Source organism: Neobacillus cucumis (assembly GCF_023715505.1).
In genome coordinates this window covers 1-115,343 of record NZ_JAMBOH010000003.1, presented here as the reverse complement: position 1 = coordinate 115,343, position 115,343 = coordinate 1, and the positions used below count along the sequence as shown (strand labels likewise).

Sequence of the window (115,343 nt, the reverse complement as noted above, 5' to 3'; positions counted from 1 at the left end):
GAACATGAATTGAAAAAATGGGTAAAAGAACGGGCGCGAAGCAATGGGCTGGAGTTTGAGGAAAAAGCGATTGACCAATTGCTTTCCTTAGCCGGAACAAATATGTTTATGCTTTCTAGCGAGGTGGATAAATTGTCCCTTTATGCGGCTGAGCAAAAACGTATTGATAGCGAATTAGTTGAAAAATTGGTTGCCAGAACGCTAGAGCAAAATATCTTTACCCTTATTGAAAGGGTGGTCCAAAGAAGATTAGAGGAGGCTTTGCGGATTTATTATGACTTGATAAAACAAAATGAAGAACCTATAAAGATCTTAGCACTGTTGTCAGGTCAATTTCGGTTAATCTATCAGGTAAAGGAACTCTCAAGAAGAGGGTATGGACAACAGCAAATTGCCGGCTATTTAAAAATACATCCATTTCGAGTTAAACTTGCCCTTGGTCAGGCAGGCAGTTTTACGGATGAAGAATTAGCAAACCTGATGGAGATGCTTGCAGAGGCAGATTACCAGATGAAAACCGGCGGAATGAATAAATCTTTATTGATTGAGATGCTTTTGTTCCGTTTAAAAAGGTAATAAAAAATGACTGTGTTAAAGGTTATTGTTGATTTAAGCATGTTGATTGGAGCGGAAGGTGCGAAGACTCCTGCGGGAGTACGGGGCCGAGGAGGCTCCCCGGACCGCCCGCGGAAAGCGAAGCACCTGGAGCGGAAATCAACAATCAAGTTGAACACAGCATAAAAAATAAAAAAACGATTCCAGATAGGAATCGTTTTTTTGTACGCTTTTTAAGATTAAAGAGCGTTAGACTTTTTCATTAGACGTGATTTTTTACGAGCAGCAGCATTTTTGTGGATAAGACCCTTAGCAGCAGCCTTGTCTAATTTACTAGCAGCAGAAACTAATGCTTCTTTAGCAGCAGCCGCATCGTTAAGAGTAACAGCAGCTTCTACTTTTTTAACAGCCGTACGCATTGCAGATTTAGCAGTTGTATTTTGAGCATTACGAGCTTCAGTTGTTTTCACACGCTTAATAGCAGATTTAATGTTAGGCATTACATTCACCTCCTACAAAGTATCGAGACTTATATGAACTCGACTTTACATTCATCCATAATAATTCAGAACAAGAAGTATTTTATCAAACAGAAGGCGAGATTGCAATACACAATTCATGGAGAAGAGAATTTAAAATGCATGTTTTACAGGCTTAAGGGCAAAAATAGGAAATAGTTTCTATTTAGGATTCTCTATTAGGGGTGGATTTCATGAATGAGTCTATTGATTTAAGCAAGTATTCGATACGAACAGATTTAGCGATTGAAGCTAGAGAAATGGTGCTTGCTGGAAAAACAGTCGGAGAAGAAGAGAACCTTTCGAAAATCGAAGGTGTCATTATTAAAGAAAAAGATGTGGACGATATAAAACTCTCTCTTGTTGAGGTTACAAAACAAGGGGAAGAACAGCTAGGCAAAAAAGCAGGACGATACTTAACGTTAGAGGTACAGGGGATCAGGCAGCAGGATTCCGAGATACAACAGAAGGTGCAAGAAATCTTTGCCCGGGAGTTTGCCCATTTTTTAGCAGGGTCGGGAATTAAAAAAACGGATTCTTGCCTTGTGGTAGGGTTGGGGAATTGGAATGTCACTCCCGATGCACTAGGTCCAATGGTGTGTGAGAATCTCTTAGTAACTCGGCATTTATTTCAGCTTCAGCCTGAGAATGTTGAAGATGGTTACCGATCTGTTAGTGCCTTATCACCAGGTGTAATGGGCCTGACAGGGATTGAAACGAGCGACATCATTTTTGGAGTGGTTGAAAAAACAAAACCGGACTTCGTCATCGCTATCGATGCATTAGCATCACGTTCCATAGAAAGAGTCAATTCAACGATCCAAATCTCTGATACAGGTATCCACCCTGGTTCAGGGGTGGGAAACAAAAGAAAGGAACTAAGTAAGGAGACCTTAGGGATTCCGGTGATCGCCGTTGGGGTACCAACCGTCGTAGACGCAGTTTCGATCACAAGCGATACGATTGATTTTATCCTAAAACACTTTGGGAAAGAGCTGAGGGAAGGAAATCGCCCTTCTAGATCCCTTGCACCGGCAGGGATGACTTTCGGCGAAAAAAGAAAATTAACAGATGAGGATATGCCTGCGGAACAGCACCGCAAAACATTTTTAGGAATGATTGGCACGCTTCCGGATGACGAAAAAAGAAAACTAATCTACGAAGTTCTCTCACCCATTGGTCATAATTTAATGGTGACACCAAAAGAAGTCGATGTGTTTATTGAGGATATGGCGAATCTTATTGCCAATGGATTAAATGCCTCGTTACATTCTGCGATCGATCAAGAGAATGCCGGTTTTAATACAAGATAAAATCACTGAAAGGGGTCTGGCTAATTAATAGACCCCTTTTCTTCCACTATTAAAATAAATCATAGTTCTATCATTTCTAGTAGGGTCATAGTATTTACTAGAATCGTTTAAGCGAGGTGGAACTATGAAAAACCCTAGAACATCAGGTGCATTTTTAAGTGTCCAAGGCACAAGCATTATGAAAATTTTTGCGGCACTTTGTTTTTTTATTATATTGATATTCTCTATCAGCGGACTCTTAACGTCATTAAAGCCACAATATCGAATTATGTCAACATCCGTCAATCAAGCTGCTACAAATGTGAATGGAGAACTTCTTTACCAATTAATGGGCTGGGAAAACCACCATTTTTTAAAGGTAGAGAATAACTGGGTAACCACACCAAAGCTAACTAATTTGATCTTTAAACTATCTAGCAATATTAATTTAAATGACCCGCGCAGTCTTCTGGGCAGAGAACTTCCCGGATTCTACCAGTTTGATGGGAAAATCCTTGTCGCCGGGGAAGGGACTAATTATACTAATATGCCGGTTGAGTCGGCACCGCCAATTGAAATTATGAAAGAGGAACGTGAAGCAGCCTTACAAAATCTTGAAGGATTGGACAAGCCTTCAGATGAAAATTCTTCGCAAGCACCTGGACAAACGACCGGAGGCAGAAAGGTGGTCTACGTTTACTTCTCTCATAATCGGGAATCTTATTTACCATACCTTAAAGGTGTAACCGACCCGGATTTAGCGTATCACTCGCAAATAAACGTGACCAAGATTGGTGACCAATTAAAAACAAGCTTAGCTGACAGAGGAATTGGCAGCTTTATAGATAAAACTGACATTCAAGCGGAATTAAACAAAAAAGGCTGGAAGTTCTGGCAGTCCTATGATGAATCTCGGACCGTTGTTCAAACTGCTATGGCCGGTAATCGTGATTTACATTATTTTATTGATATTCATCGTGATTCGCAGCGAAGAGATAAAACCACGGTCACCATTAATGGGAAATCTTATGCAAAGGTAGCCTTTATTATTGGCGGGAAAAATCCAAATTACGAAAAAAATGCAAAACTGGCAACAGAACTCCATAAGCGGCTTCAGGAAAAATATAAGGGGTTAAGCAGAGGAGTCATTATAAAAAATGCCGCCGGATCAAATAGTATATATAACCAAAACCTTTCGGAAAATGCAATCTTGATGGAATTTGGCGGAGTTGACAATACATTTAATGAATTAGACCGCTCCGCTGATGCACTAGCTGATGTGTTTAGTGATTATTACTGGCAGGCAGAAAAAGTAAATCAGGATACAGAGCAACCGTCCAATAAACAATAGTGGTTAGGAGCATTTTTATGAAAATGTTTATGTTTAAAAGCTTATGTCTAACTGCTCTATTGCTAATTGCTGTGTTAACATGCATGCAATTGGCGAATAATGGGATTCAAAAAATGAAGGGATATGAGGATCCCAACCTAGAAACAGCAGTCAGTTTTCATGGAAAGGATAGTCAAATACGTGCATCGGTCCTTGGAAATGAGATTTCCAGTCATGATATTGCAGCCAAAAAGAAAAAACTAGAGGAAATAAGTGCTTTTAATTTCTTTTCCTCTATGGGCAGAAAAATGTCAGATGGGATCACAGGTGCTTCAGAAAAACTAATCCATCTTATCGATAACTAAGAAAAGTGGATGGCGCCTGGAGCCTGGAGCTGGACAATTGTCAAAGTTAAAATTTTTACTTTCGTATCATATAAGAAAAACGGCATACTTATCATGCCGTTTTTCCTTTTGTACCAATTCTTACTTAGTCAGAAGCGGGAAACGCATTCTGTATTGAATCTTGTTTGCCCTACTGATATAATCAAAAATAGTGTACATGTGCGAGTATAGTAGGAGTGGAAGACCATGAACAGAGAAGAAAGACTTAAACGACAATCAAAGATTAGAAATTTTTCCATTATTGCCCATATTGATCATGGGAAATCAACATTAGCTGACCGGATTTTGGAAAAAACGAATGCCTTATCCTCCCGTGAAATGAAAGATCAGTTGTTGGATTCAATGGATTTAGAAAGAGAACGCGGGATTACGATAAAGTTAAATGCAGTACAATTAAAATACAGAGCAAAAGATGGAGAAGAATATACATTCCATTTAATAGATACACCGGGACATGTCGATTTTACGTATGAAGTTTCAAGAAGTCTTGCAGCATGTGAAGGGGCTGTTTTAGTCGTGGATGCTGCTCAGGGAATTGAAGCACAAACACTAGCAAACGTATACTTAGCCCTAGATAACGACCTTGAAATATTACCAGTTATTAATAAGATTGACCTGCCAAGTGCCGATCCGGAAAGAGTCCGCGGTGAAATCGAAGAAGTAATCGGTCTGGATGCTTCTGAAGCAGTTCTCGCATCAGCGAAAGCTGGCATTGGGATTGAAGAAATTCTCGAACAGGTTGTTGAGAAGGTCCCTGCTCCAACAGGAGATCCGGAAGCCCCATTAAAAGCCTTGATTTTTGACTCTTTATATGATGCCTATCGCGGCGTTGTTGCCTATATCCGTGTCGTCGAAGGTTCCGTTAAGGTTGGTGACAAAATTAAGATGATGGCTACTGGAGCAGAGTTTGAGGTAAACGAAGTTGGTGTATTCACACCTAAGTCCGTTATGCTCGATGAGCTTTCTGTTGGGGATGTTGGCTTCCTGTCGGCTTCAATTAAGAATGTTGGGGACACACGTGTCGGTGATACCATTACAAACGCTAAAAACGGTGCGACTGAACCGCTTCCTGGTTATCGAAAATTAAATCCGATGGTATATTGTGGACTTTACCCAATTGATACAGCGAGATTTAATGATCTCCGTGAGGCTTTGGAAAAACTGCAATTAAATGATTCGTCGCTTCAATTCGAGCCAGAGACGTCTCAAGCATTAGGATTTGGTTTCCGTTGCGGCTTCCTTGGACTTCTTCATATGGAAATTATTCAAGAACGGATTGAACGAGAATTTAAAATCGACTTAATTACAACGGCACCTAGTGTTATTTACCATGTCCATTTAACAGATGGTTCTCAACTAAATGTCGACAACCCATCCGATATGCCGGACCCGCAAAAAATTGACCGTGTTGAAGAGCCATATGTTAAGGCAACGATGATGGCTCCAAATGAATATGTTGGTGCTATTATGGAGCTTTGCCAATTGAAGCGCGGAATTTTTATTGATATGCAATACCAAGGTGAAAACCGTGTTAGCATCGTGTATGAAATTCCTCTAGCTGAAATTGTGTATGATTTCTTTGACCAGTTGAAATCTAGTACCCGGGGCTATGCGTCCTTTGATTATGAATTGATTGGTTATAAACCTTCAAGTCTGGTGAAAATGGATATATTACTAAACGCCGAGAAAGTGGATGCATTAAGCTTTATTGTCCATAAAGATTTTGCTTATGAACGCGGCAAGGTCATTGTTGAGAAACTGAAAGAATTGATTCCAAGACAACAGTTTGAAGTACCTATTCAAGCAGCAATTGGTCAAAAAATTGTGGCTCGTTCTACTATTAAAGCGATGCGTAAAAACGTATTAGCTAAATGCTACGGCGGGGATATCTCCCGTAAACGTAAATTGTTAGAAAAGCAAAAAGAGGGTAAGAAACGAATGAAACAAGTAGGCTCCGTTGAAGTACCACAAGAAGCGTTTATGGCCGTATTGAAAATGGACGATAACAATACGAAAAAATAAAAACTAAAGAGAGGTTAGGGAGCGCCTAAACAGGTTTTCCTAGCCTCTTTTTCGTTAAAAAGAATAGAGGAAGAAACATGATTAAAGCAGCATACCTCCATATCCCGTTTTGTGAGCACATTTGCCACTATTGTGACTTTAATAAAGTGTTTTTAAAAGGCCAGCCAGTGGATGATTATTTAAAGGCCCTCGACCAAGAGATGAAAATGACCCTTTGTGAATTTCCAACCGATTCACTGGATACCATTTTTGTTGGCGGAGGAACCCCCACTTCTTTAAATGAACAACAGCTCTACACTTTTTGTAAAAGTATTCGTACAAACCTGCCAAGAAACGACAAAATTGAATTTACTTTTGAAGCCAATCCCGGTGATTTATCAAAAGAAAAATTACAAATATTAAAAGATGCTGGTGTGAACCGACTCAGTCTTGGTGTACAAACGTTTAATGAGGAGCTGCTAAAAAAAATCGGCCGTGTCCACAAAGCAAAGGATGTTTACCAGACGATTGAAAACGCAAAAAAGGTCGGATTTGAGAATATCAGCATTGATTTGATTTTTAGTTTACCCACCCAAACTGTCCAGGACTTCAAAGACTCATTAACAGAGGCCTTTTCGCTGGATATTCCACACTTTTCAGCCTATTCGCTAATTATTGAGCCTAAAACTGTTTTTTATAATTTATTAAAAAAGGGTAAGCTGCCGACTCCTGGGGAAGATGTGGAAGCGAGTATGTATGAAATGTTAATGGAAGAAATGGAAATGAACGGTTTTCATCAGTATGAAATCAGTAATTTTTCAAGACCAGGATTCGAAAGTAAACATAATTTAACCTATTGGAATAATGATTATTACTATGGATTCGGGGCAGGCGCACACAGTTATGTGAATGGCTGGAGACGTTCCAATTCAGGGCCTGTAAAAAAATATATTGAGCAAATCAATAGTAATGTTCTCCCGATTTTTGAAGACCATCTCGTTACAAAAGAAGAGCAGATGGAAGAGGAAATGTTTCTCGGGCTCCGAAAAACAGAAGGGATATCCATTGCTCACTTTTATGAAAAATTTGCCCTCGACCCTCTAAATTTATTTGCAAAGGAACTGGCTGATCTAAGTGCTAAACAATGGATAGAAGTGAAAAACGATAATATATATTTAACTAAAAAGGGCCGCTTATTGGGTAACGAAGTATTCCAGGCCTTTTTAGGTGTCATCTAAGACTAAGTCTTTGCGGCTAATGTGCCATTTTGCGTTCTTTTTGATTGACACCATCCCACTTTTTTTGATAATTTATTAATATAATTAGCACTCGTTAATGAGGAGTGCTAACAGAGGTGATGAATGTTGCTAACAGATCGTCAATTGTTGATTCTTCAGGTTATTGTTGATGACTTTATTCGATCTGCCCAACCAGTCGGCTCAAGAAGCTTGTCGAAAAAAGAGGAAATTTCCTTTAGTTCCGCTACCATTCGAAATGAAATGGCCGACCTAGAAGAATTGGGGTTTATCGAAAAGACACATACCTCATCAGGGCGTGTGCCTTCAGAAAAAGGATATCGGTACTATGTGGATCATTTAGTTTCGCCTCAAGCATTAAATCAAAATGATATCTCGATCATTCAATCGATTTTTGCAGAGAGAATATTTGAGTTTGAAGCAATCATCCAAAAATCTGCGAAAATCTTATCGGAGTTAACCAATTATACATCCATCGTCCTAGGACCTGCTGTTAGTATTAATAAATTAAAGAAAATACAAATCATTCCTTTAAATAAGGAAACAGCGGTGGCAATTTTTGTAACGGATTCGGGTCATGTTGAAAACAGGACATTTTCGCTGCCTGATATGGTGGATGCAAGTGATATTGAAAAAACGGTAAACATTCTAAACGACCGTTTATCCGGAGTCCCGCTAGAAGAGTTAAATGATAAGATTTATAAAGAAGTGGCCGTGCTGTTACGCCAGCATATCCATAACTACGATTTAATGCTCCATTTAATCGCTGAATCATTTAAAATGCCGGTGACAGAGAAGTTATTCTTCGGTGGAAAAACAAATATGTTAAGCCAGCCGGAATTTCATGATATTACCAAGATTCGCAGTTTATTGACCATGATTGATCAGGAAGATTGGATTTACAATTTAATTCGAAATGAATCAGCTGGGATCCATGTTAAAATCGGCAGGGAAAATAATATTAGTGCCATGGATAATTGCAGTTTAATTACTGCTTCTTATTCTGTAGGTATTGAAAAATTAGGAACCATTGCCATTTTAGGCCCTACAAGAATGGAATATTCACGTGTAATTAGCCTGCTTCAATTTTTAAGCAGGGATTTGACCTCTGTTTTAACAAAATTGTATCAAAGTAATTAGTGCTGGTAATATTGAGTAAGGGTGAAATGCCTTTTGAAAATGTCTCCAGCGCCCTAGCGGCGAGACGCATTTTCTATGTTTCACCCCTTTTCCTTGTAATATATATCAGTTACGATAAGTAGTTAGTGTGAATCCTTTAAGGGAGGTGAGTAAGTTGACGACTGAAAAAAATAATACAATCAATGAAGAAGCAGAAATCGAAAGTAATGAACAAGTTGAACTTACTGAGGAAAATACTGGTAAAGCTGTTCCTAGTGAAGAGACATCAACAGAAGAAGCAGAAGTTAATCCTGTTGAAAAATATCTGCAAGAAATTCAGCAGCTTAAGGATAAGCTCGAGGAAGCAGACAATCGAATTTTGCGACTTCAAGCTGATTTTGATAATTTCCGCCGCCGTACAAGATTAGACCAAGAGGCTGGCGAAAAATATAGAGCTCAAAAATTGATTACGGACCTATTGCCGGCTTTGGACAACTTTGAAAGAGCCATGAAAGTAGAAGCCGATAATGAACAAGTTAAGTCTTTACTGCAAGGAATGGATATGGTATACCGAGGTATGGTGGATGCACTTAAAAAAGAAGGTGTTGAGCCAATTGAAGCTGTTGGTAAAGAATTTGATCCACACCTGCACCAAGCCGTTATGCAGGGAGAAGATGAGAATTATGGTTCGAACATTGTTACTGATGAATTTCAAAAGGGTTATCTGTTAAAGGATCGTGTTATCCGACCTTCAATGGTTAAAGTAAATCAATAATTCTACATATTTATAGGAGGAAAAGGCAATGAGTAAAATAATTGGTATTGACCTTGGAACAACAAACTCATGTGTTTCCGTTTTAGAAGGCGGAGAACCAAAAGTAATTCCAAATCCCGAAGGAAACCGTACAACTCCTTCTGTAATTGCATTTAAAAACGGAGAACGCCAAGTTGGGGAAGTGGCAAAACGCCAAGCAATAACAAACCCAAATACAATTATTTCAATTAAACGCCACATGGGTACAAATTACAAAGTAAATATTGAAGGAAAGGACTACACTCCACAAGAGTTATCCGCTATTATTCTTCAATATCTAAAATCATATGCTGAAGATTACCTAGGAGAACCGGTAACAAAAGCAGTTATTACTGTACCAGCTTACTTTAACGATGCAGAGCGTCAAGCAACAAAGGATGCGGGGAGAATCGCAGGCCTAGAAGTGGAACGTATTATTAATGAGCCAACAGCAGCTGCACTTGCTTATGGTTTAGATAAAACGGATCAAGATCAAACCATTCTTGTATATGACCTTGGTGGCGGTACGTTTGACGTTTCAATCCTTGAATTAGGTGACGGCGTATTCGAAGTTAAAGCAACTGCTGGGGATAACCGTCTAGGCGGCGACGACTTTGACCAGGTTATTATTGATTATTTGGTAGAACAATTTAAAAAGGAAAATGGAATTGATCTTTCTCAAGATAAAATGGCTTTACAACGTTTGAAAGATGCTGCGGAAAAGGCGAAGAAAGATTTATCTGGTGTAACCACTACACAAATTTCATTGCCGTTTATTACAGCTGGTGCAGCTGGTCCACTTCATCTTGAAGTATCAATGTCAAGAGCAAAATTTGATGAACTCTCTGCTAACCTTGTTGAACGGACAATGGGTCCAGTTCGTCAAGCTTTAAGTGATGCTGGATTATCACCATCACAAATTGATAAGGTAATCCTTGTTGGTGGTTCAACTAGAATCCCTGCTGTTCAAGAAGCTATTAAAAAAGCAACTGGTCAAGAGCCTCACCGTGGTGTAAATCCAGACGAAGTAGTGGCAATGGGAGCTGCTATTCAAGGTGGAGTTATTACAGGGGACGTTAAGGATGTTGTCTTACTAGACGTAACCCCATTATCCCTTGGTATCGAAACAATGGGAGGTGTGTTTACGAAGCTAATTGACCGTAACACAACGATCCCAACATCGAAATCACAAGTATTCTCCACTGCTGCAGATAACCAAACAGCTGTTGATATTCATGTTTTACAAGGGGAACGTCCAATGGCGGCAAATAACAAAACCCTAGGACGCTTCCAATTATCAGATATTCCACCAGCACCACGTGGAATCCCGCAAATCGAGGTTACATTCGATATCGATAAAAACGGTATTGTTAATGTACGGGCAAAAGACCTTGGCACAAATAAAGAACAACAAATTACCATTAAATCTTCCACAGGTCTTTCTGATGATGAAATTCAAAAAATGGTTAGAGAAGCCGAAGAAAATGCTGAGGCAGATAAACAGCGCAAGGAAGAAGTGGAACTTCGCAATGAGGCTGACCAGCTAGTCTTTACAACAGAAAAAACGTTAAAAGATCTTGAGGGTAAAGTGGATGCTACAGAGGTAAATAAAGCAAATGATGCAAAAGACGCCTTAAAACAAGCTATTGAGAGCAATGATTTAAACGAGATTCGAGCTAAAAAGGATGCTTTACAGGAAATCGTCCAGGCATTAACTGTTAAGCTTTACGAACAGGCTGCACAAGCACAACAAGGTGCTCAAGATGCAGGCACTAATGGTGCAAAAGACGACAATGTCGTAGATGCTGAATTTGAAGAAGTAAAAGACGAAAAATAAAAAAGCGGAAGCGCCTTGAGCAGGGAAAAAAGCAGTTCATTTTTTCCTAGGGACACAAGGCTACAGTCGGGGAGACAAGAAGGCTGGATTTTAGCCTTCTTATCTGATTCGCTTAGACCTAAGAGCCCCTAGACGTTGCAGCTAGACAGTTAGTAAAGGATATAGAAACCGTTCGTTATTCTTACAAAAAGTCAAAGTCAAAGTAACAGGCTTTGGCTTTTTTATTGCAATACCCTTCCAAAGGGTGTTAGAATAATCTTTATGTGACAGATTCGGGAGTGGTAATCATGAGTAAACGAGATTACTATGAAGTGCTTGGTGTTAGCAAAAGTGCTTCTAAGGATGAAATAAAAAAGGCCTATCGAAAGCTATCTAAACAGTATCATCCGGACATTAATAAAGAGCCAGATGCAGCTGATAAATTTAAAGAGATTGCTGAAGCTTATGAAGTGCTAAGCGATGATCAAAAAAAGGCCCATTACGACCAATTCGGACATACCGATCCAAACCAGGGCTTCGGTGGCGGTGACTTTGGCGGCGGCTTTGGAGGGTTTGAGGATATCTTTAATACCTTCTTTGGCGGTGGCGGCGGGTCTAGAAGACGTGATCCGAATGCGCCAAGACAAGGTGCTGATTTGCAATATACAATGACGGTTTCATTTGAAGAAGCTGCGTTTGGAAAAGAAACAGATATAGAAATACCAAGAGAAGAAACATGTGAAACCTGTCATGGCTCGGGTGCTAAACCTGGAACTAACCCAGAGACATGTCAGCATTGCCATGGTACTGGACAGTTAAATGTCGAACAAAACACACCATTTGGCAGAATTGTTAATCGCCGAACTTGCCATTATTGTCATGGTACTGGAAAAGAGATTAAGCATAAATGTTCAACCTGCGGCGGAAAAGGGAAAGTCCAAAAACGTAAAAAAATCCATATCAAAATCCCTGCAGGTATTGATGATGGACAACAGTTACGTATGGCAGGACAAGGTGAAGGCGGAACCAACGGCGGTCCGTCCGGTGATCTTTATGTAGTATTCCATGTACGTTCACACGAGTTTTTCGAACGGGATGGCGATGATATTTATTGTGAGATGCCAATTACCTTTGTTCAAGCTGCCTTAGGTGATGAAATTGAGGTTCCAGCTCTAAAAGGAAAGGTTAAGCTTAAAATCCCTGCCGGTACACAAACAGGTAAAAAATTCCGCCTCAAAGGAAAAGGGATTCCAAACGTTCGTGGATACGGCGTCGGAGATCAGTATATAATAGTCCGTATTATTACCCCAACCAAGCTGTCTGATAAACAAAAACAGCTTCTTAAGGAATTTGAAGACGTTAGCGGTTCTTCGCCAATCGGTGAACACGAAGAAGGTTTTTTCTCAAAAGTAAAAAGAGCTTTTAAAAGCGAGTAAGGATGGAGTTGGTAGAGATGAAGTGGTCAGAGATTAGTATCCACACGACAAACGAGGCGATCGAACCTATTTCGAATATCTTACATGAGGCTGGGGCGAGCGGTGTAGTCATAGAAGACCCCTTTGAATTGACGAAAGAAAGGGAAGATCAATTCGGAGAAATCTACCAACTTAATCCAGACGATTATCCCGAAGAAGGCGTCATTATAAAAGCCTATTTACCTGTTAACAGTTTCCTTGGTGAAACGGTAGACGCCATCAAAGAATCGATTAACGATCTTATCCTTCATGACATTGATTTAGGGTTAAATAAAGTAACCATAAGTGAAGTAAATGAAGAAGAATGGGCCACAGCTTGGAAAAAGTATTATAATCCAGTGAAAATTTCTGAAAAATTCACGATTGTGCCTACATGGGAGATATACGAGCCTGTTAGCAGTGATGAACTAATTATTGAATTGGACCCTGGTATGGCCTTTGGTACTGGAACACATCCAACAACGGTAATGTGTATCCAGGCTTTAGAAAAAACTGTCCGTCCGGGTGACCGTGTTATTGATGTAGGTACAGGCTCAGGTGTTCTTAGCATCGCTGCAGCATTGCTTGGAGCAGAAGACGTTAGGGCATATGATTTAGATGAAGTGGCTGTTACATCAGCAAAGCTGAATATCAAACTGAATAAGGTACATGAAAAGGTTGCTGTTGCGCAGAACAACCTCTTAGATGGTGTTGAGGAAAACTCTGCAGATGTGATTGTCGCAAACATTTTAGCGGAAGTTATTCTTAGGTTCACTGATGATGTTGCTCGTGTTGTAAAACCAGGCGGTTCTTTTATTGCCTCTGGTATTATCCAGCCTAAAAAAGATCTCGTGAAGGATGCCCTAATTAATTCGGGTTTTGAAATCGTAGAAACCATATTAATGGAAGATTGGGTTGCGATTTGCGCAAAAAGGAAATAATGACTGAAAAAGGGGTGTAGACAACCCCTTTTTATTTTCCTTCCATCTATAAAATAGTAAAATAAAGTGTAAATGTTAAGAGAGGGTGCAATGTATGCAACGCTACTTTGTTCAACAAAAAGCCAATAATGATCACTTTATCATTGATGAAGAGGACCGACATCATATCGTAAAGGTCATGCGGATGGAAATCAATGATCGAATTATTTGCGTTGATCCAGAGGGAAAGCAGGCTGTTTGCAGTCTTTCAGAAATTACCAATTCAAGTGTCGTTGCAGACGTTGTACAATGGATAGATGAGAGTCCCGAGCTCCCAATTTCGATCACAATAGCAAGCGGGTTACCAAAAGGGGACAAGCTAGAGTGGATCATCCAAAAAGGGACGGAATTAGGTGCCCAGCAGTTTTTGCCCTTTTCTGCTGCCCGTTCGGTTGTGAAATGGGATGAAAAAAAAGCGGCAAAAAAAATAGATAGATGGCAAAAGATTGCTAAAGAGGCGGCGGAACAATCCCATCGAACTATTTTACCTAGTATTATTAATCCTATGTCCTTTAAAGACTTGTTGAAAAAGAGCAATGACTTCGATTATAAATTAGCAGCATACGAGGAAGAAAGCCGGCAGGGCGAGACCTCGGTCCTTTCTTCAACATTAAAGAAGATGAAAAATGGCGAAAGTCTCCTTATCGTTTTTGGGCCGGAAGGCGGCTTAGCGGAGGAAGAGGTTCAGCATTTAAAGGATTGTGGGTTTGGGCTTTGCGGTTTAGGACCGCGAATATTAAGAACGGAAACCGCACCATTATATTCACTTGCGGCTATTTCCTATCATTTTGAACTATTGAGGTGAGATTAAATGGCAACAGTAGCGTTTCATACACTAGGTTGTAAAGTGAATCATTATGAAACAGAAGCCATTTGGCAGTTGTTTAAACAAGAAGGTTATGAGCGGGTTGACTTTGAATCAATTTCCGATGTTTATATTATTAATACATGTACTGTTACAAATACGGGCGATAAAAAAAGCCGTCAAGTCATCAGGCGTGCAGTACGGAAGAATCCAGATGCTGTTATTTGTGTAACCGGCTGCTATGCTCAAACTTCTCCAGCCGAAATCATGGCGATCCCTGGTGTTGATATTGTAGTAGGAACCCAGGATCGTGTAAAAATGCTGGATTATATTGAACAATTTAAAGCAGAACGTCAGCCTATTAATGCTGTAGGGAATATCATGAAAAACCGAGTTTATGAAGAGCTTGATGTTCCAGCCTTTACGGACAGAACGCGTGCCTCACTGAAAATTCAAGAGGGCTGCAATAATTTCTGTACGTTTTGTATTATTCCTTGGGCACGCGGCCTGATGAGATCCCGTGATCCAAAAGAAGTCATTCATCAAGCCCAGCAGCTGGTTAATGCCGGTTATAAGGAAATCGTCTTAACTGGTATTCATACTGGCGGTTACGGTGAAGACATGAAAGATTATAATCTTGCTTCCCTGCTCCGCGATTTAGAAGCGGGTGTAAAAGGCCTAGAAAGATTGCGGATTTCATCGATTGAGGCAAGTCAGATAACGGACGAAGTCATTGAAGTAATCAAACATTCCAACATCATTGTCCGTCACCTGCATATTCCGCTCCAATCCGGCTCTAATACTGTACTAAAACGTATGCGCCGTAAATATACAATGGAATTTTTTGCAGAACGATTAGAGCGTCTAAAGGAAGTACTCCCCGGGCTTGCAGTTACTTCTGATGTCATTGTCGGTTTTCCAGGCGAAACAGAAGAAGAGTTTATGGAAACTTATAATTTTATTAAAGATCATAAATTCTCTGAACTTCACGTTTTTCCATATTCTAAACGGACCGGCACTCCAGCTGCAAGGATGGAGGATCAAGTAGATGAGGAAGTCAAAAATGAACGAGTTCACCGTTTAATTTCACTTTCGGATCAACTTGCAAAGGAATATGCGTCTCTTTTTGAAGGTGATGTACTGGAGGTAATTCCGGAAGAGGAATATAAGGAAGAATCGAATACCGGTCTTTATATGGGATATTCCGATAATTACTTAAAAGTAGTCTTTCCAGCAACAGAAGCTATGATTGGGAAAATTGTTAAAGTCAAAATTACTAAAGCAGGTTACCCTTATAATGAAGGGCAATTTGTCAAAGTTGTAGAAGATTCTTCATCAATGAGAGTAGAAGTTTTTAATAAGGAAGAAGCAGCCATTTAAGGAAAAAGGACCTGATTAGGTCCTTTTTTATTTTGGATAAACTACATAAGAGAATAATTACTAAGGAGTGAACATATGGCTGTGACAAATATTGCCGCAATGATTGACCATACTTTACTGAAGCCTGATGCAACAAAGAAGCAAATTGAAATCCTTTGTCAGGAAGCACGGGATCATAAATTTTTTTCTGTCTGTGTAAATCCTGCCTGGGTAAGTACCGCCAAGGAATTGTTAAACGGGAGTGGTGTAAAAATTTGTACTGTAATCGGTTTTCCTCTAGGTGCAACTACGACTGAAACAAAAGCATTTGAAACGAAGAATGTTATCGACTTAGGCGCAGATGAAGTAGATATGGTCATTCCAATTGGTGCATTGAAGGACGGAAATGATCAATTAGTTGAACAGGACATCCATGCGGTAGTAGAAGCGGCTAAAGATAGAGCATTAACAAAGGTAATCATTGAAACAAACCTGTTAACAGATGAAGAAAAGAAACGTGCTTGCGAACTTGCGGTCAAGGCGGGAGCTGATTTTGTAAAAACATCGACTGGCTTCTCAGGCGGAGGTGCCACTGCTGAGGATATAGCCCTTATGAGACAAACTGTTGGACCAAATATTGGTGTCAAAGCCTCTGGGGGAGTCCGAAGTACGCAGGATGCCCTAAGGTTGATTGAGGCTGGTGCTACAAGAATTGGAGCCAGCGCAAGTGTTGCTATAATAAAAGGTGAGCAAGTAAATTCAAATTATTAACCTGCCATTTAAAAAAGACGGTATAGCGATACCGTCTTTTTTAAATGCTCTGTTAAATTTTCTTAAGATATAGGCTTTTTGGAAGTTCTGTCGTGTAAAAACAGAATCATTTCGCCAAATTTTGTGGCAAAAGGTAAAACAATTAAAGAGGTAGCAACATTAAAAATAACACTTATATGTGCCAACTGAATATCTGTTTGACTTGCAAGAAGCTCTGCATTCTTCGTTAAAAAAGGGATGAGCGGGATAAAAAGTAGCACCCCAAATACATTGAGCCACACATGTGCAAAGGCTGCAAGTCTAGATTCTTTACCGCCTCCAATCGATGCAATCACAGCTGTAATACACGTCCCAATATTTGCTCCAAGAACAATCGCAATCCCTGCATCAAGCTGGAGCAGACCGGCTGTTAAAAATCCCATTGCAATCCCTGTCATCGCAGTACTTGACTGGATGATCGAAGTGATAACTGCCCCTGTGAGCAGGCTTAAGGCAATATTATCATTGATGGCTAATATAAATCTGTTGATAAACGGCATGACTGTCAGAGGCTGTGCCAAAAGTTCGAAACCTTTCATCGCCGTGAACACGGAAGCAATCCCAAATAGCAGCATTCCAATGCTTCTTGCCTTTTTATTCTTAAATAAAATAAGCAGCGCACCGCTTATGGCTAATGGAACAAGAATTCTATCAATGTCAAATGTAATTAATTCTGTTTTGAAGGTCGTCCCAATATTGGTGCCGAGAATAATGCCAATAGATTGAGGAAATGTCATAATCCTAGCTGAAATTAATCCGATTGTAATAACCATTACCGCCGAGCTGCTTTGCAATAGTGCGGTAATAAATGTACCGGTTAACATTCCTTTTAAGGGTGTACTGGTTAATTTAATTAACCATGTTTTTAATTTATTGGCTGACAAATTGAATAACCCAAACCGAATAATTGTCATTCCAAAAATAAATAATAAAATACAAAGTATAAATAATAGTATGTATAGCATATTATTGGCCCCCTCCCTTCATTGTATGGCCGCACCTGAAGGGACATGCCATTTTTTTTAGACAAGTATCTTGATGACTTTTAAATATCGTGTGAATTTAAGTTGACCTTGTTTCAAGGTTATATTATAATTGCATGGTACATGGATTGAATGTAAGTGTGTTGTGTTTCGGAGGGAGGGAAAGAGAATGTCTAAAACCGTCGTTCGTAAAAACGAATCGCTTGAAGATGCTCTTCGTCGCTTCAAACGTACAGTATCAAAAACTGGTACTTTGCAAGAGGCAAGAAAGCGCGAATTTTATGAAAAACCAAGTGTAAAACGTAAGAAAAAGTCTGAAGCTGCAAGAAAACGTAAGTTTTAAGAGAGGGTGTAATATATGAGTCTTCTCGAGCGTTTGAACAATGATATGAAACAAGCGATGAAAAACAAGGAAAAAGACAAACTCTCAGTTATTCGGATGGTGAAAGCATCACTTCAAAATGAAGCCATCAAGCTCGGTACACAAGAGCTTTCCGAAGATGCAGAGTTAACGGTCCTTTCTCGCGAAGTAAAACAACGCAAAGACTCCCTCCATGAATTTGATAAGGCTGGTCGTCAAGACCTAGTTGATAAATTGCGTACAGAACTTGAGATTCTTGAGCTGTATTTACCGAAACAGCTCTCTGAAGAGGAACTGTCAGAGATTGTCAAAGAAACGGTCGCTGAAGTCGGCGCAACATCAAAAGCGGAAATGGGAAAAGTGATGGCTGCTATTATGCCTAAAGTTAAAGGTAAAGCAGATGGTTCGCTCGTTAATAAATTTGTACAACAACACCTTTCATAAGTATTCTGACATAAAGACTGCAGGTATAAAACCCGCAGTCTTTTTACATATTTAGATAAATTTGAAACTTTTTAATGACTAAGGACGTATAACATATAGTCAGAAAGAACTGAATAGAAGGGGGGCCTTATATGATTGAATTTCTAACAAACCCTGTTGTTGTAACTGTCCTATTATCTATTGCCGGAGTTGGAATCGTTTTAGAACTTTTTTCAGCCAAATTTGGTATTGCAGGTTTAATTGGGATATTTGCGCTAATCTTATTCTTTTATGGTCACTTTCAAGCAGGTTTAGCAGGATTTGGAACATTACTTCTATTTGTTGCCGGAATCCTGCTTATTTTTTTGGAGTTTTTTTTACCTGGGGCGATAGCGGGTACACTAGGAGTCGCAGCCTTAATATTAAGTCTGTTTTTAGCAGGCCAAGATGCCTTGCAAATTGGAGTGTCTATTTTAATAGCCATGGCTGTCTCAATTTTTATATTCTTTTTGATGATTAAGACCTTTGGAAAAAAACTTGTTTTATTTAATAGGATGGTATTAACCGATGCGGCTAGAAAAGAGGATGGATATGTTTCAAATATTAATCGAACTGATCTTCTAGGAGCGGAAGGTCATACTCTTACCATCTTACGGCCGGCAGGAACTATTGTTATCAACAATGAACGCGTCGATGCAGTTTCGGAAGGCGGTTTTATAGAGAAAAATGCCAAAGTGAGAGTCATTAAGGTTGAAGGGGCCCGAATCGTCGTCAGAGAGGTATATTATATGGCAGGAGGAGATTGATTATGGATATTGTATCAGGGGGAACCATTTTTATTATTGCAGTTGTTATCATTGCCCTTATTTTTTTAGGAATATTACTATCATTTGTACCAGTCATGCTGTGGATTTCCGCACTGGCTGCAGGAGTCAGGATTAGTATTTTTACATTAGTTGGTATGAGACTTAGACGTGTAACCCCAAGCAGGGTCGTAAATCCACTTATAAAAGCCCATAAAGCCGGTTTGAATGTCACAACTAATCAGCTTGAAAGTCACTATCTTGCGGGTGGTAATGTCGACCGGGTGGTCAATGCGTTAATCGCAGCGCACCGCGCCAATATTGAATTATCCTTTGAACGATGCGCGGCCATTGACTTGGCAGGACGTGATGTATTAGAAGCCGTGCAAATGAGTGTAAATCCAAAGGTAATTGAAACGCCATTTATTGCTGGTGTGGCTATGAATGGGATAGAAGTGAAGGCGAAAGCAAGAATTACTGTCCGTGCCAATATAGAGCGTCTCGTCGGTGGTGCGGGTGAAGAAACAGTTGTTGCCCGAGTGGGGGAAGGCGTTGTATCTACCATTGGTTCATCTGATAGTCACAGCAAAGTTCTTGAAAATCCGGATTTAATTTCGCAAACTGTTTTGTCTAAAGGACTTGACGCCGGTACAGCTTTTGAGATCCTTTCGATAGATATTGCTGATGTTGACATCGGTAAAAATATCGGGGCTGAATTGCAGACAGAACAAGCGGAAGCGGATAAGAAAATTGCCCAGGCAAAGGCAGAAGAACGCCGGGCAATGGCTGTTGCTCAAGAACAGGAAATGAAAGCAAAAGTACAGGAAATGAGAGCTAAAGTGGTGGAAGCAGAAGCGGAAGTACCACTGGCAATGGCAGAAGCGCTTAAATCGGGGAATATTGGTGTAATGGACTATATGAATTTTAAGAATATTTCTGCTGATACGGATATGAGGGGCTCGATTGGAAAGATGACAGGTGACAAAAAGAATGATCAATAATTCCAGTGTTGCCAAAAAAGGACGGTGACAGGTTTGGAAACCATTTTAATCATGATTGTCGTTGGAGTCATCTCAATGATTTTTAGGAAAACAAAAAACAACCAAGGACAATCAATAAGAAAACCCTTTGGCAATCGCCTGGGGGATATTCAAACCATGATAAAAGATATTACTGATATTCCGAAAGACACAATGGCAAAACAAACAGAAAACAAGCAAGGATTGCTGCAAAGTAACCAGGGTAAGCTTGAAAAAGAATACCTGCAGGTAAGACAAGAGTCTGAAGCAGGCAGGATGGGGATGGCAGTGGCGAGAACCCAAACTGCAAATGAAGGACCAATAAAAAATCAAGAAGAAATAAAATTCACTATAGCAGAAAATCCAGATCCGCGTACAGTTATAACTGGAATTATATGGTCGGAAATCCTTGCTGAACCCCGATCAAAAAATCCTTATACTGTAAAAAAACGCTCGAGTTGATTTGAAACGAGTAGAAAAGAAGTCTAACCCCCTTTCGTGTCATAAATATGAAATTTTTTATGGGTGGTTAATGGGAACAAGCTTTAAATCAAATTTAAAAACGCATGACAAGGTTTGGGGAATTTTTATTCCTCAACCTTTTTTATTTAATTCTGAGTTTGGGAAAAGAGACGTGCAGTAACCTTAGCAGCTGAAGCTTTATAAAATTCACTTTTTATAAGAAAGGAATTTCTTAAAAGGAGTCAGTTCCGTTATATTTTGAAAAGCATATAAAACCAAAGCCCTGAAAAAACTTAATACCAAATATTGGAATTTAGTTAATCTTTCTAAAGAAAATATTCTAAATCCTTCTACAAATCTTAAACCGCCAAAGATAAATATAATATGGAGGAGAGTATTAGAAATTATGAATAAAGGGAGTTTGCCAAAAGTTAGTTTTAACACCCATAGACTAGTGACCAGGTAAGGTCCGAAATTCATAAAATTCATACTATCAAAAGGTCCGATACCACTATAAAATTTCCACCATTTTTTCTTTTCACCGTAAAAATCTAAAGCTTTAGTGAAAGTACACATAAATATGGCAGTGGGAAGAAACCTTTTAAAGGCTTTCCTTCCTAATAACGGTACCGCAAGCCAAGGAACAACCAGCAAAGCTATCAAAAACAATTTTTGTTTTTTCATTACTATACCACCTATTTATGCAGGATTTACGTTTATTGTTAAACAAGAATTGCCTGGTTATACAGGTTAATCGCCTAATTGTCTGAAAAGCCTGCCGTTAACCACCCTTGATCGTTAGTTGTCGGTATTAACTTCTTTAAAGTGCTAGTAGCAAAAATTGCATCATATAATCCTGCTTGAACATCATGCAATAAATAAATTATTTAATGCTTCCTTTCTTCAATATTCTTAACACCTGTAATGACTTCTTCATATACTTTAAAATTGTAACCTTTATTTTTATAGAAACGTTCTGCAATTGTTCTATGTGAGTATAAGGTATCTCTTCCTTCTCCCTTTTTCCTTGAACTCCTACGTTCTTAATTAGTGTGTCTGTTGCTGTAGTCATAGTTGTTTGTCCTCCAGAATATATATTCACAAGGGCTAGGTATATCATGGAATCCTCACATATATCTATAAATAATCGCATAAATATGAGATGAAAGGGGGTTCTTTTTTATGGCAAAAAAATGGGGCCAACGGGTTCGAAATTGGATGGCTAATAAAATGGATCTTCCTCAGGATGTCATAATGGATCTACCTCGAATTACAATGATTGGACAAATCCATATATACGTGGAAAATCACCGCGGCCTGTTGTCTTTTACTGATAAAGAACTCCGTTTGTTACTGAAACAGGGGCAATTGTTAATTAAAGGTAAGGGTTTTGTGATAAAGACCATCTTACCAGAAGAGATTTTATTGGAAGGAAAGATTGATCAAGTCATTTATATAAATGATATTGCGGGAGGAACAAAATGAAGAACCAGTGGATTGAATTCCTTTATGGCAGAGTTATAGTAAAAGTATCTGGCAAAGGGCTCGAACGTTTTTTAAATGTATTAACGAGAAATGGTTTACATATTTGGAATGTCAAACGGCATGGGACCGAAACGATTACATTCAAAATACGGGTCCAAGATGCCCTTAAGATTAGAAAGTTTGCACGAAAAAGTGATTGCAAAATTTCCTTTTTACAGCGAGAGGGTGCTCCATTTTTACTTAAAAGATTATGGAAAAACAGCGGCTTTATGTTAGGAGCCGCCGCCTTTATATTTATCATTTTCCTCCTTTCAAATATGATTTGGGGTATTGAGATAAAGGGGGCAAAACCTGCAACTGAGTATCAAATTCGCAAAGAATTGGACAAGATGGGTGTTAAAATTGGAAAGGTTCAATTCTTTGTAGCCAATGTGGAAGGGATTCAAAGAAAATTGACCAATAATATTGGCGCATTAACATGGGTTGGTGTGGAATTAAAAGGGACAACCTACCATCTGCAAGTGGTGGAAAAAAATGAGCCTAAAAAACCTGAGCAATTTTCACCGCAAAACCTGATTGCAAAAAAGAAGGCCATTATTGTAAAAATGTTTGTTGAAAGCGGGCAGAAAGTTGTTGATATTCATGACCATGTTGAAAAAGGACAATTACTCGTTTCAGGTGCATTCGGACAAGAAGACAACCCTGAACTCACAGCTGCAAAAGGTGAAGTATGGGGGGAAACTTGGTATAAAAGTCATGTCGAGCTCCCATTGGTCACCAAATTTAAAGTGTATAATGGCAAGCAACAGCAAAAACATTTCTTATTATTAGGGAATTTAGAAGTACCTATCTGGGGATTTGGAAAGCCAGAATTTAAGCATTATGAGACTGAAAAGAATGTGCATAACATTCGCTTTTTAAAATGGGAGCTGCCTATTTCTTATGTTAATAAAACAATCCGGGAGCGTGAAGTGTATGAACGGAGCTATTCCACTAGTGAGGCTGAAAAAATGGCATTAGAACTAGCAAAAAAACAAATAAAAAGTAGTCTAGATGAGGATGCTAAGATAAAGGATGAAAAAATTTTACACAAAGCAATGGAAAATGGTAAAGTTATACTAGATATCCATTTTAAGATAATTGAAAACATTGCAGTCGGACAACCGATTTCCAAGGAGACTCCTGATGACAGAAAAATTAACGACCATTAATGTACAGTTAGAAAATCCGGCAGAAGCTATTACGCTGCTAGGAAATTCTGATCAAAACCTAAAAACAATTGAAGAAGAGCTGAATGTATCGATAATTACAAGAGGTGAATCTGTCAGTTTATCCGGTGATGAAGATAAGGTGATTATGGCGGGTGAAATAATCGACAGATTAATCTTTGTAATCCGAAAGGGTATAAATATAGGTCAACGAGACGTTCTTTATGCTATCCAAATGGCTCAAAAAGGTACACTAGATTATTTTGTAAATTTATATGAAGAAGAAATTGGTAAAAATATTAAAGGGAAAACAATTCGAATTAAGACGCTGGGGCAAAGACATTATGTGACAGCCATAAAGAAAAATGACTTAGTGTTTGGAATTGGTCCTGCCGGAACCGGTAAAACCTATCTTGCAGTCGTAATGGCCGTCAACGCTCTCAAAACAGGACAAGTTAATCGAATTATTTTAACAAGACCTGCAGTGGAAGCCGGTGAAAGCCTGGGCTTCCTGCCAGGCGATTTAAAGGAAAAGGTTGACCCATATCTACGGCCTCTGTACGACGCGCTAAACGATGTCTTAGGGGCAGAACATACCCAGAGGCTAATTGAACGAGGTACAATCGAAATTGCTCCGCTTGCCTATATGAGAGGCCGTACGCTAGATGATGCTTTTGTTATCTTAGATGAGGCGCAAAATACCACTCAGGCACAAATGAAAATGTTCTTGACCAGGCTGGGATTTGGATCGAAAATGGTGATTACAGGTGACCAAACCCAAGTAGATTTACCGAAGGGTGTAAAATCAGGCCTAATTGTGGCAGAAGAGATTTTACAAAATGTAAAAGGCATATCATTTATCTTTTTAGAACAAAGTGATGTTGTTCGTCATCCTCTTGTCGGCAGAATCATTGAAGCCTACGAAAAGAAGGGTAACCAACAGTAAAAAGGAGGGATAAACCTTTGTGGTTTATCCCTTTTTCCATATTTACACAAATATCTTCTATATAAGGTGAAACTTTCCTGAAAAACTGATATGATTTTACATAAAGCGTGTTTTCTAGTAGTATTTTGTTATTCTTTTACTATAACAATGATGAATAGGGCCGTGGTTGGGGGGATTTAGTTGGATAAACTACAGCAGAACTTCATACGGATACGAAAATTGCTTGATATTACTTTTTTTCGAATTTTATTTTTTATTGTGCTAGGGATCGTTTTGGTTGGGGCGATCTACAACAACGTTAAACCAGAAAAGCTGGAACTAAGCTTGTTCTCAGTGGCGGAAAATACTATTCGTTCTCCCGCAACAGTAGAAGATAAGGAAAGTACCGAAAACAAACGGAAAGAGGCTATAAATCAGGTACAGCCAGTATACGCTTTGAAAAATGAATATACACAAAATCGAGTTGATTTAATTTCTTCTATTTTTCAATCAGCGATAGATGTTAATAATGAAATTGAGGAAGATAAGAGAAAACAGGAAGAGAAAGTTTCAGAAGAAACGATTACCATAAAGGAACCAAGTGATTCCGATAAAGAGTCTCAGCTAAAAGCAAAGTTGACTTCAAGTGTTTCGAAGGATCTTTCTAATCAAGTTTTTACTGCCTTAATTCATGCTGATAATGATGAACTAGCTATTGCGAAGGATTTAACTGTTACGGCAATCAGTAATGTGATGACCAAAAGAATTTCTTCTGATGAGGTGGAAAATGCTAAGAAAAGGGTAGAAGAAGAATTAAAGTACACCACCTTAAATGATGAATTAAAATTAGCTGCTATTGAATTAGGGAGATATGCTGTTATTCAAAATGAGTTTTATGACCCTAATGCAACGGAGGAACTCAGACAACAGGCCGCAGAAAAGGTGGAGCCTGTAAAAATCCTTCAAGGACAAATTATTGCTGAAGAAGGGGAGTTAATTAATCAGGATATATATCGGCAATTAAAATTGGTCGGTCTCATAAACAATAACCATTCCTATAAGCCGCTTATTGGTTTAATCGTATTAATTACCTTAGCCCTATCAACTATTTATTACTATTTTCATCAAATGAAATCACCATCGGAGAAGCGACAAACCGCCTTATTAATGTATGGGATTATTTTTATCCTCTCGATTTTTATCATGAAAATCATTAGTATCCTGCAAGTTTTTAGTTTTGAGGGCATCGGTTATATTTTTCCGGCTGCGATGAGTGGAATGTTAATTAAAATATTAATTGATGAAAAACTGGCTATTTTTATGTCGATCCTTTTGGCTGTAAGCGGGAGTATCCTTTTTAATGAGGGGATTACCGGAACACTTAATTTTTCAGTAGGGATCTATATCCTTTTTAGCAGTATTGCAGCAATTCTGTTTTTAAACAGTCAAAATCGCCGTTCAAAAATATTCCAATCAGGTTCCTTCGCAGCGATGATTAATGTGTTAACAATCGGCGCGTTAATGCTGCTCCCTAATGGTCAGTATTCTGGAATGGAGTACGGCTACTATTTAATTACAGCACTTGTATCCGGGGTCAGCTCTGCTGTGTTGACTGTAGGGCTATTACCATTTTTTGAAGCAAGCTTTGGTATTCTCTCTACTATAAGGCTGATTGAATTATCAAACCCTAATCACCCACTCCTAAGAAAAATACTAATGGAGGCTCCCGGAACTTATCATCATAGCGTAATGGTGGCGAATTTGGCCGAATCTGCCTGCGAGGCCATTGGGGCAAATGGGCTTTTAGCAAGGGTTGGTAGTTATTACCATGATATTGGAAAAACAAAAAGGCCGAACTTCTTTATCGAAAACCAAATAAATCATGATAATCCCCATGATAGGCTGCCGCCAGATAAAAGTGCACACATTATTATTGCGCATGTAATCGATGGAGCGGCTATCTTAAAGAAATATCGCATGCCCAAAGAAATTATTGATATCGCAGAGCAGCATCATGGAACAACATTGCTAAAATTCTTTTACCATAAAGCCCTTCAGAGCGAATCAAATAGCAATGAAGAGGATTTTCGCTATCCCGGTCCTAAGGCACAAACAAAAGAATCTGCGATCGTTGGTATCGCGGACAGTGTAGAGGCAGCAGTACGCTCGTTATCACAGCCTACACCGGAAGTAATCGAATCGCTTGTAAAAAAAATTGTGGCTGACAGGCTTGAAGATGGGCAGTTAAACGAATGTGATATTACGATGAAAGAAATTGAAACCGTCTCTCATGCATTATGTGAGACTTTAAAGGGGATATTTCACTCAAGAATTGAGTATCCGGAATTAACAAATACAAAGCAGGTGAGGCAAGCATGACATTACTCATTGATAGTGTGGACGAAACAAATGAATTGACAGAGCAGCAAATGCTTGAAATTGAAAGAATAATTAATTTTGCTGCTAGGAAGCAGCTGATTGAAGAGCATAGTGAGGTTTCTATAACCTATGTTTCGAATGAGAGGATTCAAGAAATTAATCGTGAATACCGCGATAAAGATACCCCCACTGATGTCATTTCATTTGCAATGGAAGAGCTTGGAGAGGGTGAGGTAGAATTACAGGGAATGGATATTCCCCGAATCTTAGGCGATATTATTATCTCAATCCCAAGGACAAAGGAGCAGGCTGAGGAATATGGCCATTCTTTCGAGCGAGAGCTAGGATTCTTAGCCGTTCATGGTTTCCTTCATCTTTTAGGCTTTGACCACATGACAGAGGAAGATGAAAAGGAAATGTTTACATTGCAAAAGGAAATTTTGAACGATTATGGACTCACGCGATAAAAAGAAACGATTCGTCTTATTAAATTCCTTTTCGTATGCAGTTGCAGGAATACTGACAGCTGCTCAAAACGAAAGAAATATGCGATTTCATCTTATTAGCTCACTAATCGTATTAGTGTTATCCTTTTATTTTTCAATTTCAAAACTTGAGTGGGTTTTCATTCTCTTCGCTATTGGTGGGATGTTTGCCCTAGAATTAATGAATACTGCAATTGAGCGGGTAGTAGACCTGGTTACAGCAGAATTTCATCCGCTGGCAAAACAGGCTAAAGATATTGCCGCTGGAGCTGTTTTCGTTTATTCGATATTAACAGTAATCGTGGGCATCATCATTTTTTTGCCCTATGTATTAAAGCTGTTCTAGAAAGGTTACTAATACAGGAATTTAACTAATTTGAAATTCGATGATCATTTCGGTAAAATAACTAAAATAATTTATTCTTAGAAGACAAGTTACATTATGGGAAAATTCTAACTTTTTCAAATTTTTTATTACTTTTTCGCTACACCTAATGATTTTCTCTAATTTTTGAGGTAAAATAAAGAAACAGCAGATTCCTGCTGGAAGGGAAGACGTTTTTGTGAACATTGAACAATTAATGGAAGAAGCAAAGAAAGCAAGAGATAAAGCATATGTTCCATACTCTAAGTTTGGAGTAGGAGCTGCCATTTTAACAACAGATGGAAAAGTATATCACGGCTGTAATATTGAAAATGCCGCTTATAGTATGTGTAATTGTGCCGAGCGTACGGCCCTTTTTAAGGCTTACTCTGAAGGTGACCGAGATTTTCAAATGATGGCTGTTGTTGCGGATACAGATCGCCCTTGTTCCCCATGTGGTGCATGCAGGCAAGTAATATCTGAACTATGCCCGAGTGATATGAAAGTGATTTTAACCAATCTTAAAGGCGATGTAAAAGAATTAACGGTAGCTGAGTTACTTCCTGGTGCCTTTTCTCCGGAGGATTTACATGCAAACTAAAGGGAATGAAAACGGATACAAATCGGGATTTATTTCAATTATCGGACGGCCAAATGTTGGGAAATCAACATTCCTTAATCGGGTAATTGGTCAAAAAATTGCCATAATGAGTGATAAACCGCAGACAACAAGAAACAAAATTCAAGGAGTATTATCCCTTCCTGATGCACAAATGGTTTTTATTGATACACCAGGTATTCATAAACCAAAACACAAATTGGGCGACTTTATGATGAAGGTAGCACAGAATACACTTAAAGAGGTTGATTTAATTTTATTTATGGTAAATGCCGAAGAAGGATTTGGACGCGGGGAAGAATTTATTCTAGAAAAATTCCAAACCGTTAACACCCCTATTTTTCTCGTCATTAATAAAATTGACCAAATACATCCTGATGAGTTGCTGCCGATCATTGAATCATATAAAGAAAAATATGACTTTAAAGAAATCGTTCCAATATCCGCATTAGAGGGGAACAATGTTGAACGATTATTAGAGCAAATTAAAGGCTTTTTACCAGAAGGGCCGCAATATTATCCAGCTGACCAAGTTACTGATCATCCGGAACGTTTTATTATTACCGAATTGATTAGGGAAAAAGCACTTCACTTAACAAGGGAGGAAATTCCCCACTCTTTAGCCGTTGTTTTGGATAAAATGGAAAGGCAGCAAAATAAGGATATTATTCATGTTATGGCAACAGTTATTGTCGAAAGAGATTCACAAAAAGGTATTATTATTGGTAAGCAAGGGAGCATGCTCAAAGAAATTGGCAAGCGGGCTCGGGTAGATATTGAAAATCTTCTTGGTTCAAAAGTATTTTTAGAGCTTTGGGTTAAGGTGCAAAAAGATTGGCGTAATAAAATGTCCCAGCTTCGTGATTATGGCTTTAATGAGGATGAATATTAACAAAACCCTATTTAAAATATTAACTCTTAAACAAGATTATGCATGGACAACATTAACAATTATTTCGTCTTATATTTTGGCAAAGGCAGGCTATGATAATTATAAGGTTTGGGATTTAACATTAGGCTAGTCTAAATAATGAAAGGTGGGGTTTTCGATGATGGATTTTACGTGGAAAGTATTCCTCCAGACAGGTAATATTGACACATATCTTCTCTTTAAGGAGCTTGAGAAGGAAAACCAAGAAATACCCGGAAATCAGAATGAAGGTCTAGCACAAATTGATTTTCCCGTTTCATAAGTTTGTTTTCGCTCTTACGTTAGAAGGTGACAAAAAATGCTTCAGAAATATGAAGGCATTGTCATTAGAACCACAGATTATGGTGAAACTAATAAAATAGTAACGATATATACCAGGGAAGGTGGTAAGATTGGCGTTATGGCCCGTGGTGCCAAAAAGCCAAACAGCCGCCTTTCCTCTATTTCCCAGATTTTTACCCATGGATATTTCCTCTTGCAAACCGGTTCTGGTTTAGGGAGCCTGCAGCAGGGAGAAATTATCACTTCCTTGCGCGCTATTGGGGAGGATATTTTTTTAACAGCCTATGCCAGTTATATTGTTGAATTAACAGATCGGTGTACTGAGGATAAAAAACCAAACCCTTTTCATTTCGAGTTGCTCTATCAGACACTTAATTATATGAATGAAGGCTTTGATCCTGATATACTCATGAATATATACGATATGAAAATGTTAAATGTTATGGGACTCTACCCGATTTTAGATCGATGTTCAATCTGTGGAAGTACTGACGGTCAGTTTTCATTTTCAATTCGGGAAGGCGGATTTATTTGTCATCGCTGTTTGGATAAAGATCCATATCATTTTCCATTATTACCAGCAACTGTTAAATTATTACGGCTATTTTATTATTTTGATCTTACCCGCTTAGGAAATATTTCAGTTAAAGACGAAACGAAGGCTGAATTGAAAAAAATTATCACAGCCTACTATGATGAGTATTCAGGTCTTCATCTTAAATCTAAAAAGTTTCTTAATTCGATGGATCATTTTCGTAATCTGTTATAATTACCTTGTTGACAATGTTAGAAGTTTTCGTTAATATTTCTTTAATAAAATATTTGCATTGACGGAAAGTAGTAATTAGCGATCTCTATAAAAGCGAACCTAGGACGGTGTGAGCTAGGGTATAGGGGGCTAATGAAGGCGTTCCTGAGCAATCGTGTTGAAGAAACACAACTTAAGGAGGCTGCATTTAAAGCAGCAAATAGGGTGGAACCGCGGGTAACTCTCGTCCCTATGCTTGTCAAAAGCATAGAGACGGGAGTTTTTTTATGTCCTCCCACTCTTTATAAAAAAAAAGGAGCGAGAAAACAATGAATGTAACAATGGAACAAATCGTTTCGCATGCGAAACACAGAGGATTTATTTTTCCTGGATCAGAGATATATGGAGGTTTAGCTAACACTTGGGATTACGGTCCATTAGGCGTAGAATTTAAAAACAATATCAAGCAAGCATGGTGGAAAAAATTTGTTCAAGAGTCTCCCTATAATGTCGGCTTAGATGCCAGCATCTTAATGAATCCAAGAACTTGGGAAGCCTCAGGCCATATTGGTAATTTTAATGACCCAATGATTGACTGTAAAAACTGTAAGGCCCGTCATCGTGCTGACAAACTAATTGAAAATGCCCTTGAGGAAAAAGGCATAGAAATGGTTGTAGACGGTCTTCCATTCGAAAAGATGGAAGAATTAATAAAAGAACATAACATTGCTTGCCCTGACTGTGGCAGCCATGACTTTACCGGTATTCGCCAGTTTAATTTAATGTTTAAAACATTCCAAGGGGTAACGGAAACTAGTACAAATGAAATTTTTCTTCGTCCGGAAACAGCTCAAGGTATTTTTGTGAACTTTAAAAATGTACAACGGACAATGCGGAAGAAATTACCGTTTGGGATTGCGCAGATTGGTAAAAGCTTCCGAAATGAAATTACCCCTGGTAATTTTACATTCCGCACAAGAGAATTTGAACAAATGGAGCTTGAATTTTTCTGCAAACCGGGTGAGGAATTAAAATGGTTCGATTATTGGAAGCATTTTGCTGAAAACTGGTTATTATCTCTAGGTCTTACAAAAGAAAACATTAGGCTCCGTGACCATTCAGAAGATGAGCTTTCCCACTATAGTAATGCGACAACAGATTTTGAATTTAAATTTCCGTTTGGCTGGGGCGAACTGTGGGGCGTGGCTTCAAGAACAGATTATGATTTGAAGCAGCATATGGATTTTTCCGGTGAAGATTTCCATTATTTAGATCAGGAAACGAATGAAAGGTATGTACCATATTGTATTGAACCGTCACTTGGTGCTGACAGGGTTACGCTAGCATTCTTAATCGATGCCTATGATGAAGAACAGCTTGAAGACGGTACTTCCAGAACGGTGATGCATTTCCATCCTGCATTAGCACCATATAAGGCTGCGGTATTACCGCTATCGAAAAAACTTTCTGAAGAGGCGAAAGAGGTATTTGCTGATTTATCAAAACACTTTACGGTGGATTATGATGAAGCAGGCTCTATCGGTAAACGTTACCGCCGTCATGATGAAATTGGTACACCATTTTGTATTACTTATGATTTTGACTCTAAAGAAGACCACATGGTTACAGTACGTGACAGGGATACAATGGAGCAAACCCGTCTTCCTATTTCTGAGTTAGTAAACTTTTTACAAGGGAAAATGATGTTTTAAGTAAGCGAAAGGTGCGGATGTCCGCACCTTTTATCTATAACCGTTATTATTTAAAATAGCGGGGAAGTAGTATATAATATTTCTTAATCAAACGAGGCAAGAGATGATTGTATTTTTAAGGTGGTGAGGACAATCGAACTGACTAAACGCCAGGAACATATATTACAGATCGTAAAAGACAATGGTCCTATTACGGGTGAGCAAATTGCGGACCAATTGAGTTTAACACGTGCTACATTACGGCCTGACTTGGCAATCCTAACAATGGCAGGTTTTTTGGATGCACGGCCGCGGGTTGGCTATTTTTATACTGGAAAGTCGGGGACTCAGCTATTGACTGAAAACCTGCAGAAAATTTATGTCTCGGATTATCAATCTATCCCTGTAGTAGTAGGTGAAAGTGTTTCGGTTTATGATGCAATCTGTACAATGTTTCTTGAAGATGTGGGTACTTTATTTGTAGTGGATCAAAACTCGAATCTAGTCGGGGTATTGTCGAGAAAAGACTTATTGCGTGCAAGTATTGGCAAACAAGAGCTTACCAGTATCCCTGTCAATATCATCATGACAAGGATGCCGAACATAACCATATGTGAGCGTGAAGATTTACTAATTGATGTTGCCAGAAAACTAATTGAAAAGCAAATCGATGCCCTGCCTGTCGTAAAAAAATCGGAGACTGGATATGAGGTTATTGGCAGAGTGACAAAAACAAACATTACAAAAGCCTTTTTGGCTTTAGCTGATGAGGAAAGATAAATAGGAAATGGAGTGATGAGGGAGAATGAGCGCGCCGATCATTTATGTGGTCTCTGATTCAGTTGGGGAGACAGCTGAATTAGTTACGAAAGCAGCAATTAGCCAGTTCAATGGATCTGGTATGACATTAAAGAGATTCCCTTATGTGGAGGATAAAGAACATATCGAAGAGGTTTTATCTCTTGTTTCCTATGATAAGGGAATGATTGCTTATACCCTTGTAAAACCAGATATGCGTACATATTTGAAGGAGAGAGCATTTGAAGACGGTATTCAAGCTGTTGATTTAATCGGACCTATTATTGACCAAATTCAAATTTTTAGCGGGAAAACACCATTATGTGAACCTGGTTTGGTAAGGAAACTTGATGAGGATTATTTTAAAAAGGTTGAGGCAATTGAATTTGCAGTAAAATATGATGATGGACGAGACCCAAGAGGGCTCTTAAAGGCTGATATCGTTTTGATTGGAGTTTCAAGAACCTCTAAAACCCCATTATCTCAGTATTTGGCACATAAACGGTTAAAGGTGGCCAATGTACCGTTGGTTCCGGAAGTAGATCCGCCGGAAGAACTATATAAAGTTCCAATTGATAAGTGCTTTGGATTGAAAATAAGTCCGGAAAAGCTAAATAATATTAGAAGAGAACGGCTGCTTTCCCTAGGATTAAACGATCAAGCAAGCTATGCTAATATTGAACGGATAAAAGAAGAATTAACTTTCTTTGAGACAATTATTAAGAGAATTAAATGTCCAGTAATTGATGTGACCAATAAAGCAGTCGAGGAGACAGCTAATGTTATACTAAATTATATTCAAAAGGGAAGATTCTAACACATAGTCAATTGATTGTGTGTTTTTTTTACTTAAAAAAAATGAAAAAAAGTTATGGTAAAATGATAACGAATATACTATAATAAAAAATTGTGATAAAAATATATCTTTTTAGGTTTAGAGTTGCATTATAACGAATAAACTATTTATTGTTAGATGTCAAGGCAGCCCCCTAAAAAAAATTCGACATAAATCCTTTTTATAAAAGTTATCTGTTTAAGAAGGAATATGCGGAGTGATGTAGAATTTATACTTATGATTAGGCAAATCGGCTATTTTTGTCGATTCAGATTCTTGCCCGGTCAAAATGAAATTGTTGAAATCGTATTTAAAATTCCGCTAACGGTTATTTTGGTGCTTCCTATGATCGTCATGTGAAAAAAATATTACATAGAGGAGAATACGAAAGAAGGTCAAATCAATTTTATTTTAAGGATCGAGCAAGATTTGTGATGGAATTAACAAAAAATTTGTCGAAATTTGCAGGAATTTAATGAATGCCTGCCGAATACCTGTAGTACAAATGGAGTTGTGTTTGCATGGCAGAGCTTATTGCCGAAGAAAAGATTGACCAAATTCGTCAGGCTGTTGATATAGTCGAGGTAATAAGCGATTATGTTCAACTGAAAAAACAGGGGCGAAATTACTTCGGATTATGTCCATTCCATGGAGAGAGCACCCCATCATTTTCAGTATCACCTGACAAACAAATCTTTCACTGTTTTGGTTGTGGAGCGGGGGGAAATGTATTTTCTTTTTTAATGGAGCTTGAAGGAATATCATTCCAAGAGGCAGCCATTAAACTAGCAGCGAAGGTAAATATTGAATTAGGAATAAACATATCTTCATCAAAAGGCGGAAAAAAACTTTCAAAAGAGCTTCAAGCGATGTTGGATGCCCATGAGCTTTTAAGAAAATTTTACCATCATCTCTTAGTAAATACAAAAGAAGGTCAGCATGCGCTTGAGTACTTACTGAACAGAGGGTTTACCCAAGAATCGATTGATAAGTTTCAAATAGGGTATTCATTAAATTCATGGGACTTCGTGTATAAGTTCTTGACCAAAAGGGATTTTTCACCTGAATGGATGGAGAAAGCCGGTTTAATTATCAAACGAGAGCGGGATGGAACTTACTTTGATCGTTTTAGGGAACGGATTATGTTTCCTATTTTTGACCGTCACGGTAATACGATTGCTTTTTCTGGGAGATCACTTGGGGCTGATGAGCCAAAATATTTAAATAGTCCCGAAACAGCAATCTTTAATAAAAGTAAAATTTTATATAATTATCACTTGGCAAAACCAAGTATAAAAAAACTGCAATATGCCATTTTATTTGAAGGATTTGCCGATGTAATTGCTGCAGACCGGGCTGGTGTAGAAAATGGTATCGCCACAATGGGAACAGCATTAACAGATGAGCATATTGCTCTGTTAAGACAAAATGTTCAAACGATTACCATTTGCTATGATTCCGATAAAGCGGGGATCGAGGCTGCTTACAGGGCAGGGAACCATCTTCAAGAAGCTGGCTTTCAAATTAAAGTTGCGATGATGACAGATGGTCTGGATCCTGATGAATATATTCAAAAGAATGGTACAGATAAGTTCCGCAATGAAGTCATTGGTGCAAGTTTAACCTGGATGGCCTTTAAATTTCTTTATTTCCGGCGCGGAAAAAATCTTCAGCTTGAAGGAGATCAGCTCGCATACATCGAACAGATAATCAAGGAGATAAGTAAACTCGATAAGGCAGTTGAAAGGGATCATTACTTAAGACAGCTTGCATCGGAATTTTCCCTCTCGTTAGAGGCTTTAAAACAGCAGCAAAAGCAAATTTATTTTGCTGAAAAGAGAAAATCATATGGGTTGAAGGAACCAGCTCATAAGCCTATGTTAGTTGTTAAGCCTGCAGAAGAACTGAAACCGGCATATATTACAGCCGAGAGGCGGTTGATCGCCCATATGCTTAAAAATCGAGAAGTGGTATATAAAGTACAGGAATTGCTAGCAGGACAAACGTTTAATACCGATGAACATCAGGCAATAATAACCTATCTGTTAGGATTTTTTGAAGATCACACAGAACCTGATACCAGCGCGTTTTTAACCTATATCCAAGATGACAATCTTAGAAGAATGGTTGCGGACATTGAAATGATGTCCATCAATGATGAGTTAACAAATCAGGAATTAACTGATTATATCAAACAGGTGTGTAATTATCAAAAGTTGTTAAAGATAAAAGAAAAAGAAGTGGAACTAAAAGAGGTTGAACGAGAAAAGAACTTTAGTAAGGCCGCAGTGATTGCTAATGAAATTAATCACTTGCGTAAATTGTTATAATTCCATTTTATTGTCTTTGATTTTTGGAAGGAGGGGGACATATGGCTGCTGAAAAATCAGCCCGTTCAAAAGAGGTTGAAAATGAATTAACCCTTGAACAAGTAAAAGACCAGTTAACTGAACTGGGTAAAAAAATCGGTGTCCTTGCCTATGATGATATTGCTGAAAAAATGGCTAATTTTGATGTGGATTCCGAGCACATGGATGAATTTTATGAGTCCTTAACTGAGCAAGGAATTGAATTAGTAGGCGATAGTGATGAGGAAGACCCGGATATTAAAAAATTGGCAAAAGAAGATGACGAAGAATTCGATTTAAACGATCTTAGTGTTCCTCCTGGAGTTAAGATAAATGATCCTGTCCGGATGTATCTGAAAGAGATTGGCCGTGTTGACTTACTATCTGCCGAAGAAGAAATCAAGCTTGCAAACCGAATTGAAGAAGGTGACGAAGAAGCAAAACGTCGTCTTGCCGAAGCCAATTTACGGCTTGTAGTTAGTATCGCCAAACGGTATGTTGGCCGCGGTATGTTGTTTCTTGATTTAATTCAAGAAGGGAATATGGGTCTCATTAAAGCAGTTGAGAAATTTGATTATCGTAAAGGTTTTAAATTTAGTACCTATGCCACTTGGTGGATTCGTCAGGCCATTACACGTGCTATTGCTGACCAAGCAAGAACAATACGAATTCCCGTTCATATGGTTGAAACCATTAATAAACTAATTCGAGTTCAGCGTCAACTCTTGCAAGATCTTGGCCGCGAACCAACACCGGAAGAAATCGGCGAAGATATGGATTTAACTCCTGATAAGGTGCGAGAGATCCTAAAAATCGCTCAGGAACCAGTATCACTTGAGACTCCAATTGGTGAAGAAGATGATTCACACTTAGGTGATTTTATTGAAGACCAGGACGCAACATCGCCTTCAGAACATGCTGCCTATGAATTATTAAAAGAGCAATTAGAAGATGTTCTCGATACTCTAACTGACCGAGAAGAAAATGTTCTTAGATTGCGCTTTGGATTGGACGATGGACGGACCCGTACCCTTGAAGAGGTAGGAAAGGTATTCGGTGTTACTCGTGAACGTATCCGTCAAATTGAAGCAAAGGCATTGCGGAAATTGCGTCACCCAAGCCGCAGCAAACGTTTAAAAGATTTCTTAGAATAACGGAATGTACTGCTAATAATAGTTTGCTTCTTTATTGAAGTAGACTATTTTTTTTTTGCAAAACATTATAGAGCTAACTAATGAAAGCACTTTCTGTATTGTTATTTTACTGAATTATCTCTCATTTTGCAAATAGGCATTTCGGATAATAGTGGCTTCTTCAGTCATTTTACTTTTTTGCAAAAAGAAAAATGATCAGTTGTATTTTCAAACAGCAGTAAATCGGTAGTTCTCTTCCCATCTATCCACGATAAAGAAAATCACTTATTTATATTTCGATAATATAATATATTTTAATATTTAAAAATGTTATGAATTATTTACAATTCCTTATATAATAAATAAGAAAGCGTATACAATGGTGGTTTGGAGGGATGGAAATGAATTTTGACTTAACATCTGAACAACTAATGATTAAACAAATGATCCGGCAATTTGTAGATGAAGAAGTGGCACCAGGAGCCCTAGAGCGCGATCGAACAAAGCGATTTCCTGTAGAGATATTTAAAAAGCTAAGTGATTTAGGGATGATGGGTCTCCCTTTTCCAGAAAAGTATGGCGGCAGCGGAGCCGATACAATCAGCTTTGCGATCGTGGTTGAAGAGTTAAGCAGGGGGTGCGGCTCGACGGGGATAACTTACTCTGCTCATATTTCTTTAGGCGGTGCACCGCTCAATTTGTTTGGAACCGAGGAGCAAAAGCTTAAATTTTTAACCCCGATTTGTACAGGAGAATCATTGGGGGCATTTGGTCTAACAGAACCTAATGCCGGCTCAGACGCGGGGGGAACAAGGACATCGGCCAAAGAGGAAAATGGCGAATTTATTATAAATGGAAATAAGTGTTTTATTACGAATGCCAGTTATGCGCAGCATTTAGCTTTAACCGCTGTTACTGGCGGGAAGAATGGACAAAAGGAGATTAGTGCCATTATAGTTCCTACAAACGCAGAGGGCTTTACGATCATTGATAATTATGAAAAGATGGGTTTGAATGCCTCTAATACAACAGAGCTGGTGTTAGAAAATGTAAAAGTACCTGTTGATTATCTTCTGGGGAAGCGTGGAGAGGGCTTTAGACAATTTTTAATCACCTTGGATGGTGGACGTATCGGGATTGGTGCAATGGCTGTAGGCATCGCTCAAGGTGCTTATGAGAGGGCATTAGCGTATGCAAAGGAAAGAAAACAATTTGGCAAATCCATTTCCTCCTTTCAGGCTATTCAATTTAAGCTTGCCGATATGGCAATGAAAATTGAACTAGCGCGCAATCTGGTCTATAAGGCGGCTTGGTTAAAAGACCAAGGCAGGCCGTTTTCTAAGGAAGCTGCCATGTGTAAGTTGTATGCATCCGAAATGTGTATGGAAGTTACAGATCAAGCGGTTCAAATCCATGGTGGTTACGGTTACATGAAGGAGTATCAGGTAGAAAGAATGATGCGTGACGCAAAGCTTCTTGAGATTGGTGAAGGGACTTCTGAAGTACAAAGAATTGTTATATCCCGCCTTATCGGCTGCTAATAAATGAATAGAAAGAAGAGAGACGGAAGAAATAATTTATTATTTTCTCTGTCTCTTTTTTCTTTATTATGAAGATTATAGTGATAAAATAAGTTTAGGGCTTTTCCTTCTGTTATTTTTCAAGTAAAATAGTAATTGTTTGTAAACTATTTATTTTTAACAAGCGGTCGTACATAAGGGAGGTAAGATCATGAAACGGAATCCGGTAATTCCTTACATTCTTGTCATGGTTTTTGGGATTGTATTAGTGTTTATCCTTTCTTTTAAAGGACTAGGAGACATGAAAGAAATGGCAAAGGATAATGGGAAAGGCAGTGAGACAACAGAGGTTGCAGCTACAAAGCCAGAAGATATTTATAAGCAAACCTGTGTTGCTTGCCACGGGGATCAGTATCAAGGGGTAGTAGGTCCTACATTAAAGGGTGTTGGCAGTAAGTATTCTAAGGCAGAGATTGTTAACATTATTACAAAAGGTAAAGGTAACATGCCATCAGGTCTTGTTCCTCAAGAACAAGCTGAAGCAATGGCAGAATGGGTTTCCAAAATTAAATAATAAAAGAAGTCCTTTGCATATGTAAAGGACTTTTTTTATACTAAAACGAAGAGCGGAAGTGTCTTGAGGAGGGAATAAAGTAGTTCATTTTTTTCCTAGGGGCTGAAGCTGGACAATTCTCTAAGTTAAATGATTAGATAATATAAACTTTAGTAAATGTGGTGGAATTTTGAATACAGATAAGTTATCAGTTCGATTAACGACAGTGGCAAAGTATGTAAAAGAAGGGGCACGGATGGCGGATATTGGGTCCGACCATGCGTATTTACCATGTTACTTAGCTAAAAATTTAAAAATTTCGTTTGCAATCGCTGGGGAAGTTGCAGAAGGGCCATTTCAATCTGCCCAGAAAAATGTCTTAGCAGAAGGACTAGTTGATACGATTGCCGTTCGTATGGGGGACGGGCTTGAGGTGATTGAGCCTGGTGAGGTTGATTGTATTACCATTGCTGGGATGGGTGGGGCACTTATATCCAATATCTTGGAAAATGGGAAAGACAAGCTAGACTCAGTGCAGCGCCTTATTTTACAACCTAATATTAGCGCAATTTCGATTCGAACATGGCTTTTAACAAACAACTGGGAGTTAATTACAGAGGAAATTATTGAGGAAGATTCGAAGATATACGAAATCCTAGTAGCGGAAAGGGGAGACCCTGCTAAGCCATATCAGAAAAAGAGAGCTGAGGGGCTTTTGCTAGGACCGTTCCTTCTTCAACAAAAGAATGAGATTTTTAAAAAGAAGTGGACCGCCGAAATGAATAACTGGCAGCGGATTTCAAAAGCATTGGAAGAAGCATCTGAAACGGTCGAAACAATTGAAAAAAGAAAAGAGTTAACCAATAAAATAAAACTTGTAGAGGAGGTTCTTAAATAGTGAAGAATCCGAACGGTCATGAAATCATCCAACTTTTTGAACAATTTTCTCCAAAAGGATTGGCAATGGAGGGCGATAAAATCGGCTTACAAATTGGACGATTAAATAAAAAGGTTGAACGGGTAATGATTGCTCTGGATGTTCTCGAGCATGTTATTGACGAAGCAATTGAAAAAGATGTTCAGCTTATAATCGCACATCATCCCATCATCTATCGTCCGCTTAAAAACCTGTTGACAGATACAACCCAGGGCAAAATGATCGAAAAACTATTAAAACATGATATAGCTGTTTATGCAGCCCATACAAACTTGGATATAGCTAAAGGCGGGGTAAATGACCTTTTGGCTGAGGCTTTAGGGCTTGAGGATGCAGAGGTCCTGGTTCCTACTGTTAATACAAAGCTTAAGAAATTAGTGGTCTTTGTTCCTTCTAGTCATGCAGAGGAAATTAGACAAGTGCTGGGAAATGCAGGGGCAGGTTTTATCGGAAACTATAGCCATTGTTCTTTTTCAGCAAATGGAACAGGGAGATTTTTACCAGGTGAACATACAGATCCCTTTCTAGGTAAACCTGGTCAGTTAGAAGAAGTGGATGAGGTGAGACTAGAAACGATTGTGACTGAACCACTTTTGAGGAAAACAATCACCGCCATGATCAAGGCACATCCTTATGAAGAAGTAGCTTATGATGTATACCCTGTAGAGAATAAAGGGGAAGCGCTCGGTCTCGGCAGAATCGGAAAAGTGAAAGAAATGACATTAGCTGAATTTGCCGAAAAGGTAAAATCGTCCTTAGGCGTTTCGACTGTACGGGTTGTGGGTGATTTATCAGCCAAAGTAAAAAAAGTTGCCGTATTAGGCGGTGATGGCAATAAATATTTTATGAGTGCCAAGTTTAAAGGGGCAGATGTCTATGTTACAGGGGATATCTATTATCATACCGCACATGATGCGATGATGCAGGGCTTAAATATGATTGACCCGGGGCATAATGTTGAAAAAGTCATGAAAAAAGGGCTGACAAAAGTACTCCAAAAGATGTGCAAGGAGTCTGGTTACAACGTTGACATTTTCCCTTCAGAAGAAAATACAGATCCCTTTCAGTTTGTTTAATCACACATTAAAAGAACCGGTCTTATGGGACACGGTTCTTTTAAATTGAAAATTGTCAGCTCCAGCCCCTAGGAAGAAATGAACTACTTTTTTCCCTGATCAAGGCGCTTGCGCTTTTGTTCTTATTATTTTTCTGTACTTTTTACTCGAGGTAATATTTTATTTAATTGAACTTGTTTGCGGCGTTCCCAGGTTGCTTCATTAGTTGGATCAAATTGCTCTAGGAAAGAGATGACCTCTTTAGTAATTGGTGTTGGTGTTGAGGCGCCGGATGTTACAGCGACTGTCTTAGCGCCCTTTATCCAATCTAGTTCTAATTCGGTTATATCGGCAATACGATATGCTTTTGTTCCGGCAATGTCCTCTGAAACCTGGGCCAGTCGATTCGAGTTATTACTTTTTGGGTCTCCAACCACTATCGTAACATCCGCTTCTGTTGCTTGACCTGCGACCGCTTCCTGCCTGATTTGTGTGGCATGGCAAATTTCATTATAAACTTCTACATGCGGATATTTTTCCTTTACTTTTTTCATCGTGTCTGCAACATCCCACTGACTCATAGTTGTTTGGTTCGTCACAATAAGTTTGTTACTTTGAACAGTTAATGCTTCTACATCGTTAGGGGTTTCGACTAAATGAACCATACCTGGAGCAACCCCGACAGCACCTTCAGGCTCTGGATGCCCCTTTTTACCAATATAAATAACTTGATATCCTTGTTTGGTTTTTTCCTCAATCAAATCATGTGTCCTCGTTACATCAGGACATGTTGCATCAATTGTTACTAGGCCTTTCTTCTTCGCAAGTTCTCGTACCTCTGGTGAAATGCCGTGGGCGGTAAAAATAACTGTTCCAGCTTCCACTTTATTAAGAATATCGATACGATTTTTCCCGTCAAGAGTAATAATTCCTTCTTCTGCAAAGGCATCTGTGACATGTTTATTATGAACGATCATCCCTAAAATGTAGATAGGACGAGGTAATGATTTATCTAAAGAGGCATTTCTCGCAATGACCATGGCATCGACAACTCCATAGCAATAACCGCGTGGTGATATTTTAATGATTTGCATATATAAAGTCCTCCTAAATGAACTTTTTCATTTAGCTAAGCACCAAAAGATTTTTCACTGCCTTTTAGGCTTTTCTGCTAGTCTATGTATTTATTATATAAAACTAATAGATATAATACAAAGATACATTTTTCCTGTGAGATTTATCGGAAAAATAAAAGAATGCTGGGCTTCAGCATTCAGAGATTTTATATATACATTTTCGGAATTGAACTTCCCTTTTGGTGCTGTTGAGAACGTGACTTTTGGCTGGTCTTTCGCTTGACAGACTGATTAGAATTTACAGATTCCGAACTTTCGCTGCTGGAAGATTCCTCTACAATTGAATCTGACTTTCGATTCTTACTGGATGAATCACTGCTCTTGGTAGCATTTTTAAACCCGCGATAAAGCTTCCACATCGCAGGTATATTTTTTACCATTGGTCCGTATTGTTGGATCATGGGTCCTATGGTTTGTGCTGTCTTTAACACTTGCTGGGTATTATTTAAAATCCCATTTAATCCCCCAGGAGTGCTTAGGGTCTGTATTAAGCCGCCACCGCTTCCTGCTGCTCTGCCCATTCCCATAAGTCCGCCTGGTGTACCTGTCTGGGTGCCTTTACCGAGAAGTTTCGAGAGTAATCCGCCTCCCCCTCTGCCCATCTGACCGGATCCGGGCCTCATTCTGGCTCCCATCATTGAGTTTCCTCCGCCAAAAGGTCCTGCTTGAGGCCTCATCATCGGATTTCTTCCGAAAGAAGGCTGGCCCCCCGGTCCCATCATCGGACCACCTCCACCGAACATTTGCTGCCCCATTCCACCGTTAAAGGGCATTCTTGGTCTTGGCTGCATTCCACGACCTCCTTTCTTACATGACTTCATACAATAAAGTATGCATAAAACCAAATTTGGTTTAGGTTTACACACAAGGAAAAAACTAATTTCGTTTTAAAAATTGCCTTATTAGTAAAAGCTGAGAATAAAAAGTGTAGTTAACTGGTTATTTAGGAGGAATTTTACTATAATAACATGATGGACATAGAGAAGGAAGCTAACCTTAAGGAAATACTACTCCATAATAAGATTAATTAGACTAAGGAGCTATTATATGAATACAAATCAATTTGAGCGATTTAAGTTTCAGCCTTTTATTATAGAAGCACTGAATCAATTTGGTTTTTATGAGCCAACAGAAATTCAGGAACGGACGATCCCAGTAGTATTAAAAGGGGAAAGTGCTATTGGTCAGTCCCAAACGGGGACAGGTAAAACATTTGCCTATGTGTTGCCGATTTTAGAAGGGATTGATCCAGCACGTCAAGAAGTTCAAGCAGTAATAACGGCGCCAACCAGGGAATTAGCCTCACAAATTTATCACCAGATTTTGAAGGTTACCGAACATTGCAGTCCTGATAGGCAAATTATGACTAGATGTTATATAGGGGGAACAGATAAGCTGCGGACGATTGAAAAACTAAAGGTTCAGCCGCATATTGTTGTCGGCACTCCTGGTAGAATTAAAGATCTCATGGTGGAGCAGGCCCTATTTATCCATACCTCCAACATCCTTGTCGTTGACGAGGCTGACATGATGTTAGATATGGGATTCATTGAAGATGTTGATCAAGTTGCAGCAAAAATGCCGGAGAAACTGCAGATGATGGTTTTTTCTGCTACCATTCCTGAAAAGTTAAAACCATTTTTAAAAAAATATATGGAGAATCCAAAGACCATCCAGATTGAATCAAAGAGAAAAGCAGCAGCGAATTTAGAGCATCTTCTGTTACCATCAAGGCATCGCAATAAAAAACAGCTTGTACATGATGCACTGCTTGCTTACAATCCATACCTAGCGATTGTTTTTACTAATACGAAAAAGATGGCAGAAGAAGTTGCCTATTTCTTAAATGAAAAGGGCCTAAAAGTGGGTCGGGTCCATGGTGATTTAAATCCTCGTGAACGAAAAAAGATGATGAAACAAATACAGGACTTGGAGTATCAATATATTGTTGCGACAGATCTTGCTTCAAGAGGGATCGATATTGAAGGTGTCAGCCATGTCATTAATTATGAACTTCCGACAGATTTGGATTTTTATATTCACAGGGTGGGAAGAACCGCACGGGCAGGTAATTCCGGTATTGCCCTAACAATATATGAGAGCTCTGATGAGGATGCTTTGAACAGATTGGAAAAAATGGGCATTCAATTTAAACATGTTGACTTCAAAAATGAAGAAATTATAGAAATCGACGAAAGAAATAAAAGGAAGACTCGTGTAAGGAAAGCAGATGAAGCGGAACGAACCGCAAAATCGATGGTCAAAAAACCACAAAGGGTAAAACCTGGATACAAAAAGAAGATGCAGTGGGAAATGGATAAAATAAAAAAACGGCAGCGAAAGATAGAGAAGCGAAAGAAATAATCATATAAAGGGAGAGAACAGGGATGTTGAAAATCGGCTCACATGTATCAATGAGTGGCAAAGATATGCTGCTTGCGGCCAGCGCTGAAGCAGTATCCTATGGCGCCAATACTTTTATGATTTATACGGGTGCACCGCAAAATACGAGAAGAAAGAAAATAGAAGACCTGAACATTGAAGCAGGAAGAAGATATATGGAAATGAACGGAATTACTGAAATCATTGTTCATGCTCCATATATCATTAATATTGGGAACACAACAAATCCGGATACATTTGAATTAGGTGTAAGATTCTTGCGCAGTGAAATTGAAAGAACAGAGGCACTTGGAGCAAAGCAGATTGTTCTCCATCCGGGTGCCCATGTTGGTGCTGGAACAGACCAAGGCATAAAAAAAATTATTGAGGGTCTGAATGAAGTATTGACCGGTAAGGAACAGGTTCAAATTGCTTTAGAAACAATGGCCGGAAAAGGTTCTGAATGCGGGAAATCATTTGAGGAACTGGCAATGATTATCGATGGGGTCAATTATAATGATAAATTGTCAGTTTGCTTTGATACTTGTCATACACATGATGCCGGCTATAACATTGTCGAAGACTTTGATGGAGTCTTAAATGAATTTGATAAAATTATCGGCATAGATAAGCTTAAAGTACTTCATATCAATGACAGCAAAAATTCGGTTGGGATGAGAAAAGACCGCCACGAAAATATCGGATTTGGTCATATTGGATTTAAAGCACTAAATTATGTAGTTCATCATCCGCAATTACAGGATGTTCCTAAGATATTAGAGACTCCATTCGTTGGTGAAGACAAAAATAATAAAAAACCGCCTTATAAATTTGAAATAAACATGCTCAGGGAGCAAGTGTTTAATGAGAAATTATTAGATGAAATCATGCAAGGATAAGAAAAAAAGCTGTGCTTCCGCACAGCTTTTTATTGCTTTGTGAATTGAATTAACAAATTATTCACTTCTCGTGCCGTTTCAGGTCCAGCAGCCTTAGCAATTTGCTTTACCAATTGCGCACGCTGTGTATTATCAAAAATATTAATATTTTTACCTCTTAAGTATTCAGCGATCTTGATGGCTTGCCCGCGATTAACTTTTATATTAAATTGATTTGCATACTTTACAAGTTCTTCTGCAGTGATTGTGTTAATTTTATGATTAATGATGCTTTCAAATATTTTCACCCTCATCACTCCTCCATGCTAATGTATGAAGAAGGGGATAGAGTGTGACAATGGATTTGACAGGGATCCGTGTCAAGTTACTTAGCCTTTACAATTGGAAAGTCCTATTGTATACTACTTGAAGTTAAATCGGAATGATTCTTATAATTAAAAGTGAGAGTGGGAACCATGCAAGCAATAATTGAAATAAAACATCTTTCTTACCGTTATGAAAAAGAGAGTGTACTTGAAGATATTAATATTACAATCCCTGATGGATCCTTTTTGGCCATTGTTGGACCAAATGGTTCAGGTAAATCTACCTTGTTAAAATTAGTATTAGGTTTATTAAAGCTGCAAAGAGGGGACATATTTTTATTTGGCCAGGAAATAAGTAAATTTAGAGACTGGCAAAAAATTGGTTATGTTTCTCAAAAAGCAAATTCCTTTAATACAGGATTTCCAGCTACTGTTTTTGAAGTTGTTTCAAGCGGATTAACCAAAAAGTTAGGGCTGTTTACCTTTTTCAAAAAAGAGCATAAGGAGAAGGTAATCGAAGCACTCAAGGCAGTAGGGATGGCAGAGTTTAGTCAGCGAAATGTTGGCGAACTATCCGGGGGCCAGCAGCAAAGAGTATTTATTGCCCGCGCACTTGTAAGTGAACCGAATCTTTTGATTTTGGATGAACCGACTGTTGGGGTGGATGCAGAAAATGTTCATTCGTTCTACGGTATGCTGGGCGATTTAAATAGCAGCAGGGGGATTACACTGTTATTGGTTACACATGATATCGGCACCATTTCGGATAAGGTCACACATGTTGCTTGTTTAAATAAACATTTGCATTTTCATGGTAATACAGAAGAATTTGAACAAGTTAGCAGCAAGGGATTGTCTAAAGTTTATGGTCATGATGTTCACATGCTGGCCCATAACCATGAACATGGAGGCGTTAAAAATTGATTGAAGGTATTTTTCATTATGAGTTTTTACAAAATGCATTTTTAACTGGGCTTTTGATTGGAATTCTAGCCCCTTTGTTAGGAGTGTTTATCGTTGTCAGAAGGCTATCATTAATCGCTGATGCATTAAGCCATGTTACCTTGGCTGGTATAGCTGCTAGTCTTTTAATTGAGAATAAACTTACCATGATGGCAGGATTAAACCCGCTTTATATGGGGATGGTTTTTTCTGTTGGCGGATCATTGTTTATTGAAAAGCTTAGAGGGGTTTATAAACAATATCAGGAGTTAGCAATTCCCATCATCATGTCTGGCGGAATTGGGCTTGGGGTTATTTTTATTTCACTTGCCAATGGATTTAATACGGACTTATATAGTTATTTATTTGGCAGTGTCTCAGCTGTCAGCCGAACTGATTTATGGGTTATATTGGCGATAAGTGTGATTGTTATCTTAATCATTATTTTTTTGTATAAAGAACTATTTTTACTTTCTTTTGATGAAGAACATGCCAAAGCCTCAGGCATACCTGCGAAAAGTATTCATTTTATCTTTATTGTCATGGTCGCACTTGTGATTGCCGCATCTATGAGAATTGTTGGGATTTTGTTGGTTTCCTCGCTAATGACACTTCCAGTCGCGGCAAGTATTCGAATAGCAAAAGGGTTCAAACAAACAATTCTTTTTTCTGTTATCTTTGGTGAACTCTCTGTATTAGGCGGGCTTTTTACTGCCTATTATCTTGATCTTGCTCCCGGGGGTACGATTGTTATGCTTGCCGTTCTTATTTTAATAATGGCAATCTTTTATAAAAAAATGACCAATGGATTAGGAGGAGGAGCTAAGTGAATGTAAATGAAGCCATACAGCACCTAAAGGATAATGGATTTAAGCAAACAGGAAAAAGAGAAGATATGCTGCAATTATTCGCAGATCATGATAAATATTTAACTGCTAAAGATGTACTCGATTTATTAAAAGATGATTATCCAGGATTGAGTTTCGATACCATTTATCGTAATCTTTCTCTATTTGTCGAAATGGGCATATTAGAAATGACAGAGTTATCAGGGGAAAAACATTTTCGCTTTACCTGTTCCAGAAACCACCACCATCATCATTTTATCTGTTTAGATTGTGGAAAAACAAAAGAAATCGATACTTGTCCCATGAATGGTTTAAGTGAAAATCTTAAGGGATATGATATTTCAGGGCATAAATTTGAAATATATGGACGGTGTCCTGATTGCAGTTAAAAAACAGCTTGTGGATTACACAAGCTGTTTTTTACGTAATGATTCCTGTTTTTTTAGCCAAGTTTCGACCCACTCAGATGCCTCACGCCAATTCTTCACACGTATGACGCCTTCTGGCAGGGGATCCTGATTATAGGGGGTGTCAAAAAGAATGACTGGAATCTGGCACTCTTCATGAATCATCACGGCATTATCATGTTTATCCTCAAAGAAAATGTCGACTTTTTGCTTCTTTGCAGTTTCCACTTTATCGTGTGATCCAATTAACTCAATATGGTGAAATGTTAGCCCCTGCTGGAAAAACCATTCCTCCGTCACATCCAGTAAATGAGGTCCACGTGCACTAATGAAGTATAATTCATGTTTATGTTTCCATTTATTTAACACATCAATTGCACCAACTGCAGGCGGTGACCCTTCGTAAATGATCGGTTCATTTTCCGTAAACCACTTAGCAAATTCCTTTTCGGGCACATTAACAAATGGGGTCAATTCGTACTGATTTACATCCTCATACAAAATATTTAGGTTAAAGGCTTTATTGATAAAAGGAAGCAGGGAGGTGGGGGAGGTTACGGTGCCATCTATATCAATACCAAATCTTTTCATTACATCTTCACCCTCGTCTAAAGTTCTCTCTCTATTTTACCAAAGACAGGCCAACAATAAAGGATTATTTTGAAAAGTACCATTTCCGGTATTTCAAATAAATAACTATTGGAGACAAACATTGACATACTAAAAACCGTCAAGTAGTTTACACTAATAAATGCTCCTATAACTGAAAGTGAGGGATTAGGATGGCAGATGAAAGAGACACGAAAGTGCAAGAAGCTCTTAGAGGACCAATAATTGGAGAAGATATTCCCAATTCTCCTTCTTCATATAGGGAAGAAACGGCTTCAGAAGTTGCTGCACCAATTAGGACTTCTTATTCCCTGAAAAAATCAGAGAATACTCCTGAGATTGGTGCATCAGTACCTATTCGTTCTTCTCAATACAGGGAAGAATCTGCAGCTGAAATTGCTGCCCCAGTTCCTGTTACACTGCGGAAAAATCAAAATAAAACACAGCAGCAACAACAGAAAGCTGGCGCTGGTGCCACTGCCGGTACTGGGATGGGTGTCCTTGCCTTAGCGTTATCGATTTTGTCACTGTTTGTAATGCCTATACTATTTGGTGCTGCAGGTATTGTGTTAGGATTCGTAGCAAGGAAAAGAGGTGCCGAGGGTCTTGGGGCGTGGGCAATTGGTATTGGAGCGATATCAATTGTAGTCGGTATCTTTATTCTTCCGTTCTTTTAACAGATCTGCTTTAGGAGCAAAAAAGAAACCCGGTTTAAACTACCGGGTTTCTTTACTGTTTTATGAGATAATTGGCTAGCTTCAGCGCCTAGCCCCTCGAGGCCACAAGCCAATCCGTCCAAAAGGTTAAAAAGCAACCTTTCGGCCGTCTCGTCTTATGCTTGGCTGCAGAAAGCTATCGCTTTCCGTACGCATTAAGGGCGACCAGTATTTGCCCCTGCTTTCGCTGGCCAGTCGGCAAGTGCCCTATATCGGGGGTGACCCAAGGCGCTGGCGCTTTTCTTATTTTGTTTTTGACATTTCTTCTTCTTCTGCCTTTTTACGGAAATACTCTTCAGCGACTTGGTCAATTTCCTTTTTCAACTCTTCGACCATTTGTGCCTCAGGAACCTTACGGACAATTTCACCTTTTCTAAACAATAAACCCTCTCCACGGGCACCGGCGATCCCTATATCTGCTTCACGGGCTTCACCAGGACCATTTACAGCACAGCCTAGTACTGAAACCTTAATGGGCGCTTTTATTGTTGAAATATATTCCTCTACTTCATTTGCGATACTGATAAGGTCAATTTCAATTCTTCCGCACGTTGGGCATGAAATTAGTGTTGCTGCATTGGAAGAAAGACCAAATACTTTTAAAAGCTCACGGGCAACTTTTACTTCCTCTACAGGATCGGCGCTTAAAGAAATACGTAGTGTATTTCCGATTCCTTTACTGATAATTGCACCTAAACCAGCCGCACTTTTCACTGTTCCAGAGAAAAGTGTCCCAGATTCAGTTATCCCTAAGTGCAGTGGATAATCGAAAGCACGGGCAGCTTTTTCATACGCCTCGATGGCTAGATTAACATCAGATGCCTTCATCGAAACAATAATATCATGGAAATCTAAGTCCTCGAGAATTTTAATATGGTGAAGCGCACTTTCTACCATTCCATCCGCTGTTGGGTAACCATATTTTTCAAGGATTTTCTTTTCAAGTGAACCTGCATTTACGCCGATTCGAATGGGGATTCCACGTTCTTTGGCTGCTTTTACTACTGCTTCAACTTTTTCCCGTTTGCCAATATTCCCTGGATTAATCCGAATCTTATCAGCACCGCCCTCAATGGCCTTAAGTGCTAATTTATAATCAAAATGAATATCAACTACAAGTGGAATATTAATTCTTTTTTTTATTTCTGGAATAGCATTTGCAGCGCGTTCATCTGGACATGCTATACGGACTATTTGACAGCCCGCTTCTTCCAATCTTTTTATCTCTGCAACGGTCGCCTCAATATCGTGCGTTTTCGTTGTAGTCATACTTTGAATAATAATTTCATTGCTCCCGCCAATAGTTAAATTGCCTACTTTAATTGGCCGGGTTTTTGTGCGATGTATGATTTCACTCACGTGTAATTCGCTCTCCTTCAAATGTGGATTCGAATCTTAATAAATCCGATCTATTGCCGTGTTAACGGTCCGTACTTTGAATGTTCCCACAAACAATCAATATTGAATGTGATAACCTGATTCTAGGTTCATCTTATTTTATCAGCCATGTGCTATTTTTGACAAGATTAACGACATATCCTATTTATTTTGAGTAATCTGGAAAATGATATGTGGAACCTATTTGAATTTTTTCAGGGGACTTACCTCCATTTAATGTTTGAAAGTCCTCGATTAAGTCTGCAATGGATACAGGCAGTGATTTATTAATTTTATGTTCAACAATGGAAATTACTGTATCGCCTGGTTTTACCTCGGCATCAAATGAAGGCGTGTCTATTTCGGCAGGTGATGGGGTTCTTTGTTCAACTTTTGCGTCTACAAGTTGAGGGGTGGAGGCTGGAAGAGTTCCAACGGTTAGGTCGTAATAAATAACATATATGACTAAAATAGATAAGAGAATACCGAATATTTTTTTCATGGGACAAGCCTCCAGAAAGAATGTTTGTACATTCGTATGCTTATCCATACTTATTTAGAACAAAAAACGCCCATTGACGGGCGTTTAGTTTGAACTTTTAGGCTTTGGAACTTCCTTAATTGCAAGGTATAACACAATGATGACTACAAACCAATTAATGAGGAAACTGTTAGGAACCACAGTTTGAATAGCAGTCATAATCGTGAAAAATAAGGTTGGCAATGTTTCACTATATGCGGCCATTCTCCATAATTGCCGGTAATTAAGCTTGCGATTTCCTTTTAAAGCAAGGCCGATAAAGGCTAGAACTGATATCTCAATGAAACTCGCTGCGCTTGAGAAAATATAAATGAACAGTGATACAACGGGAATAATAATACCTTTCATTCCACCGATAGTGTCAACAAAATTTAGCAGGTCACTATTGGAAATATGTATATCATTCATCATGGAATATGGATAGGTCTCAACGTTGCCGCCGGAGGACAATGCAAACCCATCCTTCAATAATGCGAAAGCATTTCCTTCATCCGCGACGTCATCTCCAGATATTGCCCCAGTAGGATCAATAATAATGGTAAAGTTGTCTTTATCGATCGTAACCGGCACATCTGTTTTGGCTGTAAGCTTTCCATTTTTAATGGAGAAAGAAGGAGCTTCGTCTTTTATAATCGTTTTTGCAGCGTCAATTCCCTCTATGAGCGCTGTACTAAAATAAATAATGGATGGCAGAATGGAGATAAATGTTAAGAAAAACACATATAATATCGTTTTTCCAATCCCCTGAAAACGAAATAGGGCAATATCCCTTGGGGAATAAATACTTTTATAAAATTGTTTGAAAATATTCATAAATAACCACCTTAAAAGAAACATGATAAAAAGACACACTTTCTATTGTATCCTGTGTTATTAATATATACAAGAATGTAGAGGTATTTGAAACCATTTTGATGATAAGACGTAGAAAGGGTAAAGAAGAAAAAAAGGATGGGAATAGATGGAAGTAGTTTATTGGATTATTATAAGTATTTTATTTATTGTTGCCTTTGTTGGCTTGGTTTACCCTATTATTCCAAGTGTGTTATTTTTGCTGGCGGGATTTCTTTTGTATGGTGTGTTTTTTTCTTTTGAAACTTTTAGTTGGTTGTTTTGGCTTATTCAGGGATTATTTGTCGTGTTATTGTTTGCAGCGGATTATGTAGCAAACCTGATCGGGATAAAAAAATATGGGGGCTCGAAGGCCGGGGTTTGGGGTAGTACGATTGGTATTATAGCAGGGCCGTTTGTGATTCCGATATTCGGAATCTTAATTGGACCGTTTATTGGTGCCATTGCAGCAGAGTTAATCGTTAATAAACGAAGCCTAAGCGAGAGTGTAAAGGTGGGAGTCGGATCGGTAATCGGGTTTATAAGCAGTGTTATTACAAAAACCATTATTCAACTCATTATGGTTGGCTATTTTTTTATGATAGTTTTATAAAAGAGGGAAGCCACTTGGTTACCCAGGTGGCTCGTCAAGTGCTCTTTAAGCTTTTAATTAATCCCGCAAATTTCAAACGGACAGTTTTGGCAATCAACTTCGGTTTTTAAATAAGCTAAGTTCTTTATTGTGAATTTTTGATTATCATATATAATAATATCCTTTTCACGGAGTTCTTTTAAGGCACGTTGAATGACCTCTCTTGTGCCATAGGTTAAGTTGGCCAATTCCTGGTGTGTTAAAGGCAAATCAATTAATACACCGTTTTCGGTTTTTACCCCGTAAGAATTACAAAGCCGGATGAGGATGGAATATAAACCACCTTTTTTGCCATTCATAATTAAGTCCTGACATTTCATTTGAGCCTTTAAATATCCGGTGCTTAACCACGCAACTAAAGCATTCATAGCTTCAGGGTCTGTTAAAATAAATTCTTCAAATAATGCTTTTTTAATAAATAGAACTTCACAGTCCGTTAGTGCCTTAGCAAAAAACTGATACTGAGGATTGTCCTTGAAAAGCTGGTACTCCACGATTATTTCCTTGCCATTTAAGACCTTTACGATAAATTCCTTGCCGCGTAAATGAACCCTTCCTAACGCAATACTACCTTTAAGGATTAAGTATACATATTCTACCGGATCTTTTTGGTGAAAAAGGGCTGAACCAGCTTTTACCTTCTGGATTGGCTCGTTTTTTTGGAAAAATTGTACCATTAAACTATATATAGAAATGCTTGTGGCTTGCATATTTGTCACTCCCTTTTACCTCTACAAGTTGATTAAAATCTATTATAAATATCATGTCAATAAGGCTTTAATGATATAGGGTAGTCCCATCGTTCAGTTATGACAAAAATCGTTGACAGGATGCCTCTTTGGTGAATCATGACAAATTTTCGAAAAATAGCTTGGTAATAGGTTACTGCCCCTTTTAAAGGGTATAAAAATCTGTAAAAGGGAAATTGTATTTATGTTGGGTATAAGCATTTTATTTGAAAGGAAAAACCAATTTTGGTATCTTTTAAGTAAAGCTTTAGAATTATTCTTATAAGTTAGAGGTTATAAGCGGCTAAAGCCCATAACAAATAATAGTACATAGGAGGAATTTATCATGGCATTTGAATTACCAAAATTACCTTATGCAGAGGATGCACTAGAACCACACATCGACAAAGAAACAATGAATATTCACCACACTAGACACCACAACACATATGTTACAAACTTAAATAATGCATTAGCTGGAAATGAAGAATTACTTTCTAAATCAGTTGAAGAAGTAATTTCGAATTTGGATGCGGTTCCAGAGGCTGCACGTACAGCTGTGCGCAATAATGGCGGTGGGCATGCTAACCACTCTTTATTCTGGCAAATCCTTTCTCCTAATGGCGGTGGTGCCCCAACTGGTGAATTGGCTGACGCAATCACTGGCAAATTTGGCAGCTTCGAAAATTTCAAAGAAGAGTTTGCAAAAGCAGCAACTACACGCTTCGGCTCTGGCTGGGCTTGGTTAACTGTAAACAATGGTGAATTAGAAGTTTCTAGCACTCCAAATCAAGATTCTCCATTAATGGAAGGAAAAACTCCAATTCTTGGCCTTGATGTTTGGGAGCATGCTTACTACCTAAAGTATCAAAACAAACGTCCTGATTACATTTCTTCGTTCTGGAATGTTGTTAACTGGGATGAAGTTTCTAAGCGTTATAACGCAGCGAAGTAATGGAGCGTTAAAAAGACAGCATTTAGCTGTCTTTTTTTCATGGGATAAGAAAGTTCAAAAGTTTTTTACTTTGAGAATTGTCTAGCTCCAGCGCCTAGCCCCTCGATGGTCTACAGCTTATCCAGTTGCGGCTCCTTGGGACGCAAGTCTACCACCCCCTGAAGAAGGCAAAAAGCGCCTTCTTGCAGGGTACGTCTTAGTCTAGAGTCCCAGGATAGTCGCCTCCACATTTAGAACAATCCGTTAGGTTAAAAAGCAACCTTTCGGCCGGCTCGTCTTATGCTTGGCTACAGAAAGCTATCGCTTTCTGTACGCATTAAGGGCGACTAGTCTTTGACCCTGCTTTCGCTGGCCAGTCCACAAGTCGCCCTATATCGGGGCTGACCGAGGCGCTTGCGCTTTTCTTATTCACTTAAATTGGTATAAGAACCTTGTCCTTGATAAAGACTACCCTTATGACAAAGGGGAGTTTTTTTTATGGCAAAAAAATTTAAGATTTTAGGTGACGTGGAATTAACAAAGGATTTATCACTTTTGCTGATCATTGGAGGTTTGTATTCATTGAGTGTTGCTTTATCCAACACATTTGTGAATATTTATCTTTGGAAGCAAACAGGACAGTATTCCGATATTGCCCTATATAACCTCTCAATAGTCGTATTACAGCCGTTAACGTTTATATTGGCGGGGCGGTGGGCGAAAAAAATCGATCGAGTGATTGTGCTTCGAATTGGTGTAATCGCTTTAGCAGTGTTTTATCTTGCTGTACTGATTACGGGCACAAATGCTTCTACTTATTTACTTTTATTAGGCGGCCTGCTTGGAATTGGTTATGGCTTCTATTGGTTAGCCTATAATGTATTAACTTTTGAAATTACCGAACCAGAGACAAGAGATTTTTTTAATGGATTTTTAGGGATATTATCTTCTGCAGGCGGCATGATTGGGCCGATCGCAGCAGGTATTATCATCACAAGATTTGAAGAATTTACCGGATATACGTTTGTTTTTGGTTTATCACTTGCATTATTCGGGTTAGCGGTGTTTATGAGTTTTTCATTAAAACCAAGGCCTGCTTCCGGAAAATATTGCTTTACACGAATTATTGAGGAAAGGAAACAAAACGAAAATTGGCGTTTTGTAACAAATGCTCATTTTGTTCAGGGATTACGAGAGGGTACTTTTGCTTTTGTCATCTCTGTTTTTGTTTATATTTCGACAGGAAGTGAAATGTCTTTAGGTACGTTTGGCCTAATCAATTCGGGAATTTCCTTTGTTGCTTACTACCTTGCGTCACGATTAATTAAGAAAAAACATCGAAAAAAAGCGATTCTAATTGGCGGGATTATCCTTTACGCTTCAGTCCTGTTGATTATTTGGGATTTGAATTTTGTGAAATTATTATTATATGGAGGGATGATTGCGATAGCGTACCCACTATTGTTAGTCCCTTATAGTTCAACTACATATGATGTAATTGGGTCTGGATGGAAAGCGGCAGAAATGAGGATTGAGTATATTGTTGTTCGGGAAATCTATCTCAATCTTGGCAGGATTATATCGGTCCTAGCTTTCCTAGCGGCTGTTACGTGGTTTAATGAGGAAAAAAGTATTCCGATTTTATTATTCTTTTTAGGTGCGGGTCATTTATTAATCTATTTGTTTATGAGAAGAGTTCGATTACCTGCAGCATAAAGCGGTGAGTTTAATCTCATCGTTTTTTTTTGTACAATCACCGAAAAGTGGCATGGTACTCAAAAAGGAAACAATTTGGTCTAGGTTTTTTAACAAAATTGGTAAGGGTTATTCATAGAAAAATAGAACATTATCCTTTAAAATAAAGAAAGATATGTAAGCCTTCGAGTAAAGGAAGTGTAGATTGACCTTGAATCTTAAAAAGAAAAAGAAAAAGACACATGTCCCGTTTCGTCTAAATATGGTGTTTTTTGTTGTATTTATCCTTTTTTCTGTTCTAATTCTTCGTCTTGGAGAACTGCAAATTGTTTTTGGCGATGATTTTAAACGGGAAATTCAACGAACAGAGGATATTACCGTCAATACCCCTGTACCAAGGGGGAAAATGTATGATCGTAATGGTAAGACAATTGTTGATAATAGTCCGCTAAATGCGATTACTTATACAAAAAGTCAAAATGTTACGCAGAAGGAAATGTTGGACACAGCAGCTAAATTAGCTAAGTTCATCTCAATGGATACCTCAAAAATTCCAATCCGTGATAAAAAGGATTTTTGGATAACCAATCATCCGAAAGAAGCCAAAGCGAAAATTACCAAAAAAGAATGGGCAGCTTATAATCAGAAAAAAATAGACGATAAGAAAATTTATCAATTACAGCTGGACCGGGTTACTGATGAGGAAATAAATAGTTTTAAACCAGAGGAGCTTGAGACACTTGCTATTTATAGGCAATTCAATAGTGGTTATGCCTTAACACCTCAAATAGTTAAAAATAAAGAAGTTACCGCAGAAGAATTTGCCATTGTTAGTGAAAATTTAGCGAATCTGCCTGGTGTTGATACTACAACAGACTGGGAACGTAAATATACTTTTGGTACCACCTTAAAATCTATATTGGGGGATGTGACTTCCTCAGAAGCGGGTATCCCAAAGGAGCAGTTAGATAAATATCTTGCACAGGGTTACAGTAGAAATGACCGCGTAGGGAAAAGTTATCTTGAATTAAAATATGAAAATGTTCTCCATGGACAAAAGGCAAAAGTAAAAACCGTAACTGACAAATCCGGGAAAGTCCTTTCTACTGATGTTGTTTCAGAAGGGAAGCGAGGGGATGATCTAGTTTTAACCATTGACATGGACCTTCAAAAGCAGGTTGAAAAAATAGTAGAAGAAGAAATGTGGTCTGCTAAAAGTAAACCTAATACCGGTGTTATGGACCGTGCCTTTGCCATTGTCATGAATCCTAATACAGGTGAAATATTGTCTATGGCCGGAAAACTAATTGGTAAGGACAGTAATGGAAAGACAGTCATGAAGGACTATGCTAGTGGTAATTTTACGAGCTCTTACAACGTGGGATCAGCAGTGAAAGGGGCTACTGTTTTAACTGGCTATCAAACTGGTGCAATTAAACCGGGTTCATACCAACTAGATGAACCGTTAGTAATTAAAAATACTCCTATAAAGAAATCATGGAAAACCTTTGGTTCCATTAATGATCTACGAGCCTTACAAGTTTCTTCCAACGTTTATATGTGGAAGACCGTTATTGCGATGGCACATGGAAAATATGTTCCAAATGGAACACTAAATATGGAAACTGCAAAGACATTTAACACCATGCGGCAATCATTTAGCCAATTTGGTCTTGGGGCACGGACAGGTATTGACCTGCCAAATGAAATGAGTGGTTTTCCAGGCACTGAGAATATTCCGGGTAAACTTCTTGACTTTGCCATTGGTCAGTATGATACCTACACTCCAATGCAGCTGGCTCAGTATGTATCCACAATTGCCAATGGTGGTAATCGTGTTCAGCCGCATATTGTAAAGGAAATTCGTGAGCCGGTTATGGAAAGTAATGAGTTAGGACCGATTGTTGAAGAAATTGAACCCAAAGTTTTAAATCGGATTGATATGAAGGATGCTTGGATTAAACGTGTCCAAGAAGGGTTCCGAATGGTTATGCAGGTTGGCGATGGTACAGCCACTAGTTACTTTAGGAGTGCACCATATCACCCTGCAGGAAAAACCGGAACAGCACAGGCATTTTATGATGGATCAGATAAAACAAAACGTGGTACAGAGGTCTGGAACTTAAGTCTTGTCAGCTATGCACCATCTGATAATCCAGAAGTAGCTGTGGCTGTAGTTGTGCCATGGGCCTATTCAGGCAGCAGTGGTCCAAGTATAAACAACCTAATTGGCCGCAGAGTTTTGGATGCCTATTTTGACTTGAAGAAAACACGTCAAACAATAGATGGTATTTCAGGAACGGAGCAGCAGGCAAACCAAACTACAGTTGATACCACTCAAAACAGCCAAACTAGTCAATAATTTAATACTCACTTAACCACCTGTTCAAATGAAATAGGTGGTTTTTTTATTTTTTCCGAATTTACAATATCTATACATAGATTTACAAAACCTTTACATACCATTAAAACCCCGTTTACACTCAGGATTTATGCTTGTATATGTAAGTGAAACCAATGAAGATCAAACTGTTCGTATAATTGAATAACTGGGTAAGTGCAGGTCTCGTATTTACCCTCTTATGACGTATTTAGGGGTGCTGCTGCAATGGAAAAAATTATACCTGCAAAGGAAAGATTGTTAAAGTCTGAGAAAAATTGGATGAATGGAGAAGTTCGCGGGAAGTTTCTTGTGATTTTATGCGCTGTGATAATGATTTCTGCAACCATATCCATTACCATCTTTCTTGGCACAAAAGGTTTACAATCATTTACTCAGAATAGTGTTAGTCTTATTGAGTTCGTAACCAGTATTCACTGGAATCCTACCAATAAAGCTAATCCAGAATATGGGGCATTACCGTTTATCTTTGGATCCTTTGCCGTTACTTTTTTATCGGCAATTGTTGCTGCACCATTAGGAATTGGCGGGGCAATATTCATGACAGAGATTGCACCTTCATGGGGGAGAAAAATATTACAACCGATCATTGAGCTTTTAGTTGGAATACCATCGGTTGTATATGGATTCATCGGCCTAACAGTATTAGTTCCTTTTGTTAGGGAACATGTTGGCGGACTAGGATTTAGTTTGCTTTCAGGGACAATTGTGTTATCGATTATGATTTTACCAACGATTACGACCATTGCGACAGATGCGATGAGTTCATTGCCAAAGAATTTGAGAGAAGGCTCTTATGCTCTTGGAGCAACCCGCTGGCAAACTATACGCAAGGTTCTTATTCCTGCAGCATTGCCAACCTTACTGACTGCTGTAGTTTTAGGTATGGCGCGGGCATTTGGAGAAGCATTAGCCGTTCAAATGGTAATCGGAAACGTTCGAGATTTACCAACAAGCCTTTTGGATGCTTCTGCAACCTTAACGACAATTATTACACTGAACATGGGACATACCACTTACGGAAGTGTTGAAAATAACACGCTTTGGTCCATGGGACTCATTTTATTAGTCATGTCGTTTGCGTTTATTCTCCTGATCCGTTATCTGTCATCGAGGAGGAAGTTGTAATGAATAGTAAAACTGCTGACCGTTTAGCCACAGGAGTATTTGTGGCGATTGCTATTATTATCATTTCTATTTTAGTTGGATTATTTTCCTATATTTTAGTGAATGGACTTAAACATGTTTCACTCGAATTTTTAACCACGCCTTCAAGTAATGTACGAGCGGGCGGAGGGATTCGTGATCAATTATTTAATTCTTTTTACGTTCTGTTTATAACCATGTTAATTACAGTGCCGCTTGGTATAGGCGGTGGAATATATATGGCTGAATATGCTAAGCCCGGAAAAGTAACGGATATAATCCGTTCTTGTATTGAAGTACTTGCTTCCCTCCCATCCATTGTCATCGGAATGTTTGGTTTATTAATGTTTGTTAATTTAACTGGCTGGGGTTATACGATTTTGGGCGGTGCCTTAGCATTAACGGTGTTTAATCTTCCAGTGCTGGTGCGGGTGAGTGAGGACGCCATTCGGGCAGTGCCTCGTGATTTAAAAGAGGCAAGTCTTGCGTTAGGGATTACACATTGGCACACCATTAAAACCGTTATTTTACCGAGCGCATTTCCATCGATTTTAACTGGTGCGATTCTAGCAGCAGGAAGGGTATTTGGTGAAGCAGCAGCATTGTTATTTACTGCTGGTCTATCCACACCAAGACTAGATTATGCAAACTGGAATCCCTTTTCTGATCAATCGCCGCTAAATATTTTTCGTCCTGCAGAAACACTCGCTGTACACATATGGTCGGTCAATACACAGGGGTTAATACCTGACGTTGAAGAGGTCTCAAATGGTTCTGCAGCCGTGCTGGTTATTTCAGTCTTACTATTTAACCTTTTAGCTAGATGGATAGGAAGCATGATTCATAAAAAAATCACTGCAACAAAATAAAGGGCAGGTGAAAACGGATGGTTACGACTTTATTGGAAAAAGAAACGATAGAACAAACATTTCAATCAACCGTCCCATTCCAAATGGAAAATATTTTAAAAGTAAATAATTTAGAAATATTTTATGGGGAAAAACGTGCCGTAAATGGTATCTCAATGGATATAGAGAAAAATGCAGTAACTGCATTAATTGGTCCGTCTGGTTGTGGTAAGTCAACGTTTTTACGCAGTATCAATCGGATGAATGATTTAATTCCTGGGGCAAGGGCTGAGGGAGAAATTCTTTATGAAAATCTAAATATCTTATCCGAGCAAATAAATGTGGTCGCATTGAGAAAGGAAATTGGTATGGTATTTCAAAAGCCAAATCCATTTCCAAAATCAATCTATGAAAACATTACCCATGCTTTAAAGTTTAGTGGTATTAAAAAGAAAAGCCTGCTTGATGACCTCGTACAGGAAAGTCTTGAAAAAGCAGCGTTGTGGGATGAAGTAAAGGACCGACTCTATAAATCTGCACTTTCACTATCCGGCGGACAGCAACAGCGTCTTTGCATAGCTAGGACTATTGCGATGAAGCCGGCAGTTATGCTCCTAGATGAGCCATCGTCAGCATTAGATCCCATATCCAATGCGAAGGTAGAAGAGTTGATTGTTGGTTTAAAAAAGGATTATTCCATCATAATTGTTACCCATAATATGCAGCAGGCTTCCCGTATTTCTGATAAGACAGCCTTCTTTTTAAATGGAGATTTAATCGAATATGATTCTACTGAAAAAATCTTTACCAATCCTTCCGTAAAAAAGACCGAAGAGTATATTTCAGGAAGATTCGGATAAGGGGGCGACATCATGGCAACTTCAACATTAACAAGACAAATATTTGATATAAATAATTTAAATTTATGGTATGGAGACCATCATGCCTTAAAGGATATAAATTTTTCCATTAATAAAAAAGAAGTGACAGCAATCATAGGACCATCAGGATGTGGTAAATCAACCTTTATTAAAACACTTAACTTAATGATTAATATGATTCCAAATGTCAAAATGACAGGCGAGATTAATCTAAATGGTAAAAACATTCTCGATGAGAAAGTGGACCTTGTTGACCTTCGCAAACATGTAGGGATGGTCTTCCAAAAGGGAAACCCTTTTCCACAGTCTATTTATGATAATATAGCCTACGGACCAAGAATCCATGGGATTAAGAAGAAGGTACATCTTGATGAAATTGTCACAAAATCATTGATGGACGTAGCATTATGGGATGAAGTGAAGGACCGATTACACGCACCTGCTTTAGGGTTATCGGGTGGGCAGCAGCAAAGATTATGTATCGCCAGAGCTTTAGCGACCAAACCTGAGGTATTACTAATGGATGAACCAACCTCTGCGTTAGATCCCATCTCCACCTTGAAGATAGAAGAATTGATCTTAGAGCTAAAAGAGAAATATACGATTGTCATTGTTACTCACAATATGCAGCAGGCTTCTCGGGTGTCAGACAAAACAGCCTTCTTCTTAATGGGAGAGCTTATTGAATTAGATGCTACTGCAGCTATATTTTCAAACCCTGCGGACTCACGTACGGAAGGGTATATTACCGGAAGATTCGGATGATGGGGTGGACAGAATGAGTACAAGGTCTAATTTTGATCATAATTTAATCCAGTTAAACGCAATGCTATTAACCATGGCTAAAAAAGCGGAAATGGCGATTAAAGATGCTATGCTTTCTTTAGTCAATCAAGACCTCGATCAGGCAAAGGCTGTTCTAATGGGGGATAACGAAATTAATCAATTGGAACAAGAAATAAATGATAAAGCATTATTATTAATTGCAAGAGAATCACCTGTAGCTACCGACCTTAGAAAAATAAGCGCTGCATTAAAGGTATCATCAGAAATTGAAAGATTGGCTGATATTGCCGTAAATATCGCCAAATCCACCATTCACATAGGTAATGAAAAGCATATTAAGGAGATCATTGATATACCAAATATGATGGGAATCGCTTTGGAGATGGTTTCTGAGTCGATTGAAGCTTTTACCACTGAGGATGTTTCTTTGGCACAAGAATGCGCAAAAAAAGATGACCAGGTGGATCAAATGTTTGGCCAGTTAATCCAAGAATTAATGGGATATATTCCGCAAAATCTGAATTCAACCAACCAAATTATTCAGTTAGCATTTGTTTGTAGAAATGTTGAAAGAATCGCTGACCATTCAACGAATATTGCCGAGAATGTTATTTATCTTGTTACAGGAAAAAGAATAAACTTAAATGCTTAAAAAAGAGGGGGCTGCCTGGAAATGTGCAGTCTCCTCTTTTCTATGAAATGGGATTTTTCAATTGGTTATAGCCTTTCATTTACTATTGTGCTAAAGTACTATTGTGTTAAAATTCAGAATTTTTCATTGACAAATAAGGTTTACATCACATATGATAATTATCGTAGTAATAGAATAGTATAAGATGGGATTGATAACGCATGAAGTACCGTAAAAAAATAGTTCTAAATTCAAAAATGGTAATAAAAGAGGCTGGACTCCAATTCTAATAGGAATCGGAATCCAGCCTCTTTCTTTATTATATTAAAGTATTAGAGGAGAGAGAAATCATGATAACATTAACTGGCCAAAGTTTAACCTTAACGCAAATGAAGGAAGTTTTATTCGGAGATCAAAAGGTGTGCGCTTCCGAAAAGAGCATGGAGGCTGCCGCAAAGAGCCGAGAAGCCGTTGAAAAAATCGTCTCAGAATCAAGAGTGGTTTATGGGATTACAACTGGATTTGGAAAATTCAGTGATGTGCTAATTGATAAGAATCATGTTCAAGATCTTCAGCTTAATTTAATTCGTTCACATGCTTGCGGAGTAGGTGATCCGTTCCCAGAGGTTGTCGCAAAAGCAATGGTTCTTCTTCGTGCTAACGCACTTTTAAAGGGTTATTCTGGAATTAGACCGCTTGTTATTGAAAGGTTATTAGATTTAGTGAACAAGGATATTATCCCCGTGATACCGCAGCAAGGTTCCCTTGGAGCAAGCGGAGATTTGGCACCGCTTTCACACTTGGCGTTAGTGCTAATCGGGGAAGGGGAGGTATTTTATAAAGGAACTCGAATGGATTCACTTGAAGCCTTTCAGCAAGAAGGGATTTTCCCAGTAACACTTCAGGCAAAAGAAGGCCTTGCTCTTATCAACGGAACACAGGCAATGACGGCAATGGGAGTGGTCGGCTATCTTGAGGCAGAGCAACTTGCTTTCCAAAGTGAGCTAATTTCCTCCATGACGATTGAAGGATTAACAGGGATTATTGATGCCTTTGCTGAAGAGGTACATATTGCGCGAGGTTATCAACAGCAAATTGATACTGCAGCACGAATCCGCGGTTACTTAAGCGATAGTTTATTGACGACAGTGCAGGGTGAATTGAGAGTACAGGATGCTTATTCCCTTCGCTGTATTCCGCAGGTTCATGGTGCAACCTGGCAAGCCCTCGATTATGTAAAAGAAAAGTTAGAGATTGAGATGAATGCAGCAACGGATAATCCATTAATTTTTAATGATGGTGAAAAAGTAATTTCCGGTGGTAACTTCCATGGACAGCCAATCGCTTTTGCCATGGATTTTATGAAAATTGCGGTTGCAGAAATGGCAAATATCTCTGAAAGACGGATTGAGCGGTTAATCAATCCGCAATTAAATGATTTACCGCCATTTTTAAGCCCGGAGCAAGGCTTACAATCAGGTGCTATGATCATGCAATATGTTGCCGCATCTCTTGTATCGGAAAATAAAACGCTGGCACATCCAGCAAGTGTAGATTCCATCCCATCGTCAGCGAACCAAGAGGACCATGTGAGCATGGGAACAATCGGATCCAGGCATGCACATCAAATTATTCAGAATACAAGAAGAGTCCTGGCAATAGAGCTGATTTGTGCAATGCAGGCGGTTGAATACCGGGGAGTTGAAAAAATGGCAAACCAAACAAGAAAGCTTTATGATACCGGAAGAAAACTTGTTCCTTCTATAAAAAAAGACCGCATTTTTTCAAAAGATATTGAAAAAGCAGCGGAAGGCCTTAAAACAATGGACCTAAAAGAATTACTCAAGCAATTAGACAACGTAAGATAAATTTTACTTAGCAAAACAAAAAGGAAAAGAAGAAATTTATTTATTTGTTAAGACGTTAATTAATTACTAATTATTGTTCTCCTCCTGCGGTTCCTTATTGTTCCTACTATTGGTAAGTATACTAAATTAAAAAAGAGGTGTTTTATGCAAAATACGGCCCTTAAAAAAGAAAATCAGCAAACGAATCCAGGTGAACAACATGAACATTTAGAAAGAAAATTAAAAACAAGGCACCTATCAATGATTGCCATCGGTGGAACGATTGGTACTGGCCTCTTTTTAGCTAGCGGTACTACTGTTCATGATGCCGGTCCAGGAGGGGCACTGGCAGCCTATCTTATTGCAGGGATCATGGTTTACTTCCTCATGACAAGCCTGGCGGAGATGGCAGTATTTATACCAATTTCGGGTTCTTTCAGTACGTATACATCAAGATTCGTTGATCCTGCCTTAGGGTTTGCTGTTGGCTGGAATTATTGGTATAACAATGCCATTATCCTCGCGCTTGAATTATCGGCTTCTTCCTTGATTATGAAATATTGGTTCCCTACTATTCCAGGCATTGTCTGGAGTGCAGCTTTTCTAGTCATTATTTTTGGTCTGAATGTTTTATCTGTAAAAGGTTACGGTGAATCAGAATTTTGGTTTTCCATTATCAAGGTTGCCACCATCATGATCTTTATTGTGGTGGGATTACTGATGATCTTTGGAATTATGAAGGGTCATACTGGTGGATTTGAAAATTTCACTAAGGGAGATGCACCATTCAAAGGAGGACTTTTATCCATCTTTAGTGTCTTTATGGTAGTGGGGTTTGCCTTCCAAGGAACAGAAATGGTTGGGGTTGCTGCAGGTGAAAGTGAAAATCCTGAAAAAAATATCCCTAAAGCCATTAAGCAAATTTTCTGGCGAATTCTTTTATTCTATGTGTTAGCCATTTTCGTTATTGGATGCCTCATTAGCTATAAAGATCCTAATTTATTAAGTTCGGATCTGGAAAACATTGCAGTGAGTCCATTTACGCTAGTTTTTAAACATGCTGGCCTGGCATTTGCCGCAGCTGCGATGAATGCTGTTATTCTTACTGCTGTTTTATCCGCAGGAAACTCATGTTTATACGTTGGTTCACGTGTTCTATGGGTATTAGCTGAAGAGGGAAAAGCACCGGCATTCTTGAAAAAAGTAAATAAAGGGGGTGTCCCTGTAAACGCTTTATATTTGACTACGTTTGTAGGAATGCTCTGCTTCCTAACCTCTCTTTTTGGTGACGGAACCGTTTATTCCTGGTTATTAAATGCTGCTGGTCTAGCAGGTTATATCTCTTGGTTAAGTATCTCTGTTACACACTACCGATTCCGAAAAGCATTTATTGCCCAAGGCAGAGATTTTAAAGACCTCCCATATGCAGCGAAATGGTTTCCGTTAGGCCCGATTCTAGCCACAGCACTATGTTTAGTGGCGATGCTTGGAACCAATTACCAGGCGTTTATCGGTGACAAAATTGACTGGTATGGAATTCTGGTTTCTTATATTGGTCTGCCTTTATTCTTATTTGGATATTTTAGCTATAAAATTGTAAAGAAATCAAAAATGGTGCCATTACAAGAGGCTGATTTCAGCCAGGAATAAGTTATTTATACTCTAACACCTTGGAACCTTTAGGCGACCGTAGCTTTTCGTATCAATGAAATAGGGGGGCTGTATAGACGACGGGATATGTCTGTTAATACAGCCCGTTTTTTGTTTGTTTTAAAAAGATTAGTGATTTGAATGATTGTATTAACAATTACTAGAAGGATTTTATTGGATAAAAAATGCTTGCTATGATGATAGCATCATACGAAAGAAGGTATAACATCATGGAAATTCATTTGATCGTAAAAGATAAACTTGAGGCTCAGGGAATTCGTTGGATTGTGGAATCGCATTTAGCCGGTGTCCGATTAATTCTATGGGATACCTTGGAGGAATTTGAAAATGGTTTAAAGAGACAGGAGCCTGACCTGGTTATTCTGGATATGGACGGATGGGCTAATGAAAGTGAACGATTTGGCAGGTTAATGCAGCAACGGAGCTTTCGCTGGTTAGGCATTTCATCAGAGCGAATTTTTCAAACCGCTTACCGTGCACTCCGTTTTCGTGCTGATGATGTTTTGTTCCGCCCGTTTTCTTCATCTGATTTTATCAATCATGTACAACAATTGCGTAATCAAATGCGAAATCACGAGCGTTACTTTCCAAACAATCCTACAGATGCAGTAGATACGTTAGACATCGGGTATCATGATCTTTTCTTAAGAGAGAGAAAACATCCCAGTCCGATCATGATGGCAGCATTTTTGACTCCACATTCAGAAACGCTTCCCCAAGTATACGATGCCCTGCAGCGTTATCCCTTTACAGGAAAGAATCGTTTATTTGCTTTATCTAATTTTATACTTTGTGTACAGGAGGTTAAGGAGAACACGGTGTACCAGGAGGAATACCATGCGTTTCTTGTGTACTGGAAAAAGCTCATGGATGAGCCCATTGCAATAGTGATGAAAGAAGCTTATCCTCATGATTCATTAAAAAGAGCCTACCAGGAAACACATCAATTAATGAGACGAGTTTTTTTTGAAGGCTATGATATTATTTTGGCGGAAAACAAACATCTGTCGTTCAAGGAAATGGATCCTTTTTTGACTCCTTTGGAACAGCGCCAGTGGATTGAAATGCTCGAAAAAAGGGATATAAAAGCGATCCGCGATTGGGTAGAGCGTGAATTTCTAACTTTTCAGGAGCCGTATCCTGATCCTGAAATGGTTCGAGTCCGCCTTACAAGTGTGCTCGCCCAGATTCGCAGACATATGAAATCATACGGACTTCAAAGCGTTTTTTTAGAAGCAATTTATCATAAAATTTTTCAGCAAATTGTCCATATGCCAGTCATTTATCAAATTATACAGGAATTGCTCTTGTTTACAGCCCGCTTGCTTGAACAGGATCATCAGAACTTACAAAAAGGGCCAAGAACACTTGCCGAAAAAGCAAGGGAGCTGATCGAGTCTAACTATTGGGATGCGCAGTGGAATTTAGCGGCTTGCGCGGATGCACTTCGCATCAATAAGAGCACCCTAAGCCGCCGTTTTGCCGCCGAATCTGGCAGGTCCTTTCGTGATACGCTGCATGAAGTACGCATTGGCGAGGCTAAACGACTATTACAGGAAACCGATTTATCACTTGAAGAAATAGCACGATTAACGGGCTATACCCACCAAACTTATTTTAATTCTAAATTTAAACAGTGTGCAGGGTGTACTCCTTTAGTTTATCGTTCGGGAATAAAGATATAACATTATTAATTTCTGTTGCTTGCAAGTTTATATAAATGAAATAATTTATAAAAAGTAAAATAATCAAAAACAAATATGAAACCAGTTATAAAATTATCATTATATTATAATAAAAATAAAGTATTTCTCTGATAAACTAAAAATATCACAACTAGGAGGTAGAAAAAATGAAAACGGATACAGTTAACAAAGTTATTCAGTATAGAGGAACCGAATTACATACAAAAGGCTGGCAGCAAGAAGCTGTACTACGAATGTTGATGAACAATTTAGATCCGGATGTAGCGGAGCATCCAGAGGAACTTGTTGTTTACGGCGGGATTGGTAAGGCGGCACGAAACTGGGATTGCTTTGATGCAATTGTCGAATCTTTGAAAGACCTTGAAGAGGATGAAACGTTACTTGTCCAATCAGGAAAGCCCGTGGCGGTGTTTAAAACACATAGCCAAGCACCACGTGTACTGATTGCAAATTCAAATATTGTCCCGGCATATGCCAACTGGGATACATTCCATGAACTCGACAAAAAGGGATTAATGATGTATGGCCAAATGACCGCTGGAAGCTGGATTTATATTGGCTCCCAGGGGATTGTACAGGGAACATACGAAACATTTGCGGAGCTCGCAAAACAGCATTTTAATGGTTCTTTAAAAGGTACTATCACAGTAACCGCGGGCCTTGGAGGTATGGGTGGAGCTCAGCCGCTTGCAGTTACTATGAACGGTGGGGTCTGCATCGGTATTGATGTAGATGAGACAAGGATTGACCGTCGGATTGAAACCCGCTATACCGATGTGAAAACGGATTCTTTGGATGAGGCTATTCGTTTGGCTCAAGAGGCAAAAAGAGAAGGAAAGGCATTATCAATTGGCTTACTGGGTAATGGAGCTGAAGTTTTACCGGAAATGATAGCACGAAACTTTATCCCCGATGTGCTGACAGATCAAACATCAGCGCACGACCCGTTGAACGGATACACACCTGCAGGTTTGTCATTTGAAGCTGCAACGGAACTACGAAAATCAAACCCTGAAATGTATGTCAGGATGTCGAAGGCTTCTATGGCTGTGCATGTGAAAGCGATGCTTGAGATGATGGAAAAAGGCGCAGTGACATTTGACTATGGCAATAATATACGCCAGGTTGCCAAAGATGAAGGGGTAGAAAACGCATTTGACTTCCCTGGATTTGTTCCAGCTTATATCCGCCCTCAATTCTGTGAAGGGAAAGGACCTTTCCGTTGGGTGGCGCTGTCAGGTGACCCTGAAGATATTTATAAAACAGACCAAGCTATTCTTAGGGAATTTGCCGATAATAAACATTTGTGCAACTGGATCCGATTGGCTCAGGAAAAAATTCAGTTCCAGGGGCTCCCTTCCCGTATTTGCTGGCTGGGCTACGGAGAACGTGCCCGTTTTGGTAAAATACTGAATGACATGGTGGCGAGAGGGGAACTAAAAGCACCAATTGTTATTGGACGTGATCATTTGGATTCAGGCTCTGTTGCTTCACCGAACCGTGAAACAGAAGCGATGAAAGATGGATCTGATGTTGTGTCTGACTGGCCAATATTAAATGCCATGGTTAATGCAGTGGGTGGTGCTACATGGGTTTCTGTACATCACGGCGGTGGAGTTGGAATGGGTTATTCTTTACATGCGGGAGTAGTTATTGTCGCAGATGGTACGAAAGAAGCAGAGGCACGAATTGAACGTGTATTGACAACAGATCCGGGTATGGGTGTCGTACGCCACGCCGATGCAGGATATGAACTTGCAAAGAAAACAGCACGGGAAAAAGGAATTAAAATCCCAATGCTTGACAAAGGAAATGATCAGTAATGGAAAAACCAATTTGGATTAAACATGCCGCCCAGCTTGCAACGCTTGCTTCCGAAATAAAAGGTCCCCGTTCAAAAGAAGCTATGTCACAGCTTGGTTTGATTGAAGACGGAAGCTTGTGGATAGAGGATGGACTTATCCAGGCGGTTGGAACGACGAAAGAAATTGAGGAACACTATAAGGGAAAATTGAAAACAGCAGAGGTTGTGGATGCCTCAAATCATTTGGTAACGCCTGGACTTGTAGATCCACATACACATGTTGTATATGGAGGAAGCCGCGAGCGTGAATTTGAAATGCGCCTTGAAGGTGCAACATATATGGATATTATGAATGCGGGTGGAGGAATTCATGCGACCACCCGTATGACTAGGGAAGCGACGGAAGAAGAATTAGTCGTGCAAACTAAACGCCGGCTTGATTCGTTTCTTGTTCATGGAGTGACAACTGTAGAAGGCAAAAGTGGATATGGCTTGAATCTCGAAACCGAACTTAAGCAGCTCCGCGTCATGAAGATACTGCAGGAACACCATGCAATTGACCTTGTTCCTACCTTTATGGGTGCCCATGCTGTGCCTCCGGAGTTTAAGGGAAAAGAAGATCAATTTGTCGATTATTTAGTTGATGAAATGCTGCCGAAAGTCGCCCAGGAAAAATTAGCTGAATTTAACGATGTTTTTTGTGAAAAAGGGGTTTTTACACCAGAACAATCCGAGCGCATTTTAGAAACAGGTAAGCACTTTGGGTTGATCCCGAAAATCCATGCTGATGAAATTGAGCCTTATGGCGGAGCGGAATTGGCGGCAAAGGTAGGGGCAATTTCAGCTGAGCATTTATTGAAAGCTTCCAATGAAGGCATTCAAGCCATGGCAGATGCGGGCACGATTGCCTGCCTGCTTCCGGCAACAGCGCTCTATTTACGCGAAGCAGCTGCAGCAGGAAGAAAAATGATCGATGCAGGTGTGCCGGTAGCGATTTCCACTGATTGCAATCCTGGATCTTCACCTACGACCTCAATGCCGCTCGTGATGAATCTGGCTTGTATTTCAATGAGACTAACCCCGGCAGAGGCCTTGACAGCAGCAACTATTAATGCTGCATGCGCGATTAACCGCCAGGAAATAGTAGGATCACTTGAAGTGGGAAAGCAGGCGGATATCGTGTTATGGAGTGTAAAAAGCTACCAGGAGCTGCAATACTTATTCGGAGTTAATCACGTTAAGTCTGTGTGGAAAAAGGGTGTAAAGGTGGTGGATTCAGGTGGGAGAACATTGGCTTAAGGCACCCGAATGGTCCTGGAATCGATTAAAGGGTGAAGCTGGTTATGTGCATCATTGGGTGCAGCCACTGAATGAAATGAAAGAAACACCCAATTTAATTGTTTACGGTGCACCGATTTCTCGGTCATCCATAAGTGTGTCCGGAGCCTCTTTGTATCCAGCGGAATTTCGGCGGATGTGGAGGGGCTTTGCCACCTACAACCTGGATGAAAAGATTGATTTGAGGTCCTTCAAGGTTGCAGATGCGGGAGATGTGGCGGTGCATACAACAGATATTCCCTTATCACATCAACGTATCCAGGAGACAACGGCCTATCTTGCAGCAAGCTATCCACAAACGGTAACATGCATGATTGGCGGCGACCATTCTACAACGGCCTGTGCGGTACGGGGAATAAAAGAAGTTTTTAAGGAAGAAACGATTGGAATCTTACAGCTCGATACACATCTTGATGTGAGGGATCCGGCAGAATTAGGACCTGCAAACGGAACGCCGATTCGGCAGCTAATTGATGGTCATACTGTCAAAGGAGAGAATGTTGTCAATATTGGTTTGCATGGCTATTTTAATGCGAAGCCGCTTATTGATTATGCGGAGAAGCACAATATTCAGATGGTGACGTTAAAGCAGGCACGCAGGCAGGGACTTATTAATTGTGTTCAGGAAGCGCTTCGGCAGTTGACCGCAAAAGTTGACCGCGTTTATGTCACCGTCGATATGGATGTGCTTGATATTTCCGTTGCACCGGGTGTACCAGCGTCTACCCCCGGCGGTATGCTTGCAGAGGAACTGTTTAATATATTACTAGAAATCGGCCAGCATTCGATTGTCCGGCATATTGATTTTGTTTGTCTGGACCCAAGCAAAGATTCGGTAGTCGCCCAAACCGTTAAGACCGGGGTATATGCATGGTTGCAATTTATTACTGGTTGCGTTTTTCAGACTAGATAAAGATAGGGAGGGGATTTTTAATGTGGGTCATCACTACCCATTCAAAGAAAAACATCAAAATGTTTGAGTTTGATACTCAAAAAGAAGCAAAAGAAGCACTTGAGAGAATAAAAGGATGTAAAATTCTTACTGAAGTCATTTACTTTAATGATTTTATAGCTGAATCAACTAATCTTAAGGAAAACATTTCCTCCCGATGGAACGAACTCGAGGTTAGATAATATTAGTCAGTTTTTTCTAAAAACTTAATTCCATTATGTATCCGCTTACGTATGGGGAGAATAACACATCTAAAACATTACAGGAATCATTAAAAAGCTAAGAAGCATAGGGATTATATCTCCATGCTTTTTTGTTTTAGTAATAAAGTATTAAAGTTAAAAGAGAGTGATAAAGGCTATTACAGAGCTGGTTGTTGGATCTGGAAGCTCAGGAGCGGAAAAATATTGATGATAATTGCCTTTTTAGAAATGCTGTCGAAAAGATTATCATATCCAATATAGAAATTTGTTGATACTTGTAAAAAACGATGGTTTATTAGTAACTAAAAAAATTTTAATTATGGTAAACAAAGCTTGCTATATAGGATAACCAAAATACGACAAAATGCGTTTATTGTATGCTTTCTCATCTGGTGATACCATTAAATTATAAATTATTAGAATTATTTTGTGATGATTGCATATATTGATTGTTTACAGAACGGAGGAAAAAAATGATTGAGGAAATTATCAAACTAAGAGGAGATGGATTATCATTTCGTAAAATCGCCTCAGAATTGAATACAACAGTTGGTAAGGTTCAATACCGCTGGAATAAATGGATTGAAGAAAGTAATAATGAAATAAAGAATGAACTTAATAGGCAATCTACGAAGGATTCAAATTCCTCAGATGACTCTATTTCACCAGAATTCATTCCACTAAAGGGAGAACTAAAGGCAAGGATCATTACACCTCGCAAAATAATTCTTTTCTGGGACATTTCCGAGTTACCGAAAAAAGTCATTGAACGATTCTTTAATCGAAAGTTTGAAGAACTTGTCACTGTTACTAGAATTTATGACGTAACGAATATTTTGTTTAATGGTAAAAATGCTCACCATTTTAATGAAATAACCGTCCCTTACCATAGTGGACACTGGTTTATTAAAGGATTGTTAGAAAATCGGAGCTATATTGCGGAATTAGGAGTACACATCACTGACAATGAATTTTTTCCGCTGTATCGTTCGAATTGTATTCAAACACCTTTACCGGAAATACAAAGCGGTAATACATTTCATCAGGAATTATTACAATTCCAAAGATACGAAGAAGAATCACCAAAATGGATGGAACATGTGAGTACTTACAGTTATTATGTGAAATCGAACAACTTGGGGGAGGACAATGGATAAACGACAGCTAGGACCAGTTGACTTAGATGTAAAAAGCCAAGCTCCTTGGAAGTTAAAAATATTAATTCTTTCTTGGGAATTCCCACCTAATATGGTTGGAGGACTATCAAGACATGTAGTTGGATTATCCACCCACTTGGCAGAAAATGGACATGAAGTTCATGTCCTAACAGCAGGGAAAAATAGTCTTCCAACCTTTGAAATGATGGATGGGATAAATGTCCACCGTGTAAGGCCAATTAATGAGAATGACGATCATTTTCTGTCGTGGATTGCCGGCTTAAATTTAGCTATGGCCTTTAAGGCAGAACAGCTAGCAGAAGAAGTTGACTTCGATATTATTCATGCTCATGATTGGCTTGTCGGAGCAGCAGCGATTTCCCTAAAGGAATTATTAGGCATACCACTATTAACCACAATCCATGCCACAGAGCATGGAAGAAATAATGGAATCTATACCGAGATCCAGCAATTCATCCATGAAAAAGAACACCAATTAATTTTAGAGTCCGACCAAATTATTGTCTGCAGCGAATTCATGAAGGAAGAACTTAAAAAGGTTTTTACCCTGCAGGTTGAGAGGATGGTTGTCATTCCAAACGGAATTGAACCATTGACAGTAAATCGGCAAATTACAGAGGTAATGCCAGTACTAAAGGATAAAAAATATATCTTCTCAATTGGAAGAATAGTTGAAGAAAAAGGATTCGAGACGCTAATCGAGGCAGCAGCGATTGCAAAGGAAAACAAGAAACATGACTTCGTTTTTGTTATTGCCGGAAAAGGGCCGATGCAGAAGGAGTATCAAAAACGGGTTTCAGAGCTTGGTTTGGAGGAACACGTGACTTTTATTGGCTACGTAACGGATGAACAAAGAAACGCCTTAATTCAAGGCTGTGAACTCGCTGTGATACCAAGTCTTTACGAACCATTTGGAATTGTTGTGTTAGAATCAATGGTTCTCGGAAAACCAACCATAGTCTCTAATACCGGTGGAATGAAAGGAATCATTAAGCATCTCCAAACGGGGATGTTGATGGTCCCGGGGGATCCACAAAGTCTTATGGAGCAAATTGAGTTTTTATTCAATCAACCAGAGAAAGCCGTAGAGATTGGCAACAGGGGAAAGCAAATTGTTCAAAGTCTTTATGGGTGGAAAAGAATTGCGGCTGAAACAAGCAGGGTGATGGAAGATACGTTACTCAGCCAGCGAGTCAATGAGAAGGATCGAAAGACAGCGCCAAATAAATGATAAATAAGGTGTGCATGAAGATGAATTTAACTACTGAATTGCAAAATACAAAACATAACTCTAGTCTTGAACCAGCGATGGAATCACTTCAATTCGTTCCGGGAGTTTGGCTGAATGGGAAATACATTTGGCTGCAAGACACTATGGAAAAAGCGCTTTACGATGAAGCGTTAGTGATAAAGGTAAAGCAGGAACAAATTCATACTAAAATTAATCTTTCAAGTGTTTTTGTAAGTAATCACAGTCATATAACAAAACATATCCATATTTTAGGTATGCACCATTTTTTAAATGTTGGACAAGAAAACTTAACATTCGTATCACCGATTGAAAATCATATTATTCATCATGCGAACACACAGGTTTATATTGTGAATGGCCACTGTAACCAGGCAAGTATGAAAGAATTCACAACGGTGCCTTTGTGGAATGCCTACACGGATCGTATTTGGAGTTCGTTAAAAAAAGGAAACTTAAAATATCAACCGATGGCAAAAGGGCCTGCGGCTAGTATTTTTAAGATGACAACCTCTATTGAACCACGTCAAACGAGAAAAATGGCCACTTGGACGATAAGTGGTGCAAGCAAAAACGAACTGATTTTATTAGAAAAAGCACTTCTTAAAAAACACACTAGCATTTCCTAATGAAAAATGATATTATAGAAAAGTCGTATGAACGAACAGCTTAATCGTTTGGAGGGAAATTAACATGCGTGTAAATATTACGTTAGCTTGCACTGAGTGTGGAGATCGTAACTATATTTCAACAAAAAATAAACGTAACAACCCAGATCGTCTTGAGCTTAAGAAATATTGCCCAAGAGAAAAGCGTACAACAGCACATCGTGAAACAAAATAAGCAGTGGGGCTTCCTGCTGCTTTTTTTGTTGTCTTCAAGTCTTCAAAAAGGAAGGAGAGCCAAATTTATGACTGATAAGAATAAGATACGAAAACAGGTTAAAGAAACCCTTTCAATGCTGTCAAGACCCCTTTATGAGGATTATTCCTATAAGATTGCCAGAGCCTTATTTGCTGATGATGATTGGAAGAAGGCAAAGATCATCGGAATTTATGTTTCAAGACAGCCTGAAGTAGATACATATCAAATCATTCGAAAAGCCTGGGAACAAGGGAAACAAGTAGTTATACCAAGATGTAGTCCAACTGACAAAAGGTTATCATTTAGAACACTTACGGAATTTTCCCAACTTGAATCAGTCTATTATGGGTTATTAGAACCAATAGAAGAACTGACTGCCGAAATTAATGCTGAAATGATTGATTTAATAATTGTTCCGGGACTCGGATATACTAGGTCAGGCTATCGGTTAGGATTTGGCGGCGGGTACTATGATCGTTTCTTAGCTAATTATTCGGGTAAAACTCTATCGCTAGCCTTTAATCAACAAATCATTTCTCATCTTCCAATTGAAGATCATGATATTCCTGTTTCTAAAATTATTACAAATGGTGAGGTCATCATAACGAAATGCTAGAAGACTTGTTTATTAATCTTGTGATAATAATTGGGGCGATGGCTGGATATTTTCAAAAATCCCTTACACTAACCGGTGCTTTTGCTGCAATGCTGGTTGGAATTTCTGTTTATGCCGGTATGGGTCTAAATGGACTTGCATTGCTTGGTGCTTTTTATGTATCTTCCAACTTTTGGTCAAAATATAAAAGTACTGCAAAAAAGACTATGGAAGAAAAATTGGCAAAAGGAGCTACAAGAGATTGGCTTCAGGTCCTAGCCAACGGAGGGGCTGCTGCTCTTTTTAGTCTCCTTTATTTATTTCAGCCTGAACGGACTTGGTTGATCGGGTTTATGGTTTGTTTAGCGAGCGCCAATTCAGATACATGGGCATCGGAAATTGGCAGTTTAAGTAAGAAGAACCCTATATACATACGTACATTTAAAAGAATTGAAAGAGGAACTTCAGGTGCAATCAGTGGTTTAGGCAGTGCAGCGGCTGCCTGCGGCTCTTTCTTTATCTCCATTCTAGGTTATTTTCTTTTCCAATTAGATATCTATTTAATGTTGATTGTATTTTTATTTGGCTATATCGGAAATGTCATTGATACGTTATTTGGGGCATTTTACCAACAGGTTTATCTATGTGGATATTGTGGAATTACTACTGAAAAAAAGAACCATTGTCAAAGGCCCACAACTCGAATAAAAGGATTCACCTTAGTGGATAATGATATGGTGAATTTTCTTTCGGGTTTTATCGCTTCAGTGTTATCAATCGTAATTTTAAGACTTTTTTAATTAACTTCTGAAATGTACTCATATATTGTTTACACTGTATCAATGGCTAAAACAAAATGGGGAGGAATGAAGATGTTAAGGCGTGTTAACCGGGTTGTACTTATTGGAACAGGTTTCGTTGGGTCTAGCTATGCGTTTGCCCTTTTAAATCAAGGCATTACGGAAGAGTTAGTATTAGTTGATTTGAATAAGGAGAAGGCGGAAGGGGACGCCATGGACTTAAATCATGGAATGCCTTTTGCTCCATCTAGGACGAAAATTTGGTATGGGGATTACAAGGATTGTGGTGTAGCTGATCTAGTCGTTATTACGGCTGGGGCGAATCAAAAACCAGGTGAGACTAGACTCGACCTAGTCGAAAAAAATACGAAAATTTTTAAAGGTATTGTTGACCAAATTATGGACAGCGGCTTTAATGGAATATTTTTAGTTGCCACTAATCCGGTGGATATTTTAACATATGCTGTCTGGAAATTCTCTGGTCTCCCAAGAGGGCGCGTTATTGGCTCAGGAACTATATTAGATACAGCCCGTTTCCGTTATTTACTGGGTGAACATTTTAACGTTGATACTAGGAATGTACATGCTTATATTATTGGAGAACATGGGGATACCGAACTTCCTGTTTGGAGCCATGCTGATATCGCTGGAACCACCATTTCTGAATGGACTAAAAATAAAGCCAGCTTTAATCCGGATGATTTAAATCAAATTTTCTTAAATGTACGCGACGCCGCCTACCACATCATTGAACGCAAAGGTGCGACATATTACGGAATTGCCATGGGGTTAGTCCGCTTAACAAAAGCCATTTTACGAAATGAAAACTCCGTACTAACAGTTTCCGCCTACTTGGACGGGGAATATGGTCACAATGATATCTATATCGGTGTTCCTGCTGTTGTTAATCGAAATGGAGTCAGGGAAATTGTTGAACTTGATCTTAATGAGGAAGAAAAAGCAAAGTTTACAAATTCTGTTCAAGTATTAAAAAAGACAATGGAACCTGTGTTTAAGAATTTTTAAATGTTAATTAGAACAGAGACGAATTTCTTATTCGTTTCTTTTCTTTATGAATAATGGATAAATCTTTTGCAGCTATCACAGAATAGTAAATAGGAGGGATGAAGATGTCTCGTCTATTAACATCGATTTTTATGATAGGTTCAATTGGTTATGTTGTGTTCCGCTACAGGTACAGAATTATCAATGCCCTGATCGGGACAGGCTGGATGAGAAGGCTTGCTGTAGGCTCTATCATGAGCTTCCCTGGGGTAAGACAAAAATTAATGTCATCCGTTTTTGGAGGACCATCTGCTAGGTGAAAACCACAGATGGTTTTCTGTTTTATGTCGTATTTTTTAAATTTCATTTTGTCAGTGGTTTATAGCAATTGTTGATGGTTCATTTCGTTTATAATGAAAGTAATGGAGAGAAATGAAAAAAGATTAATACTAAGCCATTTAGCTTTAGGTGTAACTTTATACTCGAATTAACGACATACTTTTAGCTGAAATAGAAAGCAGGGGAGAAATGAATAATAAAGAAGGTTACGTCTTTTGGAGGGTGGCATATTCTTTCATTTCTGATCAGGGTTATCGGATTATTCAATTATTTGAAAATCAAAAAGAATTGTGGCTTGAAAAATTAGAAAATAAGAAAGCTCCTATTATTCGAATGCTGCTCCATGATTTAGATTGGAGTAATGCTATGCAGAGAGATATTGAATTTACAGCTTCAAACGGGGAAAGAGTGCGTAAACAAATCGGTAAGAGAGAACTTAATGTAGTGAATATTTATGTCAGTCAGTTTCCACCGGTGGATGAGTATGAATATCGTCTTGCAAAACCTTTTGTTTTTCCACAAGGAAATAAAACCACCGTCACTTCTATTATTTTGGCAAACGGTAAACTTGAATCAGGGTTTAGGAGAAATTCCGAAAAGCTTGGCTCCGATATTCATTTTGAATTCCAAGATGATTATTCAGAACAAGAGGTGGAGGACTTAAAGAAGTCGGCATTAAATCTAGCGGTTAAAAAGGTTAAAGCCGACCAAGAGATCCTTTTTAATGGAAAGCCTTTACTTACATATGTTTTTATTGTCATTCAACTTGCTGTTTTCCTGTGGATGGAAATACACGGGGGAAGCACTAATACATCGACATTAATAAAGTATGGTGCCAAAGTAAACGCCCTGATCTATCAAGGTGAGTGGTGGAGATTGATTACACCCATTTTTCTGCATAGTGGCTTTTTACATTTAGTAATGAATACTCTAGCATTATATTTTTTAGGTTTAACAGTTGAACGAATATTTGGCAATATTCGGTTCCTTTTTATTTATATGTTTGCTGGTGTTACTGGTTTTATTTCGAGTTTTCTTTTTAGTCCAATCGTATCAGTTGGGGCAAGCGGAGCTATTTATGGCTGTTTTGGTGCTTTGTTATATTTTGGAACAATTTATCCTAAATTATTTTCTCGGACAATCGGATTAAATTTAATTGTTGTACTCGGAATCAACCTTGTATTTAGCTTTACATCTTCAGGAATCGATAACTATGGCCATCTAGGTGGATTAGCAGGAGGATTTTTAGCTGCAGGAATGATGCACTTTCCAAAAAATAAAAAATGGGTATTACAACTTTTATTTTTCTTCTTGTCAGTAACAATTGTTGGTGGATCATTGTTTTATGGATACCATTCAACTTCAAGTTCAGTCCATGAGGATTCGGTTGTAATGCTGGCACAAGAGTATGTGAATAAAGGGAACTATAAAGATGCATATGAGGTATTAAAAGATTTTGAGCAGAAAACCAGTAATCCGACCGAAAAAACATATTTAATTTTAGGCTTTGTTGAATACAAACAAAACCTATTATCTGATGCAAAAACACATCTGCATAAAGCTATTGAATATGATTCCAAATTATCGGCAGCATACTATTATTTAGCTATCATAAATTTCAATGAGAATAATTTTAAACAAGCCAAACAGAACGCAGAAAAAGCTGTGAAGCTGAATCCAAATGACCAGGATTATGCAAAGTTGCTTAATTACATGATCAAGCACAATCCATAGGAAAAGAAGGATAGCTTCGAGAACGTTCGTGAGTTATACTTTTATTTAGAATAAGAATATACTCTCCATTTAAAATGAAGGAGGCTGGGGTCTCTAGATGAAGACAATCTATGATATTCAACAATTTTTGAAACAATTTGGAACCATTATTTATGTTGGTGATCGAATTGGTGACCTTGAACTAATGGAGACAGAGTTAAAAGATTTATATCAGGCACAATTAATTGAACCAAGAGAATATCAGTCTGCTTTGTTGTTATTAAGACACGAAATCCAAATTCAAAAAGAAAAAAGTAACCAAAGGTAGGGGAAGTTACGTGGCAGATAAATGGATCGCAGGTGTCGACCTCGGCGGTACGACTACTAAAATAGCCTTTATTACAAACTCAGGTGATATTGTACATAAGTGGGAAATCCCGACTGATAATGCCGATGGGGGGCAAAATATTACGTCCAATATTGCTAAGGCAATTGATGAGAAATTGTCTCAGATTGGTGAAACGAAAGAAAAGTTAATGGGAATCGGTATGGGGGCACCTGGACCTGTTGACTATGAGACGGGGATTATCTTAAATGTCGTAAATTTAGGCTGGAAGGATAACTACCCACTCAAGGATAGCCTGGAAGAAGCAACTTCACTTCCTGCAGCTGTTGAAAACGATGCAAACTGTGCAGCCTTAGGGGAAATGTGGAGCGGAGCAGGGAATGGAGCAAAAAATCTTGTCTGTGTTACATTAGGGACTGGTGTTGGCGGCGGGGTTATTGCAAATGGAAGTATTATCCAAGGGGTTAATGGTGCAGCCGGTGAGATTGGCCATATTACAGTCATTCCATCTGGCGGAGCGCCTTGTAATTGCGGAAAAACAGGATGTCTTGAAACTGTGGCCTCTGCTACAGGGATTGTTCGATTAGCTGAGGAGGCTGTAAAAAACAGCAGTTCATCAAGTAAATTAGGAGAACTGTTTAGGATCACCGCTAAGGATGTTTTTGATGCAGCCCGCGATAACGATCAGTTGGCCCAAAAGGTATTAAATGAAGTATCCTTCCATTTAGGATTAGCTTTAGCAAATATCGGCAACACTCTAAATCCTGATAAAATTGTTTTAGGTGGAGGCGTATCGAAAGCAGGGGATATTTTACTAGATTCAGTAAAAGAGAACTTCGAGAAATTTGCCTTCCCTGCAGTTAGAAATTCTACTGAAATAGATATTGCCACATTAGGAAATGATGCAGGTGTTTTAGGTGCCGCCTGGTTAATAAAAAATAAATTAAATCAATAATCATTTAAAAACCCGTAGAATTACGGGTTTTTATCATTTTTTGATGAAGATTTACATATATTCTATATGATGGGAGGAGAGTATATGGAGATAAGTGTACGACCTGAGGATACTCTATCATATTTAAGCAAGTTATTTAAAATCCCACTCCAGCTAATATTGGATTCCAACTCACACGTAAATCCAATGGATATGAAACCAGCAGATAAAATTCATTTACCTGGATATGTTTCAGTTCCCTATACTATAAAAGAGGGCGATACGTTTGAAAAAATTTCTGTATTAAGAGGAATAGAGCTGGACTCCCTCTTTCTACTAAATCAAACCATAGGTCCAACCCAACTGGTTATTGGTGAGCAGGTTTTTGTCCCCGAAAAAATAGTCGTTCCCCTTGTACAAGAAAAAACCCCGTTAGATTATAAGAGACTGGCAAAATTAATGAAAAATCTTAAGAGGGTTTATCCTTTTATGGAAGTAACAAACATTGGTACGAGTGTTTTAGGTAACCCCATTCATGAAATCAGGATTGGAAAGGGAGATAAAAAAATACATATGAATGCTTCCTTCCATGCCAATGAATGGATTACTACAATGGTCCTCATGAGTTTACTAAACCGGTATTTGATATCAATCACAAATAATCAACCCGTTAAAGGGAGGAAGGCATTAGCTCTTTATGAGAACGTTGAGTTATCCCTTGTACCAATGGTTAATCCTGATGGAGTAGATTTGGTGTTAAACGGGCCGCCTGCTCATTTACGAGAAGAACTTACAAAAATTAATGAAGGCAGTGATGACTTTATCCATTGGAAAGCAAATATAAGAGGCATCGATTTAAATAACCAATTTCCAGCTAACTGGGAGCTATGCAGAAAAAATAAGAAGCCAAAGGCCCCTGCCTCCCGAGACTTTCCAGGAGACGATCCATTAACAGAACCTGAGGCAGCCGCTATGACGGATTTAGCCCATAAAAATGACTTTGACCTCATTCTTGCCTTTCATACTCAAGGAGAGGAATTTTATTGGGGGTATGAAGGACTTGAACCTGCTGAGTCTGAATTACTTGCGAAAGAATTTGAAAAAGTGAGTGGGTACCGTGCGATCCGCTATGTAAACAGTCATGCAGGATATAAGGATTGGTTTATTCAGGAATTTCATAGGCCCGGGTTTACTCTAGAGCTGGGGAAGGGAATTAATCCGTTACCGCTTTCTCAATTTCCAGAAATACTTAAACATGCTGAAGGAATATTTTTTGCTGCATTAGCTTTTTAAATTTTCCTGGTTTCTTACTTGTAATATCACCCTACTGTTATTAAAATAAAGTGGAAACCGCATGAGAAAATTCAGAAAATGACGGGGTCTTAAAGACAGTCCACTCACAACCATCGATTAAAAAAGCCGGGCAATTCTACGGCTTTTTTCCTATTTAAGTTAGTTGGTTCATGTATGAAATATTTTTGTTAATCAACCGTCGTAACCATGATAGGGATAGGAGGAGACGACTTGATATATTTGAACAAATTAAACCAATCGAACAATACACTTATTTTGCTAATCTTTATTTTATCGTCTCTCTTTTTAGGTGCATGTACCGTTAAGGATCAGCCTAAACAAAAAGTTTCAATTAATAATGAAAAGACAAAGGCACCTGCTGCACCATTGAGTGCCAAATGGAAACTGCCAATAACGATTCCTGCAGGTCAAGGTGAATTTTATAAGGTAGCAGGCTGGTATACTAACCAACAAATTTTCTATGTAACCAACTTAAACCAAACCTCCAATCTATTTCTTTATAATCTGTTAACAGGAAAAAGTAAGTTGATTTATAAAACTGAGAATCCAATTGTCAATGTCCAAATAAGCCCATCAAAGAAATATCTACTAGTTCATTCCTCACCGTCCTCCAATGAGGGAGTGGTTACGATCATTAATACTAAGGGAACTGAACTTTTAAAAAAGACATTTCCGTCCTACGATCTAGGGTTTGAGTGGAATCCCTACAATGAGTCAAAGGTTCTGGTTACAAAATTCGCAGAAGACTGGAGCTTTCAATTACTTTTACTAGATTCCAGGGATGATAGTACAATTGAACTCAATCTTCCGCAGCCATTTATTAAATGGATCAAGAAGGATGAAATCGCCTACTTGAACTGGAATCAAACTAGTCCCTCATTAGTTGCCCCGCTAATATTTAAACAATTAGGAAGTGAAGGGGAGAAGACTGTTTTTTCTAATTTAATTCAATTTGAGGCCTATCGTGATCTGCTCATGACGGTTACTGTAAATGAAGGGGACTCATCTATTGCCGACTACTCATTCTTTGATAAAGAAAAGAAACGGCTGTTTAGCTTTTCCATACCGCAGTTAACCAAGTTTTCAGATTGGCTGGTTCCTTTTTATGATTATAGCGAACAGAAGAAACAATTTCTCACCCTCAGACCGCTCGAGAGTGGTGATATGGATACATATACAGATGGATTCCAACTTATTAGCTATGACCTAAAGAAGGGCAGCAGTAAATTGATTCTAGAAGGCTTGGACAATGTTCCTATTTCGATTTCACCATCTGGGGACACAGCTCTGATGGGGAATAATTATGAAAAGCTGATTGATTTAAACAAAAGGAAAAGCTATGAATTAATGAAGGAATGACAATCAAAGTCATTCCTTTTTCCCTTTGTTGATTGATATGGTAAAATCACAAAGGAATATAAAAAATGCTAAAGTGATGGTGATACTCTAATGGCAATTGTAGATGTAACAGTGATACCGATTGGGACTGAAACGCCAAGTGTAAGTAAATATGTAGCAGCTGTTCAAAAGGTTTTAAGAAGCTATGAGGCAGAAGGGAAAATTAATTTCCAATTAACACCGATGAATACCATTATTGAAGGTGAATTGCCAGTTCTTTTTGAAGTCATCCAGGCCATGCATGAGGTTCCTTTCTCTGAAGGCGTTAAGCGAGTTGCGACTACAATTCGAATTGATGATCGCAGAGATGTGAAGCGAAGCATGGATTATAAGGTTGAAAGGGTTAACAGCCTGTTGAAGGAAAATGAGGATAAATAAGAAATGCAAAAAAGACTGTCAAAGGACAGTCTTTTGTTTAAGGAAAGAAAAGTATTAATTTCGACTTAGAGAATTGTCCAGCTCCAGGCGCCATCGGCTCGAGGTCACAAGTCAATCCGTCCAAAAGGTTAAAGAACAACCTTTCGGCCGGCTCGTCTTGTGCTTGTCGCCGATAGGCGGGCGCCTTCCACTTTTCGTATTAGTGTGTTCCAGTTGGAAAACCGGATTCAATTATAGTCATCACTGTGAACCAGCCGAAAACTAGGAATGAAGCGACACCCCAAAAAGCGGCCAGGAAGTTCTTATTTTTCAGTGAGCTATAACCGGCATAGGCTGCAAGGATTGTTACAAGAGCAAAAATAATCACTAAACCCATTTTTAGTTCCCCCTTTTTCGTAAAAGCCATTTCCAAAAATTATGTAACTATATTATATACATTCGTTTCCTATTTTATATTTTTTTCACCAATTTGTCGAGGGCAAATATACAGGACTAATAAAAGCACGCTTTCTCTCCTATGTTCTTTAGTGTAAAATAAACCTGATGTATTTATGTATGGGAGGAACAAATTTATGAAATGGCAACAAATTCCTTTAGGACCCCTGCAAACGAATTGCTACATTGTTGAAAATCCTGATAAAACATGCTTGATTATTGACCCGGGTGAAGAGGGGAAAAAATTAATTCACTTATTGAGTCAAAGAAAATTAAAGCCAATTGCCATTCTTTTAACTCACGCTCATTTTGATCATATTGGGGCAATAGATGTTGTTAGGGACACTTATAAAATTCCTGTTTATATTCACAAACAGGAAGAGAAATGGCTTGAAGATCCTAGGTTAAATGGTTCACAATTATTTATGCATATTGAACCGATCGTGGTGAACCCAGCCGATCATATTATACATAATGAGGGGAACATGAAGATAGGCGAATTTTCGTTCCATATCTTCCATACGCCTGGTCATTCACCTGGCAGTGTTTCTTATTACTTTGAAGAAAATGATGTTGTTATTTCCGGTGATGCTTTATTTCAGGGGGGAATCGGCCGTACTGATTTACCTGGAGGGAATTCTAGCCAGCTGTTGAAAAGTATCCATGACAAGCTGCTTAGTTTACCGGAAGAAACCTATGTCCTGTCAGGCCATGGACCTGTTACAACCATTGGAGAGGAAATGGATAGTAACCCATTTTTAAATGGGTTTTAGAATACTAATACTAAAGAAAGACCCAACTAAAAGGGAGTTATTATGATTACCTACTTAAAGCACATAATCTCTAATTCACCTAAGGGGCTTATCTCTTATGCAGATTATATTTCAGCCGTCCTTTATCATCCGGAATTAGGCTATTATATGAAGGACAAACCTAAAATCGGAAAACATGGGGATTTTATTACTACCAGTAATATTTCCGATGTATACGGCAGACTTATGGCTAAGTGGTTTTCGACTATTTGTGAAAAAACTAAATTGCCGCCAGTTTTTTGTGAGATAGGAGCTGGAACAGGGCGTTTTGCGAATGCCTTTTTACAAGAGTGGTATGATTCAATTGGAACGCCACTTAACTATATTATAGTGGAAAGTAGCCCCTACCATCGCAAGCGGCAGCGTGAATTACTTCAGCCCTTTTCCATTGTTCAAGTGGAGAGTCTCGGGCAGGTTGAACCCTTTTCTGGCATGGTTTTTTCAAATGAACTTTTTGATGCTCTTCCGGTTCATATTATTGAAAAAATAAACGGCGAGTTGTTAGAAGTAATGGTGGGGATGACGGATGACGGGCAACTTTTTGAACAAAGGGAAGCATTAACCAACCAAGCTATCCTTTCATTTCTCGCAGAAAGTAAACTGGCCATAAAAGAAAAACAACGGATTGAGATTCCTATCGCAATGGAGAAAATGATAGAGGATATTTCAAAGGTCTTAATGAAAGGAATCGTTGTGACAGCTGATTATGGCTACACCAATGAAGAGTGGGCACATTCTCAGCATAAAATGGGGAGTTTAAGAGGGTACCACCAACATATGATGATAGACGATGTGTTGCAGCATCCAGGTGAGATGGACATAACCACCCATATCCACTTTGATCATCTTGTTCAAAAAGGATTGAATCATCAACTGGAGTTGCTAACCAAACTTAGGCAGGATGAATTTCTTTTAAATGCAGGGATTTTAAAGGAGTTAGAGGAGCATTATGATCCTAATCCTTTTTCCGAGGTAAGCAAAAGAAATCGTGCCATTCGCAGTTTAATTTTGCCGTCAGGTATGAGCGCTTATTTTCATGTTGTGATTCAGCAAAAAGGTCTTCAACTAAGGGAAGATGATGTTTTTATATATTAAAAAAACACCGGTGCACCGGTGTTTTTTTGTTCTGCAGCGTCAGGATACATCCTTGACGCTTCGCTCTTATTACTCTCCTGCGCCAAGCGGCATCATGAACGTTGTCCAATATGTAAAGCCGACGAAGAAGATCGTTAAATATGCTCCGAAAACATACAAATACATACGTTCGGAAAGCTTTAGGTAGCTAAGCAGAACGAAAAATCCTGTTTGAGCCAAGAATAGCATTGCTGTTCTATCCAAATCACCTAGATAGAGCATTACGGTAAAAATACCAGTCCAAAAACCACAAACTCTGAACATGCGATCCATATGTATACCCCCTTTTATCCTACGGTACCATCAATATAATATTATAAAGTAAAAGGAGGGATAATGTAAACATCGGACTCGAATTAGTTTGTCACTAGTACTTGATAAGAACACGTTTCACAGCCGGAAATCATGTTTTCTTTTTCTATTAATTCTACTGATTCAAATAGTGCACCGAACATGCCCTTTAAAAATTCATGGTGCATATTACAAACTGTTTCAGTATGATCCTCTGCAACTTCTTTAAAAGGACAATTGAAGATTTGGAAGTAAATTTTGGTTTGGTCACCGTTAACTTCAAACTCTGGATAAAATCCGGCAAGGGTCGCAGCACTTTTTAAAATCGTCATCTTTTGATCAAATGTCAGTGCCTCGCCGGGTGCCCGCTTGGCCATTTCTTGTTCAATAACCTCAGTCCCAAATCGTTTACCGGTGGTAAATAGTGCCTGTTTACCAACTTCACCAAGCGAAATCATCGTCTGCATGGCCACTTTTGATAATAGCATGTAGTCTCGGTATGGGAAATGCAGTTGGATAACATCTTCAGACAGGCGGTATAGTCGGCTTGGTCTGCCGCCTTTTCCCGTTTTCTTTGTTTCAGATGCTAACATATTCACATCTTCTAACTTGGAAAGATGTAGTCTTGCTACATTTGGATGGATATTAAAATTTTCAGCTACCTCTTGAACTGTAACTTCTTGATGGCGTTTGGTAATATATTGATAAATGTAGTACCGTGTTGGATCTGACAAAACGTTTGTTATTTTTAATGTTTGTTCCATCACTGTTCACCTCGAACCCCCATAATTTATTCCATTATAATACAGGCAATATAACAAAGGAATGAAGTTAACAATGTTAACACTAATCCTTCACTAATTAGCCACATTTATCAAGGGTTTATAGGGTTTTGTACAGTTCAAGTTAACTGTATAGGAGATGTTTATGTAAAATGAATAGTTTAGTGGAAGAGTACCTATTAGTATGTGATTCTAACGGACATAGTACCGCCACACTACAAACAACAAAGGTCATTTTAAATCAATTCATTAAGTATATAGGAGATATTGATGTAACAGATGTTGATACAGGACTGCTTAGAAGGTGGATTCTTGAACAAAAGAAGACGTGTAAGGCTAACTCCATAAACACCAAAATTATATGTGTCAGAAGCTTCTTTAATTGGCTTGTAGAGGAAGAAATCATTGACGGTAATCCTTTTGCTAAGATTAAGCTTTTGAAAGCACCTGCACCAATTATCAAAGCCTATGACAAGAATGATATTAACCGTATGTTAGGTTACTGGAAAGGGAACAACTTCATGTCTGTAAGAAATAAGACAATCATTGTAATGTTAGCAGAAACAGGTGTTAGAAATTCTGAATTGAGGAAAATTAAGTTAGATGATATTGCTGAAAACGCTATTAAGATAGTGGGGAAAGGTGCGAAGGTTCGTTATGTTCCAATATCAAAGGTACTGAAACTACAGCTAACAAAGTATCTCCGTATTAGGAAAGCATACATGAACGGATATGAAAGCGATCTATTATTCGTAAGCAGATACCACAGAGAGGTTACAAGGTTTGCACTGATTAAAGTAATTAAAGAAATGGGTGAAGCCTTGGGGATAGATGTAGCTAATACTATTCACAATTTCAGAAGATTCTATATGCAGGATATGATTCAAAAGGTTGATATTTATACTTTAGCTAAGACGGTTGGACACAGTAAGATAACAACCACTCAGAGATACCTTGAATCAATTGCTGATGAAAGAGTTCTTCAAATGGCTTCTAAACATTCACCTTTATCATAAAAGCAAAGGTGGACTGGAACTAAAGATGAATTTACAAGGGATTGCCCTTAAAGTTGAAGGAAGTTGACATATGAGGCGAGCTGTTGGGAGACTGAATGGGAGTTTAACCTAGAGTTTAAGAAACGAGAAGCATAAGATCGGAAAGGCACTTGTGGATGCAAGTGTCTTTTTATTGGATCAATGAAGTACATGATGCACTTTATAGTTAAAATTGTGATCTAGCAACATACAACATTTAAAATCAATGAAACCCTCGCTAGATAAGGCTATTGCCTAATTTACTATTCAAAAATATCCCAACAAATTGCCTTTTCCCTGTCAGTATGGATCTTGATTGGCACTTCTACTTTCCTAAAATCAATTATTATAAAAATATCAAATGTATACCGAATTTAGGAGGTTGAGGACATGGAGTATTCACAGATTACTGATGAAATGATCGAAGTGCATTTATTAGCTCACTTAGAAAAATTAGTAGGGAGTTTAGGTAGCTTTATTGGGGTGGTAAAAGGTAAAATCGATGATCCAAAAGGGTACGACAAAAAAACACTTCATGATATATTCAACAGCTTGGTAGTGATGGAAATTGAAGCAATAGAGTTTAGGAATGACTTACAAGAGAAGAAGGCTGTAACTTTTCCAGCTGTTTTGAAAGCAGAACTAAAAAAGATTAACCTTAAAGATGGATTATATGTTTAAAAATGATTCCCTATATAATTTTTTATCATAATACACTACTATCCACGATCATCGTTTAATTTATCTGAGAGCAATTCTCTATCATGGGAGTAGCTCTTGCTTTATTCAGCCTCTGCGTTATTCCTATCCGTTTAGGGTTCTTGCAGGACAGATAAGTATAATCTCTTATATCCGTTAAAAAACGTAAAAGCAGTTTTATCTTGATAAATAATTTACTTAGTACTTCTAGATCCTTTCCTCAGGTCAAAACGAAAATTAAAAAAGCCCATCCATATTAGGATGGGCTTTAGAATACCTTTAATCAGACAACTATATACCTTTGAAAGGTTTTTCGTTGGTATGTAACATATTAATTTGACTTGTACAGTGCTAGAATGATATTATAACAGTACTTCTTTAGGGAAAAGAAGATACATGTATCTAATATAATAATACATGTAAATATAGTCTTTTGTCAAACGATTTTAAGAAAAAAAGAAGAAAAATTTTTGGGGGTGTAGTCTATTCATGTGTAGTCGTATAAATTGAATGGTTTGATAACTCAAGCGAGTCGTTTATATTTTAGTGGGTTAATTTATCAACAAGAATAAAGGAGATTGATAGTATGGGCAGATACATAGAATGTGGAGTGGACTTTGTATATAAATATGGTTTGGATCAGCCATCAAATTTATATCTTATTCATGATATGTTGGGGATAGGAAGGATAAATCATCATACAGCAGAAGAGAGTTATGGGAATGGTTGTGATGTCCTATTGCTTATTAAAAAGGATATTAAAAAGTTAAAACATTACTTTGACTTGAGAGTTAAGCAGATTGAGAGGGACAAAAAATTAGGTCTTCCAGACATAGCAACTGGAGAAGCGAATTTTCTGCGAATGATCAATCATCTTATCTATTATGCAGATCAGCACCCTAACAAAGATGTTTATGCTTTCGATAGTGAACTATAAGATATTTGGATTTAAGTAAAAGCTATACATATTGATAAGAAGCACATTATACATAAGGAAAAAATAAACAAAAAGGATGGATATACAATGTTTGTAAATATGAAGATAGTCGCATCAACCATTTTAAATGAAAAAGAAGGAGATTCATATGTGGGAGAACACTCATATCTTACGTCGCATGATGAAAATGCTGTAATTGACTACGATTACTTGTATGAGTGTGCAAGATTAGTTGAGTGTTGGGTCGAAGACAAGCTGACAAGTAATCCAAAATATAAAAACCTATATAATGTAACGTTGGATGTGAAACACTGGCAAATAGGATCAACAATTTTCACAATTGAGAACCACGAAACAAAACAAATTAGTAGAGCAACTTCTAATCAAGGTTTAACAATGGATGAAGATATTATTAATACACGTGGGTGGATCTTGTATGAGAAAAAGAATAATGGTAGTAAGAAAAAAGAGGAGATTTTAGATTGATATTATACTAGGTAGTAAGAAATGAACCCTAAAAAACAACATAAATCCAACCAAGATAGTAAGAAATAAGGTAGGAAAATAAACATGGATCTTACTGTATTACATAGAAAACATATATACATAGAAAACATACATACAGAGTAGAGGGTGGTTCGCTTCGCTCATGCGAGTATGTAGCAACGCTCCCCATCTACTCTATAATAGAATTAAAAGGGGAACTATAGTTAAAATGCCAAAATACGAAGATTACTTTATAAAGATCTATAACTCGTTTATTACAATCAATTCCATAAATAAACTAACAGCCAATGAGCTGTCTATATATTGTTATCTTTATACACTACGAACATACGAAGATAAGATCTTAACAAATTATGACATATTATGTGAGGAAAACACATTTTATAAGAATAAAAGCGATAACAAAAAAGAGATTAGGAAATGCATTACTTCGTTAATGGAAAAAGAGCTGATTGATGTGGAAGAACAAAATAAATCTTTAACAATATCGTTTTCGTTTAAGGAAGAGGGTCACGTACAACTTACATACGATAAATTTCGCACATTCTCTAAGCCACGTGATTTGTATATCTATGTGGCTGTAAGTAAATGGGAGAAAAAAGGGGGAGCTAGGTATTCCTATAATGAATGGGCTAAATTATTAGATATAACAAGGGAACATGCTATTACAGTAATTGAAGACGCTTGTGAACGAGAAATAATATATAAAAACATAGGTACATATACAGGGAATTTGATTGGTAGTAGAAATCAAAAGGCACAGGAAGAAAATACATATTCAATAAAACGATTTACTAAGGATGGATTGAGCATAAATGAGGGGAAAAATGCTGATCCAGAATTTAAACTCCCATTAAGTGGGGAAACAAATGTTGATGAAAAAAAAGAAAAGGATACCAATCAGAACATAGCTAATTTCGATTTTGATACAGGCTATTGGTATGAGTGGGATAAGTATCTAGAAGTCAATGATTGCGAAATCTATCTGCATTACAAGAAACAATCAGAAAAGGATGAAAGATACATAACGTTTATCGAGCATTGTGAAAACAGGATAAATAAAATTTTAAAATCTAAAGGGAAAAAGCATTTTGAGGAAAAGTTAAATAAAGCTAAAGAGAATCTTGAAGAACGTAAAAGGCAACAAGGAGTTTATGATGCTTTAGTAGACAAACATATTGATGAATTGAATGACGAAGATGAAGGGTTTAAAACATCTTATGTGAAGAAGAGTAAGATCGGTGGCTGTTTTTTCGATGATGAAGATATGCTTGGTCTATCTAACTAAATAAATCCTCAATGTTTTTTCTACCCCAAACACAAACTCCTTCCTCAAAAGAGTAAATCTCCAAACACATAATAAATAAGGGAAACTCCATAGAATGGGGTTTCCCTAAATAAAAGAAAGCTTTATTAATTTGAAGCTTTAGAGCATTATAGGGTGACATAAATCTAAATTAGGTTTTAAAGGAGAAATAAAATGGATGAACCGTTAAAAAGATGTAGAGGATGCGAAAGGTATAAACCTTTAACAGAATTTTATAAGCAAAAAGATGGTCAATTTGGTAGAAGAGCAAAGTGTAAATCTTGTTTTAAGAAATTTAGCAATAGCTATACTAAAAAAAGAACTGAATTACAAAATAATACTTCTAATACACTAACCAATAAAGAAAAGGAACGAATTATGGAAGAATGTAATTATTCTTGTATGCTTACTGGAGCAAATAAGGAGGTTGACTTAGACCATTTTATCCCTTTAAATCTGGGTGATATTGTATTTGAATATGGAATCGGCGGTACAACTTATGAAAATATGATTCCTTTGACAAGTTCACTAAATAAATCAAAAGGTGCTCAAAATCCTTTTACATGGTTTGAAAAAGCAAAGTTCAAATTTAATTTAGATTCAAATAATTGGAATAAAGCATTAGATTATATGGCAAAAAAGAATAAGATGACAAGATCAGAGTATAAAAATCGTATTAATGCTTGTTTTATCCATTTTGGAATAAAGAAGTGGGTTGAAAGTCTAAATTATGCAGTTATAAATTCCCATAATCCAAAGGCTTCATTTTATAAAGCTATTGAAGAAGGCATTAATATTAAGGTGGCAGTGATGAGGTATGGTACAGATGCTTCTAAAAAATTTGTAATAAAAGAGAAAGAAATGATTAGAAGATTACAAGAAAGTAAGAAGTAAATGAAGGATATGTATTCATCATACACCTCTTCTGTATAAAATTTGATTTTTATCAAAACTGGAATCAATAAGGGAAGTATTGAGGACGTAACATTTATGCTGGATATAGCTGATTGGTTAAAGCAACCAGTCGATTTTTATATAGTTGTTTAACTATGTAACGTAATAAAGTGATGTATCTCCACAATTCTGTTAATATCTATAGACGTATGAAAAAATACAAAGAAACTGCTTTATAAAGGCTTTTCTTTCGTGCATATCGCACGGATCTATCAGAGTAAAACTGTATAAACACTTAAATATGTCATAGGATATCCACAGACATAGGGACAAAAATCTATTAATATCAAATAAAAATGATTGGGCTTGATGTCATTATGGAAAAAGTGCCTGTTATCTATCAAGGAAAAGATTATTTTTTGCTTCATCAATACTCATCTGGTTACTGTGAGATTGCAAGAGATGGACATTCTAATCATAATATTAAACTAGTCCATTTTTCAGAATTGAAGCTTAGAGAAGCATGATCGTCTAAATGACGATCTTTTTTTATGAATAAATAGCACTTAAACAGTTTACTCATCTTAAAGTTTGTGAAAAAGTATACTTAAATTAACGGGGCAGGTTAGCTCAATAAGGTATATACAAAAACCTAGCTTTTGTGGCTAGGTTTTTTGTGCAAATTAGAAATTACTTCGCTTCCATAGAACCTAATTTTTTTGCCTCTGCAATAATATTTGTAATTAATGATTCAACGGTTTGACTTTTGGCTAATCTTGGGCTTTGACCAGACCAAAGTGACATGAAGTCTTGATTGTTTTGTACAGCAGAAGTTTTTCTAATATCTTGAGTTAATGTGTTTTGAACAGGATAATCTGGAAAAAGTGGTTCGTGCTTCTGCATTTCTAAAATAAATTTATTTTTAATTCCTCTTGCCCATTTTCCAGAAAATGAACGAGTGAAAACGGTTTGGTCTTCGTTCGCATTAAGAATGGCTTCTTTATATACCTTATGTGCTCCACTTTCGATACAAGTCAAGAAAGCTGTCCCCATTTGCACGCCCATTGCTCCTAAATAGACAGAAGCCATTAACCCTCTTCCATCCATAATTCCACCAGCAGCAACAACAGGGATGCTTACATTGTCTACAACCTGTGGGATTAGTGATATTAAACCAATTAAACTCTCTTGGTCACCATCTATAAAGCTCCCCCGATGTCCACCTGCTTCACAGCCTTGAACAACAACAATATCTATTCCTGCTTTTTCATTTTTTACTGCTTCTCTAACAGTTGTAGCAGTTCCCATCAGAATAATGTTAGATTGTTTTAATTCAGCAATCACTTCACTAGTAGGAATGCCAAATGTAAAAGAACAAATAGGAACCTTTTCTTCCATTACAACCTTAATTTGTTCAATAAATGTTTCAAAAACATTATTAAAATCAGGAAGTTCAAAGTTATCTTTTAGGTGCAGATTTAATTGCTGACGAATGGGGTTTAAGAACTGGTTAGCCGATTTAATTTCATTCTCTGTAACTTTAAATTCGTTAGGAACAAATAGATTAACACCAAAAGGGTTGGACGTTAACTCCTTTATTTCCCTAACTTGTTCCCGTAATTGAACAGGGGTCATATAGCCAGCTCCAATCATGCCTAGACCCCCAGAATTTGAAACCTCAGCTACTAATTTCGAAGTTGTTATTCCTCCAGCCATAGGAGCTTGTATAATTGGATATTTAATTTTTAGAAGTTCTGTCATTTCATTATTTAACATCATTACACACCTCGTTTTTCAATTTTATCTACTGATTTCCTTTAGATCTCCTCTCAAACTGAATTCCATTTAAAAGCAAACCTGCCCCAATTAAAACGACACTAGATGCTCCTATCAAAGCAGCATTAAAATTATGAGTGGATGATGATAAGATTCCAGCAAGAGTTGGTCCTATCAACTGTCCAAAAGCATAAATAGCGGTTAGTATGCCAATCGTTCGGCTGCTATTAGATGGATTGATTTGTCGCCCCAATGTTGTAGCAAGTGTAGTGATACCCATAAACGTAGCTCCAAATAATAAAGCACTTATGATAAAACTAGTTTTCGAAATCCAAAAGACTGGCATCGCCATACCCAGGGATTGCAATGCCATTGCAAGAACTAAGGATTTAACGAAGCCCCATTTTTTAGCTAGTATAGACCAAATAAGGCAGGATGGAATCGCAGCCAAACCAACCATCATCCAAACTAAGGTTGCATCTTTTTGAAAGTATGAGGTCTTTTCAGCGATAGATACAATAAACGTTCCTGTAACAATGTAACCCAATCCTTCTAAACCATAGGCAATAGTCAACCATAGGAGCCATTTAGTTGGGGGGACAAGTGCAAAAGTTTCTTGTTTATTTTTCATCTCAACAGTGTTGGGGGCTTCATCGAGCCAGAACCATACGAAGATGGCTAGGATTCCACTTACAACAGCTAGTCCTATCCATGTTCCTTCCCACTGATATAATTGGGTTAAACTCGGAATAATTAAACTGGATAAAAAAATTCCAAATCCTATCCCTCCATAGAATAAACCCGACCAACTGGTTTTGTTTATAACAGCAAGTTTATCTAACACGATACCAGAGGCTAGGACCAACACATAAGCACTGGAAACGCCCGATAGAAATCGAAGTACATACCAAAGGAAATGAGAGGATGTTAGACCCATTATGGCAGTGGTAAATATACTGATGATTAGACTTATTTTTAAGATAATCACACGATACTTCTTCAAAGGTACCGCTCCTGCTAAAATGGCTCCAAGCAAATATCCAGCGTAATTACTTGATGCTATATATCCAGCAACTGTATTCGAAAAAGATAGATCTTTTTGCATAAGTGGAAGAATGGGAGTATAGGCAAACCTTCCAATCCCCATAGCAATGATTAGAGACAGTATTCCTCCTATTAAAAATAGAAAAGATTGTTTATTCAAATAAAAACCTCCAATAAAATGATTATATTTAAATCATATCTCTTTTCTGATATATTGAATAATACATAATATTGATATTTGCTATCAGTTAATCAGATGGCAAAAAAAGAGGAGAGGGATTTTGATGGATTTGCAAACATTAAAAGTTTTCCAGAGTGTTGCAAAGTTGGGGAGTATTTCGCAAGCAGCAAGAGAACTTCAATATGCACAGTCTAATATCACTATGAAAATTCAGCAGTTGGAATCGGATCTTCAAACAACCCTTTTTTATAGACATAATCGTGGTACTGCATTAACTGCTAAAGGAAGCATGTTATTAACATACACGGAAAAAATATTTGATCTTATAGAAGAAACAAAAAGTGTGATGAACGATGATCAAACACCATGCGGTCCATTAATTATTGGTTCAATGGAAACAACCGCAGCAGTTCGCTTACCAGCCCTGCTTTCAAAGTATCATAAAGACTTTCCAGATGTTGATTTAACTTTAAAAACAGGCTCTACTGAACAAAATATTCAAGGAGTTTTACAGTATGAACTTGATGGAGCATTTGTGGCCGGACCTATTGAACACCCCGAACTCATTGAAAAGGAAGTAATTGAAGAGGAATTGGTACTCATTACCGATACAATTCATCCCCCTATTGCTTCTTTTAAAGATATTCAAACAAGGACGCTGCTTGTATTTCATGCTGGATGTTCTTATCGAGATAAACTTGAACAATGGTTACGTCAAGAGGGTGTGATCCCCAAAAAGATAATGGAATTTGGAACCCTGGATGCAATTGTCGGGTGTGTATCTGCTGGTCTAGGTGTAAGTATGGTTCCACAAAGTGTTGTTGCAAAGCATGTACAAGACGGAATCCTTAGACAGCATTCCATTCCGAATTTATATGGAAAAGTCAAAACAGTATTTATCTATCGAAAAGATAAGTATGTACCTTCGTCTTTATTAAAATTTATAAATATGTTAAGTGATTAGCTGGGAGGTTAGGGGGTATCTTAATCAAAAAGATTGTGAAGAAATGTACTACCTACGGTGTTACGAGTAAGGAGCTAGTTTCGTTCATGATAACTTAAAGTAACGGGTAGCTTTAGTTGAAGAACCGATCGTCGAAAGGACGGTCTTTTTTTATGGAGTAAACAAAATCTCTAAAATGTTTACTTCTAAAAAAAGAAAGCTTTTGAGAACTTCAAGGGCAGCTGCACTGGCTCCGAAATCAAATCCCTAATGGTATACCTTTTGATAATAAAAAAAGAAGTTCCAGTGGAACTTCATCTATTTTTTTTTTTTTATGCAGCTTCATCAACTTATCAAAGTTTCGAGCTAAACGTCCATCTAATAGCAATCCAAGTTCTGCACATAAATGAAAGATAAACTTATACCTCTTACGAGTATTCGAAAGGCTTATATGCAATTCCGTTCCTTTTAGCTTATATAATAGAAATTCCGCAACTTTTTGGTGACCATCATTTGTCAAATAAAGTTGGTCCATATAATTGCCACCCATCCTATTATAACCGTGCTGAAATGAATCATAAGCCCTTATGGCATTATCCTCTAACTCGTTTAGGTCTGAAAAGAACGTACTATCTAAAGGGATGAAACTGATGCTAAATTCATCTCCTGAGCGATAATCACGATATATTTCAGGGTTTCCCGTTTTATCATCAAGAAAGTGTTTATAAGCCCTGTCAAATAATCTTTCCGCTTTTCCTATGTAATACATGCTATTTTCACGATTATGAATGATATAGATACCAGCGAAATTTTCAAACCCACACCATTCCCTCTTCCGTTTGTTTCTAAGTTCAAGCAGTTCATTCGGGGTGAATTGCGTCATCTTTTTCCTTAATGCATCTAACTCTTTTCTAACATTCTCTTTGTTTTTATTTCGTTCATACGAAGTTTTTTTAAAACGAACATAGTGTGGAGGTAATTGAATAAGAGCCTCATAATTAAAACCATATTCATCACTTATCTGCTTTAGCCAATTAAGTTCATCCTCTGTTAACCTACCAGTTTCAGAATGACCAGTTAGAACACTCTTTATCCAATTGAGTTCATCTTCTGTCAGCAGCAGAGGAAATGGTTCTCGCTTAATTCCCTCTAAATTTTCCATCCTTTTTTCTCCTTCTTATAACAGCCTAATTCCTATTATATCAACTCCCAAGGTGAATTATAAAAAATAAAAGTTTGCTTGTTTTGTAAAAAAGTGCTTTTATAAACGGCGATTCACAAGAACACTTTTAATTTTTTCTGATGTTCCCCAAAGAAAGATTGGTATAATAGTAAAAACTGGCTAGTTTGGGGTGTTTAATTTGGAGGGAAATGTTATCGAACCTTTCCAGACTGAAGAATTTTTAAAAATAAAACAATCACTCATTGAACGAGGAGAAAATTATTTAGATTTTGGAAGGTTGCGAAAGGGGGAGTATTATTTACTCTTAGTGGATGATCTAGGCCTTTTAATTAATAAGAAACTAGAAGTAGCTCTAGAATCCCCTCTAAACTCGTTCATTTATAAACATTCAGGTTTTAGTTCTTTTGAATTAAAAATAGGCGAGGATTTTTCTTATAAACTACTCCTACATGAAAAGGACTTAATTATAAATTACTTATTTAACACAGGGCCCTTTATAAGGTCAAAACAATCATTCATATCAAAGCACAAGTTCACTTATTTAGATTATGGGCCTATAAAAAGGGATACTGGCAAATATTACTATTTGCTAATAGTTGATAACAAGGGGTATTTGTTTGATCAAGACATGAATATTACCTCTACCACTACAGATTTTATATTTCGGGGTGGTCCCGATTTATGGAAGTTCCAAATAGAAATCAAAGGGTATTACTATACTTTTGAAATGGATACAGAACAAAAGAAAAAGTTCGATGATTTTAAAAATTCCTTAACTCATTATGAACTTTCATTTCTAATGGAAATGGATCGTTATAAAACAATTCTTCTTACTAATCATAAAGTAAAAACCTTACTCACAAATTTTTTAGAACAACAATTCAAAACAACTTTCAAAGACGGAACATTATTTGAAGTATACGACGACGACTTTTTAGTATCTACTTTTCATAGAGCTAAAAAACTAAGGTCACATATCACAGAAAGTTTCAAAGTTGATTTGGAATCTTATTACCAAAAAATTTTAGATATATTATTCAATTGGAATGCTTTGGAACGTGAGGTTATTGGAGAACACGGTTTTTTAATACTAAACCGTTCTTTAAGGGATATTGCAGTTGATTACTACGCAAAAGAATTTGAAGAATTGTATGGTGGTTATTTTTCTTCTATTGATATGGTCGACATTGAAAATTATATTGATTCTTATTATACGATTGATTTTATTGACCATGATGATGAAGATAATATTGGTTTCTTTACATATTACCTACTTTACAAAAGCAAAGATTTTCAGATTTCAACTATGAACTCCTTAGTTGAAGCAAACAAAATTTTAAGTGAAAGAATTGCAGAATACGAAAAGAACAAAGAATTAAAATCCTTCGAATATAGCTTAATGAATAGTAAAAAAGTTAAACCAATAAATGGATTTGAAAATGTATCAATTGATGATGTCGATATGATGAATGGTGTAGAGTTCGAGGAATTTATTTGTTACCTGTTTAAGAAAATGGGATATACAGTAAATCTAACGCCTGCCTCTGGCGACCAAGGTATTGACCTGGTAGCCGTCAAAAACGGCCTTCGAATAGGGATTCAAACAAAACGTTACTCGAACAGTGTGTCCAACAAGGCCATACAAGAGGTAGTCGCAGGTGTTAAACACTATAACCTTTCTAAAGCCATCGTCATTACTAATAACTTTTTTACAAAATCAGCTATTGACTTAGCCATATCAAATGATGTTGTTTTATGGGACAGAAGTATCCTTAAAGAAAAAATACTTGATTTGGCGATTGGAAACGCTCAACTTTAATAAAAGCTATTCTTAATGAAAAAAGCTGAAACAATTCAGCAACTTGCAGACACAAAAAAATAAAAATAAAAGAGGCTATCCTTTTGGATGGCCTCACCGATTCACTGGAATTTACCATACATAGTAATATTGTTAAGTATATCTTGTTTATCGCTAAAGTCCATTTGTTCTATTATATCGCTCTTTATCATCCAGTTTTGCAGTGGTTCTGGCATATTCATTCCTGGCTTTATTTGTGGAAATACTGTCATAAAAATAGTAAAGGGTGGTAATTGTTCTGGCTCCTTAGCCATTAATCCATCTACCTTTACGGAATCTTCAGGTAATGATTCTTTAATGATATGAGGTTTTGTTAAACCACTGAATTTCAAGTAATGCAGAAAATCAATCATTTCCATACGGGTGTCAATTCCAGACTTCGCTGTAATGGCAATAGACATATAGAAAAATAAATATGGTTTTTCAGGATTATATTTATGGCCATCCTTACTAACAAGAGCAGTTCTAATATTTGGGTCTATGCCTTTTAGATGATATTTTATTTCAGGTCTATTACCTTTGAAGTCATCGAATAAACGATTTTTACCAAAAATACGCTCAAATGCTTGTTTTTCAGAAGTAGCTTTTCGCATGCTCTCTATATCCTTAAATTGGTAAGTTTCGTTGTTATCAGTCCTATTTGCCTGTTCCTTTGTTGCCACACTTCCAACAACTTTATCTTCCACTGTCACAGTCGTTGTAGCCAGATTTTTGTAATGAAAATAACCATAAATCAACAATCCCGCTAAAACAATCACTAACCCTATTAGAATCCCCACAAGTTTTTTCAATGTCTTATTTCCCCTCATCCATCGCTTCGTCTCTTTTTTCTTCTTCATTCGCTTTCGATTTATTAATAAATTATTTTAAATGGTTTCGTTCTCCTAAATACTCAATTTGAAGTTCTTTCAGTTTTCCTGTTTCGTTAAATTTGGAAATCATATCGTTGAAAAAATTATAAAGATCTTCATCTGTTTTTCTGACCAACATAGAATAACTTTTTTCGGAATCTAATTGTTCCCCATTGCTACGGTAAATTACTTCTGTAAAATACGAATATGTAAGGGCAAATTCCTCTTTTTTATATGTTTGAACAATACCAGGTATAACACTAATATCACCACGCTCTAAGGCAATATTTATATCATTAAAAGTAGGCAATTCTTTAGTTTCAACTTTTATGTTGTTTTCCTTAGCCATCTCTTTTATTACCGCAAGGTTAAAATCTTGATATATCTTAACATCTGGTAATAAATCTCCTTGGATAGGAACCACAATTTTTTCTATGTTGTACTTAGGTTTTTCTTCCTTGTTCATTTTCACTAATTGATGAGCTTCTTTTCTCTTATCATTGGTTGTCATGTTGCTCTCTTTTATTGTTTGTGAGCTACAACCTACTATTAGACCGAAAACTATGGAAATGATTATTACAAGTGAATATCGGCTCAAATTAACACCCCTTTTTATCTATATTTTAACATAAACTATAATCAAAGGTTTGTAACTATTCTCTTATAAAAATAGGGCCCCTTATAGGCCGACCTTACCTTTTTTTGCAATAATGATATTATTACAGAGAGTTAATATTGGAGGAATATTATGTCGATAATGAAAAACGATCATCTTAAAAAGAAAATCATCAACTATAACATAATCCCATTAGAAGTAAGTTCTTTGAGTATATCTGATAAAATTCATTTAAACATAGATGCCATCGAAGACTTTTTGAAATTTGCTAGTGATACTGATTGTAAGTATGTCTATTACTATTATACTTACTATAATTTGGAAAACTATATAATCCCAGCAGACTACTACAATGAGTATTCTGGAGACTTTAAAACTGAAGTTCGCAAACATAATCAACACATCAAAACATTAAATTTCGACTCACCGAAGAGTTTGACTCTATTTGTTCTTCAAAATGGTACTTACGTGGGAGTGGTTCTAGATGACCCATGGATAGATAATCAAGGCATCAGCGTAGCAGTAGAAGCTATTGAAGAAATTGAGCATAAGTTCTATCGTGAAGTCAAGAAAATCAGTGACAACAAGAAAGTACAACAAAAAGAAAATGAAAATGAGTTGAGGGAGATTATCTTTAACGACCCTGAATTTAAACTTTGTAAAAATCAAGCACTTAGATATTCGTACTTGATAGAATTGCTTCAAAAAGAAGATATGATGAAATACGATTATTTGGTCCAACCCTATGGATATCACAAAGATGGCAATGTGAAGTGGTTTATGGATATAACCTGGGAACTCTTTAAAGAACGAGAACGAAAACAAAAAAAGTAATATTATTAGCGTTATTAAGCTAAAGGGGCTTTAGTAAAAAAAGGGATCGTTATCTACGCTCCCTTTTTCGTATGAGTAAACATAATCGCTTAATTGTTTACTCATAGCACAACATTGTGAAGAAATGTTCTTAAAGTAACTGGCAGTTTAGTTGAAGAATGGAAATGGCTCTTTTATGTTTGTGCCAAGCAAGAATAGCCCCCTCCGAACAGATTGGAGGGGGTTGTGCTATCTAAATTCATCCGTTATTCCAAGCTCTTATTCTGACCAAGTAACCACTTGGGGACAGTTCAGACAAGTTGTATAGGAAATTACCATTGGGGAATGATTTATAAGTTTGAAATAGCCTCCTGTGTCGTCCAAGTAGCACTGGCAAATGCTTTATAATTGGTAACGGCAGCTTGAAAATCCTCTTCACTAATTGTTGCGGTGGCATCGTATACAACAGCTGTTTCAAAACCAGTTTCGATTAGATGCCTCATATGGGACTCTACACAAACGTTGGAAAGCACCCCTGCAATAATTATCTTCTCTTTTCTATGTTGTCGTAACTGATATTCCAAGTCATTTGTTTGTGGGCTGGCAACCTTGTGAGGAGTTGCAATGACGGTTCTTCTATCAAAAATATAAGGTTTGAAAGAATGAACAAAATCAGCTCCAAATGACGGTGGTGTGTACGCATTTGCCACTTGATACATTCTAAGACCTAATAGCAACTTTTGTTCATTTCCTGTAAATTGCCAGCCATAATCATGAGGGTATAAATAATGGGGCGATATGAAAAGTTGGTATCCCTTATTGATGGCAGTTCTCATTAATAGTTCAAGTTTTTGTATGGTATTGTTTCGTTCAATAGTTCCTTTAGTCAGATGATAGCCTCTTCCCCCAGGACTCATAAAGTCATTTTGTGGGTCTGTGATTACAATAGCAGTATTATTGGGATGTGGTTTAAACGGCAAATTACTTACCTCCCTCGCAGCATAAGCTTGCGGAAATGTTTGTTACCTGTTCAGGAAAGATAGAGAAGTTGTTTTTTAAAAAAGTTCAGCATTGACACGACAGCCGCATCGAACAAGTACATAGTCATTAAAAACTCTATAGGCATCTATATGTATTTGTAGTTTGTTTAGTTCACTTTGTTATAGAAAATTAGTGTGCAACTTTGACGAATGTTTCCAGAAGGTACTTGTTAAGCTAACGAGTGCGTTAATTGAGAAGTAATGAACATTTTAAATGTCTAAATAACAAAAAGAAAAAACAAAATAAAATTAAAAAAGGAATTAAAAAATGAAAATAATGAAATTGATATGGGTTGCTTCAATCCTATTAGGCATATTATCAGGATGTTCCGAAGGACCTCCAATTGACCATACGGAAGATAAAATAGTAGATGCAACCGTGATTAAAAAAGAACATGGAGATACGCAAAAATGGGAAATAACTCTTCAATACAAAGATATTGTCGTTGTATATGGATATGACCATTCAGATTATTATGATCACGTAAAAGAAGGAGACAAAGTGCCTGTTACATATACCAAAGGCTATACAAAAGAAAACAAATTAGAAACACAAAGTATTGATCCAGTCCATCTTTAAAAAAATGAGTTGTTGCACTAACGGGTAGCTTGAGTAGAACAAGGGGTAGTTATGAATAAGTGTAGAATGGGGATGACTCAGGTTTGAGTTATCCCTTTTTTGGTTTTTGGAGCTGATGATTGAACGTGATTGAATTCAGTATTACAACATTACACAACGATTAATAAACTCGTCTTTTATTGTTTGCTTCAATAAGCTATATTGATTTGAAAGAATGTACTCAAGCTATCTGTGCAGGTTAGTGGAAAATGAAAGCGAGGATGGGTAAATGAACATAAAGGATTATCTTAATGAAAGGTTTTCAACTCTTGAATTAGTTCCAAGCATTTATTATCAATGGGACATCGGTATCCACTTTTCTCTTGCTGGGGAAATCTATCAATTTAAAAAAAATGATGGACTCAACCTTGAGCGTTTCCGTCTTGTATATAAGCAAACCTCCACACTTTTCAATGAATTGTTTGAACAAAATGATGACTTATTCCTTGTAACAAATGTGTATAAAAACAAAACAAAAGAGAAATCCACAAGAAAACTTAAGGTATACCAGCCGTTTCTAAAGTGCAAATGTCATTTGAATGGAATTCAGGTGAAAACTTATCCTTACCCTTTCGAGTTGGACGAAGCAGAAGAATACGAGATGCAACAATTTTCCTTATTATGCAAACGAGGAGACATACGGGTAAATGAAATACTAAAGGCAGCTTGTAATGAAGATTTTCCACTGAAGCCAAAGTTCGGAGGGTACTCCATCGATTATCCAGATGTATTCTTTGTGAACATCAAAAAAGACATTATTTTCTTTGTCTATGATGACCGAGGGTGCGAAGTCATAGCACGTGAAGCAGAACAAATACGCCCACTTTATGAGAAATACAACGATTGGGTAGAAGAAGTTGATAAAAAAAGAATAGAGCAAGGGTTAGGCGGATGAGGATTGTAATTGAGCATGCTTTCACCAATAAAACCTTATTAATAAAACTGTGATTTCATTAAGAGTAACTATCCCTATCCTCCCCCGCTGGTTTAGTTCAAAGCTAATTGAAAAAAGATGGTAGTTCTAAGTGGAACGAAGTGTCGTTTTGGCGACACTCTATTCCCGAACCAAAAAGCCGAGAAATTATATCCTCGACTTAATTAGTTGTGAGAGAAATACCTACTCTTATCAGCAAGTTAGTTAATAGTAAATTTACATAATATGTAATACAATAAAATTATAGTAAATTTGAATGCGATTATAAATGAAATATTTTACAAATAACACAAAAGTATCAATGTACAGGGGGGGGTATATACGATGCAAGCAATTGGAACTTTTATCCCAATAGTAGTGTGGGCATTAATAATTGGTGGATTAATATGGATGGTCTTAAGGGCAATTAAAAGAAGAAACTAAAAAAAGAGGCACAGAGTAATATCTCTATATCTTACCTTTGTCTAAAATTCAATTGTCTTTTTGATAAATGTTCTTTCTATCACAATCAAAATGAAAAACACCAACACTATTAAAGTAATGTATCTTGAGGTACTAGCAACATGATAGTATTCACTTGATTTACTTATTGGAATAATCCTGTAAAAATATATATCTAATAATCTGTAGTAATCCAAGATATGCAATCCGCAATCATGAATGAAAACAGGAATTTCATCCTACACTCAGAACTTTCATAGTTCATCATGGTCTTTTTCAATTACTACCTCAGTAACGCTACCGTCCCCAGTGTATATTGTAAACAATATGTCTTCGGTGAAAGTCGCACGTACGTTGTGAACAATGGGAAAGAAAGGAGAATTGATTCCTTGAGAAAAACTGAAATTGTCCCTTGGACAAATGATTGGGTAAATTCATACAAAAAGGAAGAGAAAATACTTAAGGACATATTTCTAAATGAATTGATTGAAATTCATCATATTGGAAGTACCTCTATACCAACTATAGGTTACGCAAAGCCAATAATTGATATTTTGATTGTTGTTAAGGATATTGAAAAAGTTGATTTATTCAACGATGAAATGCGGACATTGGGGTATGAACCGAGAGGAGAAAATGGGATTGCTGGGAGAAGGTATTTTCAAAAGGGTAAGGAAAAAAGAACCCATCATGTACATATCTATCAAGCTGGAAATGAAAAAATTAAGATACATTTAGATTTCAAGGTATACTTAATTAATTTCCCAGAGGATGCCAAAAGTTATGGGGAATTAAAGATAAAATTAGCGAGGCAGTTTCCTGACGAACATCACAAGTATCAATATGGAAAGCAACAGTTTGTTAATGAATTAGTCAATAAAGTGAAAGAATGGGCATGGAAGTAGATGATTTTCTTATTATAGTAACGAACAGCTGCGTTTCTGCATCAAGCAGGAACGCTTTTTTGTGTTGTGCTAACGGACAGTTTGCAGAATAGTAAGAACCATAATACTCACCTTCATAGAGGCTCTGAATGGCTCTTGGTGGCGGTTTAAGCGGTCTCCTCCTACTTATTTCCTCTTCCCTTTCATTTTCACTTTATAATTAACATAGGATAGAATCTGATAGCATGATGTAAGCCTACTGTGGAGTTCCGTGTTTATTGTGTCTTTCATATTGATTGTGAAAGAATGTACTTAAACTATCGAAGCAGTTTAGTTGAACAAGGGATTAAAAAAGGAGCTAAATATTAGCCACTTTTTTCCTCTATTATTCGCCTAATACTTGATCTAAAATTGATGATGGCAAAAGAAATAATGGGGGAATTTATATGAAACTAAAAATTGTAGGTCCAGCAGTGGCGTTGCTTTTACTTGTCGGTGGCGTTGGTGTTAGTGCAGAAACTGATTCAAACAATGGAATCCCGGAGCAATTAGCCGATTTAAAAACAACCGTCTCTAATTTGGTGAATGAGGTTACAAACCTTCTTCCACTTAAAGACGATGTAAAATCTGTTAAAGACGAATTAGCTAATGCTAATACAACCATTTCCGAACAACAGACCGAAATTGATTCACTCAAAAAGGAATTTGCAGATCTGAAATCTTCCTCATCCAGTTCTGTAGAGACGATTACGCCAGAGGAAAAGGCTTCTATTCTCAAAGTGGTTAAAAATAATATTGGTAATTTTACTACCCACTACGTGTATGATCCGATTAATCCCGATCCGAATAATGAAACTATAGTAAATATTAAAGTAGTTAAATACGATATTAAGGAAATTGCCGGGAAAGAAGTATTACAAATTTTTACCGAAGGAAATTACGACTGGACTTCAGCAGCCTCTGGCCAAAATGATGGACCTGGCTTTTCGTTTGCTCGGAATTTCATTTTTAACTGTGACCCTATTTTTAAAACATTGGGTGTTAATTTAGATTATGAATTTTATCAAAATGGAGAAAAGGTTACGCCAACTGTTGCTCAATAATTAAAAAAAAACGATTGGAAGTGTGGAGCTAAAAGCTTAATGCTTCCTTTTTTTTATTTCATCTCCTAATTAAATAGAAATGGGCTTTTGTATAATTAGGGTGAGATAAATTAAAGCTAATTAGGTTCCTCAACTAACAGGTGCTTGTGCGGCCGAGCATAGGTCGTATCATATAGCGGGTGGGATTCCCGTCGAGTAAGAACTAGCCATTCGCTCGTAGCGAGTCTTGGAGGGCTAAAGGTAACTTTAGTCTTTAAGCGTAGACAGTTAGGTGGCGGGCCGAAAGCCAAATGGTTAATGGGATTGAGCTCCATAATGTTAGTAAATCGAGAGGGCTGATGCCTTAAGCACAGCAGAAAGCTACATTTATCTTTCGTTAAAGGCAAGAAGGATAAAACCTCTCTGGAGTCAGAGACCTTGGCACGTTATACATTGATATGATACGGCAACTCGGGAGACCCTACCGGTCTTTTCTTTTTTTTTAGAAGAGTATGGTGTACAAGCGATAACAAGCAAGGAAACCAAATGCCGATGTAGGGAGTCGGATAGCAGCGTAGTACCAATGAAGTTGTGTAATGCCGACGGAGGAAAGGGTAGCTACCAGTTATCACCCTTACTAGGGACACATTTACTACACACAGAGGTAGGGATAATAAATGGAAACAAAACTACTAAGGATAGCAGAATTAGCAAAATCTCAATCTAAGAGATTAGCTACATTTTGTGAATGGTAACTAGGAGGAGCTGTGTGTGCATTAATAGTGCAAGCTCGGTTCTCTGAGGGGGGAGGAGTACAATTTACCGCAAGGTAAAAGAGGCTCCCTTCTACTCGACTTATTGAATAAGAAACTTTCACTTCTTTTTTAGTGGGAGTTTTTTATTTTTGTATCAAAAACGAAGGTTAATGATACATGTTGTGATCTACAATTTATGATCCGATTATCACTGGTTTTTATCCTATATAATGTATCAAAACTTATATCAAAATCTATGTATCAAAACTGTTCTTAATAAAACGTTTTTGATATAATGATAATAACAAATCATAAAGGGAATGGGTGCTTATGATATTCGCTTACGCTAGGGTAAGTACACAAGATCAGAATTTAGAGATGCAGTTAGATACTTTTTCAAAGTATGGAGTAGATGAAATATTTCAAGAAAAAATAAGTGGTGCTAAAAAGGATAGACCACAATTAGAAAAAATGATTGGTAAATTGAGGAAGGGTGATAAGGTAGTTGTTTATAAGTTAGATCGTATCAGCAGAAGCACCAAACATTTAATTGAACTGTCAGAACTTTTTGCAGAAAAAGAAGTTGATTTTGTTTCCATTCAAGATCAGATTGATACAAGTACACCAATGGGTAGATTCTTTTTTCGTACAATGGCGAGCATTGCTGAACTTGAAAGGGATATTATCAGAGATAGAACGAAGGCAGGACTTGAATCAGCAAGAGCTAGAGGGCGAGTTGGCGGTAGACCAAAAGCGGATAAAAAGGACGTTGAAAAAGCATTGAAGTTATATGATAGTCAAACAATGACAGTAGATGAAATAGTGGATATGACTGGAGTTTCAAGAGCAACAATATATAGAGCAGTGAAAGAACGTAAACAACAGGCGTAAAGGGTAATCAATTGATTACTCTTTTTTAAATGCTATTTAGAACCACAAACAGCCCCAATTAAAAGAGATAAAACAATCTAAATACCATTTTTCAAGGCTATTAGAATCAAGTACTAGACACCTTAGAGTTCAATTTAAAATGGGGGTGGTTTTTGCCAGAAATGTGGAATTTTATAGAAAATTAAGGCATAGCAATAGGAGCCTCGGCTTTTGTTGGATTTCAATTCGATGCTTTGCTCTGCCTTTTAAACATAAGTTACATAGAGCATTTGATTTTCCGTTAAAATGTTTGATTCCTGAACTTATGGTAAAATTTATCTATATTACATTATTCTTATAGAAGAGGTGATTTTTATGAAGTTTTATTTTAGTTCAATGTATCTGAAGGAAAAAATTGAGTCCATAGAAGACGTAATTAATAAATTAGAACCGGATGTAATTCAATTGCATCTTGATTCTAATATTTGTATATATCTTAGAGAGTTTTATAGAGAGCCCAGTAAAACGGTATCCGATGCGGTTCTATGGAATGAATTGAAAAACCTTCTCAAACATATTAAACAATACGACATAGAAGTTGATTTCACATTAGGGGTGGAAGAGTCTTGTAGAAACCTTAATAATTTTGAAATCAACGAAGATAAGGCAAAGGAGGCATTAAATAATATAGGTGCTTTATTAGATATGGATTTTCTACAAATAATTGAACATAGTAAGTTAATTCAGTTCTCAGAACCTGTAAAAGATACATCACAACGACAATCATCTAAAATGGCTAGTCTAAACCAACCAAGTTCATTTCAGAATTTGATGTTTCTTAGTTATGCTTGTTTACTTAAACTTTATTTAATTTATAACGATACTACAGAACCTTCAAATTCCAAAAAAATGATTAATTATTTGGATTTTCTTTCCAATGAATTGGATTTGATGAGTGTAGCTCATGTAAGTTATGGACATTTGTTATTAAGTGGTTATCCTAGGGCGAAAGATTTAATTCATCCAAGAAAGAAAACGATTGAACACATTATTCATGGAATTTGGAATGCTTCAATTGACCTTTCTTTCCCTACTTTAGTAAGCGGAACACTTATTTCGGATAAAAAAGTTTCAGTGTTTGTAACAAGAGATGAGTTACTATGGAAGATATTTGATTCTATGAAATTAAGGTTTATGTTTACAAATGGTGATAAATCTGTTTATCCACCTATGGTAGAATTAGATTATTCTAATTTTAAATGGAGTGAAGATGAGATAGATGAAATACATAAATATCACTCTAAAATTCAAGAAGAACGTAGATATAAATTTATTCTAGCACCTGAAAGTAATGAAGCAAGATTAGATAGGTTGAGGAGGTTATGTTTTACTCTTGAAAATAATGTAAAAAATTATTTGAAAGAACAAAAAGGGCTTAACTAAGAATTAGTGCTTGTAAATTTATTGCGGTCACCCAAGTGATTACCCTTTGCCCTGCAACCGCTATGCCTTCTGCTTGTCTCGTTTTGACATTAATCCTCTCTTTGTATCTTAAATGTTATTTATCAGAAATTAGGGAAACTGAAGCAACATTGTAGAGGGTAGTCATTGACTATCCTTTTTTAAATGGAATTAAAAAATTATTTTAAGCCTAATTAAGTCCATATGTTGTATATGTAGATTTAATTTAAGAAATACGAATGAAGCGGTAGACCACATAGAATGATTCTATTAGTAATTGTAAATGATAAAAGGAAAATTTTATCTTTGAGGTGGAGGGGGCACGATTTCACCATTTGAAACTTCCTAAATTCTCATATAGGGTGTAGCTGTTACGCCCCTCCACTTAGGTTATATTTTTAAAATGAGCTTTATTGACAGGAGAAATTAACACTATGCCCTCAATATACCAAACAATTATGGGTAAGAAACGTGAAAGTTGCTGTTTTCGGCAATTCACTATTTGAGTGTTGTGAGCAAAACAAATATTTTGCAAAATGGAGAGTTTAAAATTCATGGGAATAATATAGAAAAGGATGGCTTTGGAGTTCTGGGAGCAAATAAAAGGGGAGATGCCAGTTGAAGTGAAGCTGGTGAAAGTTTTTGTTTGAATGTGAAGACATAATAAATTAGTAGAAAGACATCAAGGGGATCTTAAATGACTACCTCTTTTTTTGCCCTAAGATATACACAATTACTAAATTAAAACGCTCCTTAATGCTATATGATTTACTTATAACTTTGGGAGGTGCTTTGAATCATTCGCTATATTCCTTTAAAAAGGAAATGATACTTCAAATGACGAATACTATATATTAGGAGGTGTTATATGAGTACATATCAGCTAGAAAATAAACATGCGAGAATTTGTATTGTTTTTGATTGTGTTGAAATTCTAATAAAATTTTACCATTAATAGTAACAATCATTCACATTTACATACAAAACAATTTACAGAATTGAATGGATATATTATAGATAGTTTTGATAAAAAAACTAATCATCTTGAGAGAAGATGGATAAAATAACGAAATTTATCTATGAACATTTAATAAGATTGATAATATCTTCTTTAAAGGAACTTGAATTGATAAAGGATTTCAAAGATATAGATATTAGAGGTTATGTTAATTTACCCTTCTTCCTTTCTGAATTAACTGATACTTAATAGAACTATATAAATTTGATCTCCCTACTATATCTTTATTGTAACTTCAATAATTGCCACGTAATATATTTATAGGACCATTATACCTATACAAGTATGCTTTTGAGTAGATAAGTAATTACCTATATAGGCTTTCCTATTCTGACAAAGTTGTTCCACCACATTAGATAGTATTGTTTCGTTACCACTTTACCGTCTATTTACTTTATTGGTTTACCTTCCAACCATAACTCTTATGTAACGTTTTCTAATACCCTAATTCTCAAGTACAATCAAACTCAATTATTGTTATTTCCCTTAAACGGGTGATTATGATGTTAGACAGCTATCTGAAACAATTAAATATTATATAAAAACACAAATGTAGTGAATTGGGAATAACTTATTGTTCTTTAATCAATATGATTATTATTTATCTACTAAAAATAATAGTTAATTCATTCAAAAATTACCTCAAATGTATTATTATAGAATTAACAGGAGGAATTTACTATGTCTACAAAGCTTATACCATTGTTTTTAGAGATCAACATTTCATTTACTAAAGAATTAACACATTTCCTAGACAATAAACAGTTGGATCTAAAGAAAAGATTTAAATTTGAAGAAATAGAAATAAAAAATAACGTGGCAAAATTTAAGAATGGTTTTCCCATTATATCTTTGGTGATTAAAGACATGAGACTAGAGATTATATCTATATTTAGGGACAGAGAAGAAGCATATTCAGAAATTTTAAATGTTCTGAAAGTTATGAATTTTGCAGAGGATGATAAGTTAACGATTTTAAAATTTCGATTAATTTCCATATTAAACTTTGATAACGAACAATCACTACATAATTTTTTCATAAGTAGTCCAGAACCACTAGGTGAAATCATGGAATCAAGCTTAAAATTTCAATTACTAAGGGATTTAAAAAAAATAATGTATCAATTTGAATTTCAGTCTGATGGGCAAGCTAATTTTGCAAATATCAGTCTTGAAACACCTAATGAAGTCAACATAAAGAATTTTATGGTTTCTTGTCAGGAGTCTGAAAGTATATTAAGGGACAGTATGGATAGTTTCTTGACAACCAGAAATCTTCCTGTCAGTTTCATTGGGGGGTAGATATAATGACTTTGACTAGTAAAGATTATCTTTGCTTATTAGAAAATAATACTGCTGAAGACAAAGTAAATGAGGAAATTGAAGAATGTATTGCAGAGGCATTGGATTCTACTCGGAAACTTTACTGGAAGATCCAAGAGGCAAAGGAGAAAAACTTTAGCACAAGAAATGAATATCTTGGAGTGTTAGAAACTGCATTGAAATACGGAGAATTTGCCAGTTTAGAGTTAGGTTTTAATGGGTATAAAGATACTAAAAATACTATGTCATCATTTGCACGTTGGATGCATAAAATATTTAAACCTAATCCTAAGGCGGGATATAAAATGAAGCCATTATTTACTGCCCTACCATTAGTACGAATTGAGGATATAAAAAACCAATGGGGAAATTTTATTGAAGTTCATACCGTTAAAGCTGCATTTGCTGTGTTAACCGCAGTTTTTACACTTTTATTTGGCAGTTTTAATATCCTATCTTATGTCCTAATTTTTATGACAGTTGGTCATACTTTAATGAGGATGTTAGCGAATAAAAATAAAAATCAAGACGATTATATAGCAGTTTCAAGAAATATCCAATTATTCTTATGGCCTTATTTTATGTTAGCATTGGGAAACACATTAAGTTATGTTATTTCATTTGATGGATTCCCAGAAGGGACATTTCTTTCTTTTTTTGCAGGTTGGATAATTTGGGGTGAAATAAAAGGTCTTGTAGAAAATGCTGAAATAGCAGGTTTTGATTTTCCGCCTGCTTTGAAAAAATTGTTAAAAAAATCAGATGACGATGATTTACCTCTTTAATTAGATCCCTCAGTGTCCAGATAATAATTGAAATTTGAATTAACAAAAACACCTCACTAATTAAAAATGTTAGTGGGGTTTCTGTGCTAATTTATTTAAAACCTAAAGTTTAGGCACTTTCTGCTGTTTCTTGTTTATCCCTCTTTAAATAATTTTAATTAACATTCCTCATCCTCTTTATGCTTTTCTTTATTTTTATATCTGATTATAAAACTCAAATTTTCCAACATTATTTGGAAGAACTTTATCATATTTGTATACAATTTCATTTTGTTAATCATATGCAAACTGATATTCAATTAAGCCTTTCAAGGTCTCTTGGTCATCTTATAATAACTACTTTACTAATTCTTGTTTTAAAATTGTATATTACCATCTTTTAATTAAAGTCAAAGTTTCTTTAATGCTACTTATCCCGAATACGTATTGAGAAAAAGGATTTCCAAGTCTGATAAGCTACAAAGTATGATTATAGGAATTAATTTGTTCTTGTTGTTATTAATAGATAGGTATGCTATTTCTAGTGATTGATTTAGAAAAATACAAGTGATATTTTATTGATAAAACTGATTTTAAGTTGATTAGACGGGATTTGAGTGTCTTTACTAACTTAACAAAGTCGTAAAATCCCTCTCATTCTTCAAAACTGCTTGAGACCTGCGTGCTAGGTCTGGTGGGTTCGATTCCCACGCAGGGGGTTGCTGTTATGCCCGTCCAATCTACTTTTTTTCAAATGAGCTTATTGACAGAGGAGAAAAACATATTATAACCTCAGTCTACTAATTTGTATGGTTTAGGGGAAGCAACATGAAAACTATGTGATCACAATTCACTATTTGCTGTCAATAGTAAAACACATGTCTGGCAAAAAGGAGAATTTAAGAACCGAGGGGAGCAAATTAAAGGGAGTTGCCAGTTGAAGTGAAGCTTGATGAAAGTTTAGTTTGATGGGGAAGGCATAACGGATCTAGTACAAGGGGAGCAGAATTGAGCTTCTCTTTTTTTGTCGTTAAATATACATATTATCAGTAATTAAAACGCTTCCCAAAAGCGAAACAAGGGAATATATATACTTTCTTGATGAAATTAGAGAACATGATATACCAATCTCGCTTTTTAACACCATTGTTGGGTATTCAAATAATTATTTGGTTCAGGTTTTACAGTTCTGGATAAGGACAAGAGTAACGCTCTATTAAGCTACTTTGATCTTGAAAGTGAAACTGCTATTCAACCAGTAAGTAACGATGAGTATAGGAAAATTGTTGAAAGCTTCGATTTAGATACTTTAGATATTGAGGGTAAATCCAAAAGTAGAGCTGAACAGAGTTTTCTAAGAAAAGCACTCTTTGGGAATAAAACAATTGATAGATGTGGGATTTGTGGTAAGGAATTTCCAATTTCTTTCTTGATTGCGTCTCACATTAAGAAAAGATCTTTCTGTACAAATGAAGAAAAGCTGGATTATAAAAATATTGTAATGCCTATGTGTAAGTTTCGTTGTGATGATCTTTTCGAAAAGGGTTATATATCAGTTATTAATGGTGAAATAAAAGTAAATAAAAAAACGGTCACCGATCCATTAGAAATTTATCTCGATTCCATAAAGGGATTAAATTGTAAGTATTGGTCAGATGCAACAAAAATATATTTTGAATGGCATAATAACCACCATTCCAACTACAATTAAGGTGGACGGATTAAAACAAACCTTTAGATTATGAATTTACCAGAATGTATCTTATTAGCCCCAAAATGAACTTGGACAGTAAGAGTAAAATTTATTATACTGCTTAATGTACCAAGGAGGTTGACATCATGAAACGCACAAAACATTCCAAAGAGTTTAAATTACAAGTCATCAAAG

The 115,343-nt window shown here is 37.4% G+C and carries 115 protein-coding genes and 1 other annotated feature (1 of these 116 running past the window's edge); of the genes, 94 read left to right on the top strand and 21 right to left on the bottom strand.

Annotated elements, in window-relative coordinates; genetic code table 11:
* Both holA and M3226_RS05700 read left to right on the top strand, forming a co-directional pair.
* Positions 1-576, top strand: the 3' portion of a protein-coding gene (gene holA / locus M3226_RS05705; RefSeq protein WP_251563428.1) for a DNA polymerase III subunit delta. The gene continues 441 nt to the left of window position 1, outside the view; 576 of the gene's 1,017 nt are visible here — the last part of the coding sequence; the start codon falls outside the window, past its left edge; it ends in the stop codon at positions 574-576.
* Positions 577-582: 6 nt separating this feature from the next.
* Positions 583-741 (top strand): hypothetical protein, encoded by a 159-nt coding sequence (locus tag M3226_RS05700; RefSeq protein WP_251563426.1) that lies wholly within the window; start codon positions 583-585, stop codon positions 739-741.
* 53 nt (positions 742-794) lie between these two features.
* Here M3226_RS05700 and rpsT read toward each other — a convergent pair whose 3' ends face one another.
* Positions 795-1,055 carry a 30S ribosomal protein S20 gene (gene rpsT / locus M3226_RS05695; RefSeq protein ID WP_098529931.1) on the bottom strand — a complete coding sequence of 87 codons (261 nt, stop codon included), beginning with the start codon at positions 1,053-1,055 and terminating at the stop codon, positions 795-797.
* Between the two features lie 212 nt (positions 1,056-1,267).
* Between rpsT and gpr the strand changes: the two genes are divergently transcribed.
* From gpr to deoC, 13 genes are all read left to right on the top strand, one after another.
* Positions 1,268-2,386 carry a GPR endopeptidase gene (gpr, locus tag M3226_RS05690; protein ID WP_251563424.1) on the top strand — a complete coding sequence of 373 codons (1,119 nt, stop codon included), beginning with the start codon at positions 1,268-1,270 and terminating at the stop codon, positions 2,384-2,386.
* 124 nt (positions 2,387-2,510) lie between these two features.
* Positions 2,511-3,716: a stage II sporulation protein P gene (spoIIP, locus tag M3226_RS05685; protein ID WP_251563423.1), complete on the top strand. Its 1,206-nt coding sequence runs from the start codon at positions 2,511-2,513 to the stop codon at positions 3,714-3,716.
* A gap of 17 nt (positions 3,717-3,733) precedes the next feature.
* Positions 3,734-4,060, top strand: a complete 327-nt coding sequence (locus tag M3226_RS05680) for a DUF3679 domain-containing protein (protein ID WP_251563421.1) — start codon at positions 3,734-3,736, stop codon at positions 4,058-4,060.
* A gap of 225 nt (positions 4,061-4,285) precedes the next feature.
* Positions 4,286-6,121, top strand: a complete 1,836-nt coding sequence (lepA, locus tag M3226_RS05675; RefSeq protein ID WP_251563419.1) for a translation elongation factor 4 — start codon at positions 4,286-4,288, stop codon at positions 6,119-6,121.
* Positions 6,122-6,198: 77 nt separating this feature from the next.
* Positions 6,199-7,338 carry a radical SAM family heme chaperone HemW gene (hemW, locus tag M3226_RS05670; RefSeq protein ID WP_251563417.1) on the top strand — a complete coding sequence of 380 codons (1,140 nt, stop codon included), beginning with the start codon at positions 6,199-6,201 and terminating at the stop codon, positions 7,336-7,338.
* A gap of 126 nt (positions 7,339-7,464) precedes the next feature.
* On the top strand, positions 7,465-8,496 hold the full coding sequence (gene hrcA, locus M3226_RS05665; RefSeq protein ID WP_251563948.1) for a heat-inducible transcriptional repressor HrcA: 1,032 nt from the start codon (positions 7,465-7,467) through the stop codon (positions 8,494-8,496).
* A 154-nt stretch (positions 8,497-8,650) separates the two neighbouring features.
* On the top strand, positions 8,651-9,250 hold the full coding sequence (gene grpE, locus M3226_RS05660) for a nucleotide exchange factor GrpE (RefSeq protein ID WP_251563415.1): 600 nt from the start codon (positions 8,651-8,653) through the stop codon (positions 9,248-9,250).
* Positions 9,251-9,278: 28 nt separating this feature from the next.
* Positions 9,279-11,105, top strand: a complete 1,827-nt coding sequence (gene dnaK, locus M3226_RS05655) for a molecular chaperone DnaK (RefSeq protein ID WP_251563413.1) — start codon at positions 9,279-9,281, stop codon at positions 11,103-11,105.
* 287 nt (positions 11,106-11,392) lie between these two features.
* Positions 11,393-12,520: a molecular chaperone DnaJ gene (gene dnaJ / locus M3226_RS05650; RefSeq protein WP_251563411.1), complete on the top strand. Its 1,128-nt coding sequence runs from the start codon at positions 11,393-11,395 to the stop codon at positions 12,518-12,520.
* Between the two features lie 17 nt (positions 12,521-12,537).
* On the top strand, positions 12,538-13,479 hold the full coding sequence (gene prmA / locus M3226_RS05645; protein WP_251563409.1) for a 50S ribosomal protein L11 methyltransferase: 942 nt from the start codon (positions 12,538-12,540) through the stop codon (positions 13,477-13,479).
* A gap of 94 nt (positions 13,480-13,573) precedes the next feature.
* Positions 13,574-14,323 carry a 16S rRNA (uracil(1498)-N(3))-methyltransferase gene (locus M3226_RS05640; RefSeq protein WP_251563408.1) on the top strand — a complete coding sequence of 250 codons (750 nt, stop codon included), beginning with the start codon at positions 13,574-13,576 and terminating at the stop codon, positions 14,321-14,323.
* A gap of 6 nt (positions 14,324-14,329) precedes the next feature.
* On the top strand, positions 14,330-15,703 hold the full coding sequence (gene mtaB, locus M3226_RS05635) for a tRNA (N(6)-L-threonylcarbamoyladenosine(37)-C(2))-methylthiotransferase MtaB (RefSeq protein WP_251563406.1): 1,374 nt from the start codon (positions 14,330-14,332) through the stop codon (positions 15,701-15,703).
* Positions 15,704-15,778: 75 nt separating this feature from the next.
* Positions 15,779-16,453, top strand: a complete 675-nt coding sequence (gene deoC, locus M3226_RS05630) for a deoxyribose-phosphate aldolase (RefSeq protein WP_251563404.1) — start codon at positions 15,779-15,781, stop codon at positions 16,451-16,453.
* A gap of 62 nt (positions 16,454-16,515) precedes the next feature.
* Here the strand turns inward: deoC and M3226_RS05625 are convergent, their stop codons facing one another.
* Positions 16,516-17,457 carry a Na/Pi symporter gene (locus M3226_RS05625; RefSeq protein ID WP_251563403.1) on the bottom strand — a complete coding sequence of 314 codons (942 nt, stop codon included), beginning with the start codon at positions 17,455-17,457 and terminating at the stop codon, positions 16,516-16,518.
* Between the two features lie 187 nt (positions 17,458-17,644).
* On the opposite strand from M3226_RS05625, the gene rpsU reads away from it, so the two are divergent.
* The 5 genes from rpsU (at position 17,645) to M3226_RS05600 (ending at position 20,543) form a co-directional block, all read left to right on the top strand.
* On the top strand, positions 17,645-17,818 hold the full coding sequence (rpsU, locus tag M3226_RS05620) for a 30S ribosomal protein S21 (protein WP_007087607.1): 174 nt from the start codon (positions 17,645-17,647) through the stop codon (positions 17,816-17,818).
* Positions 17,819-17,833: 15 nt separating this feature from the next.
* A complete protein-coding gene (locus M3226_RS05615) occupies positions 17,834-18,280 on the top strand; it encodes a GatB/YqeY domain-containing protein (protein ID WP_098529945.1) in 447 nt (148 codons plus the stop codon).
* Positions 18,281-18,411: 131 nt separating this feature from the next.
* On the top strand, positions 18,412-19,065 hold the full coding sequence (locus M3226_RS05610; RefSeq protein WP_251563401.1) for an NfeD family protein: 654 nt from the start codon (positions 18,412-18,414) through the stop codon (positions 19,063-19,065).
* Positions 19,066-19,067: 2 nt separating this feature from the next.
* Complete coding sequence (gene floA / locus M3226_RS05605; RefSeq protein WP_176541174.1) at positions 19,068-20,063, top strand: flotillin-like protein FloA; 996 nt, start codon at positions 19,068-19,070, stop codon at positions 20,061-20,063.
* Between the two features lie 33 nt (positions 20,064-20,096).
* The gene (locus tag M3226_RS05600) at positions 20,097-20,543 is read left to right on the top strand and encodes a hypothetical protein (RefSeq protein ID WP_251563399.1); all 447 of its coding nucleotides are present in this window, start codon (positions 20,097-20,099) and stop codon (positions 20,541-20,543) included.
* A 207-nt stretch (positions 20,544-20,750) separates the two neighbouring features.
* On the opposite strand, the gene M3226_RS05595 is transcribed toward M3226_RS05600, so the two are convergent.
* Positions 20,751-21,227, bottom strand: coding sequence for a hypothetical protein (locus tag M3226_RS05595; protein ID WP_251563397.1), 477 nt, complete (start codon positions 21,225-21,227; stop codon positions 20,751-20,753).
* Between the two features lie 199 nt (positions 21,228-21,426).
* Positions 21,427-21,615 (bottom strand): hypothetical protein, encoded by a 189-nt coding sequence (locus M3226_RS05590; protein ID WP_251563395.1) that lies wholly within the window; start codon positions 21,613-21,615, stop codon positions 21,427-21,429.
* 110 nt (positions 21,616-21,725) lie between these two features.
* Here M3226_RS05590 and yqfC point away from each other — a divergent pair, with 110 nt between their 5' ends.
* From yqfC to M3226_RS05495, 19 genes are all read left to right on the top strand, one after another.
* Positions 21,726-22,028, top strand: coding sequence for a sporulation protein YqfC (gene yqfC, locus M3226_RS05585; RefSeq protein WP_251563392.1), 303 nt, complete (start codon positions 21,726-21,728; stop codon positions 22,026-22,028).
* Positions 22,025-23,239, top strand: coding sequence for a sporulation protein YqfD (yqfD, locus tag M3226_RS05580; protein WP_251563390.1), 1,215 nt, complete (start codon positions 22,025-22,027; stop codon positions 23,237-23,239). Before yqfC ends, yqfD begins: the two co-directional genes overlap by 4 nt.
* Positions 23,214-24,182, top strand: a complete 969-nt coding sequence (locus tag M3226_RS05575) for a PhoH family protein (protein WP_098529950.1) — start codon at positions 23,214-23,216, stop codon at positions 24,180-24,182. The genes yqfD and M3226_RS05575 overlap by 26 nt, the downstream gene beginning before the upstream one ends.
* A gap of 180 nt (positions 24,183-24,362) precedes the next feature.
* Entirely contained in the window at positions 24,363-26,540 is a 2,178-nt protein-coding gene (locus M3226_RS05570) for an HD family phosphohydrolase (RefSeq protein WP_251563389.1), read from the top strand.
* Positions 26,537-27,007, top strand: a complete 471-nt coding sequence (ybeY, locus tag M3226_RS05565; protein WP_251563386.1) for an rRNA maturation RNase YbeY — start codon at positions 26,537-26,539, stop codon at positions 27,005-27,007. The genes M3226_RS05570 and ybeY overlap by 4 nt, the downstream gene beginning before the upstream one ends.
* Positions 26,991-27,371: a diacylglycerol kinase family protein gene (locus M3226_RS05560; RefSeq protein WP_251563385.1), complete on the top strand. Its 381-nt coding sequence runs from the start codon at positions 26,991-26,993 to the stop codon at positions 27,369-27,371. The genes ybeY and M3226_RS05560 overlap by 17 nt, the downstream gene beginning before the upstream one ends.
* Before the next feature lie 235 nt (positions 27,372-27,606).
* Positions 27,607-27,990 carry a cytidine deaminase gene (locus M3226_RS05555; RefSeq protein WP_285857756.1) on the top strand — a complete coding sequence of 128 codons (384 nt, stop codon included), beginning with the start codon at positions 27,607-27,609 and terminating at the stop codon, positions 27,988-27,990.
* Positions 27,980-28,900, top strand: coding sequence for a GTPase Era (gene era, locus M3226_RS05550; protein ID WP_251563381.1), 921 nt, complete (start codon positions 27,980-27,982; stop codon positions 28,898-28,900). Before M3226_RS05555 ends, era begins: the two co-directional genes overlap by 11 nt.
* A 157-nt stretch (positions 28,901-29,057) precedes the next feature.
* Positions 29,058-29,201: a YqzL family protein gene (locus M3226_RS05545; protein ID WP_149871020.1), complete on the top strand. Its 144-nt coding sequence runs from the start codon at positions 29,058-29,060 to the stop codon at positions 29,199-29,201.
* Between the two features lie 36 nt (positions 29,202-29,237).
* Positions 29,238-29,990, top strand: coding sequence for a DNA repair protein RecO (gene recO / locus M3226_RS05540; protein ID WP_251563380.1), 753 nt, complete (start codon positions 29,238-29,240; stop codon positions 29,988-29,990).
* Positions 29,991-30,039: 49 nt separating this feature from the next.
* Positions 30,040-30,224 (top strand) — a binding site (T-box leader).
* A gap of 74 nt (positions 30,225-30,298) precedes the next feature.
* Complete coding sequence (locus tag M3226_RS05535) at positions 30,299-31,681, top strand: glycine--tRNA ligase (RefSeq protein WP_251563378.1); 1,383 nt, start codon at positions 30,299-30,301, stop codon at positions 31,679-31,681.
* Positions 31,682-31,801: 120 nt separating this feature from the next.
* The gene (locus tag M3226_RS05530) at positions 31,802-32,440 is read left to right on the top strand and encodes a helix-turn-helix transcriptional regulator (RefSeq protein ID WP_308211930.1); all 639 of its coding nucleotides are present in this window, start codon (positions 31,802-31,804) and stop codon (positions 32,438-32,440) included.
* A 25-nt stretch (positions 32,441-32,465) separates the two neighbouring features.
* Positions 32,466-33,275: a pyruvate, water dikinase regulatory protein gene (locus M3226_RS05525; protein WP_251563374.1), complete on the top strand. Its 810-nt coding sequence runs from the start codon at positions 32,466-32,468 to the stop codon at positions 33,273-33,275.
* 539 nt (positions 33,276-33,814) lie between these two features.
* Positions 33,815-35,623: a DNA primase gene (dnaG, locus tag M3226_RS05520; protein WP_251563372.1), complete on the top strand. Its 1,809-nt coding sequence runs from the start codon at positions 33,815-33,817 to the stop codon at positions 35,621-35,623.
* Positions 35,624-35,664: 41 nt separating this feature from the next.
* Positions 35,665-36,795: an RNA polymerase sigma factor RpoD gene (rpoD, locus tag M3226_RS05515; RefSeq protein ID WP_098529962.1), complete on the top strand. Its 1,131-nt coding sequence runs from the start codon at positions 35,665-35,667 to the stop codon at positions 36,793-36,795.
* 380 nt (positions 36,796-37,175) lie between these two features.
* Positions 37,176-38,315 carry an acyl-CoA dehydrogenase family protein gene (locus M3226_RS05510; protein ID WP_251563370.1) on the top strand — a complete coding sequence of 380 codons (1,140 nt, stop codon included), beginning with the start codon at positions 37,176-37,178 and terminating at the stop codon, positions 38,313-38,315.
* 190 nt (positions 38,316-38,505) lie between these two features.
* Entirely contained in the window at positions 38,506-38,868 is a 363-nt protein-coding gene (gene cccA, locus M3226_RS05505) for a cytochrome c550 (RefSeq protein WP_251563368.1), read from the top strand.
* 169 nt (positions 38,869-39,037) lie between these two features.
* Positions 39,038-39,745, top strand: a complete 708-nt coding sequence (locus M3226_RS05500; RefSeq protein ID WP_251563366.1) for a tRNA (adenine(22)-N(1))-methyltransferase — start codon at positions 39,038-39,040, stop codon at positions 39,743-39,745.
* A complete protein-coding gene (locus M3226_RS05495) occupies positions 39,745-40,860 on the top strand; it encodes a Nif3-like dinuclear metal center hexameric protein (protein WP_251563364.1) in 1,116 nt (371 codons plus the stop codon). Before M3226_RS05500 ends, M3226_RS05495 begins: the two co-directional genes overlap by 1 nt.
* Before the next feature lie 125 nt (positions 40,861-40,985).
* Here the strand turns inward: M3226_RS05495 and M3226_RS05490 are convergent, their stop codons facing one another.
* The gene (locus M3226_RS05490; RefSeq protein WP_251563362.1) at positions 40,986-41,933 is read right to left on the bottom strand and encodes a 4-hydroxy-3-methylbut-2-enyl diphosphate reductase; all 948 of its coding nucleotides are present in this window, start codon (positions 41,931-41,933) and stop codon (positions 40,986-40,988) included.
* 188 nt (positions 41,934-42,121) lie between these two features.
* A complete protein-coding gene (locus M3226_RS05485; RefSeq protein ID WP_251563360.1) occupies positions 42,122-42,766 on the bottom strand; it encodes a YqfQ family protein in 645 nt (214 codons plus the stop codon).
* A gap of 256 nt (positions 42,767-43,022) precedes the next feature.
* On the opposite strand from M3226_RS05485, the gene M3226_RS05480 reads away from it, so the two are divergent.
* Both M3226_RS05480 and M3226_RS05475 read left to right on the top strand, forming a co-directional pair.
* On the top strand, positions 43,023-44,339 hold the full coding sequence (locus M3226_RS05480) for a DEAD/DEAH box helicase (RefSeq protein ID WP_251563358.1): 1,317 nt from the start codon (positions 43,023-43,025) through the stop codon (positions 44,337-44,339).
* A gap of 23 nt (positions 44,340-44,362) precedes the next feature.
* Positions 44,363-45,256 carry a deoxyribonuclease IV gene (locus tag M3226_RS05475; RefSeq protein ID WP_251563356.1) on the top strand — a complete coding sequence of 298 codons (894 nt, stop codon included), beginning with the start codon at positions 44,363-44,365 and terminating at the stop codon, positions 45,254-45,256.
* Positions 45,257-45,285: 29 nt separating this feature from the next.
* On the opposite strand, the gene M3226_RS05470 is transcribed toward M3226_RS05475, so the two are convergent.
* Positions 45,286-45,543, bottom strand: a complete 258-nt coding sequence (locus M3226_RS05470) for a DUF2624 domain-containing protein (protein ID WP_251563354.1) — start codon at positions 45,541-45,543, stop codon at positions 45,286-45,288.
* A 168-nt stretch (positions 45,544-45,711) separates the two neighbouring features.
* Between M3226_RS05470 and M3226_RS05465 the strand changes: the two genes are divergently transcribed.
* The 3 genes from M3226_RS05465 to M3226_RS05455 are packed head-to-tail and all read left to right on the top strand — an operon-like array spanning position 45,712 to position 47,740.
* Complete coding sequence (locus M3226_RS05465) at positions 45,712-46,485, top strand: metal ABC transporter ATP-binding protein (RefSeq protein WP_251563353.1); 774 nt, start codon at positions 45,712-45,714, stop codon at positions 46,483-46,485.
* On the top strand, positions 46,482-47,333 hold the full coding sequence (locus M3226_RS05460; protein ID WP_251563351.1) for a metal ABC transporter permease: 852 nt from the start codon (positions 46,482-46,484) through the stop codon (positions 47,331-47,333). The genes M3226_RS05465 and M3226_RS05460 overlap by 4 nt, the downstream gene beginning before the upstream one ends.
* Positions 47,330-47,740: a Fur family transcriptional regulator gene (locus tag M3226_RS05455; protein WP_251563348.1), complete on the top strand. Its 411-nt coding sequence runs from the start codon at positions 47,330-47,332 to the stop codon at positions 47,738-47,740. Before M3226_RS05460 ends, M3226_RS05455 begins: the two co-directional genes overlap by 4 nt.
* Positions 47,741-47,755: 15 nt before the next feature.
* Here the strand turns inward: M3226_RS05455 and M3226_RS05450 are convergent, their stop codons facing one another.
* On the bottom strand, positions 47,756-48,349 hold the full coding sequence (locus tag M3226_RS05450) for a hypothetical protein (RefSeq protein ID WP_251563346.1): 594 nt from the start codon (positions 48,347-48,349) through the stop codon (positions 47,756-47,758).
* A gap of 191 nt (positions 48,350-48,540) precedes the next feature.
* Between M3226_RS05450 and M3226_RS05445 the strand changes: the two genes are divergently transcribed.
* Positions 48,541-49,044 (top strand): hypothetical protein, encoded by a 504-nt coding sequence (locus tag M3226_RS05445; protein WP_251563344.1) that lies wholly within the window; start codon positions 48,541-48,543, stop codon positions 49,042-49,044.
* Between the two features lie 282 nt (positions 49,045-49,326).
* On the opposite strand, the gene ispG is transcribed toward M3226_RS05445, so the two are convergent.
* From ispG to M3226_RS05430, 3 genes are all read right to left on the bottom strand, one after another.
* Positions 49,327-50,442 carry a flavodoxin-dependent (E)-4-hydroxy-3-methylbut-2-enyl-diphosphate synthase gene (gene ispG / locus M3226_RS05440; protein ID WP_308211929.1) on the bottom strand — a complete coding sequence of 372 codons (1,116 nt, stop codon included), beginning with the start codon at positions 50,440-50,442 and terminating at the stop codon, positions 49,327-49,329.
* Between the two features lie 184 nt (positions 50,443-50,626).
* The gene (locus tag M3226_RS05435; protein ID WP_251563342.1) at positions 50,627-50,962 is read right to left on the bottom strand and encodes a hypothetical protein; all 336 of its coding nucleotides are present in this window, start codon (positions 50,960-50,962) and stop codon (positions 50,627-50,629) included.
* An 84-nt stretch (positions 50,963-51,046) separates the two neighbouring features.
* Positions 51,047-51,814, bottom strand: coding sequence for a DUF1189 domain-containing protein (locus M3226_RS05430; protein WP_251563340.1), 768 nt, complete (start codon positions 51,812-51,814; stop codon positions 51,047-51,049).
* Positions 51,815-51,962: 148 nt separating this feature from the next.
* Here M3226_RS05430 and M3226_RS05425 point away from each other — a divergent pair, with 148 nt between their 5' ends.
* Positions 51,963-52,445, top strand: a complete 483-nt coding sequence (locus M3226_RS05425; protein ID WP_251563338.1) for a DUF456 domain-containing protein — start codon at positions 51,963-51,965, stop codon at positions 52,443-52,445.
* Positions 52,446-52,498: 53 nt separating this feature from the next.
* Here M3226_RS05425 and M3226_RS05420 read toward each other — a convergent pair whose 3' ends face one another.
* Complete coding sequence (locus tag M3226_RS05420; protein ID WP_251563337.1) at positions 52,499-53,194, bottom strand: Crp/Fnr family transcriptional regulator; 696 nt, start codon at positions 53,192-53,194, stop codon at positions 52,499-52,501.
* A gap of 364 nt (positions 53,195-53,558) precedes the next feature.
* On the opposite strand from M3226_RS05420, the gene M3226_RS05415 reads away from it, so the two are divergent.
* The 29 genes from M3226_RS05415 to M3226_RS05275 all read left to right on the top strand — a co-directional run bounded on the left by M3226_RS05415 (position 53,559) and on the right by M3226_RS05275 (position 84,168).
* A complete protein-coding gene (locus M3226_RS05415; protein ID WP_251563336.1) occupies positions 53,559-54,167 on the top strand; it encodes a superoxide dismutase in 609 nt (202 codons plus the stop codon).
* A gap of 477 nt (positions 54,168-54,644) precedes the next feature.
* Positions 54,645-55,862 (top strand): MFS transporter, encoded by a 1,218-nt coding sequence (locus M3226_RS05410; protein WP_251563335.1) that lies wholly within the window; start codon positions 54,645-54,647, stop codon positions 55,860-55,862.
* Positions 55,863-56,103: 241 nt separating this feature from the next.
* The gene (locus tag M3226_RS05405; protein WP_251563944.1) at positions 56,104-58,203 is read left to right on the top strand and encodes a peptidoglycan D,D-transpeptidase FtsI family protein; all 2,100 of its coding nucleotides are present in this window, start codon (positions 56,104-56,106) and stop codon (positions 58,201-58,203) included.
* 246 nt (positions 58,204-58,449) lie between these two features.
* Positions 58,450-59,370, top strand: coding sequence for a phosphate ABC transporter permease subunit PstC (gene pstC / locus M3226_RS05400; protein WP_251563334.1), 921 nt, complete (start codon positions 58,450-58,452; stop codon positions 59,368-59,370).
* Positions 59,370-60,257: a phosphate ABC transporter permease PstA gene (pstA, locus tag M3226_RS05395; RefSeq protein ID WP_251563333.1), complete on the top strand. Its 888-nt coding sequence runs from the start codon at positions 59,370-59,372 to the stop codon at positions 60,255-60,257. Before pstC ends, pstA begins: the two co-directional genes overlap by 1 nt.
* An 83-nt stretch (positions 60,258-60,340) precedes the next feature.
* Entirely contained in the window at positions 60,341-61,096 is a 756-nt protein-coding gene (gene pstB / locus M3226_RS05390; protein ID WP_251563942.1) for a phosphate ABC transporter ATP-binding protein PstB, read from the top strand.
* Positions 61,097-61,108: 12 nt separating this feature from the next.
* A complete protein-coding gene (gene pstB / locus M3226_RS05385) occupies positions 61,109-61,882 on the top strand; it encodes a phosphate ABC transporter ATP-binding protein PstB (RefSeq protein ID WP_251563332.1) in 774 nt (257 codons plus the stop codon).
* Between the two features lie 13 nt (positions 61,883-61,895).
* Positions 61,896-62,555 carry a phosphate signaling complex protein PhoU gene (gene phoU / locus M3226_RS05380; RefSeq protein WP_251563331.1) on the top strand — a complete coding sequence of 220 codons (660 nt, stop codon included), beginning with the start codon at positions 61,896-61,898 and terminating at the stop codon, positions 62,553-62,555.
* Between the two features lie 329 nt (positions 62,556-62,884).
* Positions 62,885-64,402 carry a histidine ammonia-lyase gene (gene hutH, locus M3226_RS05375; RefSeq protein ID WP_251563330.1) on the top strand — a complete coding sequence of 506 codons (1,518 nt, stop codon included), beginning with the start codon at positions 62,885-62,887 and terminating at the stop codon, positions 64,400-64,402.
* 144 nt (positions 64,403-64,546) lie between these two features.
* Positions 64,547-66,031, top strand: coding sequence for an amino acid permease (locus M3226_RS05370; RefSeq protein WP_285857738.1), 1,485 nt, complete (start codon positions 64,547-64,549; stop codon positions 66,029-66,031).
* 230 nt (positions 66,032-66,261) lie between these two features.
* Positions 66,262-67,737 carry a response regulator transcription factor gene (locus tag M3226_RS05365; RefSeq protein WP_251563329.1) on the top strand — a complete coding sequence of 492 codons (1,476 nt, stop codon included), beginning with the start codon at positions 66,262-66,264 and terminating at the stop codon, positions 67,735-67,737.
* 167 nt (positions 67,738-67,904) lie between these two features.
* On the top strand, positions 67,905-69,581 hold the full coding sequence (gene hutU, locus M3226_RS05360; RefSeq protein WP_251563328.1) for a urocanate hydratase: 1,677 nt from the start codon (positions 67,905-67,907) through the stop codon (positions 69,579-69,581).
* Entirely contained in the window at positions 69,581-70,861 is a 1,281-nt protein-coding gene (gene hutI, locus M3226_RS05355; protein ID WP_251563327.1) for an imidazolonepropionase, read from the top strand. Before hutU ends, hutI begins: the two co-directional genes overlap by 1 nt.
* The gene (locus tag M3226_RS05350; RefSeq protein WP_251563326.1) at positions 70,842-71,813 is read left to right on the top strand and encodes an agmatinase family protein; all 972 of its coding nucleotides are present in this window, start codon (positions 70,842-70,844) and stop codon (positions 71,811-71,813) included. Before hutI ends, M3226_RS05350 begins: the two co-directional genes overlap by 20 nt.
* A gap of 20 nt (positions 71,814-71,833) precedes the next feature.
* Positions 71,834-72,034: a hypothetical protein gene (locus M3226_RS05345; protein WP_251563325.1), complete on the top strand. Its 201-nt coding sequence runs from the start codon at positions 71,834-71,836 to the stop codon at positions 72,032-72,034.
* 494 nt (positions 72,035-72,528) lie between these two features.
* The gene (locus tag M3226_RS05340; protein WP_251563324.1) at positions 72,529-73,212 is read left to right on the top strand and encodes a DUF4912 domain-containing protein; all 684 of its coding nucleotides are present in this window, start codon (positions 72,529-72,531) and stop codon (positions 73,210-73,212) included.
* Complete coding sequence (locus tag M3226_RS05335) at positions 73,205-74,464, top strand: glycosyltransferase family 4 protein (protein ID WP_251563323.1); 1,260 nt, start codon at positions 73,205-73,207, stop codon at positions 74,462-74,464. Before M3226_RS05340 ends, M3226_RS05335 begins: the two co-directional genes overlap by 8 nt.
* 20 nt (positions 74,465-74,484) lie before the next feature.
* The gene (locus M3226_RS05330) at positions 74,485-75,111 is read left to right on the top strand and encodes a hypothetical protein (RefSeq protein WP_251563322.1); all 627 of its coding nucleotides are present in this window, start codon (positions 74,485-74,487) and stop codon (positions 75,109-75,111) included.
* 64 nt (positions 75,112-75,175) lie between these two features.
* Entirely contained in the window at positions 75,176-75,325 is a 150-nt protein-coding gene (rpmG, locus tag M3226_RS05325; protein WP_015594975.1) for a 50S ribosomal protein L33, read from the top strand.
* A 67-nt stretch (positions 75,326-75,392) separates the two neighbouring features.
* On the top strand, positions 75,393-75,962 hold the full coding sequence (locus M3226_RS05320) for a 5-formyltetrahydrofolate cyclo-ligase (RefSeq protein ID WP_251563321.1): 570 nt from the start codon (positions 75,393-75,395) through the stop codon (positions 75,960-75,962).
* On the top strand, positions 75,956-76,741 hold the full coding sequence (locus M3226_RS05315) for a DUF92 domain-containing protein (protein WP_251563320.1): 786 nt from the start codon (positions 75,956-75,958) through the stop codon (positions 76,739-76,741). The genes M3226_RS05320 and M3226_RS05315 overlap by 7 nt, the downstream gene beginning before the upstream one ends.
* Positions 76,742-76,813: 72 nt before the next feature.
* The gene (locus tag M3226_RS05310; protein ID WP_251563318.1) at positions 76,814-77,767 is read left to right on the top strand and encodes an L-lactate dehydrogenase; all 954 of its coding nucleotides are present in this window, start codon (positions 76,814-76,816) and stop codon (positions 77,765-77,767) included.
* A gap of 104 nt (positions 77,768-77,871) precedes the next feature.
* Positions 77,872-78,066 (top strand): hypothetical protein, encoded by a 195-nt coding sequence (locus M3226_RS05305; RefSeq protein WP_098529994.1) that lies wholly within the window; start codon positions 77,872-77,874, stop codon positions 78,064-78,066.
* A 208-nt stretch (positions 78,067-78,274) separates the two neighbouring features.
* On the top strand, positions 78,275-79,819 hold the full coding sequence (locus tag M3226_RS05300) for a rhomboid family intramembrane serine protease (protein WP_251563315.1): 1,545 nt from the start codon (positions 78,275-78,277) through the stop codon (positions 79,817-79,819).
* Positions 79,820-79,916: 97 nt separating this feature from the next.
* Positions 79,917-80,126 carry a YqgQ family protein gene (locus tag M3226_RS05295; RefSeq protein ID WP_251563313.1) on the top strand — a complete coding sequence of 70 codons (210 nt, stop codon included), beginning with the start codon at positions 79,917-79,919 and terminating at the stop codon, positions 80,124-80,126.
* Between the two features lie 10 nt (positions 80,127-80,136).
* Positions 80,137-81,099 carry an ROK family glucokinase gene (locus M3226_RS05290; protein ID WP_251563310.1) on the top strand — a complete coding sequence of 321 codons (963 nt, stop codon included), beginning with the start codon at positions 80,137-80,139 and terminating at the stop codon, positions 81,097-81,099.
* Positions 81,100-81,183: 84 nt separating this feature from the next.
* Positions 81,184-82,371, top strand: coding sequence for a M14 family metallopeptidase (locus M3226_RS05285; RefSeq protein WP_251563308.1), 1,188 nt, complete (start codon positions 81,184-81,186; stop codon positions 82,369-82,371).
* A gap of 231 nt (positions 82,372-82,602) precedes the next feature.
* The gene (locus M3226_RS05280) at positions 82,603-83,751 is read left to right on the top strand and encodes a YqgU-like beta propeller domain-containing protein (RefSeq protein ID WP_251563305.1); all 1,149 of its coding nucleotides are present in this window, start codon (positions 82,603-82,605) and stop codon (positions 83,749-83,751) included.
* Between the two features lie 90 nt (positions 83,752-83,841).
* Positions 83,842-84,168: an MTH1187 family thiamine-binding protein gene (locus tag M3226_RS05275; RefSeq protein WP_251563303.1), complete on the top strand. Its 327-nt coding sequence runs from the start codon at positions 83,842-83,844 to the stop codon at positions 84,166-84,168.
* A 199-nt stretch (positions 84,169-84,367) separates the two neighbouring features.
* Here the strand turns inward: M3226_RS05275 and M3226_RS05270 are convergent, their stop codons facing one another.
* Entirely contained in the window at positions 84,368-84,544 is a 177-nt protein-coding gene (locus tag M3226_RS05270; RefSeq protein WP_098530001.1) for a DUF2759 domain-containing protein, read from the bottom strand.
* Positions 84,545-84,740: 196 nt separating this feature from the next.
* Here M3226_RS05270 and M3226_RS05265 point away from each other — a divergent pair, with 196 nt between their 5' ends.
* Both M3226_RS05265 and M3226_RS05260 read left to right on the top strand, forming a co-directional pair.
* Entirely contained in the window at positions 84,741-85,376 is a 636-nt protein-coding gene (locus M3226_RS05265; protein WP_251563301.1) for an MBL fold metallo-hydrolase, read from the top strand.
* Between the two features lie 42 nt (positions 85,377-85,418).
* Positions 85,419-86,510 carry a class I SAM-dependent methyltransferase gene (locus M3226_RS05260; RefSeq protein WP_251563299.1) on the top strand — a complete coding sequence of 364 codons (1,092 nt, stop codon included), beginning with the start codon at positions 85,419-85,421 and terminating at the stop codon, positions 86,508-86,510.
* Positions 86,511-86,579: 69 nt separating this feature from the next.
* Here M3226_RS05260 and M3226_RS05255 read toward each other — a convergent pair whose 3' ends face one another.
* Both M3226_RS05255 and M3226_RS05250 read right to left on the bottom strand, forming a co-directional pair.
* On the bottom strand, positions 86,580-86,822 hold the full coding sequence (locus M3226_RS05255; protein WP_098530004.1) for a DUF2626 domain-containing protein: 243 nt from the start codon (positions 86,820-86,822) through the stop codon (positions 86,580-86,582).
* Between the two features lie 83 nt (positions 86,823-86,905).
* Complete coding sequence (locus tag M3226_RS05250; protein WP_251563296.1) at positions 86,906-87,604, bottom strand: helix-turn-helix transcriptional regulator; 699 nt, start codon at positions 87,602-87,604, stop codon at positions 86,906-86,908.
* A 170-nt stretch (positions 87,605-87,774) separates the two neighbouring features.
* Between M3226_RS05250 and M3226_RS05245 the strand changes: the two genes are divergently transcribed.
* From M3226_RS05245 to M3226_RS05220, 6 genes are all read left to right on the top strand, one after another.
* The gene (locus tag M3226_RS05245) at positions 87,775-88,638 is read left to right on the top strand and encodes a tyrosine-type recombinase/integrase (RefSeq protein WP_251563295.1); all 864 of its coding nucleotides are present in this window, start codon (positions 87,775-87,777) and stop codon (positions 88,636-88,638) included.
* 408 nt (positions 88,639-89,046) lie between these two features.
* Complete coding sequence (locus tag M3226_RS05240; RefSeq protein WP_251563293.1) at positions 89,047-89,337, top strand: hypothetical protein; 291 nt, start codon at positions 89,047-89,049, stop codon at positions 89,335-89,337.
* A 604-nt stretch (positions 89,338-89,941) separates the two neighbouring features.
* Positions 89,942-90,292, top strand: a complete 351-nt coding sequence (locus M3226_RS05235) for a hypothetical protein (RefSeq protein WP_251563291.1) — start codon at positions 89,942-89,944, stop codon at positions 90,290-90,292.
* 150 nt (positions 90,293-90,442) lie between these two features.
* Positions 90,443-90,778, top strand: coding sequence for a hypothetical protein (locus M3226_RS05230; RefSeq protein ID WP_251563289.1), 336 nt, complete (start codon positions 90,443-90,445; stop codon positions 90,776-90,778).
* Positions 90,779-91,007: 229 nt separating this feature from the next.
* On the top strand, positions 91,008-92,087 hold the full coding sequence (locus M3226_RS05225) for a hypothetical protein (RefSeq protein ID WP_251563287.1): 1,080 nt from the start codon (positions 91,008-91,010) through the stop codon (positions 92,085-92,087).
* Between the two features lie 192 nt (positions 92,088-92,279).
* The gene (locus M3226_RS05220) at positions 92,280-92,999 is read left to right on the top strand and encodes a hypothetical protein (protein WP_251563285.1); all 720 of its coding nucleotides are present in this window, start codon (positions 92,280-92,282) and stop codon (positions 92,997-92,999) included.
* 690 nt (positions 93,000-93,689) lie between these two features.
* Here the strand turns inward: M3226_RS05220 and M3226_RS05215 are convergent.
* A complete protein-coding gene (locus M3226_RS05215; protein WP_251563939.1) occupies positions 93,690-94,775 on the bottom strand; it encodes an NAD(P)H-dependent flavin oxidoreductase in 1,086 nt (361 codons plus the stop codon).
* Positions 94,776-94,803: 28 nt separating this feature from the next.
* Positions 94,804-95,979, bottom strand: a complete 1,176-nt coding sequence (locus tag M3226_RS05210; RefSeq protein ID WP_251563283.1) for a YbfB/YjiJ family MFS transporter — start codon at positions 95,977-95,979, stop codon at positions 94,804-94,806.
* 124 nt (positions 95,980-96,103) lie between these two features.
* Here M3226_RS05210 and M3226_RS05205 point away from each other — a divergent pair, with 124 nt between their 5' ends.
* Entirely contained in the window at positions 96,104-96,964 is an 861-nt protein-coding gene (locus M3226_RS05205; RefSeq protein WP_251563282.1) for a LysR family transcriptional regulator, read from the top strand.
* Between the two features lie 238 nt (positions 96,965-97,202).
* On the opposite strand, the gene M3226_RS05200 is transcribed toward M3226_RS05205, so the two are convergent.
* Positions 97,203-98,105 carry a GIY-YIG nuclease family protein gene (locus M3226_RS05200; protein ID WP_251563280.1) on the bottom strand — a complete coding sequence of 301 codons (903 nt, stop codon included), beginning with the start codon at positions 98,103-98,105 and terminating at the stop codon, positions 97,203-97,205.
* A gap of 199 nt (positions 98,106-98,304) precedes the next feature.
* On the opposite strand from M3226_RS05200, the gene M3226_RS05195 reads away from it, so the two are divergent.
* Positions 98,305-99,945: a restriction endonuclease gene (locus tag M3226_RS05195; protein WP_251563278.1), complete on the top strand. Its 1,641-nt coding sequence runs from the start codon at positions 98,305-98,307 to the stop codon at positions 99,943-99,945.
* Positions 99,946-100,046: 101 nt separating this feature from the next.
* Here the strand turns inward: M3226_RS05195 and M3226_RS05190 are convergent, their stop codons facing one another.
* Positions 100,047-100,775 carry a hypothetical protein gene (locus M3226_RS05190; RefSeq protein ID WP_251563276.1) on the bottom strand — a complete coding sequence of 243 codons (729 nt, stop codon included), beginning with the start codon at positions 100,773-100,775 and terminating at the stop codon, positions 100,047-100,049.
* 70 nt (positions 100,776-100,845) lie between these two features.
* On the bottom strand, positions 100,846-101,346 hold the full coding sequence (locus M3226_RS05185; RefSeq protein WP_251563274.1) for a transporter substrate-binding domain-containing protein: 501 nt from the start codon (positions 101,344-101,346) through the stop codon (positions 100,846-100,848).
* 237 nt (positions 101,347-101,583) lie between these two features.
* Here M3226_RS05185 and M3226_RS05180 point away from each other — a divergent pair, with 237 nt between their 5' ends.
* Positions 101,584-102,285 (top strand): hypothetical protein, encoded by a 702-nt coding sequence (locus M3226_RS05180; RefSeq protein WP_251563272.1) that lies wholly within the window; start codon positions 101,584-101,586, stop codon positions 102,283-102,285.
* Positions 102,286-102,614: 329 nt separating this feature from the next.
* Here the strand turns inward: M3226_RS05180 and M3226_RS05175 are convergent, their stop codons facing one another.
* On the bottom strand, positions 102,615-103,244 hold the full coding sequence (locus tag M3226_RS05175) for an isochorismatase family cysteine hydrolase (RefSeq protein ID WP_251563270.1): 630 nt from the start codon (positions 103,242-103,244) through the stop codon (positions 102,615-102,617).
* 337 nt (positions 103,245-103,581) lie between these two features.
* On the opposite strand from M3226_RS05175, the gene M3226_RS05170 reads away from it, so the two are divergent.
* The 8 genes from M3226_RS05170 (at position 103,582) to M3226_RS05135 (ending at position 113,476) form a co-directional block, all read left to right on the top strand.
* Positions 103,582-103,884: a hypothetical protein gene (locus tag M3226_RS05170; protein ID WP_251563269.1), complete on the top strand. Its 303-nt coding sequence runs from the start codon at positions 103,582-103,584 to the stop codon at positions 103,882-103,884.
* 268 nt (positions 103,885-104,152) lie between these two features.
* The gene (locus M3226_RS05165; RefSeq protein ID WP_251563267.1) at positions 104,153-104,818 is read left to right on the top strand and encodes a DUF3885 domain-containing protein; all 666 of its coding nucleotides are present in this window, start codon (positions 104,153-104,155) and stop codon (positions 104,816-104,818) included.
* Positions 104,819-105,687: 869 nt separating this feature from the next.
* Complete coding sequence (locus M3226_RS05160; RefSeq protein ID WP_251563265.1) at positions 105,688-106,203, top strand: GrpB family protein; 516 nt, start codon at positions 105,688-105,690, stop codon at positions 106,201-106,203.
* A gap of 425 nt (positions 106,204-106,628) precedes the next feature.
* On the top strand, positions 106,629-107,285 hold the full coding sequence (locus tag M3226_RS05155; protein ID WP_251563263.1) for a hypothetical protein: 657 nt from the start codon (positions 106,629-106,631) through the stop codon (positions 107,283-107,285).
* Between the two features lie 1,064 nt (positions 107,286-108,349).
* Positions 108,350-108,910, top strand: a complete 561-nt coding sequence (locus tag M3226_RS05150) for a recombinase family protein (RefSeq protein ID WP_251563261.1) — start codon at positions 108,350-108,352, stop codon at positions 108,908-108,910.
* 354 nt (positions 108,911-109,264) lie between these two features.
* Positions 109,265-110,332 (top strand): hypothetical protein, encoded by a 1,068-nt coding sequence (locus M3226_RS05145; protein ID WP_251563259.1) that lies wholly within the window; start codon positions 109,265-109,267, stop codon positions 110,330-110,332.
* Positions 110,333-112,049: 1,717 nt separating this feature from the next.
* Positions 112,050-112,670 (top strand): hypothetical protein, encoded by a 621-nt coding sequence (locus M3226_RS05140; protein ID WP_251563256.1) that lies wholly within the window; start codon positions 112,050-112,052, stop codon positions 112,668-112,670.
* A 5-nt stretch (positions 112,671-112,675) separates the two neighbouring features.
* The gene (locus tag M3226_RS05135; RefSeq protein ID WP_251563255.1) at positions 112,676-113,476 is read left to right on the top strand and encodes a phage holin family protein; all 801 of its coding nucleotides are present in this window, start codon (positions 112,676-112,678) and stop codon (positions 113,474-113,476) included.
* Positions 113,477-115,343: the final 1,867 nt, after the last annotated feature.

Coding starts and splice junctions, on each gene's coding strand:
- M3226_RS05700 (WP_251563426.1), top strand. CDS start 583: ATGACTGTGTTAAAGGTTATTGTTGATTTAAGCATGTTGATTGGAGCG.
- rpsT (WP_098529931.1), bottom strand. CDS start 1,055: ATGCCTAACATTAAATCTGCTATTAAGCGTGTGAAAACAACTGAAGCT.
- gpr (WP_251563424.1), top strand. CDS start 1,268: ATGAATGAGTCTATTGATTTAAGCAAGTATTCGATACGAACAGATTTA.
- spoIIP (WP_251563423.1), top strand. CDS start 2,511: ATGAAAAACCCTAGAACATCAGGTGCATTTTTAAGTGTCCAAGGCACA.
- M3226_RS05680 (WP_251563421.1), top strand. CDS start 3,734: ATGAAAATGTTTATGTTTAAAAGCTTATGTCTAACTGCTCTATTGCTA.
- lepA (WP_251563419.1), top strand. CDS start 4,286: ATGAACAGAGAAGAAAGACTTAAACGACAATCAAAGATTAGAAATTTT.
- hemW (WP_251563417.1), top strand. CDS start 6,199: ATGATTAAAGCAGCATACCTCCATATCCCGTTTTGTGAGCACATTTGC.
- dnaK (WP_251563413.1), top strand. CDS start 9,279: ATGAGTAAAATAATTGGTATTGACCTTGGAACAACAAACTCATGTGTT.
- dnaJ (WP_251563411.1), top strand. CDS start 11,393: ATGAGTAAACGAGATTACTATGAAGTGCTTGGTGTTAGCAAAAGTGCT.
- prmA (WP_251563409.1), top strand. CDS start 12,538: ATGAAGTGGTCAGAGATTAGTATCCACACGACAAACGAGGCGATCGAA.
- M3226_RS05640 (WP_251563408.1), top strand. CDS start 13,574: ATGCAACGCTACTTTGTTCAACAAAAAGCCAATAATGATCACTTTATC.
- mtaB (WP_251563406.1), top strand. CDS start 14,330: ATGGCAACAGTAGCGTTTCATACACTAGGTTGTAAAGTGAATCATTAT.
- deoC (WP_251563404.1), top strand. CDS start 15,779: ATGGCTGTGACAAATATTGCCGCAATGATTGACCATACTTTACTGAAG.
- M3226_RS05625 (WP_251563403.1), bottom strand. CDS start 17,457: ATGCTATACATACTATTATTTATACTTTGTATTTTATTATTTATTTTT.
- rpsU (WP_007087607.1), top strand. CDS start 17,645: ATGTCTAAAACCGTCGTTCGTAAAAACGAATCGCTTGAAGATGCTCTT.
- M3226_RS05615 (WP_098529945.1), top strand. CDS start 17,834: ATGAGTCTTCTCGAGCGTTTGAACAATGATATGAAACAAGCGATGAAA.
- M3226_RS05610 (WP_251563401.1), top strand. CDS start 18,412: ATGATTGAATTTCTAACAAACCCTGTTGTTGTAACTGTCCTATTATCT.
- floA (WP_176541174.1), top strand. CDS start 19,068: ATGGATATTGTATCAGGGGGAACCATTTTTATTATTGCAGTTGTTATC.
- M3226_RS05595 (WP_251563397.1), bottom strand. CDS start 21,227: ATGAAAAAACAAAAATTGTTTTTGATAGCTTTGCTGGTTGTTCCTTGG.
- M3226_RS05590 (WP_251563395.1), bottom strand. CDS start 21,615: ATGACTACAGCAACAGACACACTAATTAAGAACGTAGGAGTTCAAGGA.
- yqfC (WP_251563392.1), top strand. CDS start 21,726: ATGGCAAAAAAATGGGGCCAACGGGTTCGAAATTGGATGGCTAATAAA.
- yqfD (WP_251563390.1), top strand. CDS start 22,025: ATGAAGAACCAGTGGATTGAATTCCTTTATGGCAGAGTTATAGTAAAA.
- M3226_RS05575 (WP_098529950.1), top strand. CDS start 23,214: ATGACAGAAAAATTAACGACCATTAATGTACAGTTAGAAAATCCGGCA.
- ybeY (WP_251563386.1), top strand. CDS start 26,537: ATGACATTACTCATTGATAGTGTGGACGAAACAAATGAATTGACAGAG.
- M3226_RS05560 (WP_251563385.1), top strand. CDS start 26,991: ATGGACTCACGCGATAAAAAGAAACGATTCGTCTTATTAAATTCCTTT.
- M3226_RS05555 (WP_285857756.1), top strand. CDS start 27,607: ATGGAAGAAGCAAAGAAAGCAAGAGATAAAGCATATGTTCCATACTCT.
- era (WP_251563381.1), top strand. CDS start 27,980: ATGCAAACTAAAGGGAATGAAAACGGATACAAATCGGGATTTATTTCA.
- M3226_RS05545 (WP_149871020.1), top strand. CDS start 29,058: ATGATGGATTTTACGTGGAAAGTATTCCTCCAGACAGGTAATATTGAC.
- recO (WP_251563380.1), top strand. CDS start 29,238: ATGCTTCAGAAATATGAAGGCATTGTCATTAGAACCACAGATTATGGT.
- M3226_RS05535 (WP_251563378.1), top strand. CDS start 30,299: ATGAATGTAACAATGGAACAAATCGTTTCGCATGCGAAACACAGAGGA.
- M3226_RS05525 (WP_251563374.1), top strand. CDS start 32,466: ATGAGCGCGCCGATCATTTATGTGGTCTCTGATTCAGTTGGGGAGACA.
- dnaG (WP_251563372.1), top strand. CDS start 33,815: ATGGCAGAGCTTATTGCCGAAGAAAAGATTGACCAAATTCGTCAGGCT.
- rpoD (WP_098529962.1), top strand. CDS start 35,665: ATGGCTGCTGAAAAATCAGCCCGTTCAAAAGAGGTTGAAAATGAATTA.
- M3226_RS05510 (WP_251563370.1), top strand. CDS start 37,176: ATGAATTTTGACTTAACATCTGAACAACTAATGATTAAACAAATGATC.
- cccA (WP_251563368.1), top strand. CDS start 38,506: ATGAAACGGAATCCGGTAATTCCTTACATTCTTGTCATGGTTTTTGGG.
- M3226_RS05490 (WP_251563362.1), bottom strand. CDS start 41,933: ATGCAAATCATTAAAATATCACCACGCGGTTATTGCTATGGAGTTGTC.
- M3226_RS05485 (WP_251563360.1), bottom strand. CDS start 42,766: ATGCAGCCAAGACCAAGAATGCCCTTTAACGGTGGAATGGGGCAGCAA.
- M3226_RS05480 (WP_251563358.1), top strand. CDS start 43,023: ATGAATACAAATCAATTTGAGCGATTTAAGTTTCAGCCTTTTATTATA.
- M3226_RS05475 (WP_251563356.1), top strand. CDS start 44,363: ATGTTGAAAATCGGCTCACATGTATCAATGAGTGGCAAAGATATGCTG.
- M3226_RS05465 (WP_251563353.1), top strand. CDS start 45,712: ATGCAAGCAATAATTGAAATAAAACATCTTTCTTACCGTTATGAAAAA.
- M3226_RS05450 (WP_251563346.1), bottom strand. CDS start 48,349: ATGAAAAGATTTGGTATTGATATAGATGGCACCGTAACCTCCCCCACC.
- M3226_RS05445 (WP_251563344.1), top strand. CDS start 48,541: ATGGCAGATGAAAGAGACACGAAAGTGCAAGAAGCTCTTAGAGGACCA.
- M3226_RS05435 (WP_251563342.1), bottom strand. CDS start 50,962: ATGAAAAAAATATTCGGTATTCTCTTATCTATTTTAGTCATATATGTT.
- M3226_RS05430 (WP_251563340.1), bottom strand. CDS start 51,814: ATGAATATTTTCAAACAATTTTATAAAAGTATTTATTCCCCAAGGGAT.
- M3226_RS05425 (WP_251563338.1), top strand. CDS start 51,963: ATGGAAGTAGTTTATTGGATTATTATAAGTATTTTATTTATTGTTGCC.
- M3226_RS05420 (WP_251563337.1), bottom strand. CDS start 53,194: ATGCAAGCCACAAGCATTTCTATATATAGTTTAATGGTACAATTTTTC.
- M3226_RS05415 (WP_251563336.1), top strand. CDS start 53,559: ATGGCATTTGAATTACCAAAATTACCTTATGCAGAGGATGCACTAGAA.
- M3226_RS05410 (WP_251563335.1), top strand. CDS start 54,645: ATGGCAAAAAAATTTAAGATTTTAGGTGACGTGGAATTAACAAAGGAT.
- M3226_RS05405 (WP_251563944.1), top strand. CDS start 56,104: ATGGTGTTTTTTGTTGTATTTATCCTTTTTTCTGTTCTAATTCTTCGT.
- pstC (WP_251563334.1), top strand. CDS start 58,450: ATGGAAAAAATTATACCTGCAAAGGAAAGATTGTTAAAGTCTGAGAAA.
- pstA (WP_251563333.1), top strand. CDS start 59,370: ATGAATAGTAAAACTGCTGACCGTTTAGCCACAGGAGTATTTGTGGCG.
- pstB (WP_251563942.1), top strand. CDS start 60,341: ATGGAAAATATTTTAAAAGTAAATAATTTAGAAATATTTTATGGGGAA.
- pstB (WP_251563332.1), top strand. CDS start 61,109: ATGGCAACTTCAACATTAACAAGACAAATATTTGATATAAATAATTTA.
- phoU (WP_251563331.1), top strand. CDS start 61,896: ATGAGTACAAGGTCTAATTTTGATCATAATTTAATCCAGTTAAACGCA.
- hutH (WP_251563330.1), top strand. CDS start 62,885: ATGATAACATTAACTGGCCAAAGTTTAACCTTAACGCAAATGAAGGAA.
- M3226_RS05370 (WP_285857738.1), top strand. CDS start 64,547: ATGCAAAATACGGCCCTTAAAAAAGAAAATCAGCAAACGAATCCAGGT.
- M3226_RS05365 (WP_251563329.1), top strand. CDS start 66,262: ATGGAAATTCATTTGATCGTAAAAGATAAACTTGAGGCTCAGGGAATT.
- hutU (WP_251563328.1), top strand. CDS start 67,905: ATGAAAACGGATACAGTTAACAAAGTTATTCAGTATAGAGGAACCGAA.
- hutI (WP_251563327.1), top strand. CDS start 69,581: ATGGAAAAACCAATTTGGATTAAACATGCCGCCCAGCTTGCAACGCTT.
- M3226_RS05345 (WP_251563325.1), top strand. CDS start 71,834: ATGTGGGTCATCACTACCCATTCAAAGAAAAACATCAAAATGTTTGAG.
- M3226_RS05340 (WP_251563324.1), top strand. CDS start 72,529: ATGATTGAGGAAATTATCAAACTAAGAGGAGATGGATTATCATTTCGT.
- M3226_RS05335 (WP_251563323.1), top strand. CDS start 73,205: ATGGATAAACGACAGCTAGGACCAGTTGACTTAGATGTAAAAAGCCAA.
- M3226_RS05330 (WP_251563322.1), top strand. CDS start 74,485: ATGAATTTAACTACTGAATTGCAAAATACAAAACATAACTCTAGTCTT.
- rpmG (WP_015594975.1), top strand. CDS start 75,176: ATGCGTGTAAATATTACGTTAGCTTGCACTGAGTGTGGAGATCGTAAC.
- M3226_RS05320 (WP_251563321.1), top strand. CDS start 75,393: ATGACTGATAAGAATAAGATACGAAAACAGGTTAAAGAAACCCTTTCA.
- M3226_RS05315 (WP_251563320.1), top strand. CDS start 75,956: ATGCTAGAAGACTTGTTTATTAATCTTGTGATAATAATTGGGGCGATG.
- M3226_RS05310 (WP_251563318.1), top strand. CDS start 76,814: ATGTTAAGGCGTGTTAACCGGGTTGTACTTATTGGAACAGGTTTCGTT.
- M3226_RS05305 (WP_098529994.1), top strand. CDS start 77,872: ATGTCTCGTCTATTAACATCGATTTTTATGATAGGTTCAATTGGTTAT.
- M3226_RS05300 (WP_251563315.1), top strand. CDS start 78,275: ATGAATAATAAAGAAGGTTACGTCTTTTGGAGGGTGGCATATTCTTTC.
- M3226_RS05295 (WP_251563313.1), top strand. CDS start 79,917: ATGAAGACAATCTATGATATTCAACAATTTTTGAAACAATTTGGAACC.
- M3226_RS05285 (WP_251563308.1), top strand. CDS start 81,184: ATGGAGATAAGTGTACGACCTGAGGATACTCTATCATATTTAAGCAAG.
- M3226_RS05275 (WP_251563303.1), top strand. CDS start 83,842: ATGGCAATTGTAGATGTAACAGTGATACCGATTGGGACTGAAACGCCA.
- M3226_RS05270 (WP_098530001.1), bottom strand. CDS start 84,544: ATGGGTTTAGTGATTATTTTTGCTCTTGTAACAATCCTTGCAGCCTAT.
- M3226_RS05265 (WP_251563301.1), top strand. CDS start 84,741: ATGAAATGGCAACAAATTCCTTTAGGACCCCTGCAAACGAATTGCTAC.
- M3226_RS05260 (WP_251563299.1), top strand. CDS start 85,419: ATGATTACCTACTTAAAGCACATAATCTCTAATTCACCTAAGGGGCTT.
- M3226_RS05255 (WP_098530004.1), bottom strand. CDS start 86,822: ATGGATCGCATGTTCAGAGTTTGTGGTTTTTGGACTGGTATTTTTACC.
- M3226_RS05250 (WP_251563296.1), bottom strand. CDS start 87,604: ATGGAACAAACATTAAAAATAACAAACGTTTTGTCAGATCCAACACGG.
- M3226_RS05245 (WP_251563295.1), top strand. CDS start 87,775: ATGAATAGTTTAGTGGAAGAGTACCTATTAGTATGTGATTCTAACGGA.
- M3226_RS05240 (WP_251563293.1), top strand. CDS start 89,047: ATGGAGTATTCACAGATTACTGATGAAATGATCGAAGTGCATTTATTA.
- M3226_RS05235 (WP_251563291.1), top strand. CDS start 89,942: ATGGGCAGATACATAGAATGTGGAGTGGACTTTGTATATAAATATGGT.
- M3226_RS05225 (WP_251563287.1), top strand. CDS start 91,008: ATGCCAAAATACGAAGATTACTTTATAAAGATCTATAACTCGTTTATT.
- M3226_RS05220 (WP_251563285.1), top strand. CDS start 92,280: ATGGATGAACCGTTAAAAAGATGTAGAGGATGCGAAAGGTATAAACCT.
- M3226_RS05215 (WP_251563939.1), bottom strand. CDS start 94,775: ATGTTAAATAATGAAATGACAGAACTTCTAAAAATTAAATATCCAATT.
- M3226_RS05205 (WP_251563282.1), top strand. CDS start 96,104: ATGGATTTGCAAACATTAAAAGTTTTCCAGAGTGTTGCAAAGTTGGGG.
- M3226_RS05200 (WP_251563280.1), bottom strand. CDS start 98,105: ATGGAAAATTTAGAGGGAATTAAGCGAGAACCATTTCCTCTGCTGCTG.
- M3226_RS05185 (WP_251563274.1), bottom strand. CDS start 101,346: ATGACAACCAATGATAAGAGAAAAGAAGCTCATCAATTAGTGAAAATG.
- M3226_RS05180 (WP_251563272.1), top strand. CDS start 101,584: ATGTCGATAATGAAAAACGATCATCTTAAAAAGAAAATCATCAACTAT.
- M3226_RS05170 (WP_251563269.1), top strand. CDS start 103,582: ATGAAATTGATATGGGTTGCTTCAATCCTATTAGGCATATTATCAGGA.
- M3226_RS05165 (WP_251563267.1), top strand. CDS start 104,153: ATGAACATAAAGGATTATCTTAATGAAAGGTTTTCAACTCTTGAATTA.
- M3226_RS05155 (WP_251563263.1), top strand. CDS start 106,629: ATGAAACTAAAAATTGTAGGTCCAGCAGTGGCGTTGCTTTTACTTGTC.
- M3226_RS05150 (WP_251563261.1), top strand. CDS start 108,350: ATGATATTCGCTTACGCTAGGGTAAGTACACAAGATCAGAATTTAGAG.
- M3226_RS05145 (WP_251563259.1), top strand. CDS start 109,265: ATGAAGTTTTATTTTAGTTCAATGTATCTGAAGGAAAAAATTGAGTCC.
- M3226_RS05140 (WP_251563256.1), top strand. CDS start 112,050: ATGTCTACAAAGCTTATACCATTGTTTTTAGAGATCAACATTTCATTT.
- M3226_RS05135 (WP_251563255.1), top strand. CDS start 112,676: ATGACTTTGACTAGTAAAGATTATCTTTGCTTATTAGAAAATAATACT.